Annotated in this window: 94 protein-coding genes, 1 pseudogene and 1 riboswitch (2 of these 96 only partly in view); of the genes and pseudogenes, 72 read left to right on the top strand and 23 right to left on the bottom strand. The window is 43.9% G+C overall.

Translation table 11 applies throughout. From position 1 onward, the window contains the following. Window positions 1-27: the end of an aminopeptidase gene (locus EC604_RS08255; protein ID WP_123063693.1), read on the top strand. The gene continues 1,218 nt to the left of window position 1, outside the view; only the last 27 of its 1,245 coding nucleotides appear in the window; the start codon falls outside the window, past its left edge; its stop codon occupies window positions 25-27. Between the two features lie 167 nt (window positions 28-194). Here the strand turns inward: EC604_RS08255 and EC604_RS08250 are convergent, their stop codons facing one another. After that, a complete protein-coding gene (locus EC604_RS08250) occupies window positions 195-683 on the bottom strand; it encodes an AraC family transcriptional regulator (protein WP_123063692.1) in 489 nt (162 codons plus the stop codon). Between the two features lie 222 nt (window positions 684-905). Here EC604_RS08250 and EC604_RS08245 point away from each other — a divergent pair, with 222 nt between their 5' ends. Further along, window positions 906-2,084: a leucine-rich repeat domain-containing protein gene (locus tag EC604_RS08245; RefSeq protein WP_240036717.1), complete on the top strand. Its 1,179-nt coding sequence runs from the start codon at window positions 906-908 to the stop codon at window positions 2,082-2,084. Window positions 2,085-2,440: 356 nt separating this feature from the next. Here EC604_RS08245 and EC604_RS08240 read toward each other — a convergent pair whose 3' ends face one another. Beyond that, on the bottom strand, window positions 2,441-3,073 hold the full coding sequence (locus tag EC604_RS08240) for a nitroreductase family protein (RefSeq protein ID WP_123063691.1): 633 nt from the start codon (window positions 3,071-3,073) through the stop codon (window positions 2,441-2,443). Window positions 3,074-3,210: 137 nt separating this feature from the next. Between EC604_RS08240 and EC604_RS08235 the strand changes: the two genes are divergently transcribed. After that, on the top strand, window positions 3,211-3,450 hold the full coding sequence (locus EC604_RS08235; RefSeq protein WP_123063690.1) for a hypothetical protein: 240 nt from the start codon (window positions 3,211-3,213) through the stop codon (window positions 3,448-3,450). A 209-nt stretch (window positions 3,451-3,659) separates the two neighbouring features. Here the strand turns inward: EC604_RS08235 and EC604_RS08230 are convergent, their stop codons facing one another. Continuing rightward, window positions 3,660-4,436 (bottom strand): M15 family metallopeptidase, encoded by a 777-nt coding sequence (locus tag EC604_RS08230; protein ID WP_123063689.1) that lies wholly within the window; start codon window positions 4,434-4,436, stop codon window positions 3,660-3,662. An 895-nt stretch (window positions 4,437-5,331) separates the two neighbouring features. Beyond that, window positions 5,332-5,697: an iron-sulfur cluster biosynthesis family protein gene (locus EC604_RS08225; RefSeq protein ID WP_123063688.1), complete on the bottom strand. Its 366-nt coding sequence runs from the start codon at window positions 5,695-5,697 to the stop codon at window positions 5,332-5,334. 164 nt (window positions 5,698-5,861) lie between these two features. Here EC604_RS08225 and EC604_RS08220 point away from each other — a divergent pair, with 164 nt between their 5' ends. Further along, window positions 5,862-6,461 (top strand): TetR/AcrR family transcriptional regulator, encoded by a 600-nt coding sequence (locus EC604_RS08220; RefSeq protein ID WP_123063687.1) that lies wholly within the window; start codon window positions 5,862-5,864, stop codon window positions 6,459-6,461. Between the two features lie 447 nt (window positions 6,462-6,908). Further along, window positions 6,909-7,547, top strand: a complete 639-nt coding sequence (locus EC604_RS08215; protein ID WP_240036716.1) for a DUF1349 domain-containing protein — start codon at window positions 6,909-6,911, stop codon at window positions 7,545-7,547. 213 nt (window positions 7,548-7,760) lie between these two features. Here EC604_RS08215 and EC604_RS08210 read toward each other — a convergent pair whose 3' ends face one another. After that, window positions 7,761-8,216 (bottom strand): SET domain-containing protein, encoded by a 456-nt coding sequence (locus EC604_RS08210; RefSeq protein WP_123063686.1) that lies wholly within the window; start codon window positions 8,214-8,216, stop codon window positions 7,761-7,763. 193 nt (window positions 8,217-8,409) lie between these two features. On the opposite strand from EC604_RS08210, the gene EC604_RS08205 reads away from it, so the two are divergent. From EC604_RS08205 to EC604_RS08185, 5 genes are all read left to right on the top strand, one after another. Then, window positions 8,410-9,966, top strand: coding sequence for an ABC-F family ATP-binding cassette domain-containing protein (locus EC604_RS08205; RefSeq protein ID WP_123063685.1), 1,557 nt, complete (start codon window positions 8,410-8,412; stop codon window positions 9,964-9,966). Window positions 9,967-10,370: 404 nt separating this feature from the next. Next, a complete protein-coding gene (locus tag EC604_RS08200; RefSeq protein WP_123063684.1) occupies window positions 10,371-15,575 on the top strand; it encodes a fibronectin type III domain-containing protein in 5,205 nt (1,734 codons plus the stop codon). 330 nt (window positions 15,576-15,905) lie between these two features. Further along, window positions 15,906-17,732 (top strand): assimilatory sulfite reductase (NADPH) flavoprotein subunit, encoded by a 1,827-nt coding sequence (locus tag EC604_RS08195; protein ID WP_123063806.1) that lies wholly within the window; start codon window positions 15,906-15,908, stop codon window positions 17,730-17,732. 53 nt (window positions 17,733-17,785) lie between these two features. Next, window positions 17,786-19,507, top strand: a complete 1,722-nt coding sequence (gene cysI / locus EC604_RS08190) for an assimilatory sulfite reductase (NADPH) hemoprotein subunit (protein WP_123063683.1) — start codon at window positions 17,786-17,788, stop codon at window positions 19,505-19,507. A 152-nt stretch (window positions 19,508-19,659) separates the two neighbouring features. Beyond that, window positions 19,660-20,376, top strand: a complete 717-nt coding sequence (locus EC604_RS08185) for a YebC/PmpR family DNA-binding transcriptional regulator (protein ID WP_090924069.1) — start codon at window positions 19,660-19,662, stop codon at window positions 20,374-20,376. 179 nt (window positions 20,377-20,555) lie between these two features. Here the strand turns inward: EC604_RS08185 and EC604_RS08180 are convergent, their stop codons facing one another. The 4 genes from EC604_RS08180 to EC604_RS08165 all read right to left on the bottom strand — a co-directional run bounded on the left by EC604_RS08180 (window position 20,556) and on the right by EC604_RS08165 (window position 23,330). After that, the gene (locus EC604_RS08180) at window positions 20,556-21,050 is read right to left on the bottom strand and encodes a DMT family transporter (RefSeq protein ID WP_123063805.1); all 495 of its coding nucleotides are present in this window, start codon (window positions 21,048-21,050) and stop codon (window positions 20,556-20,558) included. An 18-nt stretch (window positions 21,051-21,068) separates the two neighbouring features. Beyond that, window positions 21,069-21,767 carry a Crp/Fnr family transcriptional regulator gene (locus EC604_RS08175; RefSeq protein ID WP_123063682.1) on the bottom strand — a complete coding sequence of 233 codons (699 nt, stop codon included), beginning with the start codon at window positions 21,765-21,767 and terminating at the stop codon, window positions 21,069-21,071. A gap of 33 nt (window positions 21,768-21,800) precedes the next feature. Beyond that, a complete protein-coding gene (locus EC604_RS08170; RefSeq protein WP_123063681.1) occupies window positions 21,801-22,226 on the bottom strand; it encodes a DMT family transporter in 426 nt (141 codons plus the stop codon). 279 nt (window positions 22,227-22,505) lie between these two features. After that, window positions 22,506-23,330, bottom strand: coding sequence for a Nif3-like dinuclear metal center hexameric protein (locus tag EC604_RS08165; protein ID WP_240036715.1), 825 nt, complete (start codon window positions 23,328-23,330; stop codon window positions 22,506-22,508). Between the two features lie 370 nt (window positions 23,331-23,700). Here EC604_RS08165 and EC604_RS08160 point away from each other — a divergent pair, with 370 nt between their 5' ends. From EC604_RS08160 to EC604_RS07995, 34 genes are all read left to right on the top strand, one after another. After that, window positions 23,701-24,297, top strand: coding sequence for a biliverdin-producing heme oxygenase (locus tag EC604_RS08160; RefSeq protein WP_123063680.1), 597 nt, complete (start codon window positions 23,701-23,703; stop codon window positions 24,295-24,297). 87 nt (window positions 24,298-24,384) lie between these two features. After that, a complete protein-coding gene (locus EC604_RS08155) occupies window positions 24,385-26,925 on the top strand; it encodes a diguanylate cyclase domain-containing protein (protein WP_123063679.1) in 2,541 nt (846 codons plus the stop codon). Between the two features lie 425 nt (window positions 26,926-27,350). Next, window positions 27,351-28,142, top strand: coding sequence for an aminoglycoside phosphotransferase family protein (locus EC604_RS08150; RefSeq protein ID WP_123063678.1), 792 nt, complete (start codon window positions 27,351-27,353; stop codon window positions 28,140-28,142). After that, window positions 28,123-29,295 (top strand): DegT/DnrJ/EryC1/StrS family aminotransferase, encoded by a 1,173-nt coding sequence (locus EC604_RS08145; RefSeq protein ID WP_123063677.1) that lies wholly within the window; start codon window positions 28,123-28,125, stop codon window positions 29,293-29,295. The genes EC604_RS08150 and EC604_RS08145 overlap by 20 nt, the downstream gene beginning before the upstream one ends. After that, window positions 29,296-29,988, top strand: a complete 693-nt coding sequence (locus EC604_RS08140) for a PIG-L deacetylase family protein (RefSeq protein ID WP_123063676.1) — start codon at window positions 29,296-29,298, stop codon at window positions 29,986-29,988. It begins immediately after the preceding gene. Further along, a complete protein-coding gene (locus EC604_RS08135; RefSeq protein WP_123063675.1) occupies window positions 29,981-30,760 on the top strand; it encodes a hypothetical protein in 780 nt (259 codons plus the stop codon). Before EC604_RS08140 ends, EC604_RS08135 begins: the two co-directional genes overlap by 8 nt. Then, entirely contained in the window at window positions 30,748-31,356 is a 609-nt protein-coding gene (locus EC604_RS08130; RefSeq protein WP_123063674.1) for a hypothetical protein, read from the top strand. The genes EC604_RS08135 and EC604_RS08130 overlap by 13 nt, the downstream gene beginning before the upstream one ends. Next, window positions 31,353-32,354 (top strand): hypothetical protein, encoded by a 1,002-nt coding sequence (locus tag EC604_RS08125; protein ID WP_123063673.1) that lies wholly within the window; start codon window positions 31,353-31,355, stop codon window positions 32,352-32,354. The genes EC604_RS08130 and EC604_RS08125 overlap by 4 nt, the downstream gene beginning before the upstream one ends. A gap of 12 nt (window positions 32,355-32,366) precedes the next feature. Further along, on the top strand, window positions 32,367-32,981 hold the full coding sequence (locus EC604_RS08120; RefSeq protein WP_123063672.1) for a histidine phosphatase family protein: 615 nt from the start codon (window positions 32,367-32,369) through the stop codon (window positions 32,979-32,981). Between the two features lie 16 nt (window positions 32,982-32,997). Continuing rightward, the gene (locus EC604_RS08115) at window positions 32,998-33,558 is read left to right on the top strand and encodes a D-glycero-alpha-D-manno-heptose-1,7-bisphosphate 7-phosphatase (RefSeq protein ID WP_123063671.1); all 561 of its coding nucleotides are present in this window, start codon (window positions 32,998-33,000) and stop codon (window positions 33,556-33,558) included. A gap of 16 nt (window positions 33,559-33,574) precedes the next feature. Further along, entirely contained in the window at window positions 33,575-34,153 is a 579-nt protein-coding gene (locus EC604_RS08110) for an SIS domain-containing protein (protein WP_161556884.1), read from the top strand. A 19-nt stretch (window positions 34,154-34,172) separates the two neighbouring features. Further along, on the top strand, window positions 34,173-35,669 hold the full coding sequence (locus EC604_RS08105; RefSeq protein WP_123063669.1) for an asparagine synthetase B family protein: 1,497 nt from the start codon (window positions 34,173-34,175) through the stop codon (window positions 35,667-35,669). Between the two features lie 2 nt (window positions 35,670-35,671). Next, entirely contained in the window at window positions 35,672-36,961 is a 1,290-nt protein-coding gene (locus EC604_RS08100) for a hypothetical protein (protein ID WP_123063668.1), read from the top strand. A gap of 4 nt (window positions 36,962-36,965) precedes the next feature. Continuing rightward, window positions 36,966-37,925 carry a GDP-mannose 4,6-dehydratase gene (locus EC604_RS08095; RefSeq protein WP_123063667.1) on the top strand — a complete coding sequence of 320 codons (960 nt, stop codon included), beginning with the start codon at window positions 36,966-36,968 and terminating at the stop codon, window positions 37,923-37,925. Continuing rightward, window positions 37,909-38,595 carry an HAD family hydrolase gene (locus tag EC604_RS08090; protein WP_161556883.1) on the top strand — a complete coding sequence of 229 codons (687 nt, stop codon included), beginning with the start codon at window positions 37,909-37,911 and terminating at the stop codon, window positions 38,593-38,595. The genes EC604_RS08095 and EC604_RS08090 overlap by 17 nt, the downstream gene beginning before the upstream one ends. Before the next feature lie 36 nt (window positions 38,596-38,631). Continuing rightward, window positions 38,632-39,576 (top strand): hypothetical protein, encoded by a 945-nt coding sequence (locus tag EC604_RS08085; protein WP_123063665.1) that lies wholly within the window; start codon window positions 38,632-38,634, stop codon window positions 39,574-39,576. Window positions 39,577-39,578: 2 nt separating this feature from the next. After that, window positions 39,579-40,358 carry a sugar phosphate nucleotidyltransferase gene (locus EC604_RS08080; RefSeq protein WP_123063664.1) on the top strand — a complete coding sequence of 260 codons (780 nt, stop codon included), beginning with the start codon at window positions 39,579-39,581 and terminating at the stop codon, window positions 40,356-40,358. Then, the gene (locus tag EC604_RS08075; protein ID WP_123063663.1) at window positions 40,355-41,509 is read left to right on the top strand and encodes a glycosyltransferase family 4 protein; all 1,155 of its coding nucleotides are present in this window, start codon (window positions 40,355-40,357) and stop codon (window positions 41,507-41,509) included. The genes EC604_RS08080 and EC604_RS08075 overlap by 4 nt, the downstream gene beginning before the upstream one ends. Further along, complete coding sequence (locus EC604_RS08070; RefSeq protein WP_123063662.1) at window positions 41,490-42,656, top strand: galactosyltransferase-related protein; 1,167 nt, start codon at window positions 41,490-41,492, stop codon at window positions 42,654-42,656. Before EC604_RS08075 ends, EC604_RS08070 begins: the two co-directional genes overlap by 20 nt. 23 nt (window positions 42,657-42,679) lie before the next feature. After that, window positions 42,680-44,059 carry an MATE family efflux transporter gene (locus tag EC604_RS08065; RefSeq protein ID WP_123063661.1) on the top strand — a complete coding sequence of 460 codons (1,380 nt, stop codon included), beginning with the start codon at window positions 42,680-42,682 and terminating at the stop codon, window positions 44,057-44,059. 296 nt (window positions 44,060-44,355) lie between these two features. Continuing rightward, window positions 44,356-45,936, top strand: a complete 1,581-nt coding sequence (locus tag EC604_RS08060) for a TerB N-terminal domain-containing protein (RefSeq protein WP_123063660.1) — start codon at window positions 44,356-44,358, stop codon at window positions 45,934-45,936. A gap of 5 nt (window positions 45,937-45,941) precedes the next feature. Beyond that, the gene (locus EC604_RS08055; RefSeq protein WP_123063659.1) at window positions 45,942-47,318 is read left to right on the top strand and encodes an ATP-binding protein; all 1,377 of its coding nucleotides are present in this window, start codon (window positions 45,942-45,944) and stop codon (window positions 47,316-47,318) included. Continuing rightward, a complete protein-coding gene (locus EC604_RS08050; RefSeq protein WP_123063658.1) occupies window positions 47,315-49,522 on the top strand; it encodes a DEAD/DEAH box helicase in 2,208 nt (735 codons plus the stop codon). The genes EC604_RS08055 and EC604_RS08050 overlap by 4 nt, the downstream gene beginning before the upstream one ends. Window positions 49,523-49,664: 142 nt before the next feature. Next, window positions 49,665-49,775, top strand: a riboswitch (purine riboswitch). Between the two features lie 105 nt (window positions 49,776-49,880). Next, on the top strand, window positions 49,881-50,849 hold the full coding sequence (locus tag EC604_RS08045; RefSeq protein WP_123063657.1) for an EamA family transporter: 969 nt from the start codon (window positions 49,881-49,883) through the stop codon (window positions 50,847-50,849). Window positions 50,850-50,951: 102 nt separating this feature from the next. Continuing rightward, window positions 50,952-51,377, top strand: a complete 426-nt coding sequence (locus EC604_RS08040; RefSeq protein WP_123063656.1) for a cupredoxin domain-containing protein — start codon at window positions 50,952-50,954, stop codon at window positions 51,375-51,377. Between the two features lie 147 nt (window positions 51,378-51,524). Further along, window positions 51,525-52,547 (top strand): SDR family oxidoreductase, encoded by a 1,023-nt coding sequence (locus tag EC604_RS08035; protein ID WP_123063655.1) that lies wholly within the window; start codon window positions 51,525-51,527, stop codon window positions 52,545-52,547. Window positions 52,548-52,722: 175 nt separating this feature from the next. Then, window positions 52,723-53,055 carry a hypothetical protein gene (locus EC604_RS08030; protein WP_123063654.1) on the top strand — a complete coding sequence of 111 codons (333 nt, stop codon included), beginning with the start codon at window positions 52,723-52,725 and terminating at the stop codon, window positions 53,053-53,055. Window positions 53,056-53,232: 177 nt separating this feature from the next. Beyond that, complete coding sequence (gene treR / locus EC604_RS08025) at window positions 53,233-53,943, top strand: trehalose operon repressor (protein ID WP_123063653.1); 711 nt, start codon at window positions 53,233-53,235, stop codon at window positions 53,941-53,943. Window positions 53,944-54,360: 417 nt separating this feature from the next. Then, window positions 54,361-56,430 (top strand): bifunctional aldolase/short-chain dehydrogenase, encoded by a 2,070-nt coding sequence (locus tag EC604_RS08020; protein ID WP_123063652.1) that lies wholly within the window; start codon window positions 54,361-54,363, stop codon window positions 56,428-56,430. A gap of 13 nt (window positions 56,431-56,443) precedes the next feature. Beyond that, window positions 56,444-57,703, top strand: coding sequence for an L-rhamnose isomerase (gene rhaA, locus EC604_RS08015; RefSeq protein ID WP_123063651.1), 1,260 nt, complete (start codon window positions 56,444-56,446; stop codon window positions 57,701-57,703). Window positions 57,704-57,862: 159 nt separating this feature from the next. After that, window positions 57,863-59,536 (top strand): ribonuclease J, encoded by a 1,674-nt coding sequence (locus tag EC604_RS08010; RefSeq protein ID WP_123063650.1) that lies wholly within the window; start codon window positions 57,863-57,865, stop codon window positions 59,534-59,536. 468 nt (window positions 59,537-60,004) lie between these two features. Continuing rightward, a complete protein-coding gene (locus tag EC604_RS08005) occupies window positions 60,005-60,988 on the top strand; it encodes a LacI family DNA-binding transcriptional regulator (protein ID WP_123063649.1) in 984 nt (327 codons plus the stop codon). A 173-nt stretch (window positions 60,989-61,161) separates the two neighbouring features. Next, window positions 61,162-62,652 (top strand): glycoside hydrolase family 32 protein, encoded by a 1,491-nt coding sequence (locus tag EC604_RS08000; protein ID WP_123063648.1) that lies wholly within the window; start codon window positions 61,162-61,164, stop codon window positions 62,650-62,652. Between the two features lie 26 nt (window positions 62,653-62,678). Next, a complete protein-coding gene (locus EC604_RS07995) occupies window positions 62,679-64,664 on the top strand; it encodes a sucrose-specific PTS transporter subunit IIBC (RefSeq protein WP_123063647.1) in 1,986 nt (661 codons plus the stop codon). A 165-nt stretch (window positions 64,665-64,829) separates the two neighbouring features. Here the strand turns inward: EC604_RS07995 and EC604_RS07990 are convergent, their stop codons facing one another. Both EC604_RS07990 and EC604_RS07985 read right to left on the bottom strand, forming a co-directional pair. Beyond that, the gene (locus EC604_RS07990; protein ID WP_090924024.1) at window positions 64,830-65,729 is read right to left on the bottom strand and encodes a manganese catalase family protein; all 900 of its coding nucleotides are present in this window, start codon (window positions 65,727-65,729) and stop codon (window positions 64,830-64,832) included. 58 nt (window positions 65,730-65,787) lie between these two features. After that, window positions 65,788-67,515 (bottom strand): cellulase family glycosylhydrolase, encoded by a 1,728-nt coding sequence (locus tag EC604_RS07985; protein WP_430538750.1) that lies wholly within the window; start codon window positions 67,513-67,515, stop codon window positions 65,788-65,790. A 213-nt stretch (window positions 67,516-67,728) separates the two neighbouring features. On the opposite strand from EC604_RS07985, the gene EC604_RS07980 reads away from it, so the two are divergent. The 4 genes from EC604_RS07980 (at window position 67,729) to EC604_RS07965 (ending at window position 73,549) form a co-directional block, all read left to right on the top strand. After that, complete coding sequence (locus EC604_RS07980) at window positions 67,729-68,556, top strand: amidohydrolase family protein (RefSeq protein ID WP_123063645.1); 828 nt, start codon at window positions 67,729-67,731, stop codon at window positions 68,554-68,556. 291 nt (window positions 68,557-68,847) lie between these two features. After that, on the top strand, window positions 68,848-70,290 hold the full coding sequence (locus EC604_RS07975; protein WP_123063644.1) for a 6-phospho-beta-glucosidase: 1,443 nt from the start codon (window positions 68,848-68,850) through the stop codon (window positions 70,288-70,290). Between the two features lie 292 nt (window positions 70,291-70,582). Continuing rightward, a complete protein-coding gene (gene licT / locus EC604_RS07970) occupies window positions 70,583-71,413 on the top strand; it encodes a BglG family transcription antiterminator LicT (RefSeq protein WP_123063643.1) in 831 nt (276 codons plus the stop codon). 210 nt (window positions 71,414-71,623) lie between these two features. Further along, on the top strand, window positions 71,624-73,549 hold the full coding sequence (locus tag EC604_RS07965; RefSeq protein ID WP_123063642.1) for a beta-glucoside-specific PTS transporter subunit IIABC: 1,926 nt from the start codon (window positions 71,624-71,626) through the stop codon (window positions 73,547-73,549). 140 nt (window positions 73,550-73,689) lie between these two features. Here the strand turns inward: EC604_RS07965 and EC604_RS07960 are convergent, their stop codons facing one another. Then, the gene (locus EC604_RS07960; RefSeq protein WP_123063641.1) at window positions 73,690-74,277 is read right to left on the bottom strand and encodes a biotin transporter BioY; all 588 of its coding nucleotides are present in this window, start codon (window positions 74,275-74,277) and stop codon (window positions 73,690-73,692) included. Window positions 74,278-74,390: 113 nt separating this feature from the next. On the opposite strand from EC604_RS07960, the gene EC604_RS07955 reads away from it, so the two are divergent. From EC604_RS07955 to asd, 4 genes are all read left to right on the top strand, one after another. Beyond that, a complete protein-coding gene (locus tag EC604_RS07955) occupies window positions 74,391-75,248 on the top strand; it encodes an energy-coupling factor ABC transporter ATP-binding protein (RefSeq protein WP_123063640.1) in 858 nt (285 codons plus the stop codon). Then, window positions 75,245-77,047 (top strand): ATP-binding cassette domain-containing protein, encoded by a 1,803-nt coding sequence (locus tag EC604_RS07950; protein WP_161556882.1) that lies wholly within the window; start codon window positions 75,245-75,247, stop codon window positions 77,045-77,047. Before EC604_RS07955 ends, EC604_RS07950 begins: the two co-directional genes overlap by 4 nt. A gap of 141 nt (window positions 77,048-77,188) precedes the next feature. Continuing rightward, the gene (locus EC604_RS07945) at window positions 77,189-77,488 is read left to right on the top strand and encodes a hypothetical protein (protein WP_123063638.1); all 300 of its coding nucleotides are present in this window, start codon (window positions 77,189-77,191) and stop codon (window positions 77,486-77,488) included. A gap of 904 nt (window positions 77,489-78,392) precedes the next feature. Next, on the top strand, window positions 78,393-79,478 hold the full coding sequence (asd, locus tag EC604_RS07940; protein ID WP_123063637.1) for an aspartate-semialdehyde dehydrogenase: 1,086 nt from the start codon (window positions 78,393-78,395) through the stop codon (window positions 79,476-79,478). An 89-nt stretch (window positions 79,479-79,567) separates the two neighbouring features. Here the strand turns inward: asd and EC604_RS07935 are convergent, their stop codons facing one another. After that, on the bottom strand, window positions 79,568-79,990 hold the full coding sequence (locus tag EC604_RS07935; protein WP_123063636.1) for a MerR family transcriptional regulator: 423 nt from the start codon (window positions 79,988-79,990) through the stop codon (window positions 79,568-79,570). Between the two features lie 181 nt (window positions 79,991-80,171). On the opposite strand from EC604_RS07935, the gene EC604_RS07930 reads away from it, so the two are divergent. After that, on the top strand, window positions 80,172-81,023 hold the full coding sequence (locus tag EC604_RS07930; protein WP_123063803.1) for an aldo/keto reductase: 852 nt from the start codon (window positions 80,172-80,174) through the stop codon (window positions 81,021-81,023). Between the two features lie 120 nt (window positions 81,024-81,143). Here the strand turns inward: EC604_RS07930 and EC604_RS07925 are convergent, their stop codons facing one another. Next, a complete protein-coding gene (locus EC604_RS07925; RefSeq protein WP_123063635.1) occupies window positions 81,144-82,112 on the bottom strand; it encodes a bile acid:sodium symporter family protein in 969 nt (322 codons plus the stop codon). A gap of 172 nt (window positions 82,113-82,284) precedes the next feature. Between EC604_RS07925 and EC604_RS07920 the strand changes: the two genes are divergently transcribed. From EC604_RS07920 to EC604_RS07905, 4 genes are all read left to right on the top strand, one after another. Then, window positions 82,285-82,725 carry a DUF6376 family protein gene (locus EC604_RS07920; protein ID WP_151458059.1) on the top strand — a complete coding sequence of 147 codons (441 nt, stop codon included), beginning with the start codon at window positions 82,285-82,287 and terminating at the stop codon, window positions 82,723-82,725. A 350-nt stretch (window positions 82,726-83,075) separates the two neighbouring features. Next, window positions 83,076-83,831: an SDR family NAD(P)-dependent oxidoreductase gene (locus EC604_RS07915; protein ID WP_123063633.1), complete on the top strand. Its 756-nt coding sequence runs from the start codon at window positions 83,076-83,078 to the stop codon at window positions 83,829-83,831. Between the two features lie 488 nt (window positions 83,832-84,319). After that, window positions 84,320-85,117 carry a sulfite exporter TauE/SafE family protein gene (locus tag EC604_RS07910; protein ID WP_123063632.1) on the top strand — a complete coding sequence of 266 codons (798 nt, stop codon included), beginning with the start codon at window positions 84,320-84,322 and terminating at the stop codon, window positions 85,115-85,117. 134 nt (window positions 85,118-85,251) lie between these two features. Further along, a complete protein-coding gene (locus EC604_RS07905; RefSeq protein WP_123063802.1) occupies window positions 85,252-87,633 on the top strand; it encodes a polyprenyl synthetase family protein in 2,382 nt (793 codons plus the stop codon). A 165-nt stretch (window positions 87,634-87,798) separates the two neighbouring features. Here EC604_RS07905 and EC604_RS07900 read toward each other — a convergent pair whose 3' ends face one another. Beyond that, a complete protein-coding gene (locus EC604_RS07900) occupies window positions 87,799-89,568 on the bottom strand; it encodes an ABC transporter substrate-binding protein (RefSeq protein ID WP_123063631.1) in 1,770 nt (589 codons plus the stop codon). A 158-nt stretch (window positions 89,569-89,726) separates the two neighbouring features. Here EC604_RS07900 and EC604_RS07895 point away from each other — a divergent pair, with 158 nt between their 5' ends. From EC604_RS07895 to EC604_RS07885, 3 genes are all read left to right on the top strand, one after another. Further along, the gene (locus EC604_RS07895) at window positions 89,727-90,965 is read left to right on the top strand and encodes an MDR family MFS transporter (RefSeq protein ID WP_123063630.1); all 1,239 of its coding nucleotides are present in this window, start codon (window positions 89,727-89,729) and stop codon (window positions 90,963-90,965) included. Between the two features lie 630 nt (window positions 90,966-91,595). Continuing rightward, entirely contained in the window at window positions 91,596-93,341 is a 1,746-nt protein-coding gene (locus EC604_RS07890; protein WP_123063629.1) for an ABC transporter ATP-binding protein, read from the top strand. Further along, on the top strand, window positions 93,338-95,107 hold the full coding sequence (locus EC604_RS07885; RefSeq protein WP_123063628.1) for an ABC transporter ATP-binding protein: 1,770 nt from the start codon (window positions 93,338-93,340) through the stop codon (window positions 95,105-95,107). The genes EC604_RS07890 and EC604_RS07885 overlap by 4 nt, the downstream gene beginning before the upstream one ends. Before the next feature lie 161 nt (window positions 95,108-95,268). Here the strand turns inward: EC604_RS07885 and cyoE are convergent, their stop codons facing one another. Then, on the bottom strand, window positions 95,269-96,186 hold the full coding sequence (gene cyoE / locus EC604_RS07880; RefSeq protein ID WP_240036714.1) for a heme o synthase: 918 nt from the start codon (window positions 96,184-96,186) through the stop codon (window positions 95,269-95,271). A gap of 431 nt (window positions 96,187-96,617) precedes the next feature. Here cyoE and EC604_RS07875 point away from each other — a divergent pair, with 431 nt between their 5' ends. Beyond that, window positions 96,618-97,538: an NAD(P)/FAD-dependent oxidoreductase gene (locus tag EC604_RS07875; protein WP_123063627.1), complete on the top strand. Its 921-nt coding sequence runs from the start codon at window positions 96,618-96,620 to the stop codon at window positions 97,536-97,538. 146 nt (window positions 97,539-97,684) lie between these two features. Here the strand turns inward: EC604_RS07875 and EC604_RS07870 are convergent, their stop codons facing one another. After that, window positions 97,685-99,136 carry a collagen-like triple helix repeat-containing protein gene (locus EC604_RS07870; RefSeq protein ID WP_123063626.1) on the bottom strand — a complete coding sequence of 484 codons (1,452 nt, stop codon included), beginning with the start codon at window positions 99,134-99,136 and terminating at the stop codon, window positions 97,685-97,687. Between the two features lie 255 nt (window positions 99,137-99,391). Here EC604_RS07870 and EC604_RS07865 point away from each other — a divergent pair, with 255 nt between their 5' ends. After that, window positions 99,392-99,979 carry a TetR/AcrR family transcriptional regulator gene (locus tag EC604_RS07865; protein WP_123063625.1) on the top strand — a complete coding sequence of 196 codons (588 nt, stop codon included), beginning with the start codon at window positions 99,392-99,394 and terminating at the stop codon, window positions 99,977-99,979. Between the two features lie 70 nt (window positions 99,980-100,049). Continuing rightward, a complete protein-coding gene (locus EC604_RS07860; RefSeq protein WP_123063800.1) occupies window positions 100,050-101,531 on the top strand; it encodes a DHA2 family efflux MFS transporter permease subunit in 1,482 nt (493 codons plus the stop codon). A gap of 114 nt (window positions 101,532-101,645) precedes the next feature. On the opposite strand, the gene EC604_RS07855 is transcribed toward EC604_RS07860, so the two are convergent. After that, window positions 101,646-102,626 (bottom strand): alpha/beta hydrolase, encoded by a 981-nt coding sequence (locus EC604_RS07855; RefSeq protein ID WP_123063624.1) that lies wholly within the window; start codon window positions 102,624-102,626, stop codon window positions 101,646-101,648. A 208-nt stretch (window positions 102,627-102,834) separates the two neighbouring features. Here EC604_RS07855 and EC604_RS07850 point away from each other — a divergent pair, with 208 nt between their 5' ends. Then, window positions 102,835-103,812, top strand: a complete 978-nt coding sequence (locus tag EC604_RS07850; RefSeq protein WP_123063623.1) for an MBL fold metallo-hydrolase — start codon at window positions 102,835-102,837, stop codon at window positions 103,810-103,812. A gap of 51 nt (window positions 103,813-103,863) precedes the next feature. Here the strand turns inward: EC604_RS07850 and EC604_RS07845 are convergent, their stop codons facing one another. Further along, complete coding sequence (locus EC604_RS07845) at window positions 103,864-104,430, bottom strand: LysE family transporter (RefSeq protein ID WP_345789259.1); 567 nt, start codon at window positions 104,428-104,430, stop codon at window positions 103,864-103,866. 149 nt (window positions 104,431-104,579) lie between these two features. Here EC604_RS07845 and EC604_RS07840 point away from each other — a divergent pair, with 149 nt between their 5' ends. Then, window positions 104,580-105,140, top strand: a complete 561-nt coding sequence (locus EC604_RS07840) for a helix-turn-helix domain-containing protein (protein WP_123063621.1) — start codon at window positions 104,580-104,582, stop codon at window positions 105,138-105,140. A 175-nt stretch (window positions 105,141-105,315) separates the two neighbouring features. Here EC604_RS07840 and EC604_RS07835 read toward each other — a convergent pair whose 3' ends face one another. Continuing rightward, window positions 105,316-105,444, bottom strand: coding sequence for a DUF4023 family protein (locus tag EC604_RS07835; protein ID WP_123063620.1), 129 nt, complete (start codon window positions 105,442-105,444; stop codon window positions 105,316-105,318). Between the two features lie 183 nt (window positions 105,445-105,627). Between EC604_RS07835 and EC604_RS07830 the strand changes: the two genes are divergently transcribed. The 3 genes and pseudogenes from EC604_RS07830 to EC604_RS07820 form a co-directional block, all read left to right on the top strand. Continuing rightward, a complete protein-coding gene (locus EC604_RS07830; protein WP_123063619.1) occupies window positions 105,628-106,380 on the top strand; it encodes a TrmB family transcriptional regulator in 753 nt (250 codons plus the stop codon). A gap of 150 nt (window positions 106,381-106,530) precedes the next feature. Next, on the top strand, window positions 106,531-107,694 hold the full coding sequence (locus EC604_RS07825; protein WP_123063618.1) for an MFS transporter: 1,164 nt from the start codon (window positions 106,531-106,533) through the stop codon (window positions 107,692-107,694). A gap of 155 nt (window positions 107,695-107,849) precedes the next feature. Beyond that, window positions 107,850-108,005 (top strand): annotated as a pseudogene (locus tag EC604_RS07820) (DapH/DapD/GlmU-related protein); the annotation flags it as partial. Between the two features lie 142 nt (window positions 108,006-108,147). Here EC604_RS07820 and EC604_RS07815 read toward each other — a convergent pair. Further along, on the bottom strand, window positions 108,148-109,581 hold the full coding sequence (locus tag EC604_RS07815) for a glycoside hydrolase family 1 protein (protein WP_123063617.1): 1,434 nt from the start codon (window positions 109,579-109,581) through the stop codon (window positions 108,148-108,150). A gap of 164 nt (window positions 109,582-109,745) precedes the next feature. Between EC604_RS07815 and EC604_RS07810 the strand changes: the two genes are divergently transcribed. Further along, window positions 109,746-110,714: a LacI family DNA-binding transcriptional regulator gene (locus tag EC604_RS07810; RefSeq protein WP_123063616.1), complete on the top strand. Its 969-nt coding sequence runs from the start codon at window positions 109,746-109,748 to the stop codon at window positions 110,712-110,714. A gap of 273 nt (window positions 110,715-110,987) precedes the next feature. Then, window positions 110,988-111,281 carry a DUF3817 domain-containing protein gene (locus tag EC604_RS07805; RefSeq protein ID WP_123063615.1) on the top strand — a complete coding sequence of 98 codons (294 nt, stop codon included), beginning with the start codon at window positions 110,988-110,990 and terminating at the stop codon, window positions 111,279-111,281. Between the two features lie 154 nt (window positions 111,282-111,435). Here EC604_RS07805 and EC604_RS29850 read toward each other — a convergent pair whose 3' ends face one another. Both EC604_RS29850 and EC604_RS07800 read right to left on the bottom strand, forming a co-directional pair. Further along, entirely contained in the window at window positions 111,436-111,573 is a 138-nt protein-coding gene (locus EC604_RS29850) for a hypothetical protein (protein ID WP_161556881.1), read from the bottom strand. A 99-nt stretch (window positions 111,574-111,672) separates the two neighbouring features. After that, window positions 111,673-112,503 carry an AraC family transcriptional regulator gene (locus tag EC604_RS07800; RefSeq protein ID WP_123063614.1) on the bottom strand — a complete coding sequence of 277 codons (831 nt, stop codon included), beginning with the start codon at window positions 112,501-112,503 and terminating at the stop codon, window positions 111,673-111,675. 119 nt (window positions 112,504-112,622) lie between these two features. On the opposite strand from EC604_RS07800, the gene EC604_RS07795 reads away from it, so the two are divergent. Continuing rightward, window positions 112,623-114,080: an alpha-L-fucosidase gene (locus tag EC604_RS07795; protein ID WP_123063613.1), complete on the top strand. Its 1,458-nt coding sequence runs from the start codon at window positions 112,623-112,625 to the stop codon at window positions 114,078-114,080. 648 nt (window positions 114,081-114,728) lie between these two features. After that, on the top strand, window positions 114,729-115,343 hold the beginning of the coding sequence (locus tag EC604_RS07790) for a S8 family serine peptidase (protein ID WP_123063612.1). The gene runs 4,698 nt beyond the window's last position; the window shows 615 of its 5,313 coding nt (coding positions 1-615); the start codon lies at window positions 114,729-114,731; the stop codon falls past the right edge of the window.

The following is a 115,343-nucleotide window of genomic DNA, read 5'->3' as shown; positions in this document are numbered from 1 at the left end:
TTCCGCAAAGGAAACTGGGCATTTTAAGATGAAATAGACATCCAATTAAGATGATTGCGATTTTTTTCAAATCCAGTCAATAACAGCTCTAACTTAGAAAAGTGACTTCGATGAAAGTCACTTTTCTGTTTAAATACAGTTTTAAGGAATATCAAAGACTAGACCTGACATAAAACATTTAAAACTCTTTTGCTTTAATCAGTTGTTACAGGAATACAAAGCTCGCATAAATGCTGATCAAGCAGTGGAAGACAATATCTTTCGATAACAGGTTTTGTATTATCCATCCGATAGCCATTCAAGTGTAACTGTGGAATCATCTCATTCCAGGCTTTCTGAATACCCTCAACCGTATGCGGAATCGTGATCGTCAGGTAGTTTCCACTTGGTGATTTTCCTAAGCTAATATCAAGGCCAGGCTCTTGTTCAAGATTGAAATCATCGCTGATCACTATACATGCATCGTATCTGCAATGTTCTGGCATAGTTATCCGAGGATCATCTTGAGGAATACCATACAGTATGGCATCTTCCTTTAGCAGTTCTTTCTGGTTCGCCCATTGTTTCAGTCTTTCCATTGTCTGCATGTTTGAAGGGCCATAAGGTCCAGTTTGACGTACATATGCCATACGGAAGGGGCGAAGCTGTTCGAGATACAAGTTTTTCTTATCTATGATTATCATCTCCTAATTGGATATCATGCTTACTTGAAGAATGCTAACATGTTATAAAAAAAAATGTATACTTTTTTTAGCAAAGTCGGTAAAAACGTTGATTCGGTAAGGGATATCGTACAGAAATGATAGTCTGGTAGCATTGAAAACCTCTCAAAGAACTCATAAAATAGTCATGATATGACATGTACAGTGAACCGTATGCAAAGTGGTTAGGGAGGAGATTCCAAGATGAGTATAGATGGTGGGATGGATATTACAAATGCCTTTACAGATGAACTTTTCAAGCAATACATATTAGCGAATTATTGTGATCAACGAGGTTATATTCGGGCGCAAGATGTGAGTGAAGTGGAGACACTGGAGCTTCCCAAAGTCGGTATGAAAAATCTTCAGGGGATTGAATATTTCACGGAACTCAAGATGCTCGATTGCACATATAATGCGTTGATCAGTCTGAACGTCGAACATAATTTGAAGTTGAAAACGTTATTATGCAGAGAAAATCAAATTGTTGAGCTGAACCTGTACTCCAATACAGAACTTGAAGCACTGGATTGCAGCTTTAATCGTCTGCGTAAACTGGAACTGTCGCAGAATCACAAGCTGATGTCGATTGAATGCAACTGGAATCTGCTCTCTGAGCTGAAAGTAGAGCATTTGAAGCAATTGCAGAGACTCTCCTGTAGCTACAACACACTTTTCTCACTGGATATGGCCAATAACGAGCAGCTAACTTATTTGGATTGTGCAAGCAATGATCTTATCGAACTTGATGTCACCGGCTGTCCTGCTTTACTTGAGCTTCGCTGTCATCACAATCAACTCAAAAGTCTGGATCTCCGCTCCAATTACCATCTGGAAAGTGTGCGTTGTTTCAATAATCATATTCGTAAACTGGATTTGCGCAATAATACCGAACTTGTGGAGTTATATTGTTCTGAAAATAAGCTGAAATCACTTGACGTGAGTCATAATTCCAAGATGGAGCGCATGCAGTACGGGGATAATCTCATCATTGAACCGGATCATGAAGTTTCAGGCATGGGTACATTCCAATATGATAATGAAACGACGATGTATCGTATGGATTTGCAGGATGAAGGAAGGGAACTGCGAGTTAACGCACAAATTTCAACGAAGGCCGCTATGGCTGCGTTATCGGGTTTCTTTGAAGCGGCGTGGAAACAATGGCATGTCCTGCGAGAGCAGGCGCTTCATTTGATTGGTAAAGCTCATCCAGACGAGGATGTAAGTACTTTGGTGCTGGTTGATGCAGCATTTCAAGCGGATGGCAGTTTAAAGTTGGGATTTGATGCCGGCGATACGCCAGCCGGGCAGCTCTATATCTATGCTGAATTCGATAGCGATCTCCAGATCTCGGATGAGTTAATATATGAAACGTATTGAAACAACGGAGCGTTAAGAAGGCTATGAAGGCATTCAGTAACTTGATTAAGTTGTAAACACGAAAAAGCCACGAAGTTGAAGTCGTGGCTTTTAAAGCACTTATATTTTAGGAAAGATCGACTATATAAGTTGAACTATTCTTTTACACTTTAACGGAGAGGGCAGAAAAAACCTGGAAAAGCGAAGCGCTCCTCTAAAAGCTTTCTGCAAGAAAGCTACATCGGAAGCATACGCTTATCACCGGATTTTCCCCTTTGGAAAAGGGAATCCAAAAAAATCTGGGGATAACAGCGATTAGAAGGTTCTTCTGTCTCGGAGTGGACTGTGTAAAATCTTTAGTTCAACTTATATAATACTTATTCGGCATTCAATTTATTAAAACTAACATACTCATGAATAGGTTTGCGATATCCGCGCGGCCGCTGTTTGGATTCTGATTTTTTGCCGATGGTAATCATCATTGCAGGTACGTAATGATCCGGAATGCCCAGGCTTTGCTGCAACTCTTCAGCATTAAATCCAATCATCGGGCAAGTGTCCCAGCCACGATCCTGAGCGATCAACATGAATTGCATCGCTGACAGGCTGGCGTTACGGATGGCATCCTCACGTTGGAAAAATCTGCCGCGAGTTTCATAGAATTCAATAACACTCTGTGATTCCTGCTCGTATTGAAACGGTGTGAGTGCGCCCAAGTTGAGAAGTCCTTCGTTGATCGTGCGAATATGATGATGTGCGTTGACATCCCCTAACACGATAATGACCGCAGAAGCTGTTTTCACTTTATATTGTTGCGAAGCCTGATATACTTTCTCTTTTTGAGCTTCATCGGTCAATACAAGATAATGAGTGTGTTGCAGGTTAAATGCGGATGGCGCAAATTTGTTCAAAGCAAACATTTCTTCCAGTTCGGACTCTGAAATTTCAATTCCCTCTTCAAAAATAACAGCAGATCTGCGGTTTTTAATCAATTGATCCAATTCGCTCATGTTGTATACCTCACTTATGTAGAGTTTGCTTGCTTATAAAGTGAATATAACATACTTAATTACTTTATGTAAGTATTATTTTTGAATAAGACAAGATGTGCTCGCCATACGCTAGTAGAAAACAGCAGAGGTGAGTCATGAGATCATTCATCCTCAGAATAAAATCAGCTTGGCGGCATCATGAGTTCCAGGTTTATGTCTTTGAATCCTCTGCCCTTAAAAAGTTTGTGGTGGTGGAGATCATACTGGGTTACCTTGTATACAAAACAGCCTTTTATCTGAGCCACAACGATTTACTGGCAGGGGCAAGTTCCTGGGCAGGTACCGAAGGTGTGAAACGGTTGCCTGTCTTGATTCGGCGTATTGCCGGAGTTTGAAAAATGTTGAAGAATTGATCTGTAACCGTATGGGGTACGAGACTGCTCTCAAGAACACTTTCTCAGAATACATGGGTGCAAAGATGCTTTCCTGGAACTACAGCTATCTTGTAATTTATATGGAGAAGGGGCAAGTGTGCCCCTTTCTCCAGGTGTCATTTTGCATATGAACAGATCGATTTAACTAAGCTGCTCGCCCAACCAAGAGCTTATTTTGCACGTTCCAAATATTGCTCCAAAGTTAATTTTTGGCTAGTAACCTCGCCGGCGATATAGACACCAACATAACGGACATGCCAAGGCTCATATGAATATCCGGTCAATTTTTCTTGGTCTTTGCCATAACGGATAATAAAACCGTATTTGTGGGCGTTGGCTTTCAGCCATTTGCCTTCTTTGGTGTTGCCAAAACTTTGCTGCAGATCATAACCTGCCGAAGCGCTGGAAATGTCCATGGCGAGTCCGGTTTGATGTTCGCTCTGTCCTGGACGAGCACTTGTTTTATTGGCAACAGCTTCGCCTTTGATGCTGGCATTACGGTCAAAGATTGCTTTCTGCGTAGAATAAGAGCGGTAGCCGGAAACAGCTTTGATATCGATACCGTCTTTTTTAGCGGCGGCAAACAACTTCTCCATTGCTGATGCTGCGACTTTACGCATCTGTTTCTTCGGACTGGAGCCGGAGAAGCTGAATGGGATGTTAGGAACGACCAGATCTTTCGGCTCGTAAGTGGATGGTAAGTTTCTTTTTTTATTTACAAGCACAACGGTGCTAGAGAGGTTCGTCACGGTAGCAACGCCTTTGCTAGAAGTTGTAATGGTACGGCTTGGCGCATTATCGTGCAGAAATTGAGAGAAATTTGAGCTTGCCGCAGAAGCAACCGGGTTAAATATTTGGTTGATCGGAAGTGTAGTAAACGCTGTGCCTGCAAGCACCGAGCCAACCAGAAGTGTCGATATGATGGATTTGCGAGTAAATGAAGACATGATGGGGAATTCCTCCTTGGAATATATTAATCTATAAACCAAGTATACTGGAGGATTATGTCCATAGGTTCTCCAAATGTTTCCGACTTGTAAACAAAGTTTGCAAGAATCTCTTTTTCATTTGGCGATTTGGCGGGAGTAAGAGTGTCATCTCCGAGATAAGAGGTTGGCAATCGAAATAATGGTGGAGTCTAGATTGTAACCGTAGTTTCATGATGTGCACCAGACAAATCGTACATTAGAAAAGTAATGGAAAAGTAGATGAGAGTTCGAATATCGCAGTTGTCAGAGATGGAAGACGCAGGAGATCGGCTGTTGCAGCACAAAAGATACTGGAAGGAGAAATGTAAACGGTGAGGGAGACAGGTGAAAGTGAGTAAAGACATAAAGAGCGTATAGAGCACAAAGTAAAGAGCATAAAGGGAATAAAAAGGGAGGGCATAAGTTATACATCAGCAAAGTCAAGGCATAAGCAAGTAAAACAATTTAAGCAAGTAACTCCAGGCTTTTATCAAGTAAGTTGTAAAAAATCTAACGATCACCACAGACGCTATTTGCCGCTTTTTACACATTCTAAAATTTTAACGATCACCAGAGAGCTTATTCTGCGAAAACAGCCCGTTTTTCAGCCTCAAAGGCTGTTTTCAAAGCAAATAACATTACTGGTGATCGTTAGATTTTGAATCTATCTATTTTGGGCTAAATAAGGTTCCTCATGATCGTTAGAAGTTGGTCCAAGCATCAGGTGCTCGAGAAAGATGGACAAATCATTTTTGCAGACTCAGTAGCCTTTGAATTGGCAGCGGTTAGATGAGAACACATCCGCAAACAAACGCGCTCTTTTCGAGGCGGATCGCTTTCCTACAAGAGCGGCAATACTCTGCTTACCTGCTGTTTAGGATAGAGTACATGCGTTAACAGCACTTGGTGTACCTACTGCGGCAGCGCGTGCATCACGAAGCCGGAGGTTACTGCTGATTACACCCGAATCACTGCTCAAAGTAAAGGCAGGATAGTTTTCTTGTGCATCCAGTTTCATGCTTGATTCCAGGTTAAGCTGGTGTTTGGGATCCACGTAGAATGGAACAAAGTTGGTTTCAATCTGCTCATCCAGCGTTGCCAGTTCATCAACAATCAGCAGCACGACAACACCGTTACATCCGCAGCCTTCCATATCGTAAAATACTTTGAAATAACCCGGTTGATCATTCAAACTTGCTGTCAAACGCGTTGCTGCCAGATCTGTAATTTGCATATGCATATCGCTTCACTCCTCTATATATTGACATCGTCATAAACGGTTAATGAACATTCAACCTGTAGTGCCATTATACCACTTTGTCGAAATTTAAATCATTCATTTTCTTGACTGATCAGTCTGGAATGTATATGATGAGTTTAACGAAGAGGAGGTGGGAACACCAGTTGGGAAGAGCGAAAGAGTTTGACACAGAACAAGTATTACGAAAAGCGACTTCTGTTTTTGGCGCTTATGGTTATGAAGGGACCTCGTTAACGGTGTTACTTAATGAACTCGGCATTGCCCGGCAAAGCCTCTATGACACTTACGGAACAAAACATGATTTGTTTGTCTCTGCTCTGAAGTTTTACGTGCAGCAGAAAACAGAAGCATCGACGCAACTGTTAGAACAAAGCGGCAGTGTACGTGAGGGTATGCAACAATTGTTTGAAGAGGTGGTGAACGTGTTAGCCGATCCCGATCGGCGCAACGAATGTTTTATCATTAACAGCGCGATAGAACAGGCACCTCAGCAACATGAGATCGCTGCGTTTATACAGGCGAATAACCGCTGGATGGAGAACGTATTTTACACTGCACTTTTACGAGGGTGTAATACGGGAGAGTTACAGTTACAAGAAGAAGAACTGCATCGCATTGCACGGTTTCTTAACTATTCAAGGCTTTCGTTCACGTATACGGCAAAAAGTGGTGCGAGTGAGGAAGAGTTGCGGGACCTTGTGCAAACGACGTTGAAGGTGTTGGATTATAATGTAGTTTTGTAGTGTTTTGATGTTTTTAGCGTAAGATGAGTTGTTGTTCTAGAATTTTATAAATGAACGCGAAAAGCGTTTATTTTTTCGTTGTTTATAGACTGATCAGTCCGAAAAAAGGAGAGGGTTTAAATGACAACAACTTTATCCATCGGGCGCTTGTTCTCAAAACAGATGATAGAGCAGCGTAGATAAGAAATTCTTCGTGGGCATTAGATCAATGCATAATCTATTAATACAAGGGATAAGAACATAAGGGAAGCATATAAGATAGATTATAAGGTAGTTTACAAGGTAAATGTACAGGGGATGTCGAATTCGTACACGTATAGACGTAACCTTGAAAAATAGGCTATCGCAAAAGTGGAAGTAGGTCATGCAACTGCTATATTCTCCGTACACGTGAGTGATGAGAATATGGGAGTTGCAAGATTCACTTTTGCAAGGATGGGAGAGAGGATGAGAATGGAGATGTCCGCCAACTTTACAAACCTTGAACGAGGAAGCTGGACAACCGAGCCTGTTCATACCCAACATGATGGAGAGCGGTTGATTGTGCAGGCTCAGGAGGGCAGTGATTTTTGGGAAGAGACTTTCTATGGTTTCTGTCACCGAAATGGACATGCCTTGCTTGCGCCGTGGGATGGGGAACAAGCTGTTGAAGTTTCGTTTGATCTAAATTCGTTCACAGAATTATATGATCAGGCGGGATTAATGCTGTGGCATGGAGAACATCAGTGGATTAAAGCCGGGGTTGAGGTCAATGATGGTGTCGTACATGTCGGTGCTGTTGTCACAGATCAATTCTCGGATTGGTCACTGTCACCTGTACCGGAGTGGGGAGGAAGAATTGTTACGATTCGTGCGTCGTATCACCAGGAATCCGTTATCATTCGTGCGCGTACAGATGAGCATCCGTGGCGTACGATTAGGGTGGCAAGATTTGCTTATCCGGCCCACAAGCAGGCAGGACCGTTCCTTTGCTCGCCTAAACGGGCAGGCTTTGAGGTTGCTTTTACAAGATGGACCTATACTGCGCCAGATACAGACTTGCATTCCGATCCACCGATCGATGATGAAACAGGGAATGGTGCATGAATATATCGTAAAGGTGTACAGTGCGTAGCGGATGAGTTGTCGCCAGAACAGGTAATCCCATGGCATAACAAAAAGGAAGCAAGTTTCCTATAGAGGAACTTGCTTCCTTGCTTCTTTCAATGAATACTCAAGCTTAATGAGTAGTCGGGCATGATTCGTTTCATACATACTCTAATGAATCATAATACCGGGATTAGAGAGCAGAACTGCGCATTAATTTTTTTCGGATTCCTGAGCAGGCTCGTTGTCTTGTTCTTCTTTGTCCTGCATTTCGCGCATACGTTCTTCGTAATCGTCCAGGAACCATAGCGGGTCCATATTATCTTCCTCGCCGTTATAGTTAATGAGGATTTCTTCGCCAGCTTTGATGTCTTTATAAGCATAGAAATCAAAGGTGTGATTTTCGAAGTTAATATCATACGTGGCATTAGGCTCGTAGGAATGATTAATCAGACTGCCGTATCCTAACAGGATCGCGGTATGATTGGCACCGTATTCGAAGACGTAATCCTCCAGAATCGTTTTCTCAATATGCTCGTGATCTTCATTCGGATAAGGTACGACGGGGGCCTGATGGATCAGTTGACCTTTTGCAATATCCACTGTAGCAAATACCCCACGGTTAAACTCACCGCCGTCACCCAGCCTGGACTGTTTTACTTCAATCATGACATTCACCTGATGCTCTCGCTGAGAGCTCCGTTCTATATAATGGTTGTAATTCGTTTAAGGCAAAATTTTACCGCATACGCCGGGATAAGGCAAATGGAACATCACATTTTTAAAATAGGGCGTTGAGTTGTGCCGTAGATAACGCTTATAATATACAAAGAATTAAGTCTATATAGAAAAGGTGTCATGAATGAGTATATTAAATGTAGAAAAATTAAGTCACGGTTTTGGTGACCGTGCTATCTTTAACAACGTTTCATTCCGCTTGCTTAAGGGCGAGCACATTGGTCTGATCGGGGCGAATGGAGAAGGTAAATCCACCTTCATGAATATTATTACAGGTAAGCTTCAGCCAGACGAAGGTAAAGTGGAATGGTCCAAACGTATGCGTGTAGGTTATCTCGATCAGCATGCGGTACTCAGCAAAGGGCAATCGATTCGCGATGTGCTGCGCAGCGCATTCCAATACCTGTTTGACATGGAACAGGAAATGAATGAGATGTACGGCAAAATGGGCGACGTTACGCCAGAGGAACTGGAGCAGCTGCTTGAGGATGTAGGTACCATTCAGGATACACTGACAAACCAGGACTTTTACATGATCGATGCCAAAGTCGACGAAACCGCACGTGGTCTGGGCTTGACCGACATCGGTCTGGATAAAGACGTTAATGACCTGAGCGGTGGACAACGGACCAAAGTACTGCTCGCCAAACTGTTGCTGGAAAAACCGGATATTTTGCTCCTCGACGAGCCGACAAACTATCTGGATGAACAGCATATTGAGTGGCTGAAACGTTATTTGCAGGAATATGAGAATGCATTCATTCTCATCTCACATGATATTCCGTTCCTGAACAGCGTAATTAACCTCATTTACCACATGGAAAATCAAGATTTGACGCGTTATGTGGGCGATTACAACCACTTCCAGGAAGTCTACGAGATGAAGAAACAACAGCTGGAGTCGGCGTACAAACGTCAACAGCAAGAGATTGCAGACCTGAAAGACTTCGTCGCACGTAACAAAGCCAGCGTTGCCACACGCAATATGGCGATGTCCAGACAGAAGAAACTCGATAAAATGGATGTCATCGAGATGGCCAAGGAGAAACCGAAGCCACAATTCAACTTCCGCGATGCGAGAACGTCAGGCAAGCTTATTTTTGAAACGAAAAGCCTGGTTATTGGTTATAACGAACCGTTGTCCAGACCGCTTGATCTGCGTATGGAGCGCGGCCAGAAAATTGCTCTTGTTGGTGCGAACGGGATCGGTAAAACAACCCTGATGCGTAGCATTTTAGGTGAGATTCAGCCTTTGGAAGGGAATGTGCAGCGCGGCGAGAATCTGGAAATCGGATACTTCCAGCAAGAGATGAAAGAAGCCAACTACAATACGTGTATTGAGGAGATTTGGCAGGAGTTTCCTTCCTACACCCAGTTTGAAGTACGTGCCGCACTTGCCAAATGCGGACTGACAACCAAGCACATTGAGAGTAAGGTCGCTGTCCTCAGCGGTGGCGAGAAAGCGAAAGTGCGTCTTTGCAAGCTGATCAATAATGAGACTAATCTGCTTGTACTTGACGAGCCGACGAACCACTTGGATGTGGATGCGAAGGATGAGTTGAAACGTGCGCTTCAAGCGTACAAAGGCAGCATCCTGCTGATTTCACACGAACCTGAATTTTACCGTGACGTCGTGACAGACACATGGAACTGCGAATCCTGGACGACGAAAGTTTTCTAAAAGGCGCGTATTTCACTTGCATAGCGCATGTGGAATACGCGTTTTTTGTCATTTAAGAGAAAGGGTGAAATAGGACCAAAGAATGGTTGACAGCCCTAAAAGCAAACGATATTCTAATTTTAGAAAGCGGTTACAATTTGCGTTTAAGAAACCTGTTTTACGACATGGGCAAAAAAAGAAACGCTTCTCGGTTCTCCGTAACGTGGATGATTGCACCTGCCTGAGTAAACGGGTCTTTTTTTGCTCTTGAATGAAACCGGTTTCATTAATTGGGGAGGTGTGATCAGCGGAGAAGTATGGTCTGTGCTCTGATTGACTGATTCATGTGTACTAGAAGTTTAATCACTACGCTGGATGTGTAAGGAACCTGCTTATATTTTCAGACGCAAAGGAGCGAATCGAGATTGGATAAACTGAGAAAACCGGTTGCAATCCTGTTATCCGCTGCACTGATGTTCTCTTCAGGACCATTAATGTACCCGAACAAGGTTCTTGCAGATGAAGCTCTTATTCCCGGATTGTGGATTCAAGACGATTTTTCCGATGGAGATTATACCGTTTCACCTGAATGGCATGTGATCTCAGGCCAGTGGCAAGTGACATCAGATCCGGCGGACGCATCCAACCAGGTTCTTTTTCAAAATGGAACCGATGAAGGTTTTATCACAACGGGGGAGTCCATTCCGGATAAGACAGTGTCAATGCGTTTTTATACAGGAGCGGGTGAGGGATTTCCCGGAATTTTACCGCGGTTTCAAGACAAGAGCAACTATTACTACTTCCAAATGCAGATGCCCGGCAACAAACTCGTTTTCAGCAAAAGAGTAAATGGCGCAGATACTACGCTAAAATCGGTGGACTACACATTTAACAAAAATACATGGTATACGCTTAAAGTGGCGGTATCGGGGACCTCGATCCGCGGTTATATCACCGAAAATGGGATGGACCGATTGGTTTTTGATCTGATGGATACATCTATTGCAACCGGTACAGTTGGCATTCGAAATAAGTGGCAGACCGTACATATTGATGATGTAATGATCGCGGAGCCGCCTCAAGTGAATGAAGCTGTGCTTGCAAAGGATGGAGAGACGGCATCTTCGATTTCCTTGCATTGGCCGGAGATTGAAGGGGCGACAGGGTACCGTCTGTACCGCTCGAATATGCTGGAAGGCGGTTACGCTTATGTAAGTAAGACATCATCAACAAGTTATGTGGATGAAGGACTAAGCTCGGATACAGCCTATTATTACAGACTTGCGTATGACTACGGGGCATTAACCGAGTCACAGTGGTCTGCTCCGCTTGAAGCCAAAACGGCTGCCGAGGCTCCGCAACCACCGGGTGATCTGAAGGCGACAGCAATGACAGCGACAAGTGTCAAATTGACCTGGAATGCAGTAAATAAGGCAAGTGGTTATCGTGTCGTTCGCGCCGAGCAAGGAACAGAAGTATATGAACAGGTATACGACGGCAACCATTTGTCGTTTACGGATCAGGCACTTGAGCCTGGAAAGAGCTACAGCTATCGGGTGACGGCGTACAATGCTGCGGGTGAATCGACATTTAGTACAGCGGAAGCGCAGACGTACACGGTAGATTCTCCTTCAGGATTTGGTGTTACTGCTACAACGGATACATCCATTTCTTTAGGGTGGGATGCACTGCCCGGAGCAGAAGTCTCCTACACGGTGTCGAAGGCGACAAGCGCTTCAGGGACGTATCAGCAAGTCTACTCAGGGAAGGCGACTTCGTTAGACGACACAGGTTTGACGATGGGCACGGGTTACTTTTATACGATTCAGGCCAATGTGGACGGAATGGACACTCCTGTATCTGCACCGCTTGGAGTATCCACGGTGCGCACAAGTATTACGCCAGGACAATTGTGGCCGGATCAAAACGGCAAACCGATTGATGCTCATGGCGCAGGTTTCTTTTACGATGAAAAAACAGAAAAATATTACTGGTATGGCGAATATCATACGGGCGGTTGGCCTGCTGCAGGGGTGCGTGCCTATTCTTCCAAAGACCTGATGAACTGGACAGACGAAGGCATGGCACTGACGATGCTTCAGTCGATGGACGATTTTGACACAAACCCGTTAATTAAGGAACTCTATGCGGGTCGCGAGGATCGTGTGGACATCTGGGCAGATATTCGCAAAGGACGGATTATCGAACGGCCAAAAGTCATTTACAATGATAAAACGAAAAAATATGTCATGTGGGCCCACATGGATGGAGACAAGGACCCTTACAACAATAATGCCAATTATGGTAAAGCGAAGGCCGGTTATGCAATAAGTGACTCACCTGCTGGACCTTTTATATATCAGAAGAGCTACCGTATGGACATGGCTCCTGAGGGCGAGAAGGACTATTTCCCAAGTGACAGAGGTATGGCCCGTGACATGACACTATTTAAGGATGATGACGGCACGGGTTACCTAATTTACTCCAGCGAAGAAAATCTGACTTTATACATTTCAAAGCTCACCGAGGATTACAGTGACGTCACGGGCTGGCATAAGCAAGGTCTTAAGGATGATAAAGGCAATCCTGTTCGCGATAGCGTGTATCAGGCGGAATACGGCGTAGACTATGTTCGGGTATTCCCTGGTGGACAACGTGAAGCACCGGCTATGTTCAAGTATCAGGGCAAATATTATATTTTAACATCAGGTGCAACAGGCTGGGCTCCTAACGAGAACAAAGTTACGGTCGCGGATCATATCTTCGGACCTTGGTCGGCGATGACAAATCCGTTTGTTCGCACACTGCCAAGTGATCCAGATCCCGGGAAGGCATTTGGCACACAGACAACTTCGGTCATCCCGGTTGATCCGGAAAAAGGCAAATTTATTTACGTGGGAGATACTTGGAATGGAGGCAATTTCGCCAATGATGCAGCCAAATACGTGTTTTTGCCGATTGAATTCGGTATAGGCTCAGACATTGCGATCAAGTGGTATAACAGCTGGACACCTGATCTGTTAAATTCCATGGGTAAGGTGGAAATCGCAGATAAACTGCCAGAAGTGGTGAAACTTGGGGAAGTTCCTGTCCTGCCTTCCACCGTAAAGGTGCGTGATGGAAATCATCTCGTGTCAACGCCAGCCGTCTGGACAATTGATCATCGCGCGATGACAGCGGAGGATTTTGCCAAGCCTGGCCCGCTCACGCTCCAGATCACAACACCTGAGTATAACAACAAAACACAGGCGGTTCGCGTGTTTATTATTCCCGAAAATACACTATACTTTGTGAACAGCGGTGGTTATGATACGGCAGATTACAAGCTGATGAGTAGTTATATGAAAGATACCCTCATGCATCCGGGAATTGTGGATCAGATGTATGCTCCGGCTGAAGGTCAATCCTGGGGATATGTTAGTGCCGATGCGCTGCCTTCCGGATCAAGCGGCGGTGATATATTCTCAACCGTACGTTACCTGAATGGTGGCAATGTCAGCAATTCTCCGAAAGGCAAAGATTTGACGTATAGCTTTGAGGTAGCCAACGGTAAATATGATGTGTATGCAGGATTCAATGACCCGTGGACGAATACTTCACGCCGGGCGGATTTTATTGTTAACGGTACAAACACCGGGGCGGTTGCCTATATACCTGCAAGTGTTCGTGCTCACCAGGGCATTGAGGTATCTAATGGTAAACTGGATGTCACGGTACGCAATACGGCATCCCAGGACCCGCTAATCAGCTGGATTATGATTGTAAAACCTGAACCAACGTCTCCTGTATATGGAACCGGGGGCCTGCATTCGGTTTCTGCCACGAATGCAAGTGTAACGCTTGAGTGGGATACATTATCCGGAGCGTCAACTTATAGGCTTTATCGTTCGAATCAAGATCAAGGAACTTACGAGAGAATCTATTCCGGCGCACTTCCAGAGTATACGGATTCTGGGCTGAACGAAGACACGGTTTACTATTATAAAGTCGAGGCATTGGACGATTCAGGCCAATCCCTCAAAGGATTGTCTGATCCTTATCAAGTCACAACAACCCGGCGGACGGCTGCCGACGTAGCTTCAGGTATTACAACGCTTGAACAGCCAACGACAGCTTCTACAAAAATGAAACTGCCTTTGCTGCCTCAAGGGTTTACAGCTTCTATTCACTCAAGTACAGCTCCGTCTATAATCAAGCTGGACGGAACAATTATTTTACCAGCCCGTGAAACGACGGTCTGGATTGAACTTGAAATCACACGCGCATCCGATGGGAGCAAAGCCACAACGTCCCCTTTGGTCGTTGACGTACCTGCACGTACAACGTCTCCAGGCGGTAATGATGGGAATACTTCGAATCCGGGCAGCAACGGTGGTCAGGTTGGCAATAACAATAACACCTCAGGCACAGGACAATCCCAGTCGTCAACTCTACCTGTTATAGAAAAGGATCGTGCTGTTCTTGAATTACAGGCCTTATTGGCTCCAGAAGGAAATGCACATTCTAAAGTCGATGCTTCTGCAATTGAAGCTGCGCTCAAAGCCGCACCTCTTACAGGAGCAGGTCAACGACTGGTTGAATTTCGGTTGAAGTCTGTTCCAGAAGCGACGGCATATGAGCTGGCACTGCCAGTGTCATCCCTGTTGAAGCAGAAGCCATCCGATGTTTTCCGTATCGTGTCTGCGTTTGCAACGGTGGAGTTGCCTGCTAATTTGCTGGCTAAAGAGGGAACCAGAGAGGGTATGGCAACTATTCGATTGATCCGCACACCGCTTCCGCAAGGGATAACGGATCGTTTGGGAGCAGTGCATGGTGTAAAGCTCGAATTTAGCCTTAATCATCAGACCTTCATGCCTGATAGCGGGATTTCAATGGAGTTACCGTACACCTCATCAAAAGATACCGTGGCCGACAACGTTGTTGCAGTGCAAATCGGGTCAAGCGGAGTAATAACTCCGCTTCCACAGAGTTATTACGATCCGGGACGCGGTGAGCTTGTATTTTCTGCAAAATCTTTATCATTGACTGGTGCATATGCTGCCCTATCTATGGAAGAGAACTTTTCGGATCTAGCCGGAGCGCCATGGGCACAAAAAGCGATGGAGGCACTTGCTGTTCGGGGCGTGGTAGATGCAACAGGTAGTGAGGACAGCAGACAGCTACATCCCAAACAGGAGATGACACGCGGGCAATATGTACAGTGGCTGGTAGCTTCGCTTGGTCTAAACGGGAGTTCTACTGAACCATTCAAGGATGTGAATGAACAATCTTCTTATTATAAGGCTGTTAACATAGCGCGATCACTCGGTATTACGGATGGGGCTGGAGATGGACGTTTCATGCCAGAGTCCACAATTACTCGTCAGGAGATGATGACCTTAACAGTAAGGGCGCTCGCTGCGGGTGGACTCATTGATGATGGAGCACAGAATTCTTCCGCAGCTGATCTTGCTCGTTTCCGGGATGCAGGCAAAATCAACGCGTATGCAAGAGAGAGTGTAGCTTCGCTTGTGAACCTGGGCATCGTGGGTGGTTACAACGGTGAAATAAAACCTTCGGCTGAAGCCAACCGGGCCGAATCTGCTGCACTAATCTATGCAATGATGAGCAAGCTGGTTTGGAAAAAGTGATGAATCATTCCTCTGTCACTTTCATATGAAAGCGGTTTGTTCTTCCTCCATTCATTTTAGTTTCTGGTGTATCTTATAAAAGACATTAAAGCTTGTTTTAACCTGAAGTCGGGTTAAAGCAAGCTTTTTTGCCGTTCATTGTCGATTGTTGCTGACGAAGTGCAAACCGAAGATTCGCACGTTTTGTTCCTTTATCAGGGAAACTGATAAATGGTATAAAATCATTGAAATTGACCCTAATCCCCCGGTGTGTTAGGTTCTAGAGAGAAGAAATTAATATGATCATTTTAGTAGGAATTAAAATCGAAGTAATGCGTGAGGTGGCAGATGGTGGAACTTCAAGTGACAAATAGTCCTTTTAATCAAGAGCAGGTAGAATTGCTCAATCGACTTATTCCTACATTAACGGACGGACAACGACTCTGGCTTGGTGGGTATATTGCAGCGTTTCAAGCAGGTGTGGTAACACCACAGACAGATCTGATTGGGCAGTCTGCGGTAGCAGCTCCAGTCAGTGCTCCGGCCGTTTCCCGCGAAGTTACAGTGCTGTACGGTTCCCAGACAGGAAATTCAATCGGACTGTCGAAAAAACTCGGAAAGAAGTTGGAAGAGCAAGGACTGCAAGTGACCTTGTCATCCATGGGGGATTTCAAACCGAACGGATTGAAAAAAATTGAGAATCTTCTCATTGTGGTCAGCACACATGGGGAAGGCGAACCGCCGGATAATGCGATTCCGTTTCATGAGTTCTTGAATAGCAAACGTGCTCCAAAGCTGGATGGACTTCGTTATTCAGTGCTGGCGCTCGGCGATACCTCTTATGAGTTCTTCTGTCAAACTGGTAAGGATTTTGATAAACGACTACAGGAACTGGGCGCCACAGCTTTGGTTCCACGAGTAGACTGTGATGTTGATTTTGATGAGCCAGCTGCATCGTGGATGAATGATGTACTTGCTTCGCTTAGCAGTACAACAGCTACTGCGGGTGCGGTAACCACTGAAGCAATCACAGCCGCGGTAAGCGGTGGAGAATCGGAATATAATCGTACAAACCCGTTCAAGGCAGAGGTGCTGGAAAATCTCAACTTGAATGGTCGAGGATCAGATCGTGAGACACGTCATATTGAGCTGTCTTTGGAAGGTTCCAATCTGGACTATGAGCCGGGCGACAGCCTGGGTGTGTTCCCTGAGAATCATCCGCGCCTCGTGGATGAATTGATTGCAGCTATGGGGTGGAACGCGGACGAGCGTGTTACAGTGAACAAAAGCGGCGATCAGGTATCGGTATACGAAGCACTGCTGCGTCATTACGAAATTACAGCAGTAACCAAACCGGTGGCAGAACAACTCGCCAAGTTGAGTCCAGGAAACGAATTAACAGCATTGCTTGCCAACGATTCCGAATTCCGTAACGTTATGAACAGCTGCGATCTGCTTGATGTGGTTCAGGATTATGCATTGAAGGGCATTCCAGCCGCACAGTTTCTAGCCGTTCTCCGGAAAATTCCGGCACGTCTGTACTCCATTGCGAGTAGCTCCAAGTCTTTCCCGGAGGAGGTTCATCTGACGGTTCGGACTGTGCGTTATGAAGCGCGTGGCAGACAACGTTATGGTGTATGCTCGGTGCATCTCGCTGAACGAATCGAAGCTGGTGACACCTTGCCAGTATATATTCAGCATAATCCCAACTTCAAATTACCCGAAAATCCGGATACACCAATCATTATGGTTGGACCTGGAACAGGGGTAGCCCCATTCCGATCTTTCCTTGGCGAAAGAGAAGAAACGGGTGCAGAAGGAAAAACATGGCTCTTCTACGGGGACCAGCACTTTGCTACAGACTTCCTTTACCAAACGGAGTGGCAACGCTGGCTCAAAGATGGCGTTCTGACGAAGATGGATGTTGCTTTCTCTCGTGATACGGAACAAAAAGTATATGTACAGCATCGCATGCTGGAACATAGCAAGGAATTGTACCAATGGCTTCAGGAAGGGGCAAGCGTGTATATCTGCGGCGATGAGAAAAAAATGGCTCATGATGTGCATGCGGCGCTGATTACCATTCTACAGCAGGAGGGCGGCTTGTCGCCTGAGCAGGCTGCGGATTACATGACACGGTTGCAACAGGAGAAACGTTATCAGCGGGATGTGTATTAATCCAAGGCTAAGCCGGAAGGTTATATTCCGCAGAAACGAGAGGAGAAAGCGGCATGGCTTATAATAACTTACTTAATCCGCAGCGTACCAACAGCGATGTGGAAGATATAAAGATCAAGAGCAATTACTTGCGTGGAAGTCTCACGGAGACACTGGCCGATCGCATTACTGGCTCAATTCCCGAAGATGATAACCGTCTGATGAAACATCATGGCAGTTACATGCAGGATGACCGTGACCTGCGTAATGAGCGCAATAAATCCAAGCTGGAGCCTGCATATCAGTTCATGCTACGTGTGCGTGCTTCCGGGGGAATCGTAACGCCGGAGCAGTGGTTGATGATGGATCGTGTTGCCCATAAATATGCAAATCAGACGATCCGCCTGACAACCCGCCAATCGTTTCAGCTACACGGGGTGTTGAAATGGGATCTTAAAAATACGATTCGAGAGGTCAACGACTCTTTGCTAAGTACACTCGCTGCATGTGGAGATGTTAACCGTAACGTGATGTGCAACCCGAATCCGAATCAGTCTGAAATTCATGCTGAAGTGTATGAATGGGCTTGTCAGGTGAGTAATCATCTGGACCCGCGTACTCGCGCATATCATGAACTGTGGCTCGATGGGGAGAAAGTCATTGACTCCCAGGATTCGGACGAAGAGGTTGAACCGATTTACGGCAAGGTGTACTTGCCGCGTAAGTTCAAAATTGGTATCGCGGTACCGCCATCCAATGATGTGGATGTATTTTCACAAGATCTTGGTTTTATTGCCATTGTAGAGAACGGCAAGCTGCAAGGATTCAACGTATCTGTTGGTGGAGGAATGGGCATGTCTCACGGAGATCCGAAGACATATCCTCAAGTATCCAAAGTCATTGGTTTCTGTACACCAGAGCAGATGATTGATGTTGCAGAGAAAACGGTCATGATTCAGCGTGACTACGGGGATCGTGCGGTTCGTAAACATGCGCGTTTCAAATATACAATCGATGACCACGGTCTGGAGTGGTTTGTTGGTGAGTTAACGAGCCGTCTTGGCTGGAGTCTGGAAGCGGCACGTGCATACCATTTTGACCATAATGGAGATCGTTATGGCTGGGTGAAGGGCAGTAATGGCAAGTGGCATTACACGTTGTTCATTCAGAATGGACGGGTAAAAGATGTAGAAGGCTATCCGCTCATGACGGGTTTGCGTGAAATTGCCAAAATACACACCGGGGATTTCCGTCTGACGGCGAACCAAAACCTGATTATTGGCAACATCAGCAGCCAGAAAAAGAAAAAGATTGAAGCATTAATGCAACAATACAATCTGACCGATGGAGCTCACTATTCAGCACTTCGCAGAAGTTCTATGGCTTGTGTTGCACTCCCGACCTGTGGTCTTGCCATGGCTGAGTCGGAGCGTTATCTACCATCCTTGATTGACAAACTGGAGCCTGTACTGGATGAAGCGGGTTTGAGGGATGAAGAGATTGTCATTCGTATGACAGGTTGCCCGAATGGATGTGCTAGACCGATGCTGGCAGAGATTGCTTTTATCGGAAAGGCACCAGGCAAGTACAATTTCTATCTCGGTGGTAGCTTTACAGGTCATCGTCTGAACAAATTGTATCGCGAAAACATCGGTGAAAATGAGATTCTGGAGATACTGACACCGATGATTAATCAATATGCAAAAGAGCGCAACGAAGGTGAGCATTTCGGAGATTTCGTGATTCGTGCGGGGTATGTCCCTGAAGTGTTGGACGGAAGACAGTTCCACGCGTAACTTGCTGCTTATTCAAAAAGCATTCCTTACGGAGTGCTTTTTGTTTCTTAGATGCAGAATCGTTTGGTGAGATGAACTTGTTGAACCAAGCGCAACACGATATAATGACAAAGTAGAAAGCAGATTACATGTTGAAAGTGAGCGGAAACGATATGGGTCGTAAGTGGAATAATATTAAGGAAAAGAAAGCGTCAAAAGACGCAAACACAAGCCGGGTCTACGCGAAATTCGGCGTTGAAATCTATGTAGCGGCGAAGAAGGGCGAACCGGACCCAGAAGCGAACCGGGCACTGAAGGTCGTTCTGGAGCGTGCCAAAACGTATAATGTACCTAAAGCAATCATAGACCGTGCGATGGAAAAAGCAAAAGGTAGCGGCGATGAGAACTATGAAGAGTTGCGTTACGAAGGCTTCGGGCCAAACGGTGCGATGGTCATCGTGGATGCGCTCACGAATAACGTAAACCGTACAGCACCTGAAGTGCGTTCTGCGTTTAACAAAAATGGGGGCAACATGGGTGTGAGTGGTTCCGTTGCTTACATGTTTGATCCTACAGCAGTCATCGGCGTTGAAGGTAAAAATGCTGAGGAAGTGCTGGAAATCATGTTGGAAGCAGATGTAGATGTGCGTGATATCGTGGATGAAGATGAAGCGGTTATCGTATACGCTGAACCAGACCAATTCCACGCCGTACAAGAAGCATTCAAAGCTGCGGGTGTGAACGAGTTCACCGTAGCCGAGCTGACGATGCTTGCGCAAAACCACATTGAATTGCCTGCGGATGCCCAAGTTCAATTCGAGAAGCTGATTGATGCGCTTGAAGATTTGGAAGATGTTCAACAGGTGTATCACAATGTGGAGTTTGTGTAAGCGAGCAAGGGATTAACTCAGTCTGATAGTTTTTGATTTATTCATATCGGGATTTCCCAGAGCAATCTACTTAACTTACTTACGTATGATCAAAATTTAAGTATGTTCTAAAATGTACGAATTAAAAAAGAGTGTCTATCCAATCCATTCCGATTGGGAGACACTCTTTTTGGCTATGTCTAAGATTTACTCGGCAAAGTGTGGGCTTGCTTATCCGATGAATCGGATGTTTCTTTTTTCAGTCCGCCAAACTTGAATAGTATAATGCCACCTACAATGACGAGGACTCCGAGGAGTTGGTTCCATGAGAATGGAATTTGCTCCAGACCAAGCCAACCCATAGAATCAAATAGTAAAGCGAAGCTTAACTGAGAGGTTAATACGATGGAGATTGCATAAGTTGGGCCGAGCAGCTTCATGCCTTGAACGAGACAGAAAACGACACCTACACCAATCGCACCACTCAGCCAGTACCACGACTGCATATGCTGAAAGCTAAATGTATTTTTACCTTCAACGAGGAGGGAGATTACAAAAGAAGCGATAAATCCGGTAAATAACACCATCGTAGTTGTTGACCATGAACCGGTGCGTTCATTGACTTTACTGTTAAATATCGTTTGCAGGCTTACCAGTGAACCGGCCAGCAGCGCAAGTAAAATACCTGTAATGATCATGCGTGTCCTAACTCCTTATTCATAAATGTTGTGTCCCGCAATGTGCCGAAGGCCTGCACGATTTTTAATGCGGATTAATCCTTGATCCCGTTGAATGTAACCGTCAGCACATAGCTTCTGAATCACCCGATTCAAATGGCGATAGCTGGTGCCGATCAGGTTGGCAATGTCGGTCAGATTAAATGCGTCGAGTTCCTCATGCATTACGGTTCCGCCTTCATCCGTCGAGATGGATAACAGATAACTGGCTAAACGAACATCCACCGGATACATCAGATTAAAGTTCGAAAAGTTCGAATCAATGTAAAACTTGTGTGAGATGATTTTTAGTAGAAATTGCAGTAATGGTGCGTAATCACTGGCAAGCTCAGTGAGCCAGCGGTAATGAATACGTAGCATCACAACAGGGGACACCGCCTGAACGGTGTTCACGATGTTACTCTCACGCACATATTCGATGTCTCCCACCACTTCAAGCGGTGTTTTGAAACAGAGCACGAGTGTTTTGTCTTGTGGAGAGGTAGTGAAAATTTTAATTTTTCCTTCTACCAAGACATATAAGTATTCGGAAGCTTCGCCTTCGCGGCAGATCAGCTCACATTTTTCGAATTGACATAGGGTCATATGAGGACGCAGGTGTTCGTGAAAAACCGCCTCCAATTGATACTGTTTCAAATAGTCTATGATTTGCTGCGATTCATGAATCTCTTCCATGCGGTTCTCACCTCTGCGTTAATTGTGTTGAAACTACAGCTTCATAATGATGACACCGGCGATCATTAGAGCAATACCTAGGAATTGCGGCAGTTTCATTTTTTGTTTGAGCACGCCGAACCATCCATTGCTGTCGATCAAAAAGGTTAGAAACAATTGGGCAATCAACAAAGCCGAGATCGTAAAAGTCACGCCAATTTGCTGAATCGCAGAGACTTCACTGAAAATAATAACTGCACCAAATGCGCCTCCGGCAAGATACATCGGTTTAACTTGTTTAATCCCCTGAAGATTGGCGTCTCGCACAAACATCAGGATGATCGCCGCGAGTATAAATCCCGTTAACTGGGTGATCGTGGCGGCCTGCCATGTCCCCATATCGGTGCTGATTCTGGTGTTAGCAACCCCTTGCAGCGTAATACAGGCTCCGCCCAGCAGGGCAAAAATAATTCCTCTCATCTTTCTTCGTACACTCCTTCAATGCATGACTTCGACTTCTATTAAATGATAAATGCCTCCAAATAGCCAAGGACAAATGTCCTGAGTCTGGAATGAATAGCATCTAGCGTACACTAAAGCTTTAGGATATTCCAGAAAAGCAAGGAAAGAGGTAGCAAAAGAAGGAAGGAGTAAGGAAGTGGACTAACGATCAGCAAAAGCACTATTTCACCAAACGAGTTCAAAACGCTGGATACGCGGCAAAATCACGCAAATAGGGTCCTCCAACACAGCCTAACGTTAAAACACCTTAAATACAGGCTGTTCCTTCACAAAAGTAACTTTGATCTCTGGAAAACACTCATTCAGTCTGTCCGCTAAAAGTTTCATTCCTGGTGCCTCACTTTCGGCATGTCCAACCATGATGAGTGCTTTGGATTTACCTTGTTGCGCAGCATCACGAATATACTCAGGCGTTTCCCATTCAAATCCTTCCCCTGCGATAATCAGGTCAACCTGTTCATTCCGAAAAAGAGGTATCGTAACATGTCCATTTCCACGAAATCCAACCAGAACGGCAACGTGTCTGCAAACGATTTCAGAATTACCCGCAATGCGAACATAGTCAATACTTAGCCGTTCCTTTAATTGTCGAGCAACTTCCTGAACGGTCATTCCTTCTGGAAATGCAACGATATCTGACTCTGCCGTTCGCCCGCTCAGATATGTAGTCCAGCCGAGCTGCTGGATGAGTCCATCTGTAATACCATCTGGCTCGAAGCGGTGAATAACATCATGGCAACGAAAAAGAGCAATGCCTGCTTGGTTGATCAAGTTTCTTTTATCTGCATAAACGGAATCGTTCTCAAGCCAATCGGTCGCACTGTGATGATTATAAAATGGGGATTCATGGGCAATAATCAGATTAGCTCCGCCCTGAATAGCCTGTTCAATGACATGTTGTGTAGGCATAAAAGTAACCACGATTCCTGTTACAAACTGATCTAGTGAACCCGTGATCAACTGATCAACCGTATTCTCTGGAAGTGTAATCCCCTCCGTGAGGTGGAGTATAATCTCTTGTACCGTGAAATTTTTTTGTTCTGTCATATCTTTAATTTCCATTAGCTTCATTCCTCCAAAATAAGGATATAGTGTTTAGTGTATCATCTTTATAGTTAAAAGCCAGCTATACATACGATACTTCATTGCCCTGAAAATAAATGGTTTCCAGAGAGAATTTACAGTACTCTAGTAATGCTCAATTCATACTTGACCAGTGCTGACAGCACATCATGTAACTCAAAAGTTATCCTAACAACGTTAGTGGAAAACCAGCGCGCAAGCCAAGTGAATTCATGTAGTTTTCTTATACGAGAGAACGTATACTTACATAGAGTCTTTTTTGAATTGGGTAAAATTTACTATATTCGCAATGGATTCTTACGCCATTCATAGCCTAGATTTACATCACTATACGAAAGGGGATAACGACATGACGGCAGTTAGCATTATGGAACGTCTGAAGAGTGAGACGGCACATTATCATAGACAAGTAGAACAGAACCCCTATGCGAAAGGAATTATGGATTCGACCATAACGATTGAACAATATAGAGCGTATTTGGAGAAATTCTACGGATTCCTGAAACCACTGGAGGATCAAGCGATTAAGCAGTCTTTTTGGGCAGAAACAGGACTGGATATCGATGTAAGAGGCAAGGCTGGTTTATTAGAGCAAGATCTAAGGGATCTTGGCTTAAACGAGGAGCAGATCAAGCAAATTCCACAATGTAACGACAATGATGTACCCGACATTTCTACACCTGCAAGACTGTTCGGATATCTCTATGTCATTGAAGGCTCCACCAACGGTGGCCAGATTATGACCAAACGTTTGTCACAATTTTTGCCTATAGAAGCGGACCGTGGACTGCAATATTTCAACGCATACGGCACGCAGAGACGCACGAGATGGAGCGAGTTCATGCAGTTGTTACAGCAATCGATTCAGACATCCGAGGATGAAGATATCGTTGTGTATACAGCCTCGGAGACATTCCGGCTACTGGATCAGTGGGTTAACACGTAAGAACTACGCCCGAAACACCCCATTAGCTACCCGACGTAAGTTCTGTTTTAAAGAAACAACACATGCTGAGAGGGGATATTTAAGTTCATGGCTGAACCTAGGTCGAGGCAAGAAATGAGTCTGCTTAACCGCACCTTACTCCCGCAAGGGACTTATACCAAGGATCCGATCGACCTAAATAATTGCGATAAGGAGCCTATTCATATTCCCGGCTTTATCCAGCCACATGGTGTACTTCTGGCTATCGATTCCAGGGGTACAGCAACCATCGTGCAGTGTAGCCAAAATACACATGACCATCTGGGCATCCATTACTCGGATATTTTAGGCATGCCTTTAAGCGACTTGATCGCTGAAGAAGATGTAAACAAGCTCCTGAACAACCGCTCAAGCGCAGCTGTGACGTCAGACTTGCATTATATGGATTTGATAATAGATGTATCAGGGGAAGAGAAGGTTTTTTCATCGGTCCTGCATGAGAGCGAAGGTCTGTTGATTCTTGAACTCGAGCCTTATTATGAAAAAGAAAACATCGAATCGAACGATTTTGAATGGATATCCCGTTTCTTCGGAAGAATCAAAAGCACGGACAGCCGCGTGGAGGCGAGTCAGATTGCGGCTGAACAGCTCAAAGAAATGCTTGGATATGACAGAGTCATGATCTACGAATTTGACGAGCAATGGAATGGTAAAGTGATTGCGGAAGCAAGCGAACCGGAACTCGAACCTTTTCTAGGGCATCACTATCCAGCCTCAGACATTCCCAAGCAAGCAAGGGAGCTGTATCTTCGTAACTGGCTACGTACCATTGTCAATGTGAATTACACGCCTGTTGAAATCGTACCTACGTTGCAGCCCCTTACGGGAAAATCTTTGAACTTAAGTTTATCTGTTTTGCGGAGTGTATCTCCGCTTCATATTGAATATTTGCAAAACATGGGCGTGGGTGCTACCGTGACCATTTCACTCATCCATGATAATCAACTCTGGGGACTTATTACGTGTCATCATTATTCTGCAAGATACGTCCCGCATCGTGTTCGTACTCTGTGTAACTTCCTGGGAGCCTTTTTCTCCAATGAGTTGTTCCAGCGTCAGCAGCTGGATGATTATCAGGCAGAGATTAAGTCCCGTGAGGCTGCTACGAGGATCGTTAACATTTTTATCGGCAATACAAGCCCGGCGCGTGTGGTGGAAGAGCTGCAAGGAGAGCAGGAAACCATTCTTCGGTTAATGAATGCATCCGGTGCGGCAATATGTTACCAGGACAAGCTACTGTTATTTGGTGAGACTCCGACAATTGGGCAAATTCGTGAACTGGCAGGATGGCTGGCTGGACAGGCAGAGGATCACAGCTATAACACGTCGAAGCTGAGTCTGGAATACGAGACAGCCAAACGATATCAAGATGTAGCCTCAGGGGTTATTTATGTTGCCATCTCACCGGGTCACCATAACTATATGTTATGGTTCCGTCCCGAGGTGGTTCAGGTGGTAGAATGGGCTGGTGATCCGGCAAAAGCCGTGCTGAAGACGGATGATGGTGTACGTTTGTCTCCGCGTAAATCGTTTGAAAAATGGAGGGAAGTTGTGCAATCGACCTCGTATCCATGGACAACGAGAGAGCTGAGCATATTACCTTTGCTAAAGTCTATTGTACGTCGCCAGACGGAAAATCAGCTGGCTCAAGCCGAGGAGCACGCCTTTCAGAATGCGCGTATTCTGAAGCGAAACGAGCAACGTTACTTACAATTGATGGACTTCTCGCCCGTTGCCTTTTTCACACTTACCGAAGGGCGGATTATTTACTGTAACATGATGGCTGCCGAACTGTTTGGATATGAAAATGCAGGCAGTCTAATCGGGAAGAGTTTCAACGATTTTTTGCCCGATAATACACGGGATATATTACGGCAAGACTTTGAAAAATTACAGCTCGACATCACAAGTTTGATGAACAATCAGTTATATTTTACAACAGCTTCTGGTATGTCTTTGCTCTTTGAGATTACAATGGCCTCCGTCGTTCATGCTGGCAAACCTTCAGTCATGTTGTTGCTTCGCAGCAGAACATCACAACAGGAGCAGGATGATTATAGCGAAACAACAAACCGATTGCGCAATTACCTGACCACCGATCCGTTAACCGATATGCCGGTTCAAACGGTGTTCAAGCAGCAACTTGAAGGGGATTGGGATGATTGCTTGCAGGAAAACTGCAGTCTGGGGCTGTTGATCATTGATATTGATGATTTCCGCTCTTACAATACTGCGTATGGCTTGCAAGGCGGCGACCTGTGTCTACAGTGGATCGGCGAGGTGCTAACGGTGGTTAGTGAACAGCATAACGCTCTCATTTCTCGCCAGCGCGGAGGTACATTTATGCTGAAATTAAAAGACACAACGTCGGCATATTTATCTGAACTGGCTGAGGAGATCAGGCAACATGTGCTGGCTCTGCAAATCCAGCGAGAGCTCACGGGTCAGAGTGGTGTGGTTACGGTCAGCGTTGGCGGGGCGGTTCTGCTTCCTGATGAACACACTATGGCAAGCGATTTAATCGAGCTGGCTACTCAAGCTCTGTCCCAAGCCAAGGATGAAGGCAAAAATCGTACGCGAGTTGTGTGATGAAACAGAGATAGTGACCCAAGACAAGTCAGGGAGCTAGAAGTAAAGAAATGAGCAGTCTATCGAAACGATGGGGTGCTCTTTTTTTATTCAAACTGCAAAAGTTGGCAGAATCACGAATCTAATAAATTTTTTTGTCACTTGCTATGTAAAGTATGATCGTATATAATCTAGAAAATGACAATATAATCCATTAAAATCCAATTAAATGGATTATACTATCTATATATTACATTTGATGAACAATTACCCTCAAAGTGTATACCCAAGAAATTTATGATCTACTGCAGTGGTCGTAAGGAATCAGAATCTGTCACGGCCTAGTATTATCTTGGGTTCAATTATTTATAAACGTTCTTATACATGTAGTATTTTCATGCTAATCGATTCGAAATACAAATATTAATAGAGAGGTGATCAGGAGAATGATGGAAAATAAAGATGAGCTTGTCGGTGGAAGAGTGGGAAAGATTCATAAAGTGGACGAGACCGTAGTTCGTCCAGCCAATGTATGGACTCCGAATGTGCATAATTTTTTGGAATTTCTTCATAGTGAGGGAGCAAATTTCGTTCCAAAACCATTGGGCATAAGTGAAACTAACGAAGAAATATTAACATTCATGCCAGGAGAAGTATATAACTATCCGTTACCCGATGAGTTGCTAAGCGACAATATGATTGTTTCAGTAGCTCAGTTATTACTCCGTTTTCACAAAGTAAGTGAAAAATATGTATCCCATCTGAAGAACACGGAGCAATGGATGTTACCTTCAATTTCTCCGGTTGAAGTCATGTGTCATGGAGATTTTGCTCCTTATAATGTCACTATACAAAATAACAAAGCAATCGGAATCATTGATTTTGACACACTGCATCCCGGGAGTAAAATGTGGGATATTTCTTATGGCATATATCGTTGGGTTCCATTCGGAAATCCAGACAGTCCTGATTCCAGTGGAACGTTAGAAGAGCAAATTCGGAAGAGTAAATTATTTCTGGATACTTATGGAGTAGAAGGGTCTTCAAGAGAATCATTTGTCGATGTGTTGATTAACCGGCTGCAAAGTTTGGTAGACTACATGCGAAGTGAAGCATCAAAAGGAAATGAAGATTTTCAGTCCCATATTGATGAGGGCCACCTTAATTTATATTTGGACGATATTAAATATCTAACTACTAATAAAGAGGAAATTATCAATGGTATCCAATCGATATGAATTTGATTTCCCTCAATGGCCCGTATATGGCGATGAAGAGATGCAGTATTTATCCGAAGTTATAACTTCTGGCTTCTGGGCAGGGAGTCGTGCCAAATATAGCAAGGAAGTATCTAAAAATTTTTTGAATCTGCACAGCGGAACGTTTGGGTTTCCAGTCACGAATGGCACTACTACATTAGAAACAGCATTAAAAGTTCTAGGTGTTAAAGCGGGGGATGAAGTTATTCTCCCAGCCTTAACATTTTTCTCTACCGTGTCTGCTGTGCTTCGAACGAATGCGAATCCAGTCATCGTAGATATAGATCGGGAAACATTTTGTATCTCCACACCGGAAGTTAACCATGCACTGTCTGAGAAAACGAAAGCCATTATTCCTGTACATTTATCTGGTGCGATGTGTGATATGGATGAATTAATGAAAATAGCAGCGTCAAACCGTTTGAACGTCATTGAGGATTGTGCTCACGCGCATGGGAGTGAGTGGAATAACGCTGGTGCTGGAACAATAGGTGATTTTGGAAGTTTTTCCTTCCAACATTCTAAATTAATTTCTTGTGGAGAAGGTGGTTTCTTAATAGCAAACTCACAGGAGAATATTGATAAAGCATGGAATTTCTCCAATTGCGGAAGAAGTTCTAAACATTCAGTTTATGAACATTCTGTTATAGGTACCAATAATCGAATGTCAGACTTTCAAGCCGCTGTGCTCAATGCGCAAATTTTACGTTATGAATCACAACTTAAGATTAGGGAGAGAAATGCTTCCTTTTTAAGAGCAGAGTTAAGTCGTATAGAAGGTGTTTCAACACAAATATATGATAATAGAATGACACGAAGGGCTTACTACAATTTTATCATAGTCATTGATCCTTTTAGATATGGAAAACATTGTTGCAGGAAGATGCTAGACATATTTACCCAGGCTGGTGTGCCCACATCTTTGCCATACCCTCCACTTAATGAACTGGAAATTTTCAGAAATAAAAACAATCATGAGCTCTTAGGATACAATGTAAGATTGTTTGAAACCCCTAACGCGAAGTACATCTCGGAAAACTCTATCTGGTTGCACCATAGATTGCTTCTTTCGGACAAAGAAACCATTACTAAGTTTATATATTTATTCTCTGAATCTTTGGGAGTGGGTTAATTGGCCGTTATAGTCATTTCACCTCATTTTGATGATGCCGTTTTATCTGCATGGACATATCTTCAGAGTAAAGAAGTTTCTATTTTAACCATCTGTGCTGGTGTACCAAGTGCGGAAGTATGCGTGTCATCGGCTGACCTCAATTGTGGTTTCACATCAGGCAGAGAGGCAGCATTAGAACGTATTCATGAGGATGTTCGTGTTTGTAATGGACTGGGTATTGTTCCAATCCATTTGGATGAGTTAGATTACCCGTATTCCGGGGATAAAGATAAAACTAAACTTGGTAAGAAATTAAGTCCACATATTTACCCAGACAACACCATATTTGTACCGCTAGGCATCGGTAGACATCCAGACCATGTTGCAACTCGTGATTCAGTAATACAAATGTATAAAAATAATAACTCATTCCAACTCTTCTTTTATGCAGATTTCCCCTATGCTTCAATGCCAAGATACAAACGTGATAAGTATAATTGGCTTGCTATTGAAAAGGAAATAAGGAGCCAAGGTATACAACTATGCAAATTTCAGAAAGTATCGTTAGAGCAAGAATGGATTGAAAAAAAAATTGAATATCTGAAAAAATATAAATCACAAATTCGTATGTTACAAGTTAACTACCCAGACCTACTAAACGTGCCCGGAATATTAAAAAATGAATACTTTTGGGGTGCTACTTATGATTAAATATTTATGCTTTAGACCGATGACTATAGACGGTGAAAGCGCAACGGATCTCACACCTTTGAACTTTCAGGCACTTAATAAGGCTGGTCTTAAGAGAAGATGGAAGCTATATCTTGAACATCAGCTGGTCAGGGAACAAGAATTGAATCATGTACTGGAACAACTATGTGAAATGGAGGCCTTAAGTATTGTTTCAGTTGGAATTCACGTAAGTTTAAAATCCTTGCTTAATAAACCAAGACCATATGAGAATGATAAAATTAGTGTCTTTTATATATTAGATCATTCTGAGATGGCAGAAATACAATGTCAACGCGGCAAAGATGAGCTTATGTCAGACATACTTGCTCATGATAACGTATTCATTCCCCATAGATTTCCGTCCTACTATGATGATTTACATGAATTGAAACCTCAATTGCACAATGCTAAAAACATTCTGTTGGAATCTTTCTATGATCGAAATCTGGATGATTTTCAATTCGGGCAGAACGTATATCTGGATTATCGCAGATTAAAGGATCATTCTGATCCAGAGATAGATCTACGTCGGTATTTTATATCAACAAGTTATTCAGATGCTATAAACGATGATTCACTTGAGAATAATAAAGGTTGGGACTCCTTCAGAGAATATGGTTTATTTGAAATGATAGCATTCTTACGAGAACAAGGATTAACAGAACAGGACATACTTGATTGTATCCATGACAAGTTTTTAGACCTTTTCAAAAATTCTCCTCGCCAAGGAAAAGTGTTATGGAATCTATGATATTGACCCATACCTTGAAGGGGAAAATATGGTTCATGTGTCCGATTACCTTGATCTCCAAAACTACTAATTACATTGCATTTAGGATTAGTGTTGGATCTCCTGTATATCGTGCTGTTGCTTCTAATGGAAAAAATGCTAGTCTTGATGCGACGCACTGGTATCTAAAAAAAGGAGATTGGAAAAATAACAATCTTACCTATCTAGTACCCTATGATGAATATGTTGGTTATGGTGTCATAACAGATCGTCATAACAATATAGGTTACTATTATTTGAATTTTCAAGATCTTATACAAGTTTCGGAAAATGTAGTCAATACCTTGGATTTCGAGCTGGATTTTGTCATAACTGATTACGAAAAACAAAAATATTTTTGGAAAGATGCAGATCAGTTTCATGATCTGCGATCCAAACATATTTTTAACAGTGCAGCGATGGAGAACATAAAATTAGATGAGAGGGAATTGTTGGAATCGTTCGAGAAATATAAAGCGGATCTAGATACCTTTGGGACTATAAATATCGAATCGCCTAGTATTGAGGAGTTTCAAAAACATATTCCATTCGATCTTTATAAGGAGTTTATTGAATGAATAATGTCGTAGTAACGAAAGCCCCTTTTAGAATATCTTTGGCTGGTGGCGGTACGGATATAACTTCATATTGCAGCAGATTTGGCGGACAAGTGATCGGCTTCTCCATTGATAGGTATGTGGTGACTACGCTATTACCGAGAAATTTCTACGATGAAAACCATGTTATTAGTGGTGACAACGAGCTTCTTCCCAACTTCTCAACAGAGGCGAAAGATTATGTGCTTCATGCTTTATCAGAGACCAATCTTAAACATAAGTTCAAAGCAAGTATTTTAACGGATGCTCCTCCCAATACCGGTTTAGGCGGGTCAGCGGCATTTCTAAATTCATTTATCAGCGCAAGTAAAAACATAGTGAACACAAACTTAACGAAAAGTGAATTGGCTGAATTATCAAGTCGTGTAGAGATTGAAAAATTAAAACGCCCTGTGGGAAAGCAGGACCATTATTTATCAGCTCTTGGAGGTATGAACTTATTAACATTCGACAAATCTCTTACTGTGACCGCAAGCAAAATAACAGTTAAGGAACAATGCAAAAATTATTTAAATTCTAGATTACTACTTTTTTACACAAATATAAAACGTTCAGCGGGGGATGTGCTGAGTGACCAATCGAATCAAATTAGTAGATCCAATCTGGAAACAACAAATTTGATGCACGACATCAAGTCATTAGTCATGCCCATGCTGAGCGCATTGGAAAATGACAAACCAGACGAGATAGGATGTCTATTAGCTGAACACTGGCATAGAAAAAAATCATTAACCAAAAATAACGAAAAAGATGAAATATCCCAACTCATTTCCTTATGTTATAAGAGTGGGGCAGATGGATGCAAAATACTAGGGGCTGGGGGAGGGGGATTTATCCTGGTTAGCGCCAAGGAAGGGATGCAACAAAAAATAAGAGATGAATTAGCGAAATATAACATTATAGAATTCAAATTCAATATTGAATTTGATGGGACTTCATCAACAAAAATTCCGATCTGAGGTGGTCAACGTATGCATAGAAAAGTTTATTTCATGAGACATGGAGAAACAGAAGATAATGTTATTTCTAGATTGTCGACTAAACCGCCAGGTCCGAGCTTGACATCTTTAGGCCGAAAGCAGGCAGAGGATTTAAGAGTGCAAATTGTAGACAAAGACATTTCATTAATTTATTCAAGTCCGCTAACAAGGGCAATTGAAACGGCAGAAATCATGAATCAAAATTATAACGTAAATATAATCCAAGATCATCGTATCTCAGAGTTACTTGTGGGCGACAACGAGGGGCGAAATGATCAAGCCGTATTTGATGAACTAGATACGGTCTGGAAAGAGTGGTCTTTAAAAAATAATCTAGGTATGTTAGCCGGTCCCAATGGTGAAACGGCCGAACAAGTATTAAGTAGATGTAGATCATTTATTGAAGATTTAATTGCTAAAGATGACTCTGAGAGTGTGTTGGTCGTTGCTCATAGTGGAGTACTACAGCTACTACTCGGCCATTTATGTACAAATCTTGAACCTATTTTTTGTTATGATAATTGGCTGAGAAATTGCCAACTAGTCGAAACTGAAATACGGGATAATCAATTATATTGTACGAAATGGGGAGACACTTTATGCTGAAGAGATTATCGAGAAGATGATCATTATTGAACGTACTTTTCATTATCAGGAGTATGAAAACATCATTTTTTTAGACAGAGATGGTGTAATTAATGTTAACCGTGAACATTATGTAAAATCTTTATCAGATATTGAAATTCATAATTCGGCTTACAAAGCGTTGTCGAACTTCAGAGATCACAATATTGGTATCATCATTATCAGTAATCAACAGGCAGTTGGCAAGAAAATCATCTCGATCGAAAAAGCGATTGAGATTCACAATAAGATCATTAATCAATTTGAAAATCCTCCAATCATCGCATCCTTTATATGTCCTCATCTTGTATCTGACAAATGTGATTGCAGAAAACCGGGAATCAGAATGATCAGAACAGCCTCAGAAATCTACAATGTACAACTTCAAGGAAACTATTTGGTAGGAGATTCATACACAGATTTGCTTGCTGCGGAGAATGCAGGGCTACAACCTATTCTAATCAAGAAAAGCCATGAGAAGATGAAGACAATAAATAAAGCGATAATATTTGAAAATTTGTATGAAACTTCAAAGTATATTTCCTCCAAAATCACTTAGGACTAGGGGCGATATGATGAAAAACGATGTGGTATCCAATTGTGATCTATATTTATCTGAACTCGTGGATGAGATAAACAAAGCGCCAATGAAAGATATCGAGAAGGCTTGTGAAGTTATCTTTGATGCATTCAAATGTGGCAAGACGTTGTATATTGCAGGCAATGGCGGAAGCGCGGCTTCGGCAAATCATTTTTATGCTGATCTATCGAATGAGTTGCTTATCCATAATATCAACTCCAACGCAAGAGTAAATTCACTGTGTGATTCGATTGTAAGATTGACTGCGATTGCGAATGATTACGGCTATGAAAATGTATTTTCACAGCAATTGAGTCACGGTCAAGAGGGAGATATCCTACTGTTATTAAGCGTCAGCGGTGAGTCTAAAAATCTTATAAAAGCGGCTGATCTGGCGCAGTCGCGATCCATGAAAATAGTATCTGTTACTTCAATGACATCCACCTTAACCCATATTTCTCATATATCAATTATATTCGGTGATTGTGATTATGGGTTATCTGAAGATTTTCAATCGATCTTTCTTCACATGTTAAAACGAATGATAAACAATAACATTCCACATAAATGTTAAGGAAGGGGATCGATAATTTATGTGCGGTATTGCTGGAGTTGTAGGTCGTACTGTAAGAGAAGATGTATTGCGACAAATTTTAAGTCAGATTGAACATCGAGGACGCTCCGAAACTTTGAGTGAGTGCAAACATTATATGGATTATGGAACTTGCCTTGGTACGAATAGATTGCCGATCGTAAGACCGAACAATAATACACAACCTGCACTGTCAAAGAATAGACAGACTGCTCTTGTTATGAATGCTCAGATTTTTAATTATAAAGAGCTGGCTCATGAACATCATTTAGAATGGATAAACGAATCTGAATATGGTGATACTCAATTTTTGGTAGAGTTCATTGAATTGTATGGGATTGATTTTGTTATAAAACAAATTAATTGGGAAGGTTCTTTTATTTACCTGGATATGGCAGCTAGAGAAGTTGTTTTTGTTCGGGATCACCTTGGAATTAAGCCTTTATATTACTTAAGAAACATGGACTTACTCATGTTCTCAAGCGAGATAAAAGGTTTAACTGGTTTGCCGGGTGATGAAATAGTGTGTGTTCAGCCAGGGTCAATTAATCGCTATTCATTAGAAAATAATAGTATTACCACAACGATTTGGTGGGAACCGTATGCTGCTTTTAGAGACTGCAATCTGTTAGAACTGCTAAGTGATTCGGTTGGATTGAGAGTGCCCGAAGGACAATATGCAATTTTGTTATCTGGTGGATTGGATAGCTCGATTATTGTATCTTTGGCCAAAAAGTTTAATAGAAATGTTACGGCGTACACCTTGTTTACTGATACTTCACCTGATCTTCCATATGCCCGCTCATTATGTAGTAATTTGAATATCCCTTTAGTTGAGGTGAAAGGGGAAAACAGTGAGGTTTTAAAAGATAAGTTGCCGGACATTGTTCATATCGTAGAGACATGGCAGTGGCAAGTGATAAACCATTCTGCACCGATGGATGCACTATTTAAACGAATTCGAGATGATGGTCATAAAGTTGTACTAACAGGAGAAGGAGCTGATGAACTGTTTTTTGGTTACGAAGACTTCCAAAGTCCAAATCTCGCTCTTAAAGAAGAAGAGAGAGTTACAAGGATAAAGGATTTACATAAAACCAATTGTCGACGTCTGGATCGGATGGCAATGGCCTATGGCCTGGAATGCCGAGTTCCATTTTTAGATCGACGATTGGTATCTGCTGCATTGAATTATTCTTATCCTCAATGTGTATCAGATACTATAAATAAAATTCCCTTAAGGAAAATGGGCGATAAGCTGCTGCCGAAAGGGTTCAGCAATCGTAAAAAGCTGTCATTGTCTAAAGGTGCCGGATATAAGTATGGAGAGAACTTGGACATGAAAAATGTTTTTGGAAAAAATAACGATTTTGAAAGCGAAATGAAAAATACGTTGTATGAATATATGGCAAGGTACCCCATTGAGAGGTACTTGATTGATTTAGCGGTAGACGAGGGGTATTTCAAAGCTAAATATTTGCAAAAGGCAGGCTTATAACCATGAAGTTAAAGAAATCTAGGGAATTAAAAACAGATACATTTTATCTGCCTGGAGGAAAACATTCGTTTGCTCATTCGATTGCTTGTGGAGCTTTAGCAGAAGAGTGTTTATTTGAAAATGTCCCTAATATAAGAGACTCCAAAGTGATCCTAGAAGTATTAAAAAATATATTTAAAACGGTAGAATTCAACGAGCATACAAAAATAGCACATCTTAAAGATCCTATTTACGCTGATGAAATGGTGATAACTAATGATCTTCTGAATCAATCAAGAAATATCTTTTGTATCATTCCAGCTTTGTTAAACCGTGTAGAGAAAGTGACGATCATCGGTGTCCCAACAGGCTGTAATATTGGTGAAAGACCCTCTGAATGGTATTACTCTATTTTAAAACAATTCGGCGTTGAATATAAAGAAGAACTTAATACAGTTACATTATCATGGAAAATTAAAAAATCAGCTCACATCCATTTTGAATATCCTACAATGACTGGAACTGTCATTGCCTTAGCTTGTGCCTGCCTAGTTCCGGGAAGAACTGAATTAAGTAACTGCTCCGTTGAGCCTTCTTGTTCTGATCAAATGGAGTGCATGCAGAAGTTGGGTGTGTCCATGGTTGGGGAATTGCCTGATTTACAAATACTTCACTCAATGACTGCAAAGAAGGTTCAATATGAATGCTCTTCAGACAGAGTTTATGCAGTGACCCTACTAACCGCCGCAATTTTAGCTGAAAAGAATTTTGTTATCCAATCAAAGTCAGAGATCAACATACCTGAATTTGTGAAATTTATGAGAGATCTTAATATTGAAGTTCATGATGCCGGAACCTCCATAAAAATTCAATTTGAAAATGATACATCGTTGAAGAGCACATTGATCGAAGCAGGCTCAGAACCTAAATTCAGTAGTGACTGGGGACCATTTGCTTTGCTTATTCTGGCAACTAAAAGCACAGGTAGAAGTACCATCACAGATGATGTATTTCTTAAAAGATTTCAATTTATTAACTTTTATAAGGATAAAAGAAACTTTGTCAATGTGAATTTAAGTGAGTCCTATAAAAATGATAGAAAAATAGCTGTTGCCGAAATCCAGGGAGAGAAAGGACCCATATACGGTGGCAGCGTAGAAAATTGTCCAGACATCAGAGGTTCTGCCGCAATAATCTTGTCAGCTATTGTATCCGAAGAACCGATTGAAATTTATGATCAATTTCAAATTTCAAGAGGATATGAAGATTTAGTTGGTGATCTAGAAAACATGGGTTTCATAGAAAGGTGTTGAAGATATGAAAGTACTGATAACCGGAGGGGCAGGTTTCATTGGTTCTCATGTCGTTTCCGAATTGTTGAAAGAGAACTATGATGTTTTTGTTTTGGACAACTTCTCAACAGGAAGAATCAAAAATCTTGAAGATCAAACGGAGATCAAGCGGTTAATCTGTGCAGACATTAATGACAGTTCAGTGGTGAGTATAATCCAAGAAATAAATCCTGACTACATGATCCACCTCGCAGCACAACCTAGTGTGGCTGTATCTCAACAAAATCCTTTATTGGATGTTGAAACGAATATGTATGGATTAGTTAATGTGTTAGAGGCAGCTAGAAGAACGGATTGTAGAAAATTTGTTTTTGCTACGAGTGGTGGGACTATTTATGGGAATGTAGAAAACGAACAATTACCGCTAGTTGAGGATCTACCTTTGAAGGCATGTTCTTTCTATGGCCTGACCAAATTAACGGCTATCCATTATCTGGATTTGTATAAAGAGCATTTTGGATTAGATTATTGTGCATTAGCTCTTGGTAATATATATGGTCCTAGACAAGATCCGTATGGCGAATCCGGTGTAATTGCTATATTCACCAATAAAATTATTAATAATGAGGATTGCACTATTAATGGAGATGGTTCGGTTACAAGAGATTATTTGTATGTTAAAGATGCGGCAGTAGCGTTTGTTAAATCGTTAGAACAAGGGTCGGGACTACTTAATTTGGGAACAGGCATCGAAACATCTGTACTTGAGGTGTTTAACGTAATCTCAAGTGTAAGTGGCAAGGAAACGAGAGTGAAGTATCGCGCTGCTTCTCCTGGCGAAGTTCAAAGAGTCTCTCTCTGTATAGATAAGATTCAGGACCAGATGAATTGGTCTCCGCAAGTTAGGTTCCCAGAAGGAATTCGATTAACCTATGAATGGTTTCTTACACCGACCAAGGAGGTTCAACATGTTAGATCAAATTGACGCAGTATTCCTTGACGCAGGAGGGGTGTTATTAAAGCCAGATTTTAGAAAAATTCAAAATTTGTTTGATGATCTGTCTTTGGAAGAAGAGATGATTGACAAGGCTCTTTATCCTGTTGGATGTAATGTTGGTGCAGGATTGGGCCCAGGAGATGATGATAATAAATTCGTATATGATTTTGCAATTTCATCAGGAATACCAGCAGAAAGAATACGTGGTAACGAGGAAAGGTTGCAGGAGATCATATTGTTCAGTGAATGGGTACCAAGAAATAGGAGTGAAATCAAGAGAGCGATACAATTTCTAAAAAGAAAAAACAAAAAAATTGTAATTGTAACGAATACGGAAAATGGTCTAGCGTCCAATTTGTTAAAAAAACTTGAAATTTGTTCAGAAGATGAAGAGGCTGAAACAATAGAGAAAGTGGATAAAATCATTGATTCCTGGGTCATCGGAATCCATAAACCTAACCCGGAAATTTATAAATATTCAGCAGATCAAATCAACGTTGAAATAACTCGATGTTTGCACATAGGAGATTCTGTTCGAAACGATTATGATTGCGCAAGGGAAGCGGGAGCTCAAGCGTTGTTATTCAGACCATACGAGCCAAAGCAAAATAATTCCATACAATCGCTATTAGATCTTATAACGGATGACAACGATTAGTCCTGTACAGTTGTTGTTAGAAAGGAACATACTCTTATGTTTGATTACGTCCTTGTGCTAGGTTTCGGAAGAATTGCCGAGGTTCTGTATATTCCCTGGCTGATTCAATTAAAAAGCAAAATCATTATCTGTGAAAAAGATGTTGGACGACATACTTATATAAAAAAAATAGTACCTAATGTGGAAGTGAGTGATTACATCCCAGTTGCCCCACAATCTTATCATGGAATTGCTTTGAATCTTACCCCGGTCTTTGCTCATGAATCTACAAACCGAGAACTTCTAGAGAAGGGATGGAACGTATTTTCAGAAAAGCTGGCAGCAAACAGTTCAACAGCATGGGCTGAATTGCTATCCATTGCGAAACAGAATAATTGTACCATCGTATCAGCTCCAGTTTCGGCCAATCAAACAGAAGAAGACAGAATGTTATTGGATATTAGAAATGAAAGTTTAGGTGAAATTGTAGAGGTGCATTGCCAATTTATTGGTGGTGGTCCTGCCAGAAGAGGCTTTATACAGGTGCAAAGAGAATGGATGCTAAAAAATGAGGATGCGCTAAGGGTGGACTTAGCACCCTATCTACTTACTCCTGTAGTAAAAGCGTTTGGGGCAATCAAAGAGGTAATCTGGATGTCAAACAGGTACTACCCTGATGTTGTTGTCGAGAATACGGATCGTATTATTAAACCGGAGTATGGATCATCAGAAGTTGGGATTGGAGTAATAAACCATAGCATCGCTACCTTTTTAGTATCGTACAGACCTAACGTTAAAGACGTTACCACCAAAATAGAGATTATCGGTACCAAAAAAGGGAGTTGTTATGATTTATCTGAAAAAGTATCTGAGGGAGTGCATTCCTTTAATAGGGTTCAAGCTGCACTGGAGTTATTAAAGGAGTGTATTGAGGAAGAAAGAGTATACCAGAATCATCAACAAGTCGTCAGCAATGTAATCTCATGTATTAAAGGAGAATAGACATGAAAGCTATAATTCCTGCTTCAGGCAAAGGTACACGAATGAAGGAAATAACCAACTCAATGCCCAAGGAACTATTGTACGTTGGAGGCAAACCTCTTATTGATCATGCAGTAACAGAATGCATTGATGCTGGAATTAAAGAAATCATTGTGAGTATTACTCAAGAAAAATTAGCTATTAAAGATTACTTCTTAAGATCATTCAAAGAGAATAGCCCTCTATCTGAAAAAATGAAGGAAAGTTCAGTCTCTATTCAATTTGTTATTCAAGATGTTCCTGATGGGACAGGCGGGGCAATCATAGCCTCCCAACATATAATTGGAAGCGATGGTTTTCTTGTCGTATTTCCGGATGTACTGGTTTCCTATAGAACCAATACGTTAAAAGAGATGATAGAACTGCAAAAAGAGTATGATTGTCCAATCGTGATGGTGGATTCAATTACAAAAGATGAGTTTGACAGGTACGGAGTAACGTTTAACTTTAAAGGTGATCCTGGTCCTTATTTCATCGATGAATTATACGAGAAACCTGGCTCTATAGATAACTTCTCCCTGCAATTTCATGGAATTGTCGGTCGATACGTATTTCCCAATGATTTCATACAGAAGCTTGAATATGTTGAAATGAATAAGAAAAATGAAATCGATCTGACAGATGCTTTGGTTGGCATTCCTAGAAAAATGGCCCAACCTTTAGACGGAAGGCATTTCGATTGCGGCTCAATAGGCCCTTATAAAAGGAATTTGTCTCTAATGGAAAAGGAACTGCAGTTATGAAAACGGTTCTTGTTCTTGCCCCCAATATTTCTCCGTATCCTGGAGGAGCAGAAGTTTATATTAGTGATTTAATGAAAGAATTAATTGCTTTCGGCTGGAAAGTTATATGTGTAACTGAAAATCCTCCAGAATATAACACCTCTCCAATTGAATATCTGCAAGCATCCGCAAACATAGAAAAAATAACATCATCCAAAACGGTTACGTGGCGTGAAATGATCTTTTCATTACTGGACTGTATGGAAGAAATTGAATCAAAAAAGATAGATATTATTCATGCTAATAGTATCGAAGCAAGTCTATTGGGGAAAATAATTTCAGAACATTGTAATATTCCCCTAGTTGCTACCATACATGAGCATAAGCCTGAGGAAAAATCGTTCGGAATGGGTAGAGTAAAGCTGTTGTTTGAGAGGCTTCAATTGGATGCAATCATAGCTCCAAGTTCTTTCTACTACAACAGAGCTTTAAAACATAACATGAAAGCCTCGAACGTGTATAAGGTTGTTCACGGCATTGATATTGATCGAATGTCTTCCTTCACAAACCAAAGCAACCATGTTCCAAGCGGTACTCTTAAAATTCTCTTTGTTGGTCGTGTATATTCGCCAAAAGGGTTACACATCTTGATCGAGGCTTTGGGCAAACTTAAATTTAGTTTTCATTTCACGCTCTCTGTTGTAGGTCCTCTTACAGATGTAATGTATAAAAATCAATTGGATAACATCATTTCTTTTTACGGTATGCAAGATTACATTACATTCCATGGCCCTGTATCTTCCCAAAGTGTAAAGGATTTTATGCTTACATCGGACGTTATGGTTGTTCCAAGCCTTGAAGAAGGTTTTGGACTTTCAATAGTGGAAGCAAATATGTTGCGTTTGCCCGTAATTGCATCAAAAGCTGGAGGAATTAATGACATTATCGAACACAATAAAAATGGGCTGCTCTTTGAAGTAGGTGATGTGCAAGATCTTACGGAGAAACTTCATTGTTTTATAGAGAACCAAGCGGATATTTCTACTTATGTGGAGAATGCATATATTCGTGCAAAACGTGATTTTTCATCCATCAGGATGGCAAAGGAGACCATTGAGGTTTATGAACATATTTTAGAAGGAGCTGGGAAACATGAACGATATAATCATTAAGCAGGCTTTGCTCTGTGCCCGGACTTATTTTGATGAGAGTTCTAAAATTAGCCCTTCCATGGCCAATAGAGTACACATTGTTTTTGAAGAGATTTTCAATATTTTACTTAGACTAAGTGGCATTAGCGATTTAGAGCAGAAGTTAAAACATTTGAATGAGCATATGCAGGATGTTGAATTCAAAGAAAATTTAACCAAGCAACTCATTGGCAATATAACAGATATGAGAGAGATTGCTCTATTAAATCAACATCTAAAATATTTAGCAGAATTCGGGCGAATCCTGCCTTTCGAAGGTCCTTCTTACTATGAACTTTCTGAACCGAATAAAATAGATGATCAAATCCATTTTCTGAAAGAAAGCTTGATAAAGCATAAATTAGTGAAAAAGAGTACGACCGCTCCGATCGCAATAATCCTTCCTTTTCGTATTGCCAATAAGTTCAGATTACGAAATTTACTATCTTCATTACTTGGAATTCATAATAGTTTCATTGATAAAAGTAAGTACAGCATTATTGCAGTGAATCAAGATGCCGAGGATTGTTATGAAGATGTCATAAGTGATTATGTAGACCACTACATTTTCGCTAAAAATGAAACAGCATATAATGTCTCATGGGCTAGAAATATAGGTGCTGTGTGTGGCCGGGAATCCGAAATATTACTATTTTGGGATATTGATATCGTGGCTCCTCGGGAATTGATTAATAAAATCTATGAATCTTTTGATGACAGCATCGGGTGTGTAGTTCCTTACACAAGTGGAATAAATTTAAACGAAAGATCCACTTCTTATTTTATAGAACATATCCCCTCAACGATTGCTTATAACAGCTTAATGGACAATTTGAACGGTCAAGTGATGCACGAAGTATACGGTTTTATGATTGCCGTAAGATCTAATGAATATTTTAAAATTGGTGGTTTCGATGAAAGGTATGAGGGCTGGGGGGATGAAGATAATGATTTTTATTCCAGGATCTATGCTTCCACAAAAATAAGAAGACTGAATTTACCCATTTATCATCTGGATCATCCAAGACCATTAATGAGAATAGAAGGCGAAAAATTAAATCGGAATTTAATAAACGATCCCATTAGTGAGCAGGACAATATAGGAGTTCTTAATAAATATTCGTCTTAACTGAAGGAAAGAGGGATATATTGGTGATTGAATCTCAACAGCCTAGCGAATATAAACTTTGGAAACTATCATGGCCGATATGTGTACAACTATTAATGGTACATTTAATTTTGGTAACCGATTCATTTTTTTTGAGCCAAATCTCAGAAAATTATGCGGCGAGTGTCGGAGCTTTATTCCCCTTATACGGGATATTTTATACTTTATTCGAACAAATGGGGTACGCTGGCTGTAGTGTTGCTTCTCAATACCTTGGCGCAAAAAAGAATGAGTTCGTCAATGTGACTTATGTTATATCGATCATATTAATGTTTTGCTTGGGTTTGGTTGTGAGCTTGTGCATGTTTTTCGGATCTGATGTAATTGGGACATGGTTAGGATTATCTGGTGAAAATAAAAACATTGCCAGTTTATATTTAAGTATAACGGGAACATCCTTGATTCTTGAATGTATGCGAGCGACTTATAACGGTATTCTTACGGCTAAAGGTAAAACCTGGGTTACCATGGTAGGGGCAATTTTATACAATATCGTTAATATCGTTTTAAATTATATTTGTTTAGTAGGTGCTTTTGGTATTCCGAAGCTAGGATTAGTGGGGATTGCATTTTCTACAGTATTCGCCCAGGTTGTGGGTCTTGTTTTCTTAGTGATCTTCGTTCACTGGAGGGAGCATGTGACGTGCAAGCTTGAGGATCTTAAGAGACATTTCAAAACCATTGTCAGACACATACTTAATATTGGTGTCCCATCCACAATAGAACCTATGTCCGTGCAGCTAGTTAGCGTAGTCATGACTTATTTGATCTTATTGTTCGGGATAAGCTCAATGGCAGCGAAAACGTATACATTTAATGTATTACTTTTGTTGACTTCGTGGTCTGTAGCAATAGGTGTGGGCACATCTATACTCATTGCCCGAAATGTTGGAGCAAAAAGTTTTGACGGTGCAAACAGACAACTTCACAGAAGTCTTTTATTAAGTATGTCGGTTAATTTCATCGTTGTATTCCTATTTTATCTATCCTCGAACTATATTTTTGGATTATTTACGAATGATCCGGAGATTTTGAAAATGTGCAAAAATTTATTGTTAATTAGTATGTTTTGGGAACCTGTTAGAGCCTTGAATATTATCGTAGCTTATTCACTAGCTTCGGCAGGAGATGCAAAATTTTCAGCTGTAGTTGGTTGTATCGTGATGTGGGTTTTGGGACTTCCGTTATGTTATTTGTTCGGTTATGTTTTTGGTTTAGGTTTACTCGGAATTTGGTTAGGATTATTCATTGATGAGGTGCTCAGAGGGCTAGTATACTATCTACGATGGAGAGTAAGAAAATGGGAGAAAACCGGTGTCGTGGATTATGACTACAGTTCAAACAGTAGAGAAGTGACAAATTGAGTCATGTGCAAGTGAGTAAGCAAAATGTCCCTTTAAAACATTGAATTATAAATAAAGATCTGTCTATTGTATAACAGAAATCGAAATTGTAAATGCCTCTTATAGGATGAATGAGGAGAAATCTCATTTAACCATAAGAGGCATCTTGTCGTTTTATATTTGATTCATAAAAATACAGTGCTTATGTACTAAAAGAAAGTATGGTTTTGCCGCCCAAAGAAGCCGGACAAGTGTTATAATGATGCGTATGGATACACGTGTTCGTATTTTGACCTGAAAGAGGTGGATTCAATTCCATGAGAGATCATTCGGAACAGCTGGAATTCATGGAGATTGATCTAAGTGAAGATACAGAGACAACCTCGATTCGTATACCTGATCGTTCATCTTTGGAGAAGCAAATTCGCCAACCACACAAGTCGCAGGGAGCCGTATTGTCTTCGGAGAAGCGATTTGTTGAGGAGGCTAGACGCCTCGCAGAAGTTACGGAAGAAGAAACTTCACCTGTTCCGTTTATGAGCTACTGGCCGACGTATGGGGTGATGAATGATGCGCAGCTGAAATGGTATTTGTACTGGAGAACGGAGGTGCGCCAGGAAAGATACCTGGATGTCGACCTCTCGTATCTGTTTGTTCATGTTTACGAGTTGATTAACGGGATCGGCTGGTTGCATCCGGAGGATGGTTATCTCCAATTAAAACGATTATGGTTGAATTACCGAGAGCGGCTTCCTCAGCTTCATGTTTATATGCAGGAGTGGGTGGTCGATTACATTCTAGTTCACGATCTTCATGCATTATTTGGTGAAGTGATGAAGATTTCGGGTGATTATTTGCCAGCATCATTGTTGGACAAGGAATTACAACAGGTGTTACAGGAGAATGTCGCTGAGGTAACGCTGGATATGCTGAAATGGTATTATGACTATGATGTTACGATGAACACCTTTTACCGTGATGGCGGCAAAGAATGGATGGAACGATATGTGCCCAAAGTGATGGCTGTAATGGATTCGTATTTGAAGCGGACGCAACAAAGAGGGCTCTTGCCTGAACTCCAACCGAAAGCCGAGCAGACAGTGAAACGCACGCTATTTCATAAAGCGGTGTATGACGAGTCCATTTACGGCAGATTTGTTACGTTCACTCATTTTCCTTTCATATCGGATCAACAATTTGTGAAGAGGTTAACCCGGATTTACCGCTGTACGGAAAATAAGCTGCGTGAACTGTTAGGCTTCCGAGGTCGTTTGCGCGGTAAAACGCTGGAGCCTGAGCTTGCCAGTGTGATTGAGCGTTATCTGGAAAGAGCTTTTGCCATGGAACAAGCTGAGGCCGTAACTGCGCCAGCCATTCAGATCGATACGGCCAAATTGGCATCTTTGCAGGAGGATAGCGAATATGTGCGTAAGGCGCTGAGCATTGAAGATAATGCACATTCCGAATCGGATGAGGCTGCATCTGGCCTTGAAGAAAACGCAGACGGGAATGAAAGACACGGAATAGATGAGTTGCTCTGCCAAGAACAGCAAGACAGTTCACTACCGATTTTAGAGAACAGGGTCCAACCATCGGGGAGTTCAGATTTGTGGAATGAAGTTCTTATGTGGGACGAAGCGGCGGAAGCCCATGTATCAGAGGAGTGGCGGGAATTCGCCGAGAGGTTGGACTCCCGGCATGTAAGAGCCATCCACGCTTTGCTTGGTGAGCATCCGGATGGCGATTTGATGCGTCTTGCCGAAGAAACGGGAACGATGCCTGCACTTTTACTGGATGAAATGAATGATATCGCAATGGAAACCATCGGAGACCTGCTGGTTGATGGTGACCGAATCGTTGCTGATTATATCGATGTATTTGAACATGTGAAGAGGTGATTGACATGACGGAGCATAGAGTGAATGAACATCAACCAAACCAGCTTAAGATTCCAAAACGCTTGACCACCGCACTGGTGAATTCATTAACGGCAGGTGTCGTGCCGCGGATTGGTCTGGAACAAATTGCTGTAGGACGAAAGCCGGAAGTAGAGGCAATCCTGCGAGATTTAGATAACATCGCTGAAGGCGGTGCGGCATTTAAATTGATTACTGGCCGTTATGGCAGCGGTAAAAGCTTTCTTTTGCAAATGATTCGTAACTATGCGATGGATCGTGAATTTGTGGTTGCGGATGCGGATCTCTCCCCAGAGCGTAGACTTGTTGGCGCGAAAGGACAAGGTTTGGCGACTTATCGTGAGCTGATGACACGATTGTCTACACGAACACGCCCGGATGGTGGGGCATTGGAGCCTATTTTGCAAAAATGGATTGCAGGCTTGCAGCAAACAGCGATGACCCAGTTGAATATACGTCCAGATGATCCTGCGTTACCACTGGAGGTAGAGAAACAGATTTACCTGGTGACAGGTGAGATGCAGAATCTGGTTCACGGTTTTGATTTTGCCAAAGTGCTTGCTTCTTACTGGAATGGTTACAAACTTGCCGATGATGACCTGAAACAGTCTGCACTCCGCTGGCTTCGGGGCGAATTCGCAACCAAAACGGAGGCCAAGAAAGAGCTCTCCGTGGGTGTAATTATCGATGATGACAACTGGTATGACTATTTCAAATTATGGTCTGAATTTACGGCGCGCATCGGTTACAAAGGGCTGTTGCTCTTTATCGACGAAGCAGTGAATCTGTATAAAATTACAAACAGCGTTTCGCGTCAAAGTAACTACGAGAAGCTGCTGACGATGTTTAATGATACAATGCAGGGGAAAGCCGAGCACCTGGGCATTTTTGTGGGGGGGACTCCTCAGTTTGTAGAAGATGAACGCCGTGGTTTATTCAGCTATGAAGCGCTTCGTTCCAGACTTATTGACGGTCGTTATGCCGCAAGTGCATATGCGAATTATACGGGTCCCATTATCAAACTTGCGATGTTATCGCATGAAGAAATTTTGATTTTGTTACAAAAGTTACGCCAGATTCATGCCCTTCATTTTGCGTATACGGCGAGTTTGAGCGATGAACAATTAGTTGATTTTATGCAAATGGCTGTGAATCGTTTGGGTGCGGATGAGCTTTTGACAACACGAGAAGTGGTGCGGGACTTTATGGATGTGTTACATACGCTGCAACAGAATCCTGATGTCACATATGAGCAGCTACTCGGTGAGCGTGCAGTACAGGCGAACAGTTCGGGTCGTGGAACGTCTGGTTCAACACAGGAGCCGGATGAGCTGGATGATTTTCTGGCGGAGTTCGAACTATGAGTGACAATCCAAATCCATTTTATAGACTGGCCCCGTTTGTGCAGGAATTTATATATAAAAAAAGATGGGAATCGCTGCGTCCTGCGCAGATTGAAGCGTGCAACATTTGTTTTCATTCCTCTCACCACATGCTGATTGCGGCGGGGACGGCTTCCGGCAAGACGGAGGCCGCTTTTTTTCCCGCGTTGACTGAACTGTATGATGAGCCTTCCAAGTCGGTGGGAATTCTGTATATTGGCCCTTTAAAAGCACTGATTAACGACCAGTTCGAACGACTCAAAGACTTGCTCACGGAAGGGAATATTCCTGTCTGGCATTGGCATGGGGATGTGCCGCAGTCTGAGAAAACCAAGCTGATGAAAAAACCGTCAGGTGTGCTGCAGATTACGCCCGAATCGCTGGAAGGGCTCTTGATGAATCGTCCGAATGCGATTCCAGCGCTTTTTCATGATCTGCGTTATGTCATTATCGATGAGGTACATGCGTTTATGGGAGCAGATCGGGGCATTCAGGTGTTGAGTCAACTAGCTCGAATCGAACGTATGGCGGGCTGTTCCCCTAGAAGAGTTGGACTATCCGCTACACTTAGCGATTATGATGCAGCGACAGCTTGGCTTGCAGCAGGGACGCGGCAAGGCGTCGATGTAGTATCCTCCCCGGGCGGACGCAAGCTGCGGCTGCGGGTGGAGCATTTTTCATTCCCGGATGCACAGAACGAAGAGCAGGCTGAGCAGCTTCATCATGCGCGTAAAGCCTATTACGACTTTATTTACGAGAGCACCTATCGCAAAAAAGCACTGATTTTCACCAACAGCCGCACGGATGCGGAAGTCACCATTCTGGAGATGCGCCGTGTTGCAGCGCGCAGAGAAGAGCGGGATGTGTTCCATGTGCATCATGGAAGTATATCGGCCATGCTGAGAGAAGAAACCGAAGCGGCTTTGCGGACAGGTGCAGGTCCTGCTGTCGCTGCGGCGACGGTTACGCTGGAACTCGGCATTGATCTGGGAGAATTGGAACGTGTCGTTCAGCTTGGGGCACCTTATAGTGCTTCGAGTTTCGTTCAGCGGCTAGGTCGCTCGGGTAGGCGTGATGATATGGCATCGGAGATGCTTTTTGTATGCCCGGAGGAAGAAGACGAGGAAGCGCAGTTGCCCGCTCGTATGCCATGGACATTAATGCGTGCAATAGCTGTGATTGAGCTGTATGTTAAAACCAAATGGGTAGAGCCACTTGAAGCTCGGAAAATGCCCATTGGCGTTCTCTATCACCAGACGATGAGCATGTTGAAAAGTATGGGGGAGGCTGAGCCAAGAGAGCTTGCGGCCGCGATCCTCTCCCTGGCGCCGTTTTCAGAGATTACACCGGATCAATATCAAACGTTCCTGAATTACCTGATTGCGACAGATCATCTGCAATGGACGGAGGAACAGACGCTGATTATCGGACTCACGGGTGAAAAGATCGTAAACAACTATCGCTTCTATGCCGTGTTCAAGGACGATGAAGAGCATAAAGTGCTGAACGGTTCGGAAGAGATCGGGTCGATCACGACCGTGCCGCCGCCAGGCTATTGTTTCTCGCTCGCTGGCAAGCTGTGGAAGGTGGAAGAGGTGGATCACAAGCACAAGGCTGTGTACGTGAAGTCCGCGAAGGGCAAAGTCGATACACTGTGGCTTGGTGCAGGTGGAGATATTCATACCGCGGTCGTACAAAAAATGCGCGAAGTGCTGTCCGAATCCGTGATATACCCGTATCTGTCTCCACAAGCGGTGAACCGTTTGGAGCGTGCACGTCGCCTGGCTCGCGAGAGCGGATTGCTCAAACAGGTCGTCATTCCCGCGGGCGGTGATTCCATGTATGTGTTGCCGTGGGTAGGAAGCAAATCGTTTCGCACGCTGGAGCGGTTGATGAAACATAATTTGTCTGAAAGGCTCGCTTTGCGTTCCGTTGTGCCGATGGAACCATACTATTTTGTGGTATCAGGCAAAGTGGATGAACGAACCTTGTTAGCCGAGATGATGAGTGAGTGTCGAACGGCTCAGGATGCATCTGATCTGCTTGCTGAGGATGAAGCACCGTATCTTGGCAAATATGATGAATTTATAGCACCACCTTTGATTCGTGAAGCTTTCGCGGTGGATGGGCTAGACCTCGAAGGATTGAAATCAGGATTGCAAAAGACGTTAGAGTGGGAAAGTTAGAGCGGCGCTAGAGTGAACAAATGAGATTGGCCGTTTAAAGTTTACAATTTTAAAAATTTGTAAGTTCGAAATTAAAAAGAAATGGGTTGACACCACCTGACCTCCCATGTAATATATGAAAAGTCGTCACACATGAGCGATAGTTAAATTGCATACTTCATTTCGTATAACCTCGCAGGCCGAAAGTGTACACAGGGCGAGGGTCTCTACGGGAAGCCTATACTTCCTAACTACGATGCAAAGGAATCAATATATTCCTTGCTCGGAGTTAGGATTTTTTGCATTTAATACGTGGTTGTGACCTTACATGAGCCCGGACACGGGGCGCATTATTGAATCATCAGGAGGTTAATTACACATGAAATATTATTTGTCAGTCCTTGCAGGCGCGATGAGTTATGGTATTCTGTCCACCATTGTTGTACTGGCGTATGGCCAGGGATATCAACTTGGTGAGGTTGTGGGAACACAACTGATTACCGGCTTCATCTTGTCATGGATGCTGGCTCTATACACACGTTTTAGAGCTAAACGCAAAGCACAGGCTGCTGGTGGCCAGGCTAAGGTTGCATCGGCTAGCCCTTCACAGGTCTTCACACGTCTAACTTGGAAACAACGTTTGATGCTAATGGCCGCCGGGACACCAACCGTAATTACGGGACTCGTATATTACCAATCGTTGCGTTACATTCCGGCATCACTTGCGATCATCCTGCTCTTCCAATTTACGTGGATTAGCGTGCTGATTCAGGCGATTAGCAAACGTCAGCGTCCAGACAAAATTACGTTCCTGACCCTCTTTATTCTGTTTGGGGGAACCTTGCTGGCAGCAGGTTTTCTGGAACAGGGCATTAGTAAACTCAGTGGTTTAGGGATTGCGCTCGGATTAATGGCTGCTGTTAGTTACTCCTTGTTTGTATTATTCAGCGGTAAAGCGGTTCCTTCTGGACACCCTGCATTTCGCAGTGCATGGATGGTTACAGGCGGATTGATTCTGCTGTGCATCTTGTTCCCGCCGACTTTCCTCTTTAACGGTCTAATCTGGAGTCAACTGCTTATATTTGGATTATTGCTTGGTTTTTTTGGTGCTTTTATCCCTCCAGTGCTGTTCGCCATCGGCGTACCTCATATTGGTGGAGATATGGCAGGTATTCTGGGGGCAGTTGAGCTTCCGGTTGCGGTGCTTTTATCCTCCATCGTACTGCATGAGCATGTTAGCGCTCTACAGTGGTTTGGTGTCGTGATCGTACTGATTGGTGTGGCTCTGCCAGAATTGTACAAAATGAGAGCACGGCGAAGTCGGAGCACACCTGTATATTCCGGATAGCCCAGAGGGGTCATTTTCATTAAGTTAAGAATGGGGTATGCTTGTATAGTACATCCATCCACTTAAAAATGAAGATGGGACAACGGGATAAGGAGTGTGTATATGAATAACTGGTTTAAAAAGACATGGCCGATCTTAACCTTGGGTGTGGCTGTGATTGCTCTGCTTAGTGGATTTTTTGTATACTTCATGGGCAAAGACGTATCCCCGGGATCGGGCAATGCAGTAACGGCCAAGGTCGAAACACCGGAGGATTTGAAGGGATATGAGGTCATTAATGTGAACGTGAGCAACGAAGGATTTGAGCCGAATGTCATTGAGGTGAAATCTGGAGTGCCTACGAAAATTAATTTCATCCTGACCCGAAGCGTGACACACGTCAAATCTGTCGCTGCAGAGAAGTTAGGCATGGATCTTTATATGCAAAAGGGAGATAACTACTACACCGTTGATCAGAACGTCGCCCCAGGAGAATATGAGCTTCACTGCGGGATGTACATGATCTACGGAACGATTAAGGTTATTTAGAGAGTCAGCGTAACGGATAGGGAATGTTCTCCAGAGATCTTTAGTTCAACTCATATAGAGGAGCAGAGTTCGGGCAACCGGACTTTGCTCCTTTTTTGCCTGCATGATATCATGAACGAGGAACATAATCGATCTGGAGGTGCAGCAATGAAAGCGCTATTTATCGGAGGGACAGGCACTATAAGTACAGCTATTACCGAGATGCTTGCGAAGCAAGGCTGTGAATTGTATTTGATTAATCGCGGCAATCATAACGATGATTTGCCTGCAGAAGTCAAGGTTCTTCAAGCCGACATTAATGACGAAAAACGGGTGGCCGAGCTGATCGCCGATTTACAATTTGATGTAGTTGCTGATTTTATTGCATTCGTACCCGCTCAGCTGGAGAGAGATTATCGGTTGTTTCAAGGCAAGACCAAGCAGTTCATTTTTATAAGTTCCGCATCGGCTTACCAGACACCGCTGTCCGATTACAGAATCACCGAAGGAACGCCATTATCGAATCCATTCTGGGAATACTCCCGTAACAAAATTGCGTGTGAAGACTACCTTATGAAATTATATCGGGATGAAGGTTTTCCTGTGACCATTGTTCGTCCAAGCCATACCTATGGCAATAAGTCCGTACCGCTTGGTGTGCATGGTGCGAAGGGAAGCTGGCAGGTTCTGAAGCGTATGCTTGAAAATAAACCAGTGATCATCCACGGTGATGGCACTTCGTTATGGACGATTACACACAACACCGATTTTGCCAAAGGTTTTATCGGCTTAATGGGCAACATCCACGCTATCGGTGAGGCTGTACATATCACCTCGGATGAGTCTGTCACATGGAACCAGATTCATGAAATCATTGCTGATGTGCTTGGGGTCAAGTTGCATGCAGTTCATGTGCCATCGGATTTTTTGGCGGCTAGCAGTGATTTGGATTTCCGGGGTGGTTTGCTTGGAGATAAAGCCAACACGGTTGTTTTTGATAACAGCAAACTGAAACGGCTGGTTCCTGATTTTGTTGCAACGACAAGGGCGGATCAAGGCATACGCAGTACGATTGTGCATATTCTGAAGCACCCCGAATTACAAATGGAGGATTCTGAATTCGATCAGTGGTGTGATCGGGTTGTCAGCACATTGGACGAGGCGTTGCTTAAAATCAGAGATGGAAAATAAGACTCGAAAGAGAAGGACATTTTATACACATCCCCATTCCAGGTATTTACATTCGATTTTCGAATCGTTATAATCAATAAAAATTAACACTTTAGGGGAGGCACCCCAACTCAGGACATTGTTCCTTGGTTGGGGTGCCTCCTTTTTTTGTGTGCACAAAAAGGGGAGCAAGGTATTGAAAAACTCAAGAAAACGGTTAAAAAAGCAAGCGGAGCAGATGTCTAAAGTAATGCTGGCTTTTGCATTACTGTCGCCTCATACATTGATGCCTGAATGGAGCCAAGCGAGCACAGCAATGACAGCAACGGTAGAGAATATTGGGGTAGTATCCGATACATCCTCATTGAAGGCGGTACAATCCTCCAAAGTGAAAGTGGAGATGAACAGCGATGGAAAATACCGAATCGTATTACTGCCAAGTACGAACGTTTTTTACGGAGGTAACACGGGTAACGTATCGACGATTATTGACCACCACGGCACAGCAATCAATTTCAAATCTGAATAAACTGATGCAGGTTATTGCAAGCATCACAGATTCCCTTTGAATTGGTTTTAATGTTATTATTGGTGTAATGATACTGTATATACTTTGGACTATTAATTTACACATAAATATCTTTAGTTCAGTTTATATAAGTTGCTAATATGACATAAAAAGGGTAATGAACTATGGTGATGAAAAATGAATAATAAATTTATCCGGATATACGAAGATATTGCTGGACGTATTCGGAATGGAGACATCGAAGCGGGCACACTGCTTCAATCAGAACTGGATTTATCAGAACGGTATCAAACATCAAGGGAAACGATCCGTAAAGCACTGAAAATGCTATATGAAGAAGGTTACATCCAAAAGATTCAAGGTAAAGGTTCCATTGTACTCGACATCCGTAAAATTGATTTCCCCGTGTCAGGCCTCGTTAGCTTTAAGGAGCTCGCACAAAAGATGGGACACCGCGCACAAACGGTGGTAAAGCTGTTTGAGGAACAAACGGTGGATCAGGCGCTCAGCCAAAAGACGAGCTTTGGTCTGAATGAACAAGTGTGGCAGATCAATCGTGTTCGCATTGTAGATGGAGAACATGTCATTTTGGACAAAGACTATATCAGCCAGCGGTTAATTCCAGGGCTGAACCAGGAAATCTGTAATGACTCCATCTATGAGTATATCGAACAGAAACTTGGGCTATCGATATCTTATGCCAAGAAAGAAATATTGGTAGAGGAGCCTACGGCTGAAGATCGCGAGTTACTTGATCTTGAAGGTTTTCACAATGTTGTTGTCGTGAGAAGTCAGGTGTATCTTGAAGATACTAGCCAGTTCCAGTATACGGAATCACGTCATCGACCGGACAAGTTCACATTTGTGGACTTTGCCAGACGCAAGTAATTGGAGTAGAAAGTTAAGAAAATAAGCTATACGTACTCGGTAATTAAATACGTTACCTAATGTCGACAAGCAAAGAGTATCAGGTCACTGTAATCAGATGTGATCGGGTACTCTTTTTGTCATACAAGATTAAAAACGTTTGAAAACATTTCATCTATGGGGGAGGGAGAAGCATACAGAAGAAGTTATAGAGTTGTTGAAATGAAGCTGCACGGTAAGTGACAGGACAAAGCATGATATAGGGTTGATGTGCTGTTTGTTTTTCACATCTCAAATAATAAAACGAAATAAAAGTTGCTTTCTATAGGTATTCTTTGTATTTTTCTGTTTTCTCTCATAAAATATTTGTTTTCAAAACAAAACAAAGATGATAAACTCGGATTTAGGAAGAAAACAAACATTATCGGAGGGGAACAAATGGTACAGAGTTTATGGAATGCAGCGAAGGCATCAGAGAAAACAACAGGGCTTGAACAATTAGTTTACCGCTCTAATCTGATCGGAACAGATCGTCGGGTTTGCAATATTTATGGGGGTAACACATCTACTAAAACAACAGTAAAGGATTTCCGCGGTCGTGATGTCGAAGTGATGTATGTGAAGGGGAGCGGCTCGGATCTCGGTTCCATGGAAGCAAAGCATTTTACCGGACTGGCGCTTGAAGATATCGGCCCGCTCATGGAACGTGACTCGATGTCAGATGAAGAGATGGTTGAATATCTCGGGCATTGCATGATTGATGCGAAACATCCGCGAGCTTCTATTGAAACGCTGCTGCATGCGTTTCTCCCGTTCAAACATGTGGATCATACTCACCCGGATGCGATTATCAGTCTCTGCTGTGCAGATAACGGGAAAGAGCTGGCACGTGAAATATATGGAGAGCGTTTTGTGTGGGTTCCTTATGTGCGCCCAGGTTTTACACTCTCCAAAATGATTGCTGAAAGCGTATCCGCAAATCCGAATGCAGAGCTAGTTCTCATGGAGAAGCACGGTCTAGTGACTTGGGGAGAAAGCTCTGAGGAATGTTACGTACAGACGATCAAGATCATTAATGAAGCAGAAGCATTCATCGAGGCACGTGTTAATGAAGCTAATCTCTTTGGCGGAGTAAAACACCAAGCACTTCCTGCTGAAGTTCGTCGTCAGATTGCTGCTCGTGTGATGCCTGTCATTCGCGGGGCCGTGTCGGACAGCAAAAAAATGATTTTGTCCTTTGACGATCAGGAGGATGTACTTGCTTTTGCAGGTGGAGCAGATTCTCCGCAGTTGTCTCAGGTTGGCGCGGCTTGTCCAGATCATCTGGTACATACCAAAGTGGTGCCGCTGTTTATTGACTGGACGCCGAATGCGGATGATATTGATGGATTAAAAGCAAAGCTTGCGGAAGGCATCGCCGCGTACAAAGAACAATATAAGCAATATTTTGAAGGCAACAAAAATGAAGGCGATGTGATGTTCGAAGCGGCTCCTCGCGTTATTCTCATTCCTGGCGTAGGTATGATCAATACAGGCAAAAGCTGGGCGTTGTCCCAAGTCAGCGGTGCGTTGTATCATCGGGCGATTGCAGTTATGCGCGGGGCAACAAGCCTCGGTAAATTCGTTTCGCTCAGTGCGAACGAATCTTACAATGTGGAATACTGGCCGCTGGAGCTATATAAGTTGTCGCTGGCCCCTGCAGAAACAGAGTTTTCTCGCAAAGTTGCCTTTATTACGGGCGGTGCAGGCGGTATCGGTAGTGAAACAGCACGTAAACTCGTTTCGGAAGGCGCACATGTTGTGCTTGCAGATTTGAATCTGGAAGGCGCACAGAAGGTAGCACAGGAAATTAACGATCAATACGGTGCCAATCGTGCATTTGCACTCAAGATGGACGTGACAGATGAAGAAGCGGTACAGGCAGCTTATGCAGAAACGGCTCTGCAATACGGTGGTGTGGATATCATCGTTAACAATGCCGGTCTGGCTACATCCAGTCCATTTGACGAAACTTCATTGAAGGAATGGAATCTGAATATGAGCGTGCTGGGCACGGGTTATTTCCTGGTTGCTCGCGAAGCATTCAAATTGATGAAAGAGCAGGGGATCGGTGGAAGCATGGTCTTCATCGGATCGAAAAACTCGGTATATGCAGGTAAAAGTGCTTCTGCTTACAGCTCGGCCAAGGCACTCGAAGCCCATCTGGCTCGCTGCATTGCGGCGGAAGGCGGCGAATATGGCATTCGTGTCAATACCATATTACCGGATGCGATCCTGCAAGGTTCTGCGATCTGGAACGGATCTTGGAGGAACGAACGTGCCGCCGCATACGGCATTGAACCGGATCAGTTGGAAGAATATTATCGCAAACGCACAACGCTGCTCGTTAACATCTATCCGAGGGATATCGCGGAAGGCATTGCCTTCTTCGCTTCATCGAAATCGGAGAAAACGACAGGTTGTATGCTGACTATTGATGGTGGTGTACCCGCAGCATTTACACGTTAAGGAGGTTAAATCGATGCAAAATCAGGTGGAACAAGCGTACCAAGCTGCGAAGTCTTTATATGCTCAACATGGCATCAATACAGATGATGTATTAAATAAGCTGGCAGATATCAAAGTATCCGTACACTGCTGGCAAGGAGATGATGTCAAAGGTTTTCTCAACCAGGAAGGTGAACTGACGGGTGGCATATCGGTTACGGGAAACTATCCGGGCGCAGCAACAACCCCTGCGGAGCTTCGTGCAGACCTGGAGAAAGCTTTTGCTCTCATTCCCGGTAAACATAAAGTCAATCTGCATGCGATCTATGCCGATACAGACGAACAGGTGGAGCTGGATCAGATTGAGCCAAGACATTACGAAAACTGGGTAAAATGGGCGAAAGAGCACGGCCTTGGACTGGACTTCAACCCAACGTGTTTCTCACATGAAAAATCAAGCGACGGCTTCACACTCAGTCATCCTGACCCCGAGATTCGCAAATTCTGGATTGATCATTGCAAAGCTTCTCGGCGAATTGGTGCGTATTTCGGCGAACAACTGGGCCAAACCTGTGTGACCAATGTATGGGTACCGGATGGTTTCAAGGACAACCCTGTTGACCGGATGTCTCCCCGCAAACGTCTGAAGGACTCATTGGACGAAGTATTTGCCGAACCGCTGAATCCGAAGCACAATCTGGATGCGGTTGAAAGCAAGCTGTTTGGTCTTGGTTCAGAAGCTTATGTTGTCGGTTCACATGAGTTTTATATGGGATACGGGTTGCAAAATGATACGTTAATCTGCCTGGATGCCGGTCATTTTCATCCAACAGAAGTGATATCAAACAAGCTGTCCTCTCTGGCATTATTCACGAGCGGTATTCTGCTTCACGTTAGCCGTCCGATGCGCTGGGACAGCGATCATGTTGTTATTATGGACGACGAATTGCTTGAAATTGCCCGTGAATTGGTGCGTCATGAGCTTCTCGGCACAACACATATCGGACTGGACTTCTTTGACGCCAGTATTAACCGCGTAGCTGCATGGGTTGTCGGTACGCGCAACACCATTAAAGCTTTGCTGCGAGCTATGCTGGAACCGGTAGAAGCTTTAAAACAGGCGGAGCTGGATGGAGATTACACGACACGCCTGGCCTTGACGGAGGAGTTCAAATCCTATCCATTTGGCGCAGTATGGGACTACTATTGTGCTCAGCAAGGTGTGCCTGTACGTGAACAGTGGATTAAAGAAGTTAAATCCTACGAGCAGGACGTTCTTTTGCAAAGAACATAATTGTTATATGATGGAATCTCATAGACCACGTCGGAACGAACGTTCCGTACGTGGTTTTTCGCGTATATCCGCTGTTATGCATAACCAAGGCGATTCCTTCCATACTAGGAATACATAAGAAGAAATTAAGGATGAGATCCAGAGGAGGGTGAAAGCATTTTGAAGTTTGCTCATAACAAACTATATATAGCTGCACTTGGCGGCGTGAATGAAATCGGGAAAAACATGTATTTGATTCAGTATGATCAAGACATCATTGTGATTGACTGTGGTTCGAAGTTCCCGGATGAAACGATGCCAGGCATTGATCTCATCGTGCCGGATGTTACGTATTTGCTCGAAAATCAGGATAAAGTAAAGGCCCTTGTAGTCACGCATGGACATGAGGATCATATTGGTGGAATTCCGTATCTTCTAAAACAAATCAATATCCCCGTTTACGCTTCCAGGCTAACACGAGGTCTAATTGAGTTGAAATTGAGAGAGCATAACCTGCTGCGCCAATCCGATCTGCACACCATTGACGCAAACTCTCAGCTCAAGCTGGGCAGTATCGATGTTTCTTTTTTTGCAACGAGTCACAGCATCCCGGACTGTCTGGGTATTTTCTTTCAAACGCCGGCAGGCAATGTGGTGCACACGGGAGACTTCAAATTTGATATGTCCCCTGTAAACGGTCCTTTCCCGGATTTACACCGCATGGCTGAGATCGGGAAACAAGGGGTGCATGTGCTGCTTTCCGAGAGCACCAATGCCGAAAGACCGGGATTCACTCCTTCAGAACGTGTTGTCGGGGACCATATTCTGGATGCATTTATTCGTGCGAAGCAAAAGGTGTTTATCTCTACCTTCGCATCCAATATCAGCAGAGTTCAACAGATCGTGAATGCTGCGTTTCAGACTGGCCGCAAGCTGGCATTGCTTGGACGAAGCATGATTAACGTCGTGAATGTTGCAAGTGAACTCGGTTATCTCGACGTTCCCGACGGACTATTGATTGAAGCCGCTGATTCAGGACAGTTTCCGCGGGAGCAGGTGGTTGTGCTATGTACGGGAAGCCAGGGAGAGGCGATGGCTGCCTTGTCCAGGCTGGCTGCGGGCAAACATCCTCAAGTTAGCATTGAATCTGGAGATACGGTTATCATTGCAGCAGGAGCCATACCTGGCAACGAAAGGAACCTTGCCCATGTCATCGACAACCTGTATGTTCTGGGTGCTCGTGTGATTTATGGCTCCAGCGGAGCGGCGGGAATGCACGTATCCGGTCATGGCAGTCAGGAAGAGCTGAAACTGATGCTTACGCTGATGAAGCCGGATTATTTGGTACCGATTCACGGTGAATTCCGGATGTTGTATCAGCACAGATTGCTTGCGGAATCTGTAGGGATTGAGCAAAGTCGTGTGTTTATCGTCAATAATGGAGATATGGTGGAATACAGAGACGGAACGGCTTCATTAGGTCCGAAGATTGCCTCAGGTAACAGCTTGGTTGACGGGCTTATTATCGGTGACGTCGGCAATATTGTGCTTCGGGATCGCAGGCAGCTATCATCGGATGGGATGCTGGTCATTGTAACCACGCTTAGTAAAACAGAAAAACAAATGGTTGCCTCCCCGGAGATCATCTCCAGAGGTTTTGTTTTTGTGAAGGACTCGGAACAATTCATGAAGGAGATTCATGAACGGGTCGTTAACCGGATGGATGAATTAACGGGTGCCGGGGTCAATCAGTGGAATGTGATCAAACGGAAGCTGAAAGATGAGATCGGCCATTACATTTATGCGCAAACCAAGCGCAGACCTATGATTTTGCCGATTATTATTGAGGTATGATTGAACTAAATGATGTTTGCAGGCAGAACGGAAGACCATCCGTGCCTGATGTCTTAGAGTTTGTGTCTTCAAAATGACTTTGCCAAGCTCGGTTCGATTCGTATGTAGCACACGACGCTGTGAGCTTCTGCGTGAATCGGGCTTTTTTGCTATGTCATCCTGCTCATATTCGATGAGCTTCGCGATTTAAGTTATAATACATAAATGAATGATTTTATAAATAATTTAGACTCATTATTTACACAGAAACGGAGAGGACAGAAAAAACCTGGAAAAGCGGAGCGGCCGCCTAAAAGCTTTCTGAAAGAAAGCTGCATCGGAAGCATACGCTTATCACCGGATTTTCTCCTTATAGAAAAGGGAATTCATAAAATCTGGGGATAACAGCGGTTGGAAGGTTATTCTGACATCGAAGTGAACGTGTAAATCATATTTCGTGCAATTCATTTAGATCAAAAGGAGTTTCTTATGAATAAAACGATTTCAGATATCGCTCAGATGGCAGGTGTGGCGAAGAGTACCGTATCTCGTTTCCTGAACGGCGGCTCGGTCAGCGAAGATACCCGTCAGAAGATTGAGCATATTATTAAACAATATAATTATGTTCCGAACACTTTTGCACAGAGTCTCAAAGCAAAAAAGACCAGCATTATCGGTACAGTGGTTCCGCGACTGGATTCCTATGCGACATCACAGACGCTGATCGGCATCGATGAGGAGCTAAGAGGACTGCAATATCAGATGCTCATTGCCAACACGAGCCAGGATATGCAACGAGAGATTGATGCGATTTATGATTTTGCCAGACAAAAAGTATCCGGGATCATTCTACTTGCTGCTGAAATTACAGATGCACACCTGAAGGCCATTGAAGACATCCAGATTCCCGTGTTACTGGTAGGACAGCAGCATGAGTTACTGCATAGTCTTATTCACAACGACGAACAAGCTGGATATCTCATGGGGGAATATGTTGTGGAACAGGGGCATCGAGAGATTGTGTACCTGGGAGTAAGCGAGAAAGATCAGGCCGTAGGTATTCATCGTAAACAAGGGTTTAAACAGGCGATTGATGAGTGCAGTGATTGTACGGTAAGGTATTATGAAACGAGCTTCAAAATGTCAGAAGCAGTGATTACGGCAGCGGAGATTCTGGAAAAAAATAGACCCTCTCTTATCGTTGCAGCGACAGATAATATTGCGATGGGCGTTATGAAAACAGCGTCCTTTCAAAAAATTAGCATCCCCCAGCAATTGTCAGTAGCCGGGTTCGGCGGATACGATATCACTGAAATGATTCATCCGACGCTGACAACCGTAAAATATCATTATTTACAGGCTGGAAAACTCGCGGCGAACCATATCAGCAAGCTCGTTAAAGGGGAGAGTGTGAGTCAGCACACAGTTATGGATGTCGAATTAATTCTCCGAGAAAGCGTTGACAAAATATAAATTGATCCATTATGATAATTCCATCGAACCGGTTCCACTCAAGTTTTAGTGTGAGAATGATGATACCGGGGAGCAACAATGTTGTATGGGATTATTTTTTTACCCACATTGGAACCGGTTCCTTTGAAAAAGGGACTTCTGATTTTGCACTATGATTGGAGATTGTATGACGTATGAAAATGACAAGAAAGCAGCTCTATCGGCGAATTGAGCAAGCTGAACCGGGAGAGATTGCTACACTGGAAGCTAAGATCGCCACATGTCCCTGGAGACAGAGTTATCATATTCAGCCCGTAACCGGTCTGCTTAACGATCCTAACGGATTTTCCTTCTATGAAGGTTACTACCATCTGTTCTATCAATGGTTCCCTCTTGGAACGGAGCACGGCATGAAATATTGGTATCATACTCGCTCAAGCAATTTGGTGGACTGGGAGAATGTTGGCATTGCGATTGAACCCGGAACTCCTTATGACTCGCATGGAGCATATTCCGGAAGTGCGATTGAAAAAGATGGCAAGTTAAACCTGATCTACACAGGCAATACGCGGGATGAGAACTGGATTCGACATCCGTTTCAGTGTTTGGCGTTCATGGATGAGAAGAATGTGGTGACGAAATTCGAGCATCCTGTCATTTCTGACGTACCGCCTGGATATACCGAGCATTTCCGAGATCCAAAGGTGTGGCTGCACGAAGATGTCTATTATGGTGTCATTGGAGCCCAGCGTACGGATGAGACAGGATGTACGGTTCTTTATCGGTCGGCAGACTTGAAACATTGGCAGTTTCTTGGGGAGATCATCACAACATTAACTGCCTACGGATACATGTGGGAATGCCCCGACTATCTGGAATTGGAAGGTCACGGCGTACTCATTTTCTCACCACAGGGCATTCCGGCCGAATCCGACCGATACCAGAACATTTATCAATCGGGATATCTGATTGGTGAACCTCTGAACCTGGAGACGAGAGAATTCATACATGGGAAGTTTGACGAACTGGATCGTGGATTTGATTTTTATGCGCCCCAGACCATGCAATCACCAGACGGAAGACGAATTCTGGTTGCATGGATGGGACTTCCTGATCTGGCGTATCCCACAGACGAGAGTGGCTGGGCCCATTGTTTAACGATTCCACGGCAATTATCGATCCGAGGTGGCAAGCTTATTCAGCAACCCGTTCCTGAAATGGCCCAGTTGCGCAAGGATCAGCAAGGTATTATGGCTCAGGACTCACTTCGCAATGGAAGCCGATCCTTTACAGGCTTAAATGGTATCGCTTACGAACTCCAATGTGAGATTAGCGACAATGATGCAGACCTTGTGGGCATTGAGTTTAGGGCGAGTGATACGGAGAAAACAGTCATTCAGTATGATCGCCTGCAGCGCAAACTTATGTTGGATCGCAGTCAGTCAGGTGCACCGCTCCCCGAAGCCAATGGTGTCATTCGCACCTGTGCTTTAAATGAAGGTATGGATGCAGATGCTCTAATTAAGCTGCATCTGTTCGTGGATTCGTCCTCGGTTGAGATATTTGTCAACGATGGACAGGAAGTCTTCACGAGCCGAATCTTCCCAAGCCGGGACAGTACAGATATTCGATTTTTTGCACACGGAGGCAAGGCTGATTTCAGAGCGGTTATGTGGAAGGTTTAGATTGAATGAGAAAGGAATGAGACAACATGTCGGATAATGGGCGCATTGCCAAAGAGGTCATCCAGGCCGTCGGGGGAAAAGACAATATCGCCTCCTTTGCACATTGTGCAACACGGCTTCGCATCATGGTGAAGGATAAAGAGCAGATTGATCAGAAACAAGTTGAGAACATCGACAAGGTGAAGGGTGCCTTTTTCAACTCGGGACAATATCAAATTATTTTCGGCACAGGTACGGTCAACCGAATTTTTGAAGAGGTGGAGAAGCAGGGGATCGAAGGGACATCGAAAGAAGATGTGAAGAGTCAGGGGAAAAAGGAAGGCAATGCATTTCAGCGGGCTATTCGCACATTTGGTGACGTCTTTGTTCCGATTATTCCTGTGCTTGTGGCAACAGGGTTGTTCATGGGTCTGCGCGGTCTGCTTACGCAAAATGAAATTCTGGCATGGTTCGGTGCGACGCCTGACGACATATCGCCAAACTTTCTGCTGTTCACGCAGATTCTAACGGATACAGCTTTTGCATTCCTGCCTGCGCTTGTCGCCTGGTCCGCATTCCGCGTATTCGGCGGGAGTCCGGTTCTCGGGATTGTACTTGGCCTAATGCTCGTGAATCCAGCGCTGCCGAATGCTTATGCTGTAGCTGATGGTTCGGCGCAACCCTTGCATATGTTCGGCTTTATTCCCGTCGTAGGATATCAGGGCTCGGTACTGCCTGCCTTTTTTGTAGGTTTGCTTGGTGCGAAGTTTGAAAAAGTATTGCGTAGACGTGTGCCTGAGGCACTGGATTTGATTTTAACTCCATTTATTACGCTAACGGTAATGATCACGCTGGGACTATTCGCCATTGGCCCTGTATTTCACTCACTTGAAGAGTGGGTGCTGCATGGCACAACGGCTGTACTTGATCTGCCTTACGGAATCGCTGGTATTATAATTGGCTTCTTCCATCAGATTATCGTGGTTACGGGTGTACATCATATCTTTAACTTTCTGGAGATTCAATTGCTTGAGAAAACGGGTTTCAATCCGTTTAACGCGATTATTACATGTGCGATGGCTGCACAGGGGGCGGCATGTCTTGCCGTGGGTTTGAAAACCAAAAATATGAAGCTCAAAGCACTCGCGCTTCCTTCATCGTTATCGGCATTCCTTGGTATCACTGAACCAGCAATCTTTGGTGTGAATCTGCGTTATATGAAACCATTTGTGATGGGATTGATCGGGGGAGCAGTAGGTGGCTTCATCGCTTCGCTCTTCCATCTGCAAGGTACGGGTATGGCCGTGACGGTAATTCCCGGAACACTTCTGTATCTGAATAGTCAATTGCCTTTGTATATCTTGTCCAACGTAACGGCAATGGCGATTGCTTTTGCACTGACATGGTTCTTCGGTTATAAAGATCAATCTGTAGAGACAGCTTCCGGTAACGGTTTGTCTGTGGAATCGACGATTGTATCATCTGCTTCAGGCGTAGCTTCATCTACTTCTACATCGGTAACGGAATCGGTCAACGCAGCATCTCGTCCCAAAGTGAAACAGCTGGAGATCGCATCCCCGATCCATGGTACAATCGTTGAACTGGAGCAGGTGCCTGATCCGGCATTTGCGGAAAAACATATGGGAGAGGGCATCGCCATTGAGCCATCCGAAGGCAAAGTATATGCTCCGTTTGATGGCGTTGTTGCCCATGTCATGGATAAGAGTAAACATGCAGTTATTTTAGAACACGAGACAGGAGTTCAACTGCTGGTTCATATCGGTATCAATACCGTCGGTTTGAAAGGAAAAGGCTTTGTTACTCATGTGAAAAGCGGAGATACCGTGCTTGCGGGGCAACTTCTCATTGAATTTGATATGGAAATCATCGAGGAGGCTGGGCTTCCGTTGATTACACCCGTGTTAATTCCAAGCGGGAACGACGCCATTGCTTCTGTGACAGCGATATCAAATGGCATTGTGCAAGCGAACGGAAGAAAAGTGCTGACGATAGAGTTTACGGAGCCGCAATAAGTGAATGCCACGTAAAACAACGTAAACCGTTACAGAGCCCTATGAACTTTCTTAAATCTTAAATCATTGCTTTAAAAAGGGTACATCAGGTTACGATAAAAATTACAAAAATCAAGGGAAACCGTGTGGAGACATCCTCCGCAGGTTTCCCTTTTTCTGATGCTATTACAGTCCGGCATTCCGTTTAAGTCGTTCTGCAATCTGAAGAAAGTCTTCTGGGGATATACCAGGAGCGAATTCTTCTGGCAAGTCGGGAAGTTCAGGAATTGGCCCTCCATATCCCGGTAAACCTGCAAAGGCTTCCAGTTTACCCCCGTCGGTAGGATGCACACCTTTCCATATCTGGGCAATCTGCTGATAATCCTTGTCACTGAACGTGTACAATCGGCGTTGCTCACCCATGGCTTCCCATTTGCGGGTAGTCTCAAACGCTTTGTTGTCTAGAGAGGGGATCGGAATCAGCTTGGTCACGTCGACCCCGGTCGCAATCTCCAGTGCTTTGGCGTATGCCAGAATGTGTACACCGCCTCGGACAAGCAGATAACCCGTCATCTCACGAGCCGTATTGTTGTCGGTCATTTCGTACACTCTCATTTTGTGTGTTCTTGCACCACATTCCAAAAAGAAATTATGAAGCAGATCCAGAATCAGATTACCGCTACTGAAGACATACGAGCCATTCCAGGGTCTTCCCATGGAATCATAGGGCAGCGCTGTCTGCGCGGATTCAATAAAATGTGAAGTCATACGTAAATCCTTGGCTATGCGAAGCGGTGTGGAGTCTGGTTCGCCAGGTGACGTTGAGCCTTCGAGCATCAAATTAATCGTGTTGGCGACAAGTTCGACATGACCGAATTCTTCCGCCGTAATACTGGCGACAATGTCATAGAAAGGACGCAGCTTGGATCTGCCTCTGAAGTTAAACGACTGATACATGTAATTGTTCAGCGTCGACATCTCGCCATATTTTCCACCTAGCAATTCCTGAACTGCACTAGCTCCGTTGGGATCCGGATTATTCGAAATAGGCAATTCAATGGCAAGACGATCTACACGTTTAAACATGTCAACTCCTCCTCAATCCTCATTACAATCAAGGTATGAAGGTTGACTTGTACGTTATTCAATCTATTGTTGTGCCCTTAACGCTTGTGCCATTTTTCGTAAGGGTATATTCAATCACAGCACCACTCCAGAAATGGAACTTGAGCTGAATTTCGCCATCTTTGGTTTCGTTAAAAAAGTTGGGTTTCAGTTCAATGACGTTGCGATCATAATCCGGGCTAAACGTATAGGCAAATTCCTTAAATGATGTCCAGTTCTGAGGGCCAGCATTTTCTCCATTGGCATAGGTCGCTTCCATCGTTGCGAGCTGATCGCCACCAAATGTGACAGGAATAGCGAAAGCACTGGTTGTACCCTGTGCGTCACTTAACACAGGTGTGTTGTATTGAATAATATGCAGCGTCCAGTCTGCACCTTCACTAAAACCGGCTGTCAGTGTAGCATTTACACCTAGTTTGCCTTCAGTTGTTAATCGGGAGAGTAGATCTGATGTTAAAGTGAGCACACCGTTTCGAATCGTGTAATCTTTACCTCGTAGAAGTGGAGCTGTACCATTTTTCAGAGAAAAGAAGCGGTTTCCATTCAAATGGAGAGTAATTTTTACATTCTGGATGAGTTCATGTTGTTTCAGATAAACTTGATCGGTCTCTGCTGTGGATGAACGTCCGTTCCAGCTAGCCCGGATCATATCAAACAGTTGTTGATCTGACCAAGTATAGCTAGTGCGTCCAAAATGTTGTCCATTGTCCCAAAGCATGGTGGTCATCTGTTTTCGACGTGAGTAATGTCCAACGAATTCAAAAAACTTCAATTTCTCACCTTGTTCAATCACACCTGTATGCTGGTCAAACCCGAGTAAACCGTACTCACCGATGATGACTGGAATGCCTTTGGCTGTAAAGGCATCGTGAACGCGGTCAAACGTATCGGTAACGTCCTTTTGTACTTCGTCGTTGAATTTGGTGAATCCCGCAATGTTCACGCTGAAAGGCCAGAACCCGTAATAATGTACGGTAGCGATGAGATTAGGATCATCCAGCTTTTGAATCGTCTGATTCAGCGCATCCAGATCAGGCTGAGCCGATGAAGTATGCATGGTAGGCAGTACAAGTGGACGGGTGTCATTGTTACCGCCGGACGATCTTACGATATGATGAAAAGACGTGTTTAACGTATCCAGCATGCGGTATCCCGTGTCTGCATTCGTAGTGCCACCTTCGGTGAAGCGGGGTTCATTGACACTTTCGAACATCAGTTTCTCGGGTGCATCTTTGAATTTGTTTGCAATCTGTGTCCAAATGGCATTGTAGCGCGCAAGAACGTGATCATAGTCTTTCTCCATGGTGCTAATCCAGCGCCAGGAATCATGATGCAGATTGATCATCACATAGAGGTTAGCTTCAAGCGCCCAGCCTACGATCTCCTGAACCCGATTTATGTAAGCAACGTCAATGTTGTAATCCGGTTCGTCACCAATGTGAGCTTCCCAGGTAACGGGGATACGTATGCTTTTGTACCCTTGATCGGCAATCGATTGTATGAGTTCTTTCGTAATGCGTGGGTTGCCCCAAGCTGTCTCATCATCCCCCACAGCATCCAGCGAGTTACCCAGATTCCAGCCTGGTTCCATCGCGTTAACATAGGTTTGCATTTTACTTACGGGGGCTGGTTTGCTGGTGGGTTCGAGGTTGTCTGTAGCTGCAGAAGTCATCGCCGTCGAGAACAAGGACAGAAACAAGGCGGCAGCCACGGAGATCGAGAGGATGGACTTTCGTTTTTTTGGCATCAATAACATCTCCTATTCAAAACAAGATGATGAAGCTAAAATACTGAAAGCGTTTTCTGAACAGTAAATATATCACAGTTGACAGGAAGGAAATACCATCACAATTGGAATAAAATTCATTCGGATATTAGTGCTTATCTGCTGCATTTGATTTATATTTAAATGAAAGGCAGTACACTGAACTAACGTGGACAACACAGGAGGGCACATATCATGAAACTCGATGCACATCAACATTTTTGGAATTATAACATCCGTGACTATGGATGGATCGGTGAAGAGATGAGTGTGATTCAGCGTTCATTTCTGCCGGAAGACCTAGAGCCAATCCTTACGGATTCTGGCGTCTCGGGCTGTGTAGCTGTGCAGGCAAGGCAAAGTCTTGAAGAAACCGAGTGGCTGCTCGAACTCGCGGATAAGCATGATTTCATTAAAGGCGTAGTTGGCTGGGTAGATCTACGCTCTGAGGAAGCCTCATCTCAGCTGGAAAAGTTTGCGGCTAACCCGTGGCTGAAGGGGGTTCGTCATGTCATTCAGGACGAGCCTGATGTAAAGTTTGTGCTGCGTGAGGATTTTCAACGAGGGATTGCCCTACTGGAACAGCACAATCTAGCCTACGATTTGCTCGTATCGAAGGAACAACTGCCGTATGCCGTGGAATTGGTTCAAAAGTTCCCACAGCAGCGCTTTGTCATTGACCATCTGGCTAAACCGGACATTAAGGCGGGAATCGGTTCGCCTTGGAAGGAAACCATCGAAGCGATTGCCACGTATCCAAATGTCTATTGCAAATTATCTGGTATGGTCACCGAGGCAGATTGGAATAAGTGGACCCAGGAAGACTTTGCCCCCTATCTGGATACTGTGCTTCAAGCCTTTGGACCTAAGCGAGTGATGTATGGATCGGACTGGCCGGTATGTACCGTAGCAGGAACATATGCGCAGGTTTTCGATCTGCTGAAAATGCATGTTCAAAGCTTGTCAGAGGCAGAGCAACAAATGATTTTTGGTGATAACTGTGCCGCGTTTTACAAATTATAAGCAACTGAGAAATAGCGATGGCATAGAGAAAAATGACCTTTAACTGAGCCAATAGGTATGTTTAATTAAATTGCGTGCGTTGACATATTTCCTGTTTCTTGGTAATGTTTTATCTAATCCGCATAATGTTTTCTGGGAATGTTACCGAATACGGGCATAACCTGAGCTGGCTTGTGATACACGTCATAGTGTATACAGGCTGGTTCGGGTTTTTTCTATTTTCCAAGTGGCAGATCTGGAGGACAGAAAAGGGGCGGATCATGGAGTTACATATTTGAAAGGAGAATACGAATGACAACATTTAAATTTCCTGAGAACTTTCTGTGGGGTGGAGCAATTGCAGCTAATCAGGCAGAGGGAGCATACCTTGAAGGTGGTAAAGGGCTGAGCATCGTTGACCTGCTGCCAACGGGAGAAAACCGTAGAAGCATTATGAAAGGAAATGTACCCGCGTTTACACCGCTCGCTAGCGAGTTTTATCCATCACATGAAGCGATCGATTTCTATCATAGATACCCGCAAGATATCGCTCTTTTCGCCGAAATGGGGTTCAAAGCATTACGTGTATCGATCGCTTGGGCACGGATATTCCCGACAGGTGAGGATGCACTGCCGAATGAAGCGGGTTTACAATTTTACGATGATCTATTTGATGAGCTCTTGAAACATGGCATCCAGCCTGTGGTTACGCTGGCTCACTTCGATGTGCCTGTACATCTGATTGAGAAGTATGGCAGCTGGAGAAGCCGCAAACTGGTGGATTTGTTTGAAACCTACGCGATAACGGTATTTACTCGCTACAAAGATAAAGTGAAATACTGGATGACGTTTAACGAGATCAATATGCTGCTTCATCTTCCTTTCCTTGGTGCCGGACTGGCATTTAACGAAGGTGACAATATCAAAGAGATTCAATATCAAGCGGCACACCACCAACTCGTTGCAAGTGCGCTTGCCGTTAAAGCTTGCCATAAGATCATCCCTGATGCCATGATTGGCTGTATGCTCGCAGCAGGCAGCTTCTACCCGTACACATGTAACCCGGAAGATGTATTCCAGGGGATGGAGAAGGACAGAGAATCCTATTTCTTCATCGATGTACAATCACGTGGGGAGTACCCGGGTTATGCCAAACGTTTCTTCAAGGATCACAACCTGAACATTGTGATGGAGCCGCAGGATGCTGACATTTTGCGAAACAACACAGTAGACTATATCGGCTTCAGCTATTATTCCAGTCGGACAACCAGTACAGACCCTGAAGTGAACAAAAATATGACCAGTGGTAACGTGTTCGGTTCTATAGCCAATCCATATTTGGCAAAATCGGAATGGGGATGGACGGTTGATCCCAAGGGTTTCCGTATTACGGCGAATCAGCTACATGACCGTTATCAGAAACCTCTGTTTGTGGTGGAAAATGGATTTGGTGCACATGATGAGGTGAGCCCTGAGGGTGAAGTCGATGATTCGTACCGAATCGATTATTTGAAAGGCCATGTAGCTGAGATGGGGGAAGCCATTCAGGATGGCTGCAACATCATCGGTTATACCAGCTGGGGGCCCATTGATATTGTCAGTGCCTCTTCCGGGGAGATGAGAAAACGTTACGGTTACATCTATGTGGATCGTGACAATGAAGGTAAAGGCGAGTTGACTCGGATCAAAAAGAAAAGCTTCGAATGGTATAAAAATGTCATTGCCTCTGGCGGTACAGACCTGGGAGACAAGTAATCTCAGTTTTTTGAGAGCAGCTGTTTCCAAGCATGAGGAAGTTGCATGATTCATGCAAATTCCTCATGTCTGCTCGTTGAAAGCGTTGACATATGACGCAGTTCACGCTATACTTGACGCAAATATATCGTTACTGGGATTGTTACTACATCACACGCGTAGGCAAAACCTGAGCACCAAAAAAAGCAGACCGCCGCGTCTTGTTTATTTTGTGATGCTCCAGGTTTTTTTGCATGCCCATAATTGGATATATCTTGGCGACTAGAGAGTGGGACGTGACGGGGGGATTGAAGTGAAAATAGCAAAGGTTATCAACAATAACGTCATTAGCATCTATCAGGCCGACGGAGCAGAGCTTGTGGTGATGGGACGTGGGATTGCCTTTAAGAAGAAGCCGGGAGATAAAGTAGACGAGACCCGCATTCAAAAAGTATTTGCCTTGAAAAACAAACAGACATCCGATAACTTTAAAACGCTTCTGCGGGAAGTTCCGATGGAACTTGTTGAGATTGTGGAGGAGATGATTGCCCATGCACGTGACAATTTGGGGCGTAAACTGAACGAGAACATCTATGTTTCGCTTACAGATCATATTCACTTTGCCATCGAGCGTTATCATGAGGGAATCGAGATCAAGAATGCTTTGATGTGGGAGATCAAGCAATTGTACAAAGCGGAGTTCGGGCTGGGATTGCGCATGCTGGAGCAGATTAATACTAGGATGAATGTCGAGCTCCCACCAGATGAAGCGGCCTTTATTGCGCTCCATATTGTGAATGCGGAAATGAACGAAGAAGTCATTACGACGATGAATATTACGAAGTTTATCCAGCAGATTATTAATATCGCCAAGTATCATTTCAAAATGGAGTTTGATGAGGAGTCTCTCAGTTACTTCCGTTTTATCACACACCTCAAGTTTTTCTCCCAGCGAGTGCTTAGTGGAACGCATTATGACAACAATTATGATCATTTTTACGACATGATTAAGGAGAAACATCCTGAAGCAGCAGCATGTGTAGAGAAAATCGCATTATTTGTCAAAAAAGAATATGATCATGAACTCACCAATGAGGAAAAGTTATATCTTACGGTTCATATCGAACGTGTCGTGAATCGTTAACATTTTAATTATTGACATAAATGGGTATATTATAATATTATGTTTGTAACAGGAATTGAATACGATTTAACTGGGATTGTTACTGGTTATGCAGGCAAAACCTAAGTCATGTGTATTTCGGAATTTTATGTCCGTTTACTCAAGGCTTAGGTTTTTTGTGTGCAAAAAATCGGTAAAAAGACTGTTAGACAACAAGTAGGAGGGCAAATCATGAGTCAAGAGAAACTGGCCAGAGAGATTGTGGAGCGGGTCGGCGGTGAGAAAAACGTAGAATCACTGGTTCACTGTGCAACACGTTTACGATTTGTATTGAAGGATGACTCCAAGGCTGATAAAGCAGGTCTGGAGAAAACAGAAGGTGTTATTGCCGTTAAAGAAAACGGAGGACAATTCCAAGTTGTTGTAGGCAACAAGGTCCCCGAAGTGTATCAGGCAATTGGTCAGATCAGCAATATTTTGGACGATTCATCGAGTAAAGAAAAAAGCGGCAAAAAAGTTAAAGGACTAGGCGGAATTATTGACGTCATCTCCAGTATTTTTGCACCACTGCTAGGTGTGATGGCAGGAGCGGGTATTTTAAAAGGGTTGTTGCTGATTGCAAACAATGTGGGTTGGCTGGAAAAGACAGACACGACCTATATCATTCTGTATGCAGCGGCAGATAGTTTGTTCTACTTCTTGCCACTGCTGTTAGCGGTTACAACTGCACGTAAGTTCCAAGGAAATGCATTTGTCGCATTGACGATAGCAGGAGCATTGATCTATCCAACCATTATTCAATTGAAAACGGACGGAACGCCGACAGACTTTTTCGGTATTCCTGTAGTCCTGATGAGTTATGCTTCGACCGTCATTCCAATTATTCTAGCTGTTATTGTGATGAGCAAGCTGGAGAAGTTTTTTAACAAGATACTTCACGATAGTATTAAAAACTTTGTTACACCGCTATTTTTGCTTGTTATTATGGTTCCGCTCACATTGCTTGTCTTCGGACCATTTGGTGTATACGTTGGTAATGGCATTGCATCGGCGATGGTGGCTGCATTTGGATTCAGCCCGTTACTCGCCGGAGCTGTGATGGGTGCAAGCTGGCAGTTGCTCGTTATCTTCGGTGTACACTGGGGTCTGGTGCCTGTATTTATTAACAACATTGCCGTACATGGTCAAGACGGTGTGAAGCCAGCAGCGACAGCTTCTATCTTTGCTCAAACGGGTGCAGCATTTGGTGTCATGCTCAAAACAAAAAATAAAAAATTGAAAACACTCGCTGGTTCTTCAACACTTACAGCTCTGTTCGGGATCACCGAACCGGCCATTTACGGTGTTACATTGCCGCTGAAACGTCCATTTATTGCAGGGGTTATCGGTGGTGCTGTCGGTGGAGCCATTATCGGTCAGGCAGGTACGCAAGCTTTTGCTTCCGGTGCGCCTGGATTGCTGACTTTGCCGATCTTCTACGGACCGGGTGGTCAAGGTTTTCCGGGTTTGATTATCGGTATTGTCACATCGTTCATTGTTTCCGCAGTATTAACGTATATCCTGGGCTTCAAAGACCCTGTCGATGATGAAGAAACAAAGGTAGAATCCGTACCATCTGCTGGAGCAACAGCTACACATAGTAAAGATGCTTCTTCGAAGTCATCTGCTCAGGTTACTGTTACTTCCGATCAAGAGGTATTAAGCCCGATTGAAGGTAAAATTGTTGATTTGGCTGAGGTTCCAGATCCGGCGTTTGCTTCAGGCGCGATGGGTAAAGGGATTGCAATTGAGCCATCAACAGGACGGGTTGTTGCTCCTTTTGATGGAACGGTAACAGTCGCTTTTAAAAAGAAACATGCGCTTGCTGTTGTTTCGGATTCAGGTGCTGAAATTCTGGTGCATGTGGGTGTAGACACGGTCAAACTTGATGGACAGCATTTTATCTCTTACATCGAGGAAGGCGATAGAGTGAAGGCAGGTGATCTGCTACTGGAATTCGATATTGAACAGATTAAAGCGGCCGGTTATCCTATCGTAACTCCAATCATTGTAACGAATTCGGCAGATTACAATGATGTTGTTCCGCAAGCTACTGGACAAGTAAGCAACAAGGATATGCTCTTGAAAATTGTTGGAACTGAAGCTAATAAAGCCTAAGTCATTAGAACAGCGTGTTTGTCTCCATAGAGTTAGACAGAGATAGATAGAGCATTAAACAAACAACCGCCAAGAAATCTGTGGCGGTTGTTTGTTGTGCGTTCGTAATAAGGTTAACTGGCTATGGAAGGAAGCTTGCGTTAGTTCGCCTTCACTACGCCGGAGTGTACATTGCTTGTCAAACGATGAGGTGGATATACCTTGCGAACTGGAGCAATGATCATTGTGGCAAAGATGGCTTTGATCAGATCCCCGATGATGTAGGGATAGAAACCTTGAATCATCGCATCCGATAACGACATGCTGAATCGGTATGCCAGCCAAGGAACACCTGTGACATAGTTTAATAGGGATCCAAACAGCTCAATAATAATAAAAGCAAGCGAAAAACCTTTGATTCCTCGAATCTGCACTTTAGAAAGAAGTAAGCCAATCAGCAATGCGGCAAACGGCCACATAATTACGTATCCCCCGGTTGGCCCCAGTAGCACACCAAGGCCGCCTGTACCATGTAACAGAGGAAAACCAAGTCCTGTAAGCACAACGACAAGGGTTATACTGAGAAAGCCATAGAGTGGCCCAAGCAGTCCACCAGCGAGCATCACTGCTAAAGTTTGTAAAGTGATTGGTACAGGTGAAAAGCCAAGAGGGATGCTTATGTATCCGAAAATAACGAGAATGGCAGCCATAAGTGCACTAAATACAATGCCTCGCAATGATAATTTCATGTTTGTACAATCCTTTCGATTTTGATAGAATTATTGTTAACCAAGCCAATTAACATGGTTGACGATTAGCATGTTATCATATAATTTCAGAATGTGAAAGGACTAATTTATAAATGCAAGACAAGTTACCTATCATTTCATTGCTAGATGTCCGTGTGTACTATGCTGCTGAAAGCGGTGAAGTTAAAAAGGCGCTGGACGGTGTCTCGCTTACGCTTAAAGCGGGAGAGTGGTTAAGTATCGTGGGGGCAAATGGCAGTGGGAAAAGTACGCTAGCCGGATTGCTGCTCGGTTTCATTCCTGTATCCGGTGGGGAGCGAAATATCCCGGCAAGTCTGGTCATTCGTGGTGTATTACAGCAGCCCGAAGCACAGGTGCTGGGGGATACGATTGAAGAAGAATTTCATTTTGCTTTATCGCATTTACATATATCCGGCGAGGAGAAGGCGAGACGGCGACAAGAAGCGCTGCATCTAGTTGGCCTTCACCACCCGCTGGACACAGTGATCGCACGTTTGTCCGGTGGACAGAAACAGTTACTTAACATTGCTACTGCCCTTGCGGTCAAGCCGGATGTACTGGTTATGGACGAACCTGCAGCGATGCTTGATCCTGATGCGAGAGACCGCATAGAACGTATTGTTCAGTCCGTCACAAGCCATGGTACGGCAGTAGTCTGGATTACTCACCATCTGGAGGAAGCGACCTTATGTGATCGGATTATGGCTATGAGTAAGGGGAAATGTGTCTATGACGGCATACCGGAGTCTTTTTTCTATCCAGAGGTCACAGCAATGGAAGCAAAATCAGATACGAAGTCGTACGGATGGCATCTATCTCCTTGTGAAGAGGCCGGGCTGGAACCGCCTTTCACGGTAAAGACGTGTCTGATCTTGAAACAGCGCGGGAAACTGCAGGATGTTAACCCTCTTCGGCCTGAGCAGCTTGCGAAGGAGGCTGCGCGTTGGTGATTGAACTTAATAATATATACGTGCGAGTTCATGATGAAACAAAACGAACCTTACTTGATCATATTTCGGTAACGCTGAACCGCAGTGAGATCACACTGCTTCTGGGCTGCACTGGCTCTGGCAAGACAACGCTGCTGCAAACGATGGCTGGTCTCAAGCAGCCGGATTCTGGGGACATTATGCTTGCAGGAGAGCCGATGTGGCATAATGGCAAGGTACCTCAATCTGTTTTGTTTCAGGTGGGACTTGTGTTCCAGTTTCCAGAGCAACAATTGTTTGCTCGAAATATTAAGCGAGAGCTGTTATATTCCCTTCGCCCTTATCGTTTGAGTGATGCTGAGCAGGAACAGCGGATCGAAGAAACCTTGGCTCATTGGGACCCGCTTAGAGGAGATGAGAGGGAGCGACGTTTTCACTTGGACAGGTCTCCCTTTGCACTTAGCGGTGGAGAGAAGCGCAGATTAGGGCTTGCACTTGGTTATGTGACGAAGCCAAACTGGCTTTTGTTAGATGAACCTAGCGCAGGGCTTGAGGCACAGAGTATCAGGTTGCTGCTTGATTCCCTGGATGAGCATCGTGTGGAAGGCGGAGGAGCCGTCATTGCGACGCACGACCTGGATACATTTCTACCACATGCAGATCGTGTACTTTTATTGAGGGAAGGGCGCCTGAGAGCAGATATAACGCCGCTGGAACTATATAAGCATCCGGAGTTATTAGTGCAAGCGGGAATCGGTCTACCTCCATCCATGCGACTTGCGGCGCAACTGAGGGAGGCAGGGGTGCAGATCAGTTCTCAAGCGATGACGCCGGAAGAGATGGCGGAATCTATTTTACGGTCCGGGATGGAGATGAAGGATACTTCTCTCAACGCGGAGAGTGACAATGACACTGTTGCGATGACACACTGGACATGTACAAGGACGGCTGCAACTTTCATTTCAAAAAAAGATGGGCGTGGATCTTCTGTTTCTTCAATAACAGACTCTTTGTTGAACGTTAGCGAAAGACCAGAGTCTTCTTCGAGTTCTTCCAGTTCTTTCGGCCGTCTGAAAAGCATGATGGACCCGCGTTTGAAATGGGTATTGTATATGTTGCTTGTTACAGCGGCGATGCTTCAGCATCATTGGGGAGGACTGACGTTAACTTTAATTCCAGTAGCTGGTGCTTTGGCTATCTTGCCTCGACAGATGCTGATGAGTTGTATCAAGTTGATGAAACCACTTGTGTTGTTTTTTGTTCTTTCTACAGCATTATCGGGCAGTACTCTGACCACAGGAGAAAGCGGGATTCAACTGGGCTTTTCCTTAACTCAGGCTGAGGGAACATTACTTAATCTCTACCGCTTGTTCATCGTAACCCTTGCAAGTCTGTGGTTCTCACTTACAACGCCATATGGACACATGGTTGAGGGACTGAACTGGGTGCTGGCTTACGGGCGGAAAATCAGGCTCCCTGTAGCTTCGTTTGCTCTGGCTGTATCGTTGGTTTTTAGATTTATTCCAATGATTTGGAGTGAGTGGCAGCGATTTTCGCTGATCGTACGGGCACGCGGAAAAGTGGCTTTGAAGCCAAATACGGTTCGTGTACGAGACTTGGGGCCTATGATTATTCCTCTAATCATGGCGTTGTTCCAGCGCGCTGAGGATATGACCATTGCGATGGAGATGCGTAAGGTGAGAGAGAACGGCGCGTTTGGCGCTCGTTCCTCACTTCTGTCCTGGAGCAGGCGGGATACCTGGATTAGTATCCTTGGACTGCTTGTGTTTGTTGTACTGGTATCGGTGCGTCATTGGTAGAGACGAAGATGAAGGTGCTGATTTGCTTGTCGTATCAGCACCAGAAACGCAGTGTTTTCCAAGAAAAATGCATAAAAACTTCCCGTTTCGCCCAACTTAAAGGTGCGTTGATCATCTCAAGACGATCAGGAGGGACGAGTGATGGAAGAGAAGTTTTTGCAGGAAGATAGACGTGAATATACCGACGTGTCCACTGTAGAGTCGCAGCGGAATGACATTACGCTTGAAGAATTTCCAGAGGGCCCTTACGGTTCATCCTTGCTGTCTGAGTCGCTTGGGAAAAGCTCGCCGTGGCGAGCAGATCAGAGAACCGCACACCGTTTTGACTATGAGAACCATGAGTTGCATGAGGGAGAAGTGCGAGATTATCCGGGTCAAGATGTCTTTGACGAAACGGTTCCAGATGATGTGCACGAACCTCAATACCCGGGTAAAATGTAATGAAGTCTCTGTTCAGTTAAACTAAGATTAACCTTAAGCAAGCCTCCGACGGGATTATCCTGTATGGGGGCTATTTTGGTTTTACCTTTTTGGTTATAATTGGATGAGTTATTTTGTTATGTATTGTGTTAAGAGGTAAATAATGAAATAATAAGTGAACTGGCATAGCAATTATAAAAAAATGTGTTTACTTCCGTACTGGAATTTTGATATTATAATCGCAATATCAAATGCAACGACGAGATGAGTAGATAAAAATGTTTCTTTCATCAGAGAGCTCCGGTAGCTGAAAAGGGGCAAAGAACCTTTTATCGAATAAAGACTCTGAGCAGCACATCGGAATTGGCTTACGCTGAAGGATGGTGTGACAGGCGCTCCTGTTATAGAGCTAGAGTATAAACGGATGAAGACAGTATCTCAATTAGTTGAATTTTTATTTTACACAATAACGGAGAGTGTAGAAAAACCTGGAGAAGCGAAGCTAAAAGCTTTCTGTAAGAAAGCTACATCGTAAGCATAAGCTTCGCCTTTATCACCGGATTTTCCCTTAAAAAAAGGGGAATTAAGAAATCTGGGGATAACAGCGATTGGAAGGTTATTCCGTCATCGAAGTGCTCGTGTAAATAATTATTTTAACTTATATAGGTAGCTTGGTCATCCATCACATACTTGAAGAGGTGAATATGGCGACATATTTGCGAATCTGGGTGGTACCACGAGTGTTCAATCTCGTCCCTGAGACTTTTGTCTTGGGGATGGGATTTTTTGGTTTTTTCGGAGCTGGGATTACACGCTTTGGATGGACCTGAATAGTGTGAATGAAAGGGTAATACAGTTTCCAGTATCCCATGTACGATGACAGTAACAGATGATCTAACTTAAATCGAAAGGAAATGATGATTCCATGTCAGCAAAATTAAAAGTCGGTATTGTCGGAGGAACAGGAATGGTGGGTCAACGTTTCGTAGACCTGCTGGATCAACATCCTTGGTTTGAAGTAACAGCGATTTCAGCAAGTGCCAATTCGGCAGGCAAAACGTATGAAGAGTCTGTAAAGGGAAGATGGAAACTAGCGGTTCCAATCCCTGAGCCGGTAAAAAACATTGTGGTGCAAGATGCATCTCAGGTTGAAGCTTTTGCAAGCCAGGTTGATTTTATTTTCTGTGCGGTGGATATGAAAAAAAATGAAATTCAGGCGCTGGAAGAGGCTTATGCCAAAACCGGTACACCTGTCGTGTCCAACAACTCCGCTCACCGCTGGACAGCAGATGTGCCAATGGTTATTCCTGAGATTAACCCGGGCCACTTGGCAGTTATTGAAGCTCAGAAAAAACGTCTGGGTACAACTACAGGTTTTATCGCTGTAAAACCAAACTGTTCCATCCAAAGCTACGTGCCGGCGCTGCATGCATTGCGTGAGTTTAACCCGACACAGGTTGTAGCTTCCACATATCAAGCCATTTCTGGAGCAGGCAAAAACTTTACGGACTGGCCTGAAATGCTGGATAACGTGATTCCTTACATTGGTGGCGAGGAAGAAAAAAGTGAGCAGGAGCCGCTACGTATCTGGGGAAGTGTAGAGAACAATCAGATCGTTAAAGCGTCTTCACCATTGATTACAACACAATGTATTCGTGTACCGGTAACAGACGGGCACTTGGCAACGGTTTTTGTGAATTTCGAGAAAAAACCGAGCAAAGATGAAATTCTGGAGCGTTGGTCTCAGTTTAGAGGTCGTCCTCAAGAGCTGGCTCTGCCAAGTGCGCCGAAGCAGTTCATTACGTACTTTGAGGAAGAGAACAGACCGCAGACCCAGCTGGATCGTGATATCGAGCGGGGGATGGGGGTATCCACAGGTCGTTTACGTGAAGACTCACTCTATGACTATAAATTTGTAGGATTGTCCCACAACACACTGCGCGGAGCGGCTGGCGGTGCCGTGCTGATTGCTGAATTGTTGAAAGCGGAAGGATATATTCAACCGAAGTAACGAGTGTCATCCAATAAACAATGAGTAACATCCAATGAGCAGCATGAAAAACGTCGACATGAAATGTCGGCGTTTTTTGGTGTATTCAATTAGTTTAGGGTAGCTTTAGAGCCGGAAGTTTCCCACTGGGCGGGATTGGTGATGTCAGGAATGCCTTTCTCCAAAATTTCTTGATAATGGAGCGTTTTTTCTTCCAGATGCGCAACACGCTGTTTTGCCTCTTCCAGTTGAGTGAGCGCTGCTTCCTTGAATTGCATCATAAGAGCCAGGCGCTGCGGAACGGTCGAATCACCTTCAAGGCATAGATCTACATAGGTTTTGATATCTTCAATCGGCAGCCCCGTTTGCTTAAGGCATCTGACCCCGCGCAGCCAGTTGATCGCTTCATCGTTAAACAATCTTACATTATTTTTGTTGCGTTGCACGCTTGGAATCAAACCTTTATCTGTATAATAACGAACTGCATGCTCCGTGAGCCCTGTAATCAAGGCAGCTTCATGAACCGTAAACATGTATGATTCCTCCTAAAAAAGAACTACAAAATCGCTTGACTTCGTGTTACACGAAGGTACTAGGGTTATTGTAACGCAAGCTGATTCAAAGCGAAATAACACAGTGCTGTTCATAGAGTTTATGGACAGAAACGCTTGATTGCTTGAGTTAAACCATAAAACCTTAGGAGGAAATAATATGATGCAAACGGTAAAATTAAATAATGGTGTTGAAATGCCCATGATCGGCTTTGGTGTGTATCAGGTTCCTGATCCGCAGCAATGTGAGAACACCGTCTATGAAGCGCTAAGAGCAGGTTATCGTCTGATCGATACGGCAGCCGGCTACATGAATGAAGAAGCTGTAGGACGCGCGATTAAACGCAGTGGGTTACCGCGGGAAGAACTGTTTGTTACGACCAAATTGTGGATTCAAGATGCCGGATACGAAAGCACAAAGAAAGCATTTGCTAAATCATTGGATAAGTTGCAGCTCGAACAGCTGGATATGTATCTGATTCATATGCCTTTTGGTGATTACTATGGTGCTTGGAGAGCAATGGAGGAGCTGTATCGAGAGGGATTTATCCGTGCCATCGGTGTAAGCAACTTTTTACCTGATCGTCTGATGGATCTCATGGTTCATAATGAAATTGTGCCAGCAATTAATCAGATTGAGACACATCCTTTTCAGCAGCAAGTCAGCAGTGCGGCCTTTTTAAAAGAACATGGGATTCAGCATCAATCGTGGTCGCCATTTGCAGAGGGACGCAATCATCTATTCAGTAATGAGACACTTGCTTCGATTGCCGATAAGCATCAGAAATCCGTCGCTCAGATTGTGCTTCGGTGGCTGACGCAGAAAAGCATCGTTGTAATCCCAAAATCAGTCCGAAAAGAAAGGCTTGTTGAGAACATTGACATTTTTGATTTTGTGCTCAGTTCGGAAGATATGCAATCCATAGATGCATTGGATACGGGAGAGAGCCTATTTATGAAAATAGATGATCCAGAGGTGGCCAAAATGCTTGGTAACCTGAAAGTGGAACTGTAACATATTGCAAGATAACCCTTATATATAAGTAAAAGGCTCCTGATACTCTTTAAGCATTTCAGTCAATTGAGATGAAACGCTAGCGGAGATCGGAGCCTTTTTCTATTGCGGATGAAGTTATCAAGCAGCTGAGGTTTTATCCGAGTTGCGCAAAAGCTCAGAACGCCTGCCCAGCAAGTACCCTGAGAGGGACGCGAGCATCTGCTGAAATACCATACCAAGCACGACAGGAACAGCAACAGGCGGCGGAAAATAAGTAACCGCAAGAACGGCGCCAGCGCTAATGTTGCGCATCCCTCCGTTAAAGACAAGGGCCACTTGATCCGCTTCGTTCCAGCCCAGCCACCTCGCAATGAAATAACTGAGTGCATAGCCGAAGGAGGCCAGAAAAACGATAATTACCGCCAGTCCAGCCAAGCGCCAGTTGAAGTCAGCCAGATAGGGTGCGACAACCGAGCCGTTAATGGCAACGACCGAAGCCATAAACAATTTGGATAATGGATTAAGGCGAGGCCCCCATACAGGAACGATGCCACCTTTAGTCCATTCATTAAGGAGCATACCGAGCAGCGAAGGGAAAACAATCATCCAGAATAGGCTGCTCATCATCGCTGCCGTATCCAGTGTGACGCTTGTGCCAACAAGCAGGGATAACACGCCGGGCACAACAAACGGAGCCAGCAAGGTATCAATCAATATAATCGAAAGCGTAAGCGCAATATTCCCCCTGTAGATGCTTACCCATATAAAACTGCTAATGCCCGTCGGAATGACTGCAGCGAGAACAAGTCCTGTGATGGTATAAGCATCGGTTGGAAACACGAGATGGCCCATGCCTAGCGCAATAAGAGGCATTGCCAAATGCAAGATCAGAAGGCAAACAAACAGCGGAAAAGGCTTTTTCAAGACATTAACAAAGTCTCGTACACTCAGACTAATACTGCCCGCAAACGTCATGAAGGCAAACAGCCAAGGCGATAAATACGTGTAAGAAGATAAAAAACTGCCGCATAAAACACCAATGATAATACTAGTGGGGGTAATCAGCGGCATGATGCGGTTCAAGCGTTGATTTAAGGCCTGAAGCATAATGATGACATCCCTTTTTTGTGTGATTCTCCTATTATACATCGGAATGTCTAGGCATGCAGGCTGATTTGCAATGTAGCTTTGTGAACAAGTATCATGAAGTAAGGTACCATCATTCTGAGATGAAGAAAGGGAGATGATCATGCGAAGGCGAAACAGAACACACAGGACGATGATTACAGCTATTGTGGCCTCCAGTATGTTGATGCTATCCGCTTGTTCGATTGTAGAGCAAGCCAATCAAAGTCTGAGTTATGTAAGCGGTGCTACGGATTATATCAATCAGGTATCGAGTGCTGGAACCGAGTTACAGCAACTTGCAGCAGATGCCATCAATAACCCGGATGTAACGGGTCAGATTCAAGAGAAGATTGATCTAATTCAAGCAGAAGCCGCTGAATTTTCGGAGATGAGTGCGCCTGCTATTGGAGAAAACATTCATGAGAATCTGGTTAGTTATAATAATCAGCTGACAGAAGTTATGAACCAATTCGAAACTTCCGTCGCGGAGCAAGGGATTACCGCTGAGAATTGGGAGAAAACAGGTATTCCAGAATTAATCAACAACATCAACAGCTTGAAGGAACCGCTGAGCGGATTACAAACGGAATAATAAGTTTAAATTAAATATAAGAATAATCTTTCCTTCTCTTTAAGGAGCATTTGAACAGGAAAGTTACAGAAGACGGGTGATCTGGAAGGGCTGCTCGTCTTTTTTTCATATTTATTTTGTAGAAAGAAAAACGATATGGATTACGACAAAGATCCAAAATGCTTGCAGTGTATAAATCGGGAATACTATGAAGGTGAATGTTTGTTTGGTAACAAGCTGAGCTATCATTATCGCATCATTTGACAAAAGTATGATAGACTATTATGGTTATTTAATAAACATTTATATAGTGACTAACATTAATTTAGTTACCTATAAACCAATTTTATTTAGCAAAGGAGATCTATGTTATGTCCGAACATACGGGAAAAGTCATTGTTATCACAGGTGGAGCAAGCGGGATTGGAAAAGAAACAGCACTGCAACTATCTGCACAGGGAGCAACAATCGTTGTCGCGGATTTTAACGAAGAAGGAGCCAAACAGGTTGCGACTGAGATTGAAGCAGCGGGTGGCATAGCCGGAGCTTATAAAGTGGATGTATCCAAAGGGGATGAGATTAAAGCTTTGATTGACTGGACTGTTGAAAAGTATGGAACATTCAACGGGATTTTCAACAATGCGGGTATCGGTCTTGTAAAGCCGTTTCTGGAAATGGACCCGGAATCCTATCACAAGGTTATTGATGTGGATCAACATAGCGTATACTACGGCATGTATTACGGTGCGAAGAAAATGGTTGAATTAAACGTGCAAGGCACGATTGTGAATACAGCTTCGATCTATGGAAGCGTGGCAGCTGTCGGCAGCTTCAACTACAATGCGGCGAAAGCGGCAGTAGTGATGATGTCCAAATCGGGTGCACTTGAACTGGCCGAGCACGGAATTCGCGTGTTGGGTGTAGCGCCTGGGTTCATCGAAACTCCGATTCTGGGGAATGACAAAGCCATGAAGGATGCATTGGCCACTCAACATATGCGCGGAGAGTTAATCCAGCCGGAAAAAGTAGCAAGTGTGGTCACCTTCCTGTTCAGTGATGCCGCGAGTGCGATGAATGGTACAACGGTGGCGGTTGATGATGGTTTCCTGAGTTTTAAAACGAAATAACGGTTATCTAACCCTAAATCATATTGCATTTAAAAGAACAAAAAGGCACAGGAGGTAATTTTCCTGTGCCTTTTCATGTTCACTCTTGTAATCAAATCATCATATAATGGTGTCGAATTATCCCGAAATTTAGAAGTTCATGATACAATAAAAGTGCTGACTCGTTTTATCCATTTGTGGTGTCGTATACAATACGGACTCCAAGTGAGCTATAACTTTCTTCTTTATAGTGACAATGAGTGCAGGTTTTGACTGAGCATAACTCATCATGATGTGTTTGTAATTTTTCGTTACAGCGAGGACATGTATTCACAAAAAGTGTCTTCAACACATTCAACATGCTTAATCACTCATTTCTGATTAAATTACTTGGTTTTAAAATATTATACCCGAATCCAAGTGTCCTGTATATGTTTTTTGTGATCAAAGTTTATCTTTTTTTGGTTTTGTATCTTCGTATTATCTTCAAGAAAGGAAGCGTATAACCGATGGATCTTTTGCTTTTCTTCATCATGTTCATACTGGGTCTCATCGGTTCGTTTTTCTCCGGATTGCTTGGCATCGGTGGGGCGATCATTAATTTTCCTCTATTGCTTTATGTGCCGGAAATGGCAGGGCTCGAACCGTTCACGGCTCATCAGGTGTCAGCCATCAGCATGTTTCAAGTGTTCTTTGCCTCGCTTGCGGGCGTACTTGCATTTCGCAGGAAAGCAAAGGCAGGCATAACTAGCGGCGCCGTGATCGATTCCAAACTTGTGCTGTATATGGGAAGCAGTATTCTGGTGGGTAGTTTAATTGGCGGTTTTATCTCAGGCATGCTGGCTGAACGTATGATCCATCTGGTTTATGGCATTCTGGCGATCATTGCGATCGTTCTAATGCTCGTTCCGAGCAAGGGGCGGCTGGATCTAGACCAACCGCTAACGTTTAATAAAATGATTGCTTCAAGTACTTCGTTTACCGTAGGAATCGTTTCAGGAATTGTCGGGGCTGGTGGTGCGTTTGTACTCATTCCTGTTATGCTGACTGTTCTGAAGATCCCGGTTCGGACAACGATTGCCTCATCCCTCGCGATTGTCTTCATCTCTGCAATAGGAGGTGTTATTGGGAAGTTATCTGCGGGAGACATTCCAGTGGAGCCGATTATCTACACCGTGCTTGGAAGTTTGATTGGCGCATCGATTGGCTCAAGGGTAAGTTCTATGATTAATGTGCGGCTGCTTCGGTATGCGTTGCTTCTCCTGATTGCGATTACCGCGGTTAAAGTATGGTCTTCCATATTCTGATTATCTGTCTTATCTCTCAGACATTTACGATTCCGTAACCAAACGGCTGAACCGCCGTATATAGGGTATGAACATGAACGGAACATGTTTAACTTTAACCGAAGTTGAGGGATCGACCGATGAACAACGTACTTATGAATCAGCCTAAGGCCGAAGCTAATGCAGATGAAGCTTACCGTCTCGCAGAGCAGAAAGCATCTCAGTATTTTGCAAAGCTCTCTCAGCAGCTAGTTAATAACACCCATATAGATGCACTTATTCAAGATTTCAGGATTTGGCAAAAAACACACATCCATCGTTGGAACTGGTTATCCTGGTTCGCTGGTAAAAGAAAACCGGATGCCAATGATACTCAGAAATATATGCATTGGCTCAGTGCGACAGGCAAGATCGATGATTATCTGGATCGCAGCATTTCATATATCTACATGCGTGATCTGGGGCAGGCGCTGGATAACCCGAAAACAAAAGACAAGATTCAGCGTATCGCCAAGGATACCAAAGCGTATTTTATGCGTATCGCAAGCGAAGCACAACGTCAGGCTGATTACATAAGCCCGGCAGCATTATATCGATGGGGACAGCGAGAACAGATTGAAGAGGCTGTCATCTGGGTGATGGACAAATTAAAACATGTTGCAGCAAACATTCCCCCAGAACTCGACGCGGCGCAGGCACAACGTAAATTGATCAAGATTATTCTGGGCGTCGTGCTTCATGTCGACGATGAGCTTACAGAGGACACCCCACGGGAGGAACGGATTGCTAAGCTCGATGCAGCCATCAGGCTTGGTTATTCCTACGGTTTAACATACCCTTTTGTAGATGATCTTCTCGATTCCCAGGTGCTGACCACACAGGAGAAGGAACAGTACTCGGCGATGATACAACAAGCTTTGCATACCGGCATTGTGCCTGATCTTGGAGAATGGAAGGGGCCGCAGCTTGAAGTGATTCGGTATGTACACTCCGAGCTTCGAGAGGCCTTTGAATATATTCGGGATTATCAGCGTGAGGAGATGCGTCACACTTTTTTTGAACAGTCTTATGTGTTCTTTCAGTCCCAGGAGATCGATCGTGGCAAGAAATTATCCAATGCCCATTATACGAATGAAGACCTGTACATCCCGATTATTATTAAGTCGGCGTCGTCCCGATTGATTGTACGTTCTGTTCTTAGCGCACCGGAAGATGAAGGGTTTGATCTGCGCACGTTTCATTACGGGATTTATAATCAACTCGCGGATGATTTTGCAGATATGTTCGATGATATGCAGGCTGAGGCAGTGACACCTTACACGTATTATTTGAAATATCGCGATCTGCGTCCGGATTTGATTAATCCGTATGAGTTGTACTGGGCAGTCATCTCGTTTCTGATCCATGACGTCTACCATTCGAACGCTAAGGCAAGAGAGGTTATCCTGGATCGTGCGATTAACGGGCTGAAGCGCTGCAGAGAGCGACTCGGTCAGGCGAAGTATGACGAGGTCATGACGATCTTTGCTTCAGGGCAACCGGGACTTAACCATGTGGTGCGGCAAATGGTGCGAAAAGCAGATGACGTGGATTTTCTGGACAAATTGCTGCGGGATCAGGTTGTGCTGCAGCTCAGTAACGGTAAACAAGAGAAGGAAGCATTCCAGCAAACGATCCGAACGGTACGTGAACAGATTAATGTAGAACTGCAAATTGACAAAGCCGCTGAAGAGCTCGATATGAAGGGGAAGCTGATGGACGCGGCCAACTACAGTTTGCAAGGGGATGGCAAACGTCTCCGCCCCATCCTTACTTGGGTCATGGGTGTTCAGGAGTACGGGCTTAGCGAGTCGGCTATCATGCCGCTGTTAAGATCCATGGAGTATATGCATACCGCTTCTCTCATCTTTGATGATTTGCCCACACAGGATAATGCCGAGACAAGGCGCGGACGTTCCACGCTTCATCAGTTGCATAATAGCGCTACAGCAGAACTCACAGGTCTATTCCTGATTCAGCGAGCGATTCGTGAGCAATCTTCACTGCAGCGGTTTGATGCGCAAACGGTGCTGAAGCTGATTCAATATTCGGCTATGAAAGCCGAGGATATGTGTATGGGTCAGGCGATGGATCTGGGTTCAAAAGGAAAGCTGCTCTCACTGGAGGAGCTGAACACGATCTGTTTTTACAAAACAGGCATTGCCTTTGAGGCGGCGCTGGTTATGCCAGCGATTTTGGCAGAAGTAAAAGATGAGGAGATCGACGCGCTAAAAACATTTGCGTATCATGCAGGCATCGCTTTTCAGATCAGGGACGACCTGCTGGATTATGGGGGAGATCAACATATCCTTGGTAAACCTGCCGGTCAGGATGAGCGGAATAATAATTCAACCTTTGTATCCATTCTGGGAGAGACAGGTGCTCAAAAAGCGATGTGGGAGCATTACTGTCTTGCTGCCGATTCATTACGTCAAATGCCCAAACCGATCCCATTTTTAAAACATCTGCTGGATTACCTCGTCGGACGTGAACGGTAAGGCTAGGATGTACATGACTTGCATGATCTTCATAATCGAAATTACAACGGATTTACCGCATTTATAACTGCTATTCGATGTATAATTAGTGAAACCCTCAACCGTATTTTAACGGGCTGAGGGTTTTTTTGTATTTTTGATTGTTATTCGCTCAGCATTTGAAAATTAGGGATTTTTGATCCATAGCTTTGAAATATCTAGGAATCCAAACTCTGAAGTTTGCATGCCGTAGAAGCTCTGATGCAATTCTGCTTTTTTGTTCATATGACATCCGTACAACATCCAGCTATTTTCCCGCAGTAATTCTTCAGCCTGCTCCAGAAGCTCGCTACGCTCGGAGTGAGGAAGCTGCGGAAAGGGATCCAGCAAGGTATCCAATATCGATTGAAGCTCAGGAGTCATGTACTCATGCAGCGTATTGCTTTGATTTTTGAAAAAATGAATCATGCCATACTGCCAGTCGTCCTCCAGTATTTCTTCTCTCAAAATCAAAGGTGCATCTGAAGTCTTCACGACATCCAGATAATCGTCAAAAGGCTCCAGGTCAATTCTTAACCCAATTTGACGTGCGCGTTGTTGCATCCACTCCGCCACATCGGAATCTTTGTTCTTTTTATATGATAACAAGAAGGATTCACCTTGATAACCCGATTGTTCAAGCAATGCTTGAGCATCGACGAGTGATGCAGCGTCCCAGCTCCGTGCATCGCTTTTCCACGGCAGAAAACTGCTGGCGGGTGTAATTCGATTTTTACCCAAATCATGCACCAGTGTGACTGGATCATAGACGATGCGCATGGCTTGACGGAAGGGCAGTGCATGATGACAACCCGTGACATTGAAATTGAAAAGCATATACTGACAGCCAAGTGCAGGATAGTCAATATAATGAGGCTTCTCATGACTGCTTCCAGGCAGACTAAGCCGTTCAGTACCAGGCAAATCATAATAACCGTCGCTTGAAGCCTGCTCAGGAAGAAACCAGATGTGGACCTGATCCAGATGTGGACGAAAACCATAATAAGCATCAAATGCCGTCAGTTTGATCACATCGTCACTCATCTCGGTGATCTGAAACGGGCCTGTGCCGATCAAGGTCTGGTTTGAGTCATGATCCGCCGGCAGTACCGTCATGCGAATACAACTGAACAGATGCAGAAAAAAACGGTTCGCACGATGCAATATAAACCTGATGCAATAATCGCCGTTCACTTCTGTTCGCTTAATATCACGGTACAGCCACAGAGACGAACAATTTGTTTCAAATAAACGCTTCAATGAAGCCTGAACATCATGAGATGTCATCACACGTCCGTCATGGAAACGAACCCCTTTTCGCAAATAAAATACCCATTCTTTATGGTCGTTGTTAGATTCCCATGTATGTGCAAGTGCGGGTAAAAAGGTATCGGTGTCGGCGTCGTAAGTAATTAGTGTGCTGCATATTTGGCCAAGTAGATAGGTTTCAAAAGCAGTATAAACCGAAGCTGGGTCCAAATCACCCAGTTGACGTGATCTCAACATGCGAAGCGTATCCTGACCAGAGGCGGTTTCGGTGTAACTGCGAAATCCCATCTGTTCATGAAGGGTGAGCATCAGTTTTTCACGCATCAAGTCATCGATTCGGACAATTCCAATCAACTCGATGGCTTCTTTTAGTTTGCCTTTGGATAGAAGTTCAGTAAAGTTGAATTCTAAAGCATCATTCAGACTTCGCAGTAGTGTAAGTTCGGAATGATGGCCTCGTCCTCGCCCAGGTTTCCAATGGATAAAATGCTGCTCCTCCAGCTTTCGTAGGATGAATTTTACATTCCGTGGAGTACAGCAGAGAACGGAGGAAAGATTTTCAATCGTTACACGTACAGGTTCATTGATTTTGATTGAGAGCATTTCAGAGCCAGCTAGTCTTAGAAAGTGAGTGTATATCGTATCCATGTATGTAGCTCCTCCATAAAGGTGAAAAGTGACAACGAATCATTACACTTTTACTTCCCCCTTTTATCTTTACAATTATACCTATGAGGATGAAAGAATTCATCCATTTTCGCAGCAACAGGATAGATAGAGAGAGCAGCAAGATAGGAGAATGAAAGATGAAACATATTTTGAAGCAAATTCACCCGCTGGCCTGGACCATTATTATTGGAACGATGTTTGGGCGCCTCGTAACGTCGATGAGTATTCCGTTTCTATCCATCTATCTGACACGTGTGCTTGAAGCTACGCCGACCCAGACGGGAATTACGGTTGCGGTAAGCTCACTGGCAGGAGTGCTCGTCAGCTTTTACGGCGGATATATCTCTGATCGAATCGGTCGCAAAATCGTTATGCTCGTTTCGGTATTTAGTTGGGCGGCTGTATTTTTCATTTTTGCGGCAGCCGAGCATTTATGGGTGTTCTTTGTTGCAAATACGTTAAATGGTTTGTGCCGGGCTGTGTTTGAGCCAACCTCAAGAGCGTTGTTATCCGATATCACCTCACCGCAGAACAAACTGCTAGTATTTAATCTGAGATATGCTGCGATTAACCTTGGGGTCGTATTTGGGCCAATTATCGGATTTCAGTTAGGATCATCGGAATCGACGTTTCCTTTTGTCATCTCGGGGCTTGTTTATATCGCGTACGGTCTGATTCTGGGTCTTCAATTTAAACTGCATCACGCCAATCTGCCTGGACGACTAGCGGTGGCTGCACCTCGTCTGCGCGAAGCACTTATGACCACCGGACGGGATCGGGTATTTTTACCTGTGCTGATTGGTACGACGTTTTGTGTGTTAGGTTATGGTCACTTCAGCTCTACGTTAGCGCAGTATTTGGCGAGAAGCCCAATCTTTGAAAATGGAAGTCAGATGTTCTCGTATATGCTTTCACTCAATGCAATCACCGTGCTGGTTGTCCAGTACCCACTCGTGCGTACGTTCCGGAATGCACCTCCGCTTGTACCGCTAATTCTAGGTAATCTGCTCGTTGCCGCGAGTCTGCTGTTATTTGGTTTAGCCGAAGGGATTGTACTGATGATGATCAGTGTCATCCTGTTTACAGTAGGGGAAGTACTGCTCTTTACCATGATGGATATGCTTATCGACCGAATTGCAAAGCCGGAATGGAAAGGGACTTATTTTGGTACAATCGGTTTCAACAATATTGGGAATGTTGCGGCTCCGGTCATTGGTGGGGTGTTGTTAAGCCAGTTTGGTGCGGGGAATGGTCTTGCCGTCTTTATTCCCATTGCTATAACGACAGCACTCGGGGTCCCTTTTCTAGTAATAGCACATAAGCGACTTGTCGGCAGAGAAAAGCAAACACCTGAATCTGTACAAATTGGACTCTGACAGATGAAGTAAATAACAATTCAGTTAATAATTATGTTGACGTATAAAGAATGAGCGAATACAATAAACAACAAATATGTGGAACGGGTGGGATAAACCATGATGGATCAGGCAGCGCAGGTACTTCAACCAATAATTGAATATGCATGAGCATAGTGACATTATCCAGGTAGAGTATTGAGCACGTTTGGACAGTCCAGCTTACTGCAACCCTGTCTGGACGCTCATTCATACTGCGATGTTAGAGAAGAAGCTGAAATGTCACATTTCTGGCTGGCTTTTCGATCCGATCAAGCTGTAGATGAACTTCATTCATCTATGGCTTTTTTCATTCCATTAAACAGTTCGCATGGAAAGGAGCATGAGTAAGAGTAAAATCAAGAACTGGCATCAATTCCAAGTTGTCACTTGAAGATCAATCTATATCCATAAGAAAGGAAGAATAAACTATGATTAACGTTTGTAAACAATGTGTTTCTTCGGGAGGCCTTGCTGATTACAATTCGCTCATACAAGATTCATCATAGCGAAAGCAATCAAAAGTACGGTTGGAAGACTTCAACATTCAAATGATGATGCGCGAGACAATGTATAGATCTAATTAAATTTTTAATTAAAGGGGTGGGGCTGGTGCCCAAAACAGAAAAACGCTCCATGTCATGGCTGCTACGATATTTAAAGCCGGTGAAAGGCAAGCTTGCAGTGTTGCTGATCATGTTGTTAACGTCAACAGGGCTACAGCTTCTAAATCCACAGATCATCAGGCGATTCATTGATACGGCTGCAAGCGGCGGAATTCTGGGTGATCTGGTGCAGCTTGCTGGGCTTTTCCTGCTCATTGCTGTGAGCAATCAGTTGATCACGATTGCTGTCAGTTATTTAGGAAACGATGTAGCCTGGCGAGCAACAAACCGGATGCGCGGAGATTTGCTGAAACATTGCCTGCGGCTGGATATGCGTTTTCATAACGTCAAAACACCCGGAGAGATGATTGAACGCGTGGATGGCGATGTAACGAGCATTTCGAACTTCTTCGCCTTGTTTATCGTGCAGGTTATCGGCAGTTTTGTCCTGCTTGCAGGCATTCTGGGATTCATGTTTACGATTAATGTACCAATCGCACTGGTCATGACCGTATTTACGTTATTATCTATTTTGTTCATGGTCGTTATACGCAATCTTGGGGTGGAGTCCTCCAAAAATGAGCGGGCCGCCAGTGCTTCCTTGTTCAGCTTGATTGAGGAGCGAATTGCTGGTATTGAGGATGTGCAGGCGAATGGACATGTGCCATACGTGATGAACCGATTCTTTCGCACGATGCGTACCGTTTTCCTCAAAGGTCGAAAGGCATGGATGCTTAGAGTGATTCCGTGGAACACCACGGTGGTCATGTTTATTGTATCCGTCACGGTCGTTTTGCTTCTCGGCGTGCACTACTATATTGAAGGCGCGATCAGCTTTGGAACCTTGTTTTTGATCTACCAATACAGCCAGATGTTGAATGAACCCATTGAGTTGCTTGGCGATCAGGTACAGGAGTTTCAAAAGGCAAAATCAGGTATGCTTCGTTCCCGCGAATTACTGTCTTTACGAAGCGAAATTCAGGATGGAAGTGAAGAGAGCTTGCCTGATGGCCCGCTTGGATTGGAGTTTAATCAGGTGCATTTCAGTTACAATGAGGATAAACCAGTGCTTCAGGATATCACCTTTGTGGTGAAACCGGGAGAACGGCTGGGCATCATCGGTCGCACGGGAAGTGGAAAATCAAGTCTTAGCCGTGTTCTTCTGCGTCTGTACAATCTGGATCAGGGCACGATTCATATCGGTGGAACTGATATTACGAAGTTATCCATACAGACTCTGTATCGCAGAGTGGGGATGGTGACACAGGATGTGCAGTTGTTTGATGGTACACTGCGTGACAATCTGACTTTGTTTAATTCAGAAGTGTCGGATGCCATGATCAGGCAAACAACAGAGCGGCTGGGGCTCCATCACTGGATTGATACACAGCCAGAAGGCTTGGATACACACCTGACTGCAGGAGGTTCTTCCTTATCTGCTGGGGAGGCGCAGCTCTTCGCTTTGACCCGTGTGTTTCTAACGGAACCAAGTCTGGTCATACTGGATGAGCCTTCTTCAAGACTTGATGCAGCGACCGAGAATTTACTTCAATCTGCTATTGATGAATTAATGAAGCGATCAACAGGTATCATTATTGCGCATAGATTAGCCACGCTGGAGAAGGTGGATAAAATTATGGTTCTTGGTGGGGGCAGGTTGCTGGAATTCGGATCAAGAGTGGAGCTTGCGAATAATCCATCCTCCCATTATGCACGACTTCTGGTTACGGGCCAAGAGGAGGAACTGGCATGAATGTTACGGGATTTATAGGTCGTTTGTTTCGCTTTAAGCCTTATCTGTTTCTAATTAACGGTTTGTTATGGTGTATCTTTCATTCGCTTCCGCTAGCAATGGGGCTTGGTATGCAGTGGTTCTTTGACCGGACAGCAACCGGAAGTACTGACTACATGTGGCTTGCTGTACCGCTCATTCTCATCGCGTTGTTCCGCTTGACTCGTGTCGGCACGTTCTTTGTCGCCTTCCATGCTTGGGTCACATATATGTATCATATTCAGGCTATTTTGCGAACGAATATGCTGGCTGGTATTATGCGCTGGCCGGGAAGGAATCTTCCTGCATCTCCGGGTGAGGCGATGAGTCGTTTCCGGGATGACGTCGATGAAGTGGTTGAATATATCGAATCCTGGGTGGACTTTTGGGGTCGATTGGTTTTTGCAGTCGTGTCGATTGTGATTATGGCCAACATTAACTGGAAGATTACTCTAGTTGCCGTTTTACCGCTCTTGGTGGTGACGCTATTGAATAATCTGTCAGGTAATCGTGCAAGAAAGTATGCAAAGGTTAATCGTGAAGCCACAGGTCGTATTACCAGCTTTATTGCCGAGACGTTTGGGGCTGTGCAAGCGCTGAAGCTGGGGCAGGCAGAAGAACATGTCTCTAAACGGTTCAATCGGCTGAATGAAGAACGACGTCAGGCTGCACTAAGAGACAATCTGTTCAAGCAATGGATGAAGTCACTTAATCAGCATGTACTAAGTATCTGTACCGGGCTTATTTTGTTAATGTGTGCTGCCGAAATGAAGGCTGGTAACTTTACGGTTGGTGATTTTGCATTATTTACGAGTTATCTCGTTAACATCGGGTTCAGCATTTCCTTGTTCGGATACATGGTATTTCAGCATAAAAGGCTCAAGGTGTCTTATGATCGGATGCGAACACTATTTCGACCAGGTGAAGAGGATCAGATTATGGAGAAACGGGAAATCTACCTTTATGAAGAGCCACCAGAGCCAGTAAATGAAGCAAGAGAGCCGAAGGAGAAATTGCGTGAACTTGAAGTAAATGGTCTTAGCTACCGCTATGGGCAATCTTCAAACGGTATACAAGACATCAGCTTCAAGCTGAAACAGGGACAATTTCTTGTCATTACAGGACGCATCGGTTCTGGTAAATCAACACTGGTTCGTACACTGCTTGGACTGTTGCCCAAGCAACAGGGTGAAATTCTCTGGAATGGAGAGCGAGTAGATCCGGCAACATTTCTTATGCCACCTAGAGCTGCATATACGCCTCAAGTTCCAAGGCTGTTCAGTGACACGCTCAGAGAAAATATCGTTCAAGGTAAACAGGGGAATGTAGATCAAGGGCTGGAAAAAGCCATTCGACTGGCTGTTTTGGATAAAGACATCGAACAATTGGATCAAGGATTGGCAACGCCTGTTGGACCAAGAGGCGTCATGTTATCTGGTGGCCAGATTCAGCGATCAGCAACAGCGCGAATGCTGATGACCGAGGCGGATCTGTTTATCTTTGATGATCTGTCCAGTGCGCTTGATGTGGAAACAGAGCAGCTGGTATGGGACGGACTCTTCAAAGAGAGAGATGTCACATGTATTGCCGTATCTCACCGCAAGGCCGCTCTTACCAAGGCAGATCACATTATCGTTATGAAAGAGGGGCGTATTGAAGCCGAAGGAAACCTGGCCGATTTACTTGAAACCAATGAAGAGATGCAGTTGCTATGGCAGGGAGAGCAGATACCTGTAAAGGCTGGATGATATGGGTTACAACGGAAACGGATAGAGAGGTAGTTTGATTACTCTGATGTCATAAAATAAAAGGAAAAACCGTACAGATCATGCCTGAATGCAGGCGTAGGATCTGTGCGGTTTCTTCTTTTTTTATAAAGCCCAGTAGAGGCGCTAAGATCTATTTTTCTTTAAGCGATCAGGGAATACGCAATGATAACCAAGAAAATGATCGTGATATGGTTAATGGAGAAAATAAACATACGCTGTGACCATTTTTTGGTTTCTTTTTTGTCAAACGTAGCCACACTAAGAATAAGCCAAGCCAGACTTACCAGAAAAGCCACAATGGCAACAAACGGGCTCATTGGCCAGAACAGGAAGCTGGAAAGCAGCAGCAATACCAGATAAACGTTTGTTTGTACGTAAGTACGTCCAATCCCTTTTACCACAGGTAACATCGGAACGCCTGCCGCCTTGTATTCATCGAAGCGACGAATAGCGATACCGTAGAAGTGAGGCATTTGCCATAGTAACATCGTTACGACCAGTGCCCAGATTTCAAAGTGTCCAAGCTCCGGAGAGATGGCTGCCCATCCAATCAGCGGAGGAACAGCACCTGACAGACTACCAACCTCAGTGTTGTAGATCGTTGTACGTTTGGTCCACATCGTATATGGAATGACGTAGAGGAACAAACCAAGAAGGCCAAAAAAAGCGGCCGATGGAGATGCGATGTACAGCATAATCGCACCAATCAACGTAATCGTAAATCCAAGAATCAGACCTGCCTTGGTATCGACCCGTCCTGTAACGGTAGGACGTTTCTTCGTACGCTCCATAATCGCATCAATGTCCCGGTCGTACAGATTGTTGAACACCCCAGCTGCTCCGATGATTAATGAAGAACCGAGAAATGAAAGTACAATCGGAACAATATTAGCAGCGATAGATGCATCAAATACATATAAAGCTAGACTTAAACCTGCAAACATGGCGATCAAGTTGGACTTGATGATTCCAATTTTGATCGTATCTAAAAATACTTTTGGAATCGAGCTGTACTCCAGGCTGATATTGGCTTGTGATTCATTATTTAATGTTTTCAAATACTCACTTCCTATTGTTTATACTTAATATAATATGTGTCCATTATATCATCCAATTCGTGTTGTGATTTAAATTACATTCTAGTATTTATAATAATGTCATTTGATTGTGAACAATTTAAAAACAAGAACTTTTTTAATTGTTAAAACAACAGTTCTGTGCTACGCGCGTATTTTCAAAAGATTGTCATGATTCAATTGTAGAAATGAAACAAAGATATTGCAAATACGAATTAATAATGTATTATAGATATAAGATATCTCTAATGGTTTTGTTTTGGGGCTATAAATGTAGGATTTCATGGACTGTTAGAAGGGACGCTATTAGATATCTCACATGTCTTTGCTTCTTACGTATTGAGTTCGAAGAGGCGAGAGCGCATTATTTTGCTTTTATTAGAGATATTAAATATCTGGAAAGGGTGTTATGTATGAATGAAGATCGTAATCCATTCGATATCGTGATCGTGGGAGGAGGGCCTGCTGGACTTAACGCTTCACTGGTACTTGGGAGAGCCCGAAAACAGGTACTTGTTATTGATGATCAAAAACCTCGGAACTGGGTTACCCGAGAGACACACGGCTTTTTAACCAGAGATGGCGTGAGTCCGCGGGAATTTCGTAGAATTGCAAAAGAAGAGATCGCTGCATATCCTTCGGTACAATTTGCCTCCGATACCGTGATGGAGATTACCGGACAAAATAATGAGTTTGTTGTTAAAACAGCTGAAGGAAAGCTGTATTACGCGAAAAAGGTTATATTTGCTGTTGGTAAAAGAGATTTACCTTTGGATATTAAAGGTTTGTCTGAAGTCTACGGAAAAAGCGCATTTGTCTGCCCATACTGTGATGGATGGGAACTACGGAATCGGCAACTTGTCATTATTACCAGTGCGAACCATGCATTACATATGGCTAAATTAATCTCTGGCTGGACAAGTCAATTTACGCTGTGCATCCAAGATGACACTCCTTTAGAAGCAGAACAGAAGCAAGAGCTTTCACGTCATGGTGTGCAGGTTTATGAAGTTCCTATTGAATCGATCAGATCGGAGAATGGAATGGTAAGTGCAGTGGAACTGACTGATGGAACAATGATTCCTTGTACGGGCATCTTCTTCCAGCCCAAGCTCCAGACTGGCTCCGATTTGCCAAAAATCATAGGTTGTGAGATGACGGAGACTGGAACCATTGTCGTTGACGCACAAGGAAGAACATCTGTGCCTGGTGTGTTTAGTGCTGGAGATGCCGCATCCGAACTGTATCAGGCGATCACGGCAGCATCGTTAGGTGCATTAACTGCAGTTAGCATTAATAATGAGTTAAACGTTGAAGCTTGGGCGCGATGTTAAAATTAAGGTCATATTGAGTCAATAGCTCTAAAAGAATAGTGCACGTGCGGCTGATTAGTCTAATAAAGCTAACCAGGGATGTCCCCGTCGTATTCGTGACGGATAGACATCCCCTTTATTGTACTTGTAATTACTAAATTTGATTCTTATCTGGAATCTTGAATTGTTGCAGAGCTGTTGTTTGCGCTCAGGTCGGATATCGGATCAAAGGGGGGGCCTGTTATTGTTCCTACGAGTAGTGCAATATCCACGGCATTAACCGGACTGCCCCATGAATTTCCAGAGAAGACCATAACGGCCTGATCATTAACGAATCCTCTGGTGTTATATACAACATTGCTAATAATTTCTCCAGTTGTATTTGGGTTGAAATACGCAGGTTGACGCAAGGAATAAAAAATATTATTTCGGACAATCAAGCCGGTCATATTACCGGTCTGAGTGACTAGACCTCTATTAACTACCCAGCCTGAAGAGGGGCCGGCTTGAGGAGGGCCAAAAATTGTATTATTTTTTACAGTATGATTGGTTCCGCCTAATTGAATAAATTCAACAGCATAAGGGTTATCACTCGTTATCGTTAGTCCGTCCACAGTTACTCCGCTCCCAATGATGGTAAAAGGGATAACGGCAGCTTGTAACAGGATGACTGTACTTGGATAGCCTTTTAAAGTTATACCAGCTTTATTAATAGTTATATTTGCGGTAGTCGGGTATGTTCCTCCAAGAATATGAACAGTTCCTGTTGGAGATACCGCGGTTACTCCTTGTTGAATCGTTCCAAAAGGGCTGGCCTGTGTTCCATTCCCTCCCACGGCGCCTTGTAAAACATATACGTCAAATGGATTAGGTTGGACTGTACCGGTGGCCCCCGTAGAACCAGTAGCTCCCGTAGCTCCCGTAGCACCGGTATTGCCTGCAACGCCAGTAGCTCCTGTGGCTCCGGTAGCTCCGGTAGCTCCGGTGACACCCGAAGCACCGGTAGGGCCTTCTGGACCTCCTGATGGCCCTGTATCTCCCGTCGCACCTGTGGTGCCCGTCGCACCTGTGGTGCCCGTCGCACCTGTGGTGCCCGTCGCACCTGTGGTGCCCGTCGCACCTGTGGTGCCCGTCGCACCTGTGGTGCCCGTCGCACCTGTGGTACCCGTCGCACCTGTGGTACCCGTCGCACCTGTGGTACCCGTTGCACCTGTGGTGCCCGTCTCACCTGTGGTACCGGTTACGCCAGTAACGCCTGCCGTGTCATCGCTCCCGGTCCATTCCGAGTTTACAAGCCTATGGGCAGTGACTAATGTTCCTGCGCTATTTTTGCCCCAGAATGACAAGAGGATGTCCTCCGGGGTTGAACCAGTTACGGTAATAATATACTCAAAACTGTCCAGATTAGCATAATAATTACGTGTTACTACTGCGTTTGGCAAAAGAGAAATCTGTTCACTAACGTACAATGAGCGTGTCGCACTCAGGACGTAGCCTTCTATGAGTACTATAGCTGTGGTTAGTGAATTCTCGTTTTCAATCTTGATTGAGACGGTTTGAGTAGGTCTAACGCCATTAACAGGACTGTTATCAATTGGGCCGGTAAGCAAAACAGCCAAATAATCCTCCTCCTTTTGTACCAAAATACAATAATTATCAAGTCTGAGCTTATGTACGTATATTCCGTGACATCAGTGAAATATTCTTTTACCTTACAGAAGAATTTTATATCAGTATCCGTATTTGTTTGTAAGTTTTGAATGAAGGAGGTTATTTTTCTGTAAAATTTAAAATAAAAGCATTGACATGTTGCCTGCGAGCGACTTTAATTATATAGACCGATTGTTATAATTTTTTGAAGGAAGTGGCTTTCTTTGAGTGAAAAGTCGAATGCCAGAGATCTTATTGTTGGCACAGCAGCGAGACTTTTTTTTTCACAAGGGTATCATGCGACCGGTCTGAATCAGATCATTAAGGAGAGTAACACACCGAAAGGTTCGTTATATCATTATTTTCCTAAGGGGAAAGAAGAGCTGGCTCTCGAATGCATTCAATCAGCCAATGCCCATATCTTGCAAAGGTTTGAGGAAATTTTTGCAGCCCATGAGACGACTGCAGAAGGCATTCGGCAATTCATTTATGAAACAGCGAATGAAGCGGAAGCAAATAGTTATACGGGTTTTTTGCCATTCAGCTTCTGGGCTGCTGTAGAGACTTCCTGTATCAGTCAACAGCTGCGTACGGCTTCACAGAATGTATTTGCGGGGTGGCAGGATATCATTGCAAGGCATCTCATGTTGGACGGTATTGGTGAAGCGAAGGCTCGTGAGACGGCGCTACTGGTTATTTCTCTGATGGAAGGCGCTTTGATCATTACGCTGACGAATCAAGATAAACAGCCAATGCTGACGGCTGCGGATTATTTGTCAGTTGTAGCGAAGAATGTCCAGCAGCATCAATAGGTTGTACCAAGAGAAAGAGAAAAAGAAATCGCAGGATTAGCTTGAGGAGGATGGGATCGTGGAGGCTTCCATGAAGGCTGGTACAGCAAAAGACCAGCAAGAAACACAGCAATATAAGGTATTCCCGATTTTGTTTGCCATGCTACTGAGCGGGTTTATCGGTTTGTTTGGTGAAACGGCTTTGAATGTCGCTTTGACACCACTTATGGGTCTGCTTGAGGTTGGACCTACAACTATTCAATGGTTAACAACAGGATACCTGCTAGTACTTGGTGTTCTGGTTCCTGTTTCCGGATTGTTGCTGCAATGGTTTACGACGAGACAGCTGTTTACAACATCGCTAGTGTTCTCGATTGCAGGAACATTGGTTGCCGCACTGGCACCCAGTTTTGAAATTTTGCTCGTAGCCCGCGTGTTACAAGCGGTGGGAACGGCACTGTTGCTGCCGTTAATGTTTAATACGATACTGGTGATCTTCCCTATTGAAAAACGGGGAGCAGCGATGGGCTTGATTGGTCTGGTTATTATGTTTGCACCAGCAAGTGGCCCGAGTATTTCAGGTCTGATTCTGGCTAACTTGAGCTGGCACTGGATTTTCTGGATTTCCTTGCCGTTCTTCCTGATCTCCTTGGTATGTGGGTTGTTGTTCCTGCCGAACATTTCCAAGTTGACCAAGCCTAAGATTGATGTGTTGTCGATTGTCCTGTCCACACTTGGTTTTGGTGGTATCGTATATGGCTTCAGTAGCGCAGGTGGACATGGTGAATCTGGCGGAGGTTGGACCAGCCCGGTTGTTATTGCCACGCTGGCCATTGGTATCGTCGCATTGCTCTTGTTCAGTATCCGTCAATTGAGTATGAAAGAGCCAGTGATGAATCTAAGAGCGTTCAGATATCCGATGTTTACGACGGGACTGCTTCTGGTCTTCATCTGTATGATGATGATTCTGTCATCCATGCTGATCCTGCCGATGTATTTACAGCAGGGAATGGCTGTTACGCCACTTACTGCCGGACTCGTTTTATTGCCAGGTAGTTTGCTGAATGGATTTTTGTCTCCTGTGATGGGACGATTGTTTGATAAGTTTGGTCCAAGGTGGCTCGTTATCATCGGGATGGCGGTCGTTGCGGTTGTCTTGTTCCTGTACACAGGTATCGAAGCAACAACACCTCTGATCCAGATTATCATGTTACATGTTTTCATGATGATTGGAATCTCAATGGTGATGATGCCTGCGCAGACGAACGGATTGAATCAGTTGCCGCGTGAGTTTTACCCTCACGGTACTGCGATTATGAACACACTTCAACAGGTGTCGGGTGCTATTGGTACAGCTGTAGCGGTAAGTATTTTAAGTGCCGGACAGACGCGGTTCCTGAGCAGTGTGGAAAATCCGCAAAGTCCGGAAAATATCCTTGCAGGATTCACATCAGGTGTACAGAATGCATTTGTCTTTGCGCTTATTCTGGCCCTCGTTGGGTTTGTTATTGCTTTATTTGTAAAAAGAGTGAAGGTTGGCTCGGCTGACAAACAAAAGAGTCCGATGCACTAAAATGAAATGAATCATTTGAAAAGAGCGATGTTCCCTAATGCAAGGGGACATCGCTCTTTTGTTTACTTTCCGGAACAATCTTTTCGGATGATTATTGTTGTTCCGGTGGATTAATTATTTCTTAACAATCTGCAAGATTTCATCAGCTACAATGTCCGGGTGGTATTGATGAATGTAATGCTCCGTGTCTTTGACAGTAACTTGTTTGGATAACGTTGACCAGGATTTGAATTCACTCTGTGTTTTCACCCAATCCGGTTCCGCTTTACCAAAGTAATCTGCGGTCAGAATCGTAAGCGGGAATGGTAAAGGCTGTTTGTGATCAACAACTACTTTGGCATTGGCTTGCATTTCACGTAACTCATCAATCGTGTTAGCATTGCCATAATTCAGAAGCAGCGCCGTTTTATCTACTTTTCTCATATCCTCTGGTACCAACTTTAACTCATTGCGATTGGCATTAGAAGCATCAACGACTGCCGGGACTTGCATACTGAGCCTGAAAAGTCCAGTTTTAATTCGGAATTGAGTTGCGAAACCACCAATGGTGTCTGCCGGGTTATCCTGGTCCGTTGCGTAATGTTCAGGACTTCCACCGTCAATCATGACGATACCTTTCACCAGATCAGGATACTTTTGTGCGAATCGAAGGGTCTCTAATGAGCCAAGGGAGTGAGCAACAAGCACATAAGGAGGTTTTTGCCCAGAGACTTTCAACAATTCATGCAATTCATCAGCTACCGTGTCTACATCCCGTTTCTTATCGGTTCTGTCACTGTATCCATAGCCGAAGCGGTCGTATACGGCAAATTTCGTACTAGGGGCAAGCTTTTCATATAAAGGATAATAGTCCACATAAGGATCAGCTGTCCCCCAACCTGAGGCAAGAACGACTGTCACATCGCCTTTACCGCCTGTATACAGGTGCATTTTATCTCCATGTACATCATACAGTTTGCCCGGGGGTGTGAATGTTTTTTCATCTTGTGAAGAACTGATCTGCTGATAGATCAATCCGGAACTTAGCAGAATAATAATCAGTGAAAGATCGAATATCAGAAATTTAACAAGTCTTTTACGCCATTTTTTGCTCATGGTAGCTCACACTCTCTCTTGTTTTTTTCTATATCATATATGTCCAGTCTTATACGAGTGGAAACAGCATCTTAATTCTAGCTTAACGGCACCGTAGTTCCTATGAATCATACAAAATTGAATATCAACAAGCGATGAATTAAGATAAAATAAGATAGCATTTCTCTACAAGACTAGCCATGGAATATGGAGAACAGAAGGGTGAAATATGACGAAATACGAAAATCAGATTCCAACGACCGCCGGGATGAGCATCAAGTCACTCACAAGTATATTGAGAGATTCCATGCGCAGACATGTAGAACGAAGACCGTCCGGGAATATACCTATGGAACACTATCAAGCTGCTACAACAGAGGGTGTGTCTGAACAGTCACAGGTGACATGGTTTGGACACTCGGCTTTTTTGCTTGAAATCGAAGGTCACAGACTGCTCTTTGACCCCATGTTGGGTGATCGACCGTCACCCGTGTCTTGGGTTGGAACGAAGCGTTTCAGCAAAGATCTGCCCATGAAGCCTGAAAACTTTCCTACTTTGGATGCGATTGTAATCTCTCATGATCATTATGATCACCTTGACGCTTCTTCTATTCGAAAATTAAAAAGCAAAACCGATCGTTTTATCGTTCCACTTGGTGTACGCAAACGCTTAATCAAATGGGGAGTGCCAGCGAGCCAGATTACAGAGCATCAATGGGGTGATGAATTCTCCTTCAAGGGTTTAACATTCGCTTGTGCACCTGCTCGTCACTTCTCAGGCAGAGGGTTATTTGATCGGGATTCGACGTTATGGTGCTCATGGGTTATTCTTGGACGGGAAACGAAAGTGTTTTTCAGTGGTGACAGTGGTTACGGTCCGCATTTCAAGGAGATTGGAAGCAAGTATGGACCGTTTGATCTGACCTTGATGGAATGCGGCCAATATGACGAACGCTGGTCAAACATTCATATGATGCCTGAAGAAACGGTGCAAGCCCATCTGGATGTGGGCGGAAATGTATTGATTCCGATTCATTGGGGGGCATTCACACTCGCCTATCATGCCTGGAACGAACCGGCAGAGCGGGTAACTCGCGCCGCACGAACCTTGAATGTATCTGTCGTTACACCAGTTATAGGCGAGACGGTTGCGTTGAATAATGTAACTCATACGACTCGCTCATGGTGGAGAAGAAATCAGGATTAACATTTTTATACAAGCTAGCGTTCGCTCAGTAAATGAGGGGACGCTTTTGTTTTATCTGATCAAAGAAACCGCGGTCCAGATCAACAAAAGACCCATGACGATATTAAAAGGGCGTTCATATTTTAACAGGAACCGTTGAAATAAACGTCCACCCAAAGCCCATGTCAGATTCGCACTGATTCCAATCAAAGTCAGCAGTAGCGAGTACCCGAAGAGTTGATGATGTGACTGAGTATGGGGCAGGACAAACACAGACAGCGCCGTAAGCGCGTATAAGATAACCTTGGGATTGATCAGTTGAAGGCTGAATCCGAACCAAAAGGAATAATGAATCTTCCGGTTGTTCTCCGACTCACTCGCGGCAGACGTGCTCTTCATGATTTTGAAAGCTAAATAGAGCATGTAAATACATCCAAACCCGTTTAAGACTGGGGTGATGGCCGGAATATATTCATATAGAGCAAGGTTGAAATAACTGGATAACATCATGATAAGAAGGCATCCGGCAGCGACTCCACGAATAAAAGGAAACGTGCTCCTGAATCCATGCTCCCTTGCACGGGTCATGGAGATGATATTGTTGGGACCGGGTGTAAAAGAAGAAATCATTGCGTACATTACTAAAGATAAAATATCCATATGCTCTCCTTGTGAGTATGTTGTGTGTTATAATGAACTATGTGGTCGTTATAACGTATGTTTGTTATGATTGTACAATATGTGCTATATAGTGCACAATAGGGTGGAAGGAGAGAGGTGTATTTTTGATGGAAAATATTAATTTGGTTTTGGCTCACAACCTGAAACAAATCAGAGAGCAAAGAAAGCTTAGTCTGGACAAGGTCGCAGATCTGTCAGGCATTAGCAAGACCATGCTTGGTCAGATTGAACGAGGAGAATCCAACCCTTCAATTGCAACGGTGTGGAAGATTGCCAATGGGCTAAAAATATCATTCACTGAATTAATTCATGAAGCGAAGTCGGATACAACCGTTCTCTTGAGAGAGGACATCAAAGTCATGCGAGAAGATGAGGGAAGGATCCGAATCTATCCTCATTTTTCTTTTGAAGAGGGGCGCCGGTTTGAAATGTACATGATGGAGATGGATGAACAGGCTTCGTTGACTGCTGAACCGCATATTGACGGGGCTGAGGAGTTCATCACGCTGTATGAAGGGGAGCTTACGATCAGTGTAGGCGAAGAAGAGTACAAGTTGAGACAGGGAGACTCAATTCGTTTCAAAGCGGATCAACCTCATGGTTATGATAATTCGGGGGCAGGTAGTAACAAACTAAGCATGGTAATTTATTATGACAATTCGAAGTAAACAAGAAATAAGCAGACATAAACAATGGCAGAGGATAGGCAATGGAGATAGACGGCATTGGATTCGAAAGACAGGAAATATGATGCACTCACCGTTGTGAGGCACCATATTTTTTTCTCATAGATGCTGTTGATTGTTCTAGTAAGAAGTTATGGAAAGTCTTGAAACCTTGTGTTTATTTGTTCGTGGAATGTTGTTTGTTCGGCAATTTATCACCGGGCGTACCTTTGCCATTGTTTTTGTTGTGACGTGCTTTCTCAGCATTTCCATTAACCTTTTTCACAAATTCTTGTGTACTTTCCATTCGGGTTCATGCTCCTTTCCAAAACAGGGAATGGGTAATTCAAGCTTAATATAACCAGCCTTAGCTCATTTTATTTGAACAGACACCATGAAACTGGACAGGTGCTGTACTTGTCTCTAAACTAGATACAAGTTGAACTATTCTTTTACACACTTAAGAACGAAAGGACGTTCTGAACAAAACATGCTGCAAAAATTCGGTTTTACCCAATATGAGAGTCAGGTCTATGAAGCGATACTTGCACAGGATGAGCCGCTGGATGCCACAACGATTGTAAACGCCTCGAATGTACCCAAGGCTAAAATTTATGAAGTACTTAATCGAATGATCGATAAGGGGATCGTGCTGACAACGATGGACGGCAAGAAAAAACTATATATGGCGGTGGATCTGCAAACGGTGATTCACAAAATCAAGCTTGATTTCGAGAAGGATATCGACTCCTTGAAACAATACAAAATCAAGCGAACATTCACGGATGAGCATATTTGGACGTTAAAGGATGAGTCATCTATTGCCTCAAACATCGAGCAGTTGATTGAAGAAGCAGATTCGTCGATCCTTTTTCTGGCCTGGAATGAAAGGATGGAGACGTACCGCAATTTGCTGGAGCAAAAGGAGGAGCAGGGCGTATATGTAGAAGTGCTTGCGGTTGGAGGCATGGAAAGTTCGCTGACTCGCAAATACTCGCTCATTCCGCTTCTTGATGCGCCAGAGCCTTCACAGCTGCTTATTGTAGATGATGCCTATCTGCTGTTCGCTGGATTGGAAAATGAATCGTGGAAAGCGATCAAGACAATGTCCAAACCGATTGTTAAAGCGATGACGGATTATTTCTATCACGATGTGGCTCTGACACAGATCACCAAAAAATACGGGGATCAACTATTGCAGGACGAAGAAATTGAACGTTTGCTTACGAGATTGATCTACTAGAAGACTATTCTTTCGAAGAATAGTCTTTTTTGTTTTAATTCTTTTGTAAATAAGATGATACATACTGAAAATGAATTCGAAATAATCATTGAACTTTTCTTTATATTGGGTTACTATCGTAGTTGTAACTCATTAGGGGGATTTTATAAGATGAACAAAAAGGTATATGTTTTAGCCATTGCAGCCTTTGTGGTCGGAACGGTTGAACTGATATTGGGAGGCATATTGGATCTGATTGCAACGGATCTCCATCTGTCTCTGGCGAAAGCCGGATATTTAATTTCCATTTTTTCACTGGTCTATGCGGTATCCGCACCAATACTACTCAATATGACAGCCCGATTTGAGCGTAAAAAGGTATATATGGTTACGTTATTCGTATTTCTGATCAGCAATCTGATCTCGGCGTTTAGTGTGAACTTTTATATGTTAATGGCAGGGCGCATGCTTGGAGCCGCAACAGGTTCGCTTATTTTTGTATTATCCTTGACGCTTGCTTCACGCATCGTTAAACCGGAGTACAAAGGACGTGCGGTGGGTACGATAACGATGGGAGGAAGTGCATCTCTGATTCTCGGCGTACCGATTGGGATCTTTATCGGTAATGCGCTTGGATGGCGCGAAGTATTTATGCTGATTGCGGTTCTTACCGTGCTAGTCATGGTGGCGATTGGCCTTGCGATGGATCGTGTACAACCTGCTCCTGCCGTGAGTTTGAAAAATCAGTTGAAGGCGCTATGGAATCCGAAAATGCTGGCGATTCACATCACTACACTGCTCGTACTGGCCGGGCATTTAACGTTATATGCTTATTTCACCCCGTTTCTGCAGGAAACCATCGGTGCCAGTTCAACGGCAATCACCTTAATCTATATGATGTTTGGACTCGCCGCTGTAGCAGGGGGAGGCATGGGGGGAATGTTGTCCGATCGACTACATCCCGCCAAAGCCATTATTATCGTGTTAGTTCCGTTCATGATCAGTATGGCTGTGATTCCTCTCAGCACGGGACTTCCTTTGATTGCTTTTCTGCTCCTGTTAAGTATCTGGGGTGCTCTAAGTTGGACGGTTACACCCGTACAAAATAGCCTGATTATTAAGACCTCACCTGAGACATCTGAAATTCTGATTAGCACGAACTCAGGTATAGCCCATGCGGGGATCGCACTGGGAACCTATATCGGCGGTCTGGTTATTGATCACTCATCCATTATGAACACCGGATGGGTTGGCTCTATCCTTGTATGTGTTGGACTTGGTTTTGCCGTTCTCGCCATTAGCATGAAAGAAAAACATGCTCATGCGATCGCATGAGTATACAATGCTCCTTATACAGATATTCAAAACGATATCCAAAACAAACACGGTGATTCATTCAAGGTGCTTTTTAAACTAAGATTATTGCCTTATTGCAGATCAAATAGAACCTTTGTGTTTCCAGCATTTTGCGGAAGTACAGAGGTTTTTTCGTATGGATTGGCGGTAGGGCTATTATTAATCCAGGAGTTACCATCGGAGATAACGTGGTTATTGCTTCGGGAGCGGTAGTTACGAAAGATGTGCCGGGTAATATGATTGTAGGCGGGAATCCCGCAAGAATCATTAGGGAGATTAATATAGAGTAGCCGGATATGAAAAAAGACCCTTCTCGGCAGAACAGTCAGAATGCCAAGCTTGGAGCTAGACTTTCCTGACATTATGCTGCCGAAAGAAGGGCTTAAGTTGTTTACGTTTTAAAGTTTAAACCTGAGGTTTACGCCTTGAAGCTTAACGCTTCAGGCTATTTCCGTTGCTGGCAATAACATCTTTATACCAGTGGAAGGATTTCTTGCGATAACGCTCCAGCGTACCTGAACCATCATCGTGACGGTCTACATAGATGAAGCCGTAACGTTTTTTCAGCTGCGCAGTGGAGGCGCTCACGACATCGATACAACCCCAAGAGGTGTATCCCATAATGTCTACTCCATCTTCCAGCGCTTCACCGACTTGAACGAGATGGTCATTCAAGTACTGAATACGGTAGTCATCTTCAACGGTTTTCTCGCCATTCGGACCCGTGATTAACTCGTCCACTGCGCCAAGACCATTTTCCACGATAAACAGCGGTTTTTGGTAACGATCATAGAACATATTCAGCACATAGCGCAGTCCTTGCGGATCGATCTGCCAGCCCCACTCACTTGCAGGCAAATACGGGTTAGGGATTCCGCCGATCAGATTTCCTTCACCAGCCACTTGTTTGGCAGGATCGGCTGTCTGACAAGTGCTCATGTAATAGCTGAAAGAGATGAAATCCACAGTGTTAAGCAACATCTCCTGATCGCCGTCTTCCATATGAATCTCAATGCCGTTTTCACGGAAGTAACGTTTCATGTATCCAGGGTAACGTCCACGCACATGCATATCACCGAAGAAATAGTTGCTGTGTTCATACTCCATTACCTTGATGACATCATCGGGATTCGGAGTTAGTGGATACGTCGGCATACTTAAAATCATACATCCGATCTGCGCATCAGGGATGATCTCATGACACAGCTTCACGGCAGAGGCACTGGCCACGAGTTCGTGATGGATCGCTTGATACAGATCTTGCTTGCTTAGCTTTTCCTTAGGTGTGTAGATCCCACCGCTCATGAACGGGAATTCAAGGATAGAGTTGATCTCGTTGAAGGTAAGCCAGTACTTTACTTTGTTTTTGTAACGATTAAAAACCGTTGTTGCATAGCGCTCATAAAAGCCGATCATTTTCCGGTTAACCCAGCCATCATACTCTTTGGCAAGGTGCAGAGGGGTCTCATAGTGAGATAACGTGACCAGCGGTTCAATACCGTACTTGCGGCATTCATCAAACAGGTTATCATAAAATTGAAGGCCTTCTTCATTCGGCTCAAGCTCGTCCCCTTTGGGGAAAATGCGAGACCATGCGATAGAAGTACGGAACACTTTGAAACCCATCTCGGCAAACAGCTTCACGTCGTCCTTATAACGGTGGTACATGTCGATACCGATCAGTTTCATATTGTCTTCCGTTGGCTCTTCCGTAATCGAACCCATGACACCTCGGGGAGCTACGTCTTGTGTGGACAAACCTTTGCCGCCTAGATTGTATGCACCTTCAGCCTGGTTTGCCGCAATGGCACCGCCCCACAGAAAGTTTTCAGGAAATGAATACGTGTGATTCGAAGATTTACTCATATAGATCGCTCCATTCATTTAATTCATGGTGAACGTGTTGCGTTCACCGTATTTCTCTCCAAAAAAGCTTACACGTTGTAACGGGTTACACGTCAAGTTTTACTTTTGCAGCGCAGATGAGGCATACTATATTTGGCGTTTATTCGCAGGAAAGGAGCATCGGGATGTCCAAATTTGATGAAATTATGAAACGTTCCGGTTATTCGAGGGCTACGGTATCCCGGGTCATTAACCGTTCTCCGCACGTTAGTGATGAAGCAAGAAGCATTATTACCGAAATTATGAATGAGCTCGACTACATACCGAACCGAAATGCAATTTCGTTGTCTACAGGGCAGACGAAGCAGATCGGGATTGTCACTGCAATGATTGATGAACTGAGTTTGACCTTTATCAACCAATTTATGGATACCGCGATGGACTATGGATTTCAGACGATTGTATACATGTCACGCAGTGATAAACAAATTGAGCTGCAGGCATTCGAGGATTTACGAAGTAAACGCGTGGATGGTTTATTAATCGTGACTTGTGTGAATGATCCGGCCGAATTGAAAACATATATGCAATATGGACCGATAGTGTCCTGGCAACGTATGGGGAACGACGAGATTCCTTCGATTGCAATGGATCAGGCTCAAGGGTATAGACTGGCGCTGGAGCATCTCGTTTCGAAAGGGTACACACGTATTGCGAATGTGTTTGGCCGTAGTAACAGTCTGAATACGAAAAGCCGCCGCGAAGCGTATGAGACATTCATGACGAGCCAAGGGCTTCCCGTATGGCGTGAGGCATATCAATATTCCGTATTCACTTCATCAGACGGGGAAACAGCCTTGCGACGTATAGTTGAGGGAGGCGAACTACCGCAAGCGGTGCTGTGTTCCAACGATTATGCGGCAATAGGCATCATGAGTGAAGCTCGCAGACGGAACATACAGGTTCCAGATCAGCTCGCCATTATCGGATTTGATGATATTGAATTGTCACGTGTGCTCGAGCTGACAACGATCCATAATCCAATTGCGGAGCAAGCGAAACAGGCTTTTTATCATTTGTGGAGAGTGCTGGGGAACGAGGAACATAAGGCGATATCACTGGCATACCGTTTGATTGAACGAGCAACGACTTGAGCGTGAGCGAAACGGATGATATTGATTTCTTATGTTATGTTTTGACCTATGATTGATGCCTACTGAATGGAATTAACGTTCGTACAGCGTGAAACAGATCGATTCTATTCAACAATTATTCAAATTTAAAGTAAATCTGAATCGGATTGATGTTTTATAATACGGGGAAGGAGCTTACATACGTTGTGTGAGAATCGAATACAGCGTTGTAAAGCGTCATGTTACAAGTTACATATTTCACAAACGATTTGCGGAAAGGTGAGAGCACACGGAATGAACACGGTCACAGGTCGCTTCAGAATTGCAGGTATTTGGGAGGGGATATCCCTTCTGCTACTCGTATTTATCGCCATGCCCCTCAAATATTTTGCGGATATCTCTTCAGCTGTAGCCATACTGGGGATGATTCATGGTATTTTATTTCCTCTATATCTCATTGCACTGGTACATCTAGGCTTGGTCAAAAAGTGGAAGATATCACTTTGGATTATGGGCCTATTCGCGGGTCTGCTCCCTTTTGGAACATTTGTGTTTGAGTCTTATCTCAGAAAAAGAGATTGGCAGTAACAAACAACACATAGTATATGGTGCACATTGCAAGGTAACGCGAACGAACAACCTCCTGAACAGAAAACAGGAGGTTGTTTGTGTATAAGCTTTTGCACATTTAGAATTCTGTCAGTTATGTATACCCTGATGTCCAGCATGGAACGATGAATCGTTATCTTGGTTTAACGGTCCCGGTTTGCCGATCAGATAACACGCTATACCCGTTGTCTGTTGGTGCCGCGGAAGCAAAAGCAGAGAACGAGGAGACAACAAACAGGGCAGCAAGGAGCAGGAGTGTCTTCTTCGTCATATACGAACCTCCTTTTTCAGAAATATGTCACAAATCCATTTTAATCCAAAATTGAAACTTTTGGGAATGTTTTTTTGGAGTTGAACTATATTTTGAAATTTAAGTGGTTACCGTCGATTGTTTGCGATATTCGGTGGGATTCAATCCGGTGTGTTTCTTGAACTGTCTGGAAAAGTAATACGAATCGCTGAATCCGAGATTGCCTGCGATTTGAGTCATCGTCAGAGATGTGCAGTGAAGCATCTCTTTGGCCTTATCTATTTTTCTACTGGTCAGATAATGAATAGGAGGCATGCCAATATGCTGTTTGAAAAAACGAATGAAATAATTCGGATGCATATGCAGCATCTTAGCCAAATCCTGAACGGACATGTTCTCTTCAATATGTGAATCAATATAGGTGAGCAAGGTGGATAATTTTTCAACAACGGGCACGTTCAAGTAGGTAATCTGGTTCACATCCAAGTTCATGATGTAATAGGAAAGCAGTTCTGTCAGCTTGCTCTTGGCCATCATATGGGCGTAAATTTCATTGGAATTCGCATAGGTTAACACACTGCCAAAGATATCTTGAAATCGTTCGGGCTGTTCCACGTTCACAACGTGTGGGAATTGGAGAATCTGAAATAGATTGATCCCCCCGACTTTAGCGGAAAAATGACACCAGTATTTAAGAAAAGGTTTGTCACTGATTGCTGAATACGATTGCTTTATTCCTTCCGGCATCAAAAAAAGCTGTCCTGGTTTGGGGTAATATTCCTGATCCCCGATACGGAGCCAGCCCTCTCCCTCGCAAATCCAGTACAATTTGCTATAGTCCGGTGTGTAGTCCAGATCTCTCCAATCCGTGCCGCAGCGGTTGTAATTCACCATGAACAGATCTACTTCCAGATTCGACAAATAGTTGGTCAGCAGTGTTTGATGATCCATGAGCATATCTCCCTGAAGGTTATTATCGTCCATCTAATCGTTAATGTTCTGCATGTGCACCGGAATCCTGCCACACTACAATACAACTGTAGTCAACCAGGAAAGGATGGGGATAGCACATGAACAAACATGAATATTTGCAACATATCGATGCCATTATTGCTAGCGGAAAATTCAAGGATAACTGGACTTCGCTTCGTGAAATCGTCGTTCCTGAGTGGTATCCAAAAGCGAAATTCGGCATTTTCATCCATTGGGGCGTGTATTCGGTTCCTGCTTATGACAGTGAGTGGTACTCCCGTAATATGTACATTCAAGGGTCCAAGGCTTATGAACACCACCTTGAAGTGTATGGGGATCATAAGGAATTTGGATATAAGGATTTCATCCCAATGTTTAAGGCAGAGAACTTTGATGCAGACGAATGGGCGACTCTATTCAAACAAGCAGGTGCAAGATACGTTATGCCAGTAGCCGAGCATCATGACGGTTTTCAGATGTATAAAAGTTCTATCTCTCACTATAACACATATGAAATGGGCCCCAAACGTGATGTGTTAGGTGAGATGAAAGTTGCCTATGAGAAGCAGGGATTGACCTTCTGTGTGTCGTCCCATCGTGCTGAGCACTGGTTTTTCATGTCTCATGGTAAAGAATTTGATTCCGATATCAAGGAACCGTTGCAGTGCGGGGATTTCTATTGGCCCGCCATGCCGGAGCCAGATTTTCAAGACCTGTACGGCTCACCGCCTTCGGATGAATTTCTGGAAGATTGGCTCATTCGATGCTGTGAACTGGTAGATGAGTATCAACCGAGGGTGTTCTATTTTGACTGGTGGATTCATACGGCGGCGTTCAAGCCCTATCTGAAAAAGTTTGCTGCGTATTACTATAATAAAGGCGAGGAATGGGACATTAGTGTTGCCATCAATTACAAGCATGATGCGTTCATGTTTGGTACAGCAGTTCCCGATGTGGAGCGTGGACAATTCGCGGAACTGAAGCCTTATTTTTGGCAAACGGATACCGCAGTTGCGAGAAATTCCTGGTGTTATACGGAAAATAACCAGTACAAAACGGCTGAAGAGATTATCCGGGATCTCGTGGATATTGTCAGCAAAAATGGTAGTCTTCTGCTCAATATTGGGCCACGCGCAGACGGAACGATTCCAGATGAGGATCGCAATATTCTGCTAAGTATCGGGAAGTGGCTGGAAGTGAACGGAGAGGCGATCTACGAGACCACGTTCTGGCGTACTTATGGTGAAGGGCCTACAGAGGTGAAGGAAGGTCAGTTCACGGACGGGGATACAAAGGTTTTTACAAGTGAGGATATACGCTTTACGGTAAAAGGCAGCAGTCTGTATGCGACGGTAATGGTGTACCCGGATAACGGAATCGTGCACATCCAATCGTTGAAAGAAGGCTCTCCGCATTTTCATGGAATGATTGAGCAGGTTCAGATTCTGGGATATGAGGAACAGCCGAATTGGGAGCGGAATGAAGATTCATTAACGATTACCACTACAAGTGTGCAGAGCCATGTACCTGTTGTATTTAAAATTGATCTGGATTAAGTGTGAAAAGAGCCGGCGTAAGAGCTGGTTCTTTTTTTTGTGGATTATGCGCAAATGCGAAAGAGGTATAGGTCGAAGGTGTAGACAATAGATACTCAAAAGCATGATATAGACTTATTTTCTATTTTTTTCAAATAAGGACTTGTGCAGTTCCCACTTTGAAACTATACTATACCAATAAAATCCAATTAAATCCTAAATTTAACTTTTATATGTAATTGAAGATGTAATCTGTTATTCAACCCGTACGAATCACCCAGATTCACTTACCACTTCATGACAGGCGTTCTACGAACACTTCCGAATATCCTCCACACGAATGCTTATCGACATTCCAGTTACTCTCTTATGACACCCACACTAATTATTGATGATCTCAGTCAGTACAAAGACTTATGTAGAACTATTTTTTCACATTTATTTAACCTATGGACAATTTTTATATGTTTCAGTTCCCTATGTTCCCCTAACCAAACCTGTAAAGGAGGTGAGGCCGTATGTGAAATGAAAAGAAAGTAAGTAAGGTGAAGTAAAGAATGTCTGATGATGCTCACTACACCGCTACAAAATCAACAATTGCATCCATTCACAGAGAAGGGTACTTGTACTAGACCAAATAATAAAGCCGGGTAAAAGGAGTGGAAAAGTTTGATTAAATTAAAACCGTTACGCAAGCCCGTTTCGATGGGGCTCTCGCTTCTCCTTGCATTATCAATGGCACTTCCGGTTTCTGCACAGAACTCATCCTCATCTAAAATCGATATGAAGTCCGGCTTGGCTGAGGTTTCAACGTCTAAAGTGAATGCCAAACTGACTAAAGCCTTTGAAGGCAGCGAATATGTCACCTATCTTGTCAAAATGAAGGAACAGGTGGATACCAAGGCTGTCTCCAAACAAGCGATGGAAAAGGCAACGATTGCCAAAGAAACACCTTCGGCAACCAAGCTGTCTGTACGGAATTCTGTGGTGAGTTCACTTCGTGAAACGGCTTCGCGAACACAATATTCGATCGAAAATTATCTGGAAAAGGAAATTGACCTGGGGAAGGTCAAAGAATATAAAAGTTATTTTATCGTGAATTCACTCGCGGTCACCAGTACCAAAGAAGTGATGGAACAGATTGCGTTGCTGCCAGAGGTAGAGAAAATTCTACCGAACGAAACGCGATATCTGGATAAGGCGGAAGTAAGCAAGCAGCCAGCGAGTGTCTCGCCAGCGAAGGAATCCGTCCAATCACCGGCTAAAGAGCCGGCGGTCAAGGAG

Origin of the sequence: Paenibacillus amylolyticus (assembly GCF_003719335.1) — a bacterium.
GTDB classification, from domain to species: Bacteria; Bacillota; Bacilli; order Paenibacillales; family Paenibacillaceae; genus Paenibacillus; species Paenibacillus amylolyticus_D.
Note: the sequence above shows the minus strand (reverse complement) of the source record. Positions and strands in the feature narration are given on the sequence as shown.

Excerpts from the sequence above, each read along its gene's own strand:
- EC604_RS08250 (WP_123063692.1), bottom strand. The coding sequence starts at position 683 with ATGATAATCATAGATAAGAAAAACTTGTATCTCGAACAGCTTCGCCCC.
- EC604_RS08245 (WP_240036717.1), top strand. The coding sequence starts at position 906 with ATGAGTATAGATGGTGGGATGGATATTACAAATGCCTTTACAGATGAA.
- EC604_RS08240 (WP_123063691.1), bottom strand. The coding sequence starts at position 3,073 with ATGAGCGAATTGGATCAATTGATTAAAAACCGCAGATCTGCTGTTATT.
- EC604_RS08235 (WP_123063690.1), top strand. The coding sequence starts at position 3,211 with ATGAGATCATTCATCCTCAGAATAAAATCAGCTTGGCGGCATCATGAG.
- EC604_RS08230 (WP_123063689.1), bottom strand. The coding sequence starts at position 4,436 with ATGTCTTCATTTACTCGCAAATCCATCATATCGACACTTCTGGTTGGC.
- EC604_RS08225 (WP_123063688.1), bottom strand. The coding sequence starts at position 5,697 with ATGCATATGCAAATTACAGATCTGGCAGCAACGCGTTTGACAGCAAGT.
- EC604_RS08215 (WP_240036716.1), top strand. The coding sequence starts at position 6,909 with ATGAGAATGGAGATGTCCGCCAACTTTACAAACCTTGAACGAGGAAGC.
- EC604_RS08210 (WP_123063686.1), bottom strand. The coding sequence starts at position 8,216 with ATGATTGAAGTAAAACAGTCCAGGCTGGGTGACGGCGGTGAGTTTAAC.
- EC604_RS08205 (WP_123063685.1), top strand. The coding sequence starts at position 8,410 with ATGAGTATATTAAATGTAGAAAAATTAAGTCACGGTTTTGGTGACCGT.
- cysI (WP_123063683.1), top strand. The coding sequence starts at position 17,786 with ATGGCTTATAATAACTTACTTAATCCGCAGCGTACCAACAGCGATGTG.
- EC604_RS08185 (WP_090924069.1), top strand. The coding sequence starts at position 19,660 with ATGGGTCGTAAGTGGAATAATATTAAGGAAAAGAAAGCGTCAAAAGAC.
- EC604_RS08175 (WP_123063682.1), bottom strand. The coding sequence starts at position 21,767 with ATGGAAGAGATTCATGAATCGCAGCAAATCATAGACTATTTGAAACAG.
- EC604_RS08170 (WP_123063681.1), bottom strand. The coding sequence starts at position 22,226 with ATGAGAGGAATTATTTTTGCCCTGCTGGGCGGAGCCTGTATTACGCTG.
- EC604_RS08165 (WP_240036715.1), bottom strand. The coding sequence starts at position 23,330 with ATGGAAATTAAAGATATGACAGAACAAAAAAATTTCACGGTACAAGAG.
- EC604_RS08160 (WP_123063680.1), top strand. The coding sequence starts at position 23,701 with ATGACGGCAGTTAGCATTATGGAACGTCTGAAGAGTGAGACGGCACAT.
- EC604_RS08155 (WP_123063679.1), top strand. The coding sequence starts at position 24,385 with ATGGCTGAACCTAGGTCGAGGCAAGAAATGAGTCTGCTTAACCGCACC.
- EC604_RS08150 (WP_123063678.1), top strand. The coding sequence starts at position 27,351 with ATGATGGAAAATAAAGATGAGCTTGTCGGTGGAAGAGTGGGAAAGATT.
- EC604_RS08145 (WP_123063677.1), top strand. The coding sequence starts at position 28,123 with ATGGTATCCAATCGATATGAATTTGATTTCCCTCAATGGCCCGTATAT.
- EC604_RS08135 (WP_123063675.1), top strand. The coding sequence starts at position 29,981 with ATGATTAAATATTTATGCTTTAGACCGATGACTATAGACGGTGAAAGC.
- EC604_RS08130 (WP_123063674.1), top strand. The coding sequence starts at position 30,748 with ATGGAATCTATGATATTGACCCATACCTTGAAGGGGAAAATATGGTTC.
- EC604_RS08125 (WP_123063673.1), top strand. The coding sequence starts at position 31,353 with ATGAATAATGTCGTAGTAACGAAAGCCCCTTTTAGAATATCTTTGGCT.
- EC604_RS08120 (WP_123063672.1), top strand. The coding sequence starts at position 32,367 with ATGCATAGAAAAGTTTATTTCATGAGACATGGAGAAACAGAAGATAAT.
- EC604_RS08115 (WP_123063671.1), top strand. The coding sequence starts at position 32,998 with ATGATCATTATTGAACGTACTTTTCATTATCAGGAGTATGAAAACATC.
- EC604_RS08110 (WP_161556884.1), top strand. The coding sequence starts at position 33,575 with ATGAAAAACGATGTGGTATCCAATTGTGATCTATATTTATCTGAACTC.
- EC604_RS08105 (WP_123063669.1), top strand. The coding sequence starts at position 34,173 with ATGTGCGGTATTGCTGGAGTTGTAGGTCGTACTGTAAGAGAAGATGTA.
- EC604_RS08100 (WP_123063668.1), top strand. The coding sequence starts at position 35,672 with ATGAAGTTAAAGAAATCTAGGGAATTAAAAACAGATACATTTTATCTG.
- EC604_RS08095 (WP_123063667.1), top strand. The coding sequence starts at position 36,966 with ATGAAAGTACTGATAACCGGAGGGGCAGGTTTCATTGGTTCTCATGTC.
- EC604_RS08090 (WP_161556883.1), top strand. The coding sequence starts at position 37,909 with ATGTTAGATCAAATTGACGCAGTATTCCTTGACGCAGGAGGGGTGTTA.
- EC604_RS08085 (WP_123063665.1), top strand. The coding sequence starts at position 38,632 with ATGTTTGATTACGTCCTTGTGCTAGGTTTCGGAAGAATTGCCGAGGTT.
- EC604_RS08080 (WP_123063664.1), top strand. The coding sequence starts at position 39,579 with ATGAAAGCTATAATTCCTGCTTCAGGCAAAGGTACACGAATGAAGGAA.
- EC604_RS08075 (WP_123063663.1), top strand. The coding sequence starts at position 40,355 with ATGAAAACGGTTCTTGTTCTTGCCCCCAATATTTCTCCGTATCCTGGA.
- EC604_RS08070 (WP_123063662.1), top strand. The coding sequence starts at position 41,490 with ATGAACGATATAATCATTAAGCAGGCTTTGCTCTGTGCCCGGACTTAT.
- EC604_RS08060 (WP_123063660.1), top strand. The coding sequence starts at position 44,356 with ATGAGAGATCATTCGGAACAGCTGGAATTCATGGAGATTGATCTAAGT.
- EC604_RS08055 (WP_123063659.1), top strand. The coding sequence starts at position 45,942 with ATGACGGAGCATAGAGTGAATGAACATCAACCAAACCAGCTTAAGATT.
- EC604_RS08050 (WP_123063658.1), top strand. The coding sequence starts at position 47,315 with ATGAGTGACAATCCAAATCCATTTTATAGACTGGCCCCGTTTGTGCAG.
- EC604_RS08045 (WP_123063657.1), top strand. The coding sequence starts at position 49,881 with ATGAAATATTATTTGTCAGTCCTTGCAGGCGCGATGAGTTATGGTATT.
- EC604_RS08040 (WP_123063656.1), top strand. The coding sequence starts at position 50,952 with ATGAATAACTGGTTTAAAAAGACATGGCCGATCTTAACCTTGGGTGTG.
- EC604_RS08035 (WP_123063655.1), top strand. The coding sequence starts at position 51,525 with ATGAAAGCGCTATTTATCGGAGGGACAGGCACTATAAGTACAGCTATT.
- treR (WP_123063653.1), top strand. The coding sequence starts at position 53,233 with ATGAATAATAAATTTATCCGGATATACGAAGATATTGCTGGACGTATT.
- EC604_RS08020 (WP_123063652.1), top strand. The coding sequence starts at position 54,361 with ATGGTACAGAGTTTATGGAATGCAGCGAAGGCATCAGAGAAAACAACA.
- rhaA (WP_123063651.1), top strand. The coding sequence starts at position 56,444 with ATGCAAAATCAGGTGGAACAAGCGTACCAAGCTGCGAAGTCTTTATAT.
- EC604_RS08005 (WP_123063649.1), top strand. The coding sequence starts at position 60,005 with ATGAATAAAACGATTTCAGATATCGCTCAGATGGCAGGTGTGGCGAAG.
- EC604_RS08000 (WP_123063648.1), top strand. The coding sequence starts at position 61,162 with ATGAAAATGACAAGAAAGCAGCTCTATCGGCGAATTGAGCAAGCTGAA.
- EC604_RS07995 (WP_123063647.1), top strand. The coding sequence starts at position 62,679 with ATGTCGGATAATGGGCGCATTGCCAAAGAGGTCATCCAGGCCGTCGGG.
- EC604_RS07990 (WP_090924024.1), bottom strand. The coding sequence starts at position 65,729 with ATGTTTAAACGTGTAGATCGTCTTGCCATTGAATTGCCTATTTCGAAT.
- EC604_RS07985 (WP_430538750.1), bottom strand. The coding sequence starts at position 67,515 with ATGCCAAAAAAACGAAAGTCCATCCTCTCGATCTCCGTGGCTGCCGCC.
- EC604_RS07980 (WP_123063645.1), top strand. The coding sequence starts at position 67,729 with ATGAAACTCGATGCACATCAACATTTTTGGAATTATAACATCCGTGAC.
- EC604_RS07975 (WP_123063644.1), top strand. The coding sequence starts at position 68,848 with ATGACAACATTTAAATTTCCTGAGAACTTTCTGTGGGGTGGAGCAATT.
- EC604_RS07965 (WP_123063642.1), top strand. The coding sequence starts at position 71,624 with ATGAGTCAAGAGAAACTGGCCAGAGAGATTGTGGAGCGGGTCGGCGGT.
- EC604_RS07960 (WP_123063641.1), bottom strand. The coding sequence starts at position 74,277 with ATGAAATTATCATTGCGAGGCATTGTATTTAGTGCACTTATGGCTGCC.
- EC604_RS07955 (WP_123063640.1), top strand. The coding sequence starts at position 74,391 with ATGCAAGACAAGTTACCTATCATTTCATTGCTAGATGTCCGTGTGTAC.
- EC604_RS07945 (WP_123063638.1), top strand. The coding sequence starts at position 77,189 with ATGGAAGAGAAGTTTTTGCAGGAAGATAGACGTGAATATACCGACGTG.
- asd (WP_123063637.1), top strand. The coding sequence starts at position 78,393 with ATGTCAGCAAAATTAAAAGTCGGTATTGTCGGAGGAACAGGAATGGTG.
- EC604_RS07935 (WP_123063636.1), bottom strand. The coding sequence starts at position 79,990 with ATGTTTACGGTTCATGAAGCTGCCTTGATTACAGGGCTCACGGAGCAT.
- EC604_RS07930 (WP_123063803.1), top strand. The coding sequence starts at position 80,172 with ATGCAAACGGTAAAATTAAATAATGGTGTTGAAATGCCCATGATCGGC.
- EC604_RS07925 (WP_123063635.1), bottom strand. The coding sequence starts at position 82,112 with ATGCTTCAGGCCTTAAATCAACGCTTGAACCGCATCATGCCGCTGATT.
- EC604_RS07920 (WP_151458059.1), top strand. The coding sequence starts at position 82,285 with ATGATTACAGCTATTGTGGCCTCCAGTATGTTGATGCTATCCGCTTGT.
- EC604_RS07915 (WP_123063633.1), top strand. The coding sequence starts at position 83,076 with ATGTCCGAACATACGGGAAAAGTCATTGTTATCACAGGTGGAGCAAGC.
- EC604_RS07910 (WP_123063632.1), top strand. The coding sequence starts at position 84,320 with ATGGATCTTTTGCTTTTCTTCATCATGTTCATACTGGGTCTCATCGGT.
- EC604_RS07905 (WP_123063802.1), top strand. The coding sequence starts at position 85,252 with ATGAATCAGCCTAAGGCCGAAGCTAATGCAGATGAAGCTTACCGTCTC.
- EC604_RS07900 (WP_123063631.1), bottom strand. The coding sequence starts at position 89,568 with ATGGATACGATATACACTCACTTTCTAAGACTAGCTGGCTCTGAAATG.
- EC604_RS07895 (WP_123063630.1), top strand. The coding sequence starts at position 89,727 with ATGAAACATATTTTGAAGCAAATTCACCCGCTGGCCTGGACCATTATT.
- EC604_RS07885 (WP_123063628.1), top strand. The coding sequence starts at position 93,338 with ATGAATGTTACGGGATTTATAGGTCGTTTGTTTCGCTTTAAGCCTTAT.
- EC604_RS07875 (WP_123063627.1), top strand. The coding sequence starts at position 96,618 with ATGAATGAAGATCGTAATCCATTCGATATCGTGATCGTGGGAGGAGGG.
- EC604_RS07860 (WP_123063800.1), top strand. The coding sequence starts at position 100,050 with ATGAAGGCTGGTACAGCAAAAGACCAGCAAGAAACACAGCAATATAAG.
- EC604_RS07855 (WP_123063624.1), bottom strand. The coding sequence starts at position 102,626 with ATGAGCAAAAAATGGCGTAAAAGACTTGTTAAATTTCTGATATTCGAT.
- EC604_RS07850 (WP_123063623.1), top strand. The coding sequence starts at position 102,835 with ATGACGAAATACGAAAATCAGATTCCAACGACCGCCGGGATGAGCATC.
- EC604_RS07845 (WP_345789259.1), bottom strand. The coding sequence starts at position 104,430 with ATGTACGCAATGATTTCTTCTTTTACACCCGGTCCCAACAATATCATC.
- EC604_RS07840 (WP_123063621.1), top strand. The coding sequence starts at position 104,580 with ATGGAAAATATTAATTTGGTTTTGGCTCACAACCTGAAACAAATCAGA.
- EC604_RS07835 (WP_123063620.1), bottom strand. The coding sequence starts at position 105,444 with ATGGAAAGTACACAAGAATTTGTGAAAAAGGTTAATGGAAATGCTGAG.
- EC604_RS07830 (WP_123063619.1), top strand. The coding sequence starts at position 105,628 with ATGCTGCAAAAATTCGGTTTTACCCAATATGAGAGTCAGGTCTATGAA.
- EC604_RS07825 (WP_123063618.1), top strand. The coding sequence starts at position 106,531 with ATGAACAAAAAGGTATATGTTTTAGCCATTGCAGCCTTTGTGGTCGGA.
- EC604_RS07815 (WP_123063617.1), bottom strand. The coding sequence starts at position 109,581 with ATGAGTAAATCTTCGAATCACACGTATTCATTTCCTGAAAACTTTCTG.
- EC604_RS07810 (WP_123063616.1), top strand. The coding sequence starts at position 109,746 with ATGTCCAAATTTGATGAAATTATGAAACGTTCCGGTTATTCGAGGGCT.
- EC604_RS07805 (WP_123063615.1), top strand. The coding sequence starts at position 110,988 with ATGAACACGGTCACAGGTCGCTTCAGAATTGCAGGTATTTGGGAGGGG.
- EC604_RS29850 (WP_161556881.1), bottom strand. The coding sequence starts at position 111,573 with ATGACGAAGAAGACACTCCTGCTCCTTGCTGCCCTGTTTGTTGTCTCC.
- EC604_RS07800 (WP_123063614.1), bottom strand. The coding sequence starts at position 112,503 with ATGGATCATCAAACACTGCTGACCAACTATTTGTCGAATCTGGAAGTA.
- EC604_RS07795 (WP_123063613.1), top strand. The coding sequence starts at position 112,623 with ATGAACAAACATGAATATTTGCAACATATCGATGCCATTATTGCTAGC.